The sequence below is a fragment of the Microcoleus sp. PH2017_24_DOB_U_A genome, from assembly GCF_020738205.1.
Taxonomy (GTDB): Bacteria; Cyanobacteriota; Cyanobacteriia; order Cyanobacteriales; family Microcoleaceae; genus Microcoleus.
Genome location: NZ_JAEQCT010000055.1, coordinates 1 through 83,653 on the forward strand (window position 1 = coordinate 1; position 83,653 = coordinate 83,653).

General features: G+C 45.7%; 66 protein-coding genes and 1 tRNA gene. 29 read left to right on the top strand and 38 right to left on the bottom strand.

Annotated elements, in window-relative coordinates; all coding sequences use genetic code 11:
* Positions 1–245: 245 nt before the first annotated feature.
* The gene (locus JGK07_RS16120) at positions 246–719 is read right to left on the bottom strand and encodes a TspO/MBR family protein (protein ID WP_293175689.1); all 474 of its coding nucleotides are present in this window, start codon (positions 717–719) and stop codon (positions 246–248) included.
* 366 nt (positions 720–1,085) lie between these two features.
* Positions 1,086–1,667, bottom strand: coding sequence for a hypothetical protein (locus JGK07_RS16125; RefSeq protein ID WP_293175687.1), 582 nt, complete (start codon positions 1,665–1,667; stop codon positions 1,086–1,088).
* Between the two features lie 352 nt (positions 1,668–2,019).
* Here JGK07_RS16125 and JGK07_RS16130 point away from each other — a divergent pair, with 352 nt between their 5' ends.
* Positions 2,020–2,334, top strand: a complete 315-nt coding sequence (locus JGK07_RS16130; protein WP_293175685.1) for a zinc ribbon domain-containing protein — start codon at positions 2,020–2,022, stop codon at positions 2,332–2,334.
* 158 nt (positions 2,335–2,492) lie between these two features.
* On the opposite strand, the gene JGK07_RS16135 is transcribed toward JGK07_RS16130, so the two are convergent.
* Positions 2,493–3,347: a DUF1232 domain-containing protein gene (locus tag JGK07_RS16135; protein WP_293211161.1), complete on the bottom strand. Its 855-nt coding sequence runs from the start codon at positions 3,345–3,347 to the stop codon at positions 2,493–2,495.
* 111 nt (positions 3,348–3,458) lie between these two features.
* On the opposite strand from JGK07_RS16135, the gene JGK07_RS16140 reads away from it, so the two are divergent.
* Positions 3,459–4,286 (top strand): SDR family oxidoreductase, encoded by an 828-nt coding sequence (locus JGK07_RS16140; protein ID WP_293224415.1) that lies wholly within the window; start codon positions 3,459–3,461, stop codon positions 4,284–4,286.
* Positions 4,287–4,461: 175 nt separating this feature from the next.
* On the opposite strand, the gene JGK07_RS16145 is transcribed toward JGK07_RS16140, so the two are convergent.
* The 5 genes from JGK07_RS16145 to JGK07_RS16165 all read right to left on the bottom strand — a co-directional run bounded on the left by JGK07_RS16145 (position 4,462) and on the right by JGK07_RS16165 (position 9,898).
* Complete coding sequence (locus JGK07_RS16145; RefSeq protein WP_293175679.1) at positions 4,462–5,094, bottom strand: Uma2 family endonuclease; 633 nt, start codon at positions 5,092–5,094, stop codon at positions 4,462–4,464.
* Positions 5,095–5,244: 150 nt separating this feature from the next.
* Entirely contained in the window at positions 5,245–6,006 is a 762-nt protein-coding gene (locus JGK07_RS16150) for a DUF4184 family protein (protein WP_293175677.1), read from the bottom strand.
* A gap of 68 nt (positions 6,007–6,074) precedes the next feature.
* The gene (locus tag JGK07_RS16155) at positions 6,075–7,337 is read right to left on the bottom strand and encodes a SufS family cysteine desulfurase (RefSeq protein WP_293175675.1); all 1,263 of its coding nucleotides are present in this window, start codon (positions 7,335–7,337) and stop codon (positions 6,075–6,077) included.
* Positions 7,338–7,767: 430 nt separating this feature from the next.
* Positions 7,768–9,321: a lysine--tRNA ligase gene (gene lysS / locus JGK07_RS16160; protein ID WP_293204507.1), complete on the bottom strand. Its 1,554-nt coding sequence runs from the start codon at positions 9,319–9,321 to the stop codon at positions 7,768–7,770.
* A gap of 439 nt (positions 9,322–9,760) precedes the next feature.
* Positions 9,761–9,898, bottom strand: coding sequence for a hypothetical protein (locus tag JGK07_RS16165; protein WP_293290953.1), 138 nt, complete (start codon positions 9,896–9,898; stop codon positions 9,761–9,763).
* Positions 9,899–9,932: 34 nt separating this feature from the next.
* On the opposite strand from JGK07_RS16165, the gene tkt reads away from it, so the two are divergent.
* From tkt to JGK07_RS16190, 5 genes are all read left to right on the top strand, one after another.
* Positions 9,933–11,948: a transketolase gene (gene tkt / locus JGK07_RS16170; RefSeq protein WP_293175669.1), complete on the top strand. Its 2,016-nt coding sequence runs from the start codon at positions 9,933–9,935 to the stop codon at positions 11,946–11,948.
* Positions 11,949–12,365: 417 nt separating this feature from the next.
* The gene (locus JGK07_RS16175) at positions 12,366–15,062 is read left to right on the top strand and encodes a PAS domain S-box protein (RefSeq protein WP_293197527.1); all 2,697 of its coding nucleotides are present in this window, start codon (positions 12,366–12,368) and stop codon (positions 15,060–15,062) included.
* 50 nt (positions 15,063–15,112) lie between these two features.
* Entirely contained in the window at positions 15,113–15,559 is a 447-nt protein-coding gene (locus JGK07_RS16180; protein WP_293155910.1) for a response regulator, read from the top strand.
* 1,031 nt (positions 15,560–16,590) lie between these two features.
* A complete protein-coding gene (locus JGK07_RS16185; protein WP_293175663.1) occupies positions 16,591–18,090 on the top strand; it encodes an ATP-binding protein in 1,500 nt (499 codons plus the stop codon).
* Between the two features lie 637 nt (positions 18,091–18,727).
* Complete coding sequence (locus JGK07_RS16190; RefSeq protein WP_293175659.1) at positions 18,728–19,816, top strand: response regulator; 1,089 nt, start codon at positions 18,728–18,730, stop codon at positions 19,814–19,816.
* Positions 19,817–20,171: 355 nt separating this feature from the next.
* Here the strand turns inward: JGK07_RS16190 and JGK07_RS16195 are convergent, their stop codons facing one another.
* The 4 genes from JGK07_RS16195 to JGK07_RS16210 form a co-directional block, all read right to left on the bottom strand.
* Positions 20,172–22,778: a PAS domain S-box protein gene (locus tag JGK07_RS16195; protein WP_293189780.1), complete on the bottom strand. Its 2,607-nt coding sequence runs from the start codon at positions 22,776–22,778 to the stop codon at positions 20,172–20,174.
* Positions 22,775–23,170, bottom strand: a complete 396-nt coding sequence (locus tag JGK07_RS16200) for a response regulator (protein ID WP_293175655.1) — start codon at positions 23,168–23,170, stop codon at positions 22,775–22,777. Before JGK07_RS16200 ends, JGK07_RS16195 begins: the two co-directional genes overlap by 4 nt.
* Positions 23,171–23,294: 124 nt before the next feature.
* Positions 23,295–24,731 carry a response regulator gene (locus JGK07_RS16205; protein WP_293175653.1) on the bottom strand — a complete coding sequence of 479 codons (1,437 nt, stop codon included), beginning with the start codon at positions 24,729–24,731 and terminating at the stop codon, positions 23,295–23,297.
* Positions 24,724–27,588, bottom strand: coding sequence for a hybrid sensor histidine kinase/response regulator (locus tag JGK07_RS16210; RefSeq protein ID WP_293189782.1), 2,865 nt, complete (start codon positions 27,586–27,588; stop codon positions 24,724–24,726). The genes JGK07_RS16205 and JGK07_RS16210 overlap by 8 nt, the downstream gene beginning before the upstream one ends.
* A 367-nt stretch (positions 27,589–27,955) precedes the next feature.
* Here JGK07_RS16210 and JGK07_RS16215 point away from each other — a divergent pair.
* Positions 27,956–28,028: transfer RNA gene (locus JGK07_RS16215), tRNA-Arg, on the top strand.
* A gap of 273 nt (positions 28,029–28,301) precedes the next feature.
* Here the strand turns inward: JGK07_RS16215 and kaiC are convergent.
* The 4 genes from kaiC to JGK07_RS16235 form a co-directional block, all read right to left on the bottom strand.
* The gene (gene kaiC / locus JGK07_RS16220; RefSeq protein WP_293175649.1) at positions 28,302–29,864 is read right to left on the bottom strand and encodes a circadian clock protein KaiC; all 1,563 of its coding nucleotides are present in this window, start codon (positions 29,862–29,864) and stop codon (positions 28,302–28,304) included.
* Between the two features lie 143 nt (positions 29,865–30,007).
* Positions 30,008–30,322, bottom strand: coding sequence for a circadian clock protein KaiB (gene kaiB / locus JGK07_RS16225; protein ID WP_265233654.1), 315 nt, complete (start codon positions 30,320–30,322; stop codon positions 30,008–30,010).
* Positions 30,323–30,421: 99 nt separating this feature from the next.
* Entirely contained in the window at positions 30,422–30,565 is a 144-nt protein-coding gene (locus tag JGK07_RS16230; RefSeq protein ID WP_293175647.1) for a hypothetical protein, read from the bottom strand.
* Positions 30,566–30,774: 209 nt separating this feature from the next.
* A complete protein-coding gene (locus JGK07_RS16235) occupies positions 30,775–31,830 on the bottom strand; it encodes a circadian clock protein KaiA (RefSeq protein ID WP_325314823.1) in 1,056 nt (351 codons plus the stop codon).
* A 306-nt stretch (positions 31,831–32,136) separates the two neighbouring features.
* Here JGK07_RS16235 and JGK07_RS16240 point away from each other — a divergent pair, with 306 nt between their 5' ends.
* The 3 genes from JGK07_RS16240 to JGK07_RS16250 all read left to right on the top strand — a co-directional run bounded on the left by JGK07_RS16240 (position 32,137) and on the right by JGK07_RS16250 (position 38,617).
* Positions 32,137–35,373: a hybrid sensor histidine kinase/response regulator gene (locus JGK07_RS16240; protein ID WP_293242600.1), complete on the top strand. Its 3,237-nt coding sequence runs from the start codon at positions 32,137–32,139 to the stop codon at positions 35,371–35,373.
* 733 nt (positions 35,374–36,106) lie between these two features.
* Positions 36,107–36,982, top strand: a complete 876-nt coding sequence (locus JGK07_RS16245) for a tetratricopeptide repeat protein (RefSeq protein ID WP_293175643.1) — start codon at positions 36,107–36,109, stop codon at positions 36,980–36,982.
* A 420-nt stretch (positions 36,983–37,402) separates the two neighbouring features.
* Entirely contained in the window at positions 37,403–38,617 is a 1,215-nt protein-coding gene (locus JGK07_RS16250) for a glutathione S-transferase family protein (RefSeq protein ID WP_293189787.1), read from the top strand.
* A 260-nt stretch (positions 38,618–38,877) separates the two neighbouring features.
* Here JGK07_RS16250 and JGK07_RS16255 read toward each other — a convergent pair whose 3' ends face one another.
* The gene (locus tag JGK07_RS16255; protein WP_293155973.1) at positions 38,878–39,351 is read right to left on the bottom strand and encodes a hypothetical protein; all 474 of its coding nucleotides are present in this window, start codon (positions 39,349–39,351) and stop codon (positions 38,878–38,880) included.
* 296 nt (positions 39,352–39,647) lie between these two features.
* On the opposite strand from JGK07_RS16255, the gene JGK07_RS16260 reads away from it, so the two are divergent.
* On the top strand, positions 39,648–39,866 hold the full coding sequence (locus JGK07_RS16260) for a helix-turn-helix transcriptional regulator (RefSeq protein ID WP_293175639.1): 219 nt from the start codon (positions 39,648–39,650) through the stop codon (positions 39,864–39,866).
* Here JGK07_RS16260 and JGK07_RS16265 read toward each other — a convergent pair.
* The gene (locus JGK07_RS16265; protein ID WP_293175637.1) at positions 39,853–40,053 is read right to left on the bottom strand and encodes a hypothetical protein; all 201 of its coding nucleotides are present in this window, start codon (positions 40,051–40,053) and stop codon (positions 39,853–39,855) included. The two genes, JGK07_RS16260 and JGK07_RS16265, sit on opposite strands and share 14 nt — an antisense overlap.
* A 475-nt stretch (positions 40,054–40,528) precedes the next feature.
* Positions 40,529–42,142, bottom strand: a complete 1,614-nt coding sequence (locus JGK07_RS16270; RefSeq protein WP_293175635.1) for a radical SAM protein — start codon at positions 42,140–42,142, stop codon at positions 40,529–40,531.
* A gap of 336 nt (positions 42,143–42,478) precedes the next feature.
* Between JGK07_RS16270 and JGK07_RS16275 the strand changes: the two genes are divergently transcribed.
* Positions 42,479–44,041: a DUF1800 domain-containing protein gene (locus tag JGK07_RS16275; protein WP_293189791.1), complete on the top strand. Its 1,563-nt coding sequence runs from the start codon at positions 42,479–42,481 to the stop codon at positions 44,039–44,041.
* A gap of 368 nt (positions 44,042–44,409) precedes the next feature.
* Positions 44,410–45,648, top strand: a complete 1,239-nt coding sequence (locus tag JGK07_RS16280) for a DUF1501 domain-containing protein (RefSeq protein ID WP_293189792.1) — start codon at positions 44,410–44,412, stop codon at positions 45,646–45,648.
* A gap of 280 nt (positions 45,649–45,928) precedes the next feature.
* Here JGK07_RS16280 and lspA read toward each other — a convergent pair whose 3' ends face one another.
* Positions 45,929–46,438 carry a signal peptidase II gene (lspA, locus tag JGK07_RS16285; RefSeq protein ID WP_293175629.1) on the bottom strand — a complete coding sequence of 170 codons (510 nt, stop codon included), beginning with the start codon at positions 46,436–46,438 and terminating at the stop codon, positions 45,929–45,931.
* Between the two features lie 192 nt (positions 46,439–46,630).
* On the bottom strand, positions 46,631–47,209 hold the full coding sequence (locus JGK07_RS16290; protein WP_293175627.1) for a biotin transporter BioY: 579 nt from the start codon (positions 47,207–47,209) through the stop codon (positions 46,631–46,633).
* 364 nt (positions 47,210–47,573) lie between these two features.
* On the opposite strand from JGK07_RS16290, the gene pstS reads away from it, so the two are divergent.
* From pstS to pstB, 4 genes are all read left to right on the top strand, one after another.
* Positions 47,574–48,758 (top strand): phosphate ABC transporter substrate-binding protein PstS, encoded by a 1,185-nt coding sequence (gene pstS, locus JGK07_RS16295; protein ID WP_293224393.1) that lies wholly within the window; start codon positions 47,574–47,576, stop codon positions 48,756–48,758.
* 284 nt (positions 48,759–49,042) lie between these two features.
* Positions 49,043–49,999: a phosphate ABC transporter permease subunit PstC gene (pstC, locus tag JGK07_RS16300; RefSeq protein ID WP_293175623.1), complete on the top strand. Its 957-nt coding sequence runs from the start codon at positions 49,043–49,045 to the stop codon at positions 49,997–49,999.
* Positions 50,000–50,031: 32 nt separating this feature from the next.
* Positions 50,032–50,925 (top strand): phosphate ABC transporter permease PstA, encoded by an 894-nt coding sequence (gene pstA / locus JGK07_RS16305; protein WP_293189794.1) that lies wholly within the window; start codon positions 50,032–50,034, stop codon positions 50,923–50,925.
* A gap of 109 nt (positions 50,926–51,034) precedes the next feature.
* A complete protein-coding gene (gene pstB, locus JGK07_RS16310) occupies positions 51,035–51,829 on the top strand; it encodes a phosphate ABC transporter ATP-binding protein PstB (RefSeq protein WP_293189816.1) in 795 nt (264 codons plus the stop codon).
* A gap of 631 nt (positions 51,830–52,460) precedes the next feature.
* On the opposite strand, the gene JGK07_RS16315 is transcribed toward pstB, so the two are convergent.
* Complete coding sequence (locus tag JGK07_RS16315; RefSeq protein WP_293175619.1) at positions 52,461–52,631, bottom strand: NblA/ycf18 family protein; 171 nt, start codon at positions 52,629–52,631, stop codon at positions 52,461–52,463.
* 234 nt (positions 52,632–52,865) lie between these two features.
* On the opposite strand from JGK07_RS16315, the gene JGK07_RS16320 reads away from it, so the two are divergent.
* Complete coding sequence (locus tag JGK07_RS16320) at positions 52,866–53,462, top strand: phycobiliprotein lyase (protein WP_293175617.1); 597 nt, start codon at positions 52,866–52,868, stop codon at positions 53,460–53,462.
* Positions 53,463–53,675: 213 nt separating this feature from the next.
* Complete coding sequence (locus JGK07_RS16325; protein WP_293175615.1) at positions 53,676–54,431, top strand: phycobilisome rod-core linker polypeptide; 756 nt, start codon at positions 53,676–53,678, stop codon at positions 54,429–54,431.
* A 362-nt stretch (positions 54,432–54,793) separates the two neighbouring features.
* On the opposite strand, the gene JGK07_RS16330 is transcribed toward JGK07_RS16325, so the two are convergent.
* The 4 genes from JGK07_RS16330 to JGK07_RS16345 form a co-directional block, all read right to left on the bottom strand.
* Entirely contained in the window at positions 54,794–55,756 is a 963-nt protein-coding gene (locus JGK07_RS16330; protein ID WP_293224391.1) for an RluA family pseudouridine synthase, read from the bottom strand.
* A gap of 256 nt (positions 55,757–56,012) precedes the next feature.
* On the bottom strand, positions 56,013–57,455 hold the full coding sequence (locus tag JGK07_RS16335; RefSeq protein WP_293224389.1) for an ATP-dependent DNA helicase RecQ: 1,443 nt from the start codon (positions 57,453–57,455) through the stop codon (positions 56,013–56,015).
* Positions 57,456–57,491: 36 nt separating this feature from the next.
* Entirely contained in the window at positions 57,492–57,857 is a 366-nt protein-coding gene (locus tag JGK07_RS16340; RefSeq protein WP_293175609.1) for a DUF4087 domain-containing protein, read from the bottom strand.
* 170 nt (positions 57,858–58,027) lie between these two features.
* On the bottom strand, positions 58,028–58,408 hold the full coding sequence (locus JGK07_RS16345) for a hypothetical protein (protein ID WP_293175607.1): 381 nt from the start codon (positions 58,406–58,408) through the stop codon (positions 58,028–58,030).
* A 291-nt stretch (positions 58,409–58,699) separates the two neighbouring features.
* On the opposite strand from JGK07_RS16345, the gene JGK07_RS16350 reads away from it, so the two are divergent.
* Positions 58,700–59,320, top strand: a complete 621-nt coding sequence (locus JGK07_RS16350; protein WP_293175605.1) for a M23 family metallopeptidase — start codon at positions 58,700–58,702, stop codon at positions 59,318–59,320.
* 380 nt (positions 59,321–59,700) lie between these two features.
* Here the strand turns inward: JGK07_RS16350 and ftsH are convergent, their stop codons facing one another.
* On the bottom strand, positions 59,701–61,644 hold the full coding sequence (gene ftsH, locus JGK07_RS16355) for an ATP-dependent zinc metalloprotease FtsH (protein ID WP_293175603.1): 1,944 nt from the start codon (positions 61,642–61,644) through the stop codon (positions 59,701–59,703).
* Between the two features lie 664 nt (positions 61,645–62,308).
* Between ftsH and JGK07_RS16360 the strand changes: the two genes are divergently transcribed.
* The gene (locus tag JGK07_RS16360) at positions 62,309–62,854 is read left to right on the top strand and encodes an NADPH-dependent FMN reductase (protein ID WP_293224387.1); all 546 of its coding nucleotides are present in this window, start codon (positions 62,309–62,311) and stop codon (positions 62,852–62,854) included.
* Positions 62,855–62,900: 46 nt separating this feature from the next.
* Here JGK07_RS16360 and JGK07_RS16365 read toward each other — a convergent pair whose 3' ends face one another.
* Entirely contained in the window at positions 62,901–63,131 is a 231-nt protein-coding gene (locus JGK07_RS16365) for a hypothetical protein (RefSeq protein WP_293175599.1), read from the bottom strand.
* A gap of 521 nt (positions 63,132–63,652) precedes the next feature.
* Here JGK07_RS16365 and JGK07_RS16370 point away from each other — a divergent pair.
* Complete coding sequence (locus tag JGK07_RS16370) at positions 63,653–64,372, top strand: TPM domain-containing protein (protein WP_293224385.1); 720 nt, start codon at positions 63,653–63,655, stop codon at positions 64,370–64,372.
* 44 nt (positions 64,373–64,416) lie between these two features.
* Here the strand turns inward: JGK07_RS16370 and JGK07_RS16375 are convergent, their stop codons facing one another.
* Entirely contained in the window at positions 64,417–64,800 is a 384-nt protein-coding gene (locus JGK07_RS16375) for a DUF4346 domain-containing protein (protein ID WP_293175847.1), read from the bottom strand.
* Positions 64,801–65,061: 261 nt separating this feature from the next.
* On the opposite strand from JGK07_RS16375, the gene dcm reads away from it, so the two are divergent.
* The gene (gene dcm / locus JGK07_RS16380) at positions 65,062–66,024 is read left to right on the top strand and encodes a DNA (cytosine-5-)-methyltransferase (protein ID WP_293224383.1); all 963 of its coding nucleotides are present in this window, start codon (positions 65,062–65,064) and stop codon (positions 66,022–66,024) included.
* 57 nt (positions 66,025–66,081) lie between these two features.
* Here the strand turns inward: dcm and JGK07_RS16385 are convergent, their stop codons facing one another.
* From JGK07_RS16385 to JGK07_RS16400, 4 genes are all read right to left on the bottom strand, one after another.
* Positions 66,082–66,468 carry a hypothetical protein gene (locus JGK07_RS16385; RefSeq protein ID WP_293175593.1) on the bottom strand — a complete coding sequence of 129 codons (387 nt, stop codon included), beginning with the start codon at positions 66,466–66,468 and terminating at the stop codon, positions 66,082–66,084.
* Between the two features lie 128 nt (positions 66,469–66,596).
* Positions 66,597–67,007, bottom strand: coding sequence for a hypothetical protein (locus JGK07_RS16390; protein WP_293175591.1), 411 nt, complete (start codon positions 67,005–67,007; stop codon positions 66,597–66,599).
* 162 nt (positions 67,008–67,169) lie between these two features.
* Positions 67,170–68,978 (bottom strand): aspartate kinase, encoded by a 1,809-nt coding sequence (locus JGK07_RS16395; protein ID WP_293175589.1) that lies wholly within the window; start codon positions 68,976–68,978, stop codon positions 67,170–67,172.
* A 386-nt stretch (positions 68,979–69,364) separates the two neighbouring features.
* Complete coding sequence (locus JGK07_RS16400; protein ID WP_293220450.1) at positions 69,365–70,129, bottom strand: Uma2 family endonuclease; 765 nt, start codon at positions 70,127–70,129, stop codon at positions 69,365–69,367.
* A 13-nt stretch (positions 70,130–70,142) separates the two neighbouring features.
* Here JGK07_RS16400 and JGK07_RS16405 point away from each other — a divergent pair, with 13 nt between their 5' ends.
* From JGK07_RS16405 to JGK07_RS16415, 3 genes are all read left to right on the top strand, one after another.
* On the top strand, positions 70,143–70,337 hold the full coding sequence (locus JGK07_RS16405; protein WP_293290956.1) for a hypothetical protein: 195 nt from the start codon (positions 70,143–70,145) through the stop codon (positions 70,335–70,337).
* A gap of 98 nt (positions 70,338–70,435) precedes the next feature.
* On the top strand, positions 70,436–71,095 hold the full coding sequence (locus JGK07_RS16410; RefSeq protein ID WP_293224379.1) for an HAD family hydrolase: 660 nt from the start codon (positions 70,436–70,438) through the stop codon (positions 71,093–71,095).
* 612 nt (positions 71,096–71,707) lie between these two features.
* On the top strand, positions 71,708–75,052 hold the full coding sequence (locus JGK07_RS16415) for a PAS domain S-box protein (RefSeq protein ID WP_293242610.1): 3,345 nt from the start codon (positions 71,708–71,710) through the stop codon (positions 75,050–75,052).
* Positions 75,053–75,485: 433 nt separating this feature from the next.
* Here the strand turns inward: JGK07_RS16415 and JGK07_RS16420 are convergent, their stop codons facing one another.
* Entirely contained in the window at positions 75,486–75,764 is a 279-nt protein-coding gene (locus JGK07_RS16420; RefSeq protein WP_293175580.1) for a hypothetical protein, read from the bottom strand.
* A gap of 353 nt (positions 75,765–76,117) precedes the next feature.
* Here JGK07_RS16420 and JGK07_RS16425 point away from each other — a divergent pair, with 353 nt between their 5' ends.
* Together JGK07_RS16425 and JGK07_RS16430 are read left to right on the top strand one after the other, a co-directional pair.
* Positions 76,118–76,849 carry a sucrose-phosphate phosphatase gene (locus JGK07_RS16425; RefSeq protein ID WP_293175578.1) on the top strand — a complete coding sequence of 244 codons (732 nt, stop codon included), beginning with the start codon at positions 76,118–76,120 and terminating at the stop codon, positions 76,847–76,849.
* Positions 76,850–76,976: 127 nt separating this feature from the next.
* Complete coding sequence (locus tag JGK07_RS16430; protein WP_293204475.1) at positions 76,977–77,330, top strand: DUF6464 family protein; 354 nt, start codon at positions 76,977–76,979, stop codon at positions 77,328–77,330.
* Between the two features lie 86 nt (positions 77,331–77,416).
* On the opposite strand, the gene JGK07_RS16435 is transcribed toward JGK07_RS16430, so the two are convergent.
* The 4 genes from JGK07_RS16435 to JGK07_RS16450 all read right to left on the bottom strand — a co-directional run bounded on the left by JGK07_RS16435 (position 77,417) and on the right by JGK07_RS16450 (position 83,328).
* The gene (locus JGK07_RS16435; protein ID WP_293175574.1) at positions 77,417–77,767 is read right to left on the bottom strand and encodes a hypothetical protein; all 351 of its coding nucleotides are present in this window, start codon (positions 77,765–77,767) and stop codon (positions 77,417–77,419) included.
* 76 nt (positions 77,768–77,843) lie between these two features.
* Positions 77,844–78,152 (bottom strand): DUF1830 domain-containing protein, encoded by a 309-nt coding sequence (locus tag JGK07_RS16440; protein ID WP_293175572.1) that lies wholly within the window; start codon positions 78,150–78,152, stop codon positions 77,844–77,846.
* Positions 78,153–79,225: 1,073 nt separating this feature from the next.
* A complete protein-coding gene (locus JGK07_RS16445; protein ID WP_293154432.1) occupies positions 79,226–79,612 on the bottom strand; it encodes a response regulator in 387 nt (128 codons plus the stop codon).
* A 263-nt stretch (positions 79,613–79,875) separates the two neighbouring features.
* The gene (locus JGK07_RS16450) at positions 79,876–83,328 is read right to left on the bottom strand and encodes a PAS domain S-box protein (RefSeq protein ID WP_293204473.1); all 3,453 of its coding nucleotides are present in this window, start codon (positions 83,326–83,328) and stop codon (positions 79,876–79,878) included.
* Positions 83,329–83,653: the final 325 nt, after the last annotated feature.

Consider the following 83,653-nt stretch of genomic DNA (forward strand, 5'->3'; position numbering starts at 1 on the left):
TCATTACAAAGCGTATCTATAGCTTCTAAGAATGGTGAATTTATCTCAAAATATACTCACCACTAGCGAAGAGTGTTCAATAAGATGCGTTCCCCCTGACCAGGGAGCTTCAACAGTTATAAGACAACCCTCAGTGTGAGATTGTCGATTGAATATAAAAATTGTTGATGGCGACACACCCTAAAAATCTTTCCCTTTTCCCTTTTCCCTTTTCCTTCTTCCGACTTCCCTCGGACTTCTATCAATTAAACATCCGCCGGATTGAGGTGCATCATCGCCCAAGTCGTGTAAGTGCCGATCGGACTCCAGAGTATGTAAGGCAGCAATAACAAGGTCGCTGATTCAGAAGCAGCCAACACGCTCAAAGCTAGCAGCACGCTTAAAATTGCGCCAGTTCCGCCGATTATCGTACCGACTTTGAGGCTCCTAACTTTGCACATAACCGACGTGTAAGACATAGTTACTATTTCTAAAAGCAGGTACAAACCCATTCTCAACCAAGTCTCCTGAGTTCCCGGTGCTTGCTCCCAAACAATCACTGCTGACCAAGCTCCACAAATAAAAATTACTGTCCAAATTATGGGAATTGCTGCTTCAATTTTTAGCCATCTCGGACGCACTAATCGGTTGAACCATTGGATGTCACTGGTCGAGATTCTGTTAATCGCCAAAGCTACTATCAAGACGACTGCTCCAATTACCATCCATGATTTAATCATTTCTCTACCTTTAGCTAGATTAACTGTTTCAATTAAACCTATATTTTAGGTAATTCCGAGGCAAAGCACATCTCTCTCCAGTCTTAAATTGATAATTGCAAGGTAAATTAGGCTGTTCAACAGTTGACAGTTGACAGTTGACAGTTGACAGTTGGAGAGCGACCTCTACCTATAAGTCCTAGGAATGAAACAGTGAATAATTTTGTTTTATTTCTCCCTCGAAGGAGGAGGCTCTAAACCCATTCTTCTTGGTTAAAAACAGCAAGTTTATTGCCTTCACAATCCCGGAAACATAACCTAATTATGTAGGGTGCGCGGCGCGCACCTTACCGCGACAAGTAGCGCTTAGCCTTGCAAATCAATCGGCTAGCCGAGCCGGTGATGGTGTTCTAATTCTAAACTAGAGTCATCATCTTTTCTGGGAACCAGAAGCGTATTTTCACTGCTCGGTTGCAACACAGCTTTAATCACTTGGAGAAAACGGTTGGGTTTTTTAGTTTGGCCGTTGAGTGTGCGACGATCTTTAACTTTTTGAGAAAGGTGTCGCATCACAGATAAATCGAGTTCATCGATGAAATGATCTGCTATACGTTCTCCCATTAAATCAATAGCTTCTGAATACTGATCTGTCAGCATTTCTATGGCATCGTATGCTTCATCAGCAACTTGACTTGCTACTGTTTTATTTTGATCCCCTGATGTCTGAGAATGGCTGCGGCGCCTGTCTAAAAGACTTTGATACTCAGCAACACTCATTCCCAAATTGTAGAGGTGATGGTGAGCGTGATCCATCAAATCTACTTCACTAGGATAGAAGAAACCGCGAGTGCTGTTGATGCCGTGCAGTTTTGCCCAACGCCGCAGAATAGTCTCATCTTGTAGTTGGTATCGCTCCAACATTTGAGCTGTATTCAGCTCCACTTCTGGCGTAACTTTGAAATCGCTCATCGGTAAATCCTCACTGGTGAATAGATGAATACACTTGAAACTTAAAATCAGTAGTTTGGGCGCAGTCTGAAATGACGATAAATCCTTTGACGGCATTCAGAGAAGTCTTGGGGGCATTTGCTAGCCGTCGATCGAGTCAGAGGATTTCAGGGTAGCGTAGTATTGGGCTTGGTCTCGATCGCATTCGGGAGCAACTGCACAGGGTTAATAATATAGCTGATTTGCTGTTTCAACAACCATTAAAAATAGTAAACTTTGCTTTTTTGGCTTGAATTGTTAGTAATTTTGAGTTATAATACTCACTGTTACCGTGCAATTAGTAATTTTAGTAGTTGCAAGCGAGATTCTTAGTATGCCTGTATACGATTATTTTTGTCCCACAAACAACCAGCAGTTAGAAGTTTCGCACAGCATGAACCTGGAAGTTTCGACTTGGGCCCAACTATGCGAGTTGGCTAAGTGCGAACTTGGGGATACTCCTGGAGATACTCCGGTACGCCGAATGCTGAGCGCTCCGAGGTTGATGAAGCCGACATCCGACACTGATTACAAAAATCAGGGCTTCAGCAAGTATGTGAAGCGAGATGAAGGGGTTTATGAAAATGTCACGGCTAAAGATGGTGAAAGCCGTATTATCAATCGAGAAGGTAAGCCGCTGAAAGACTGAGAATCCACAATCACTAAGTTCGTAGTCAGGACTTCAGTCCTTCTTAAAAGTTCGTAGTCAGGACTTCAGTCCTTCTTAAAAGTTCGTAGTGAGGACTTCAGTCCTTCTTAATTTTTAAGTTTAGCAGGACTAAAGTCCTTACTACAAACCTGATAAGATTATTTACCAAACCAATCACTCATTTTCTGCTGTGCTTGTGCTTTAGTTTCAGCATTAATGTATACTGAAACAGTCGCTATCGCCGCCAGCAACACCCCCAAATCATCTGTAAATCCGACACCGACTAATATATCTGGAATCGCATCAACCGGAGATATAAAATAGGTCAAAGCTCCCACAACAACGGTTTTAGCCCAAGCCGGTACGTTGGGATTTTGAGCAGTGTAATAAAGCGTCAAAGCTTTTTCAACTACTTCTCGGCCAGCGCTTAAAGCAAATTTTTTAAGTTTTGCCCAAAAACTTTCATCGGAATAATCTGGTTGCGGATTGCTGAGGTTTATGGTGGTTCTTTTGGGGTCGATTAAATCGAGAGGAATGCCCTTATTTTTGAGCTGGGAAACGGCAGTATTAAATGATGCTGATGCTTGATTTTTTTTGGGCGCAGCCTCCTGTATTTGTTTCATGTCTGCGATGAATTCTTGCATGGCTTGAATTTGCAAATCGGAAACTGCGAGCATTTTTTTCGCGGATTGAATCGCCTCGCTTTCTGTGGGATGCAGGGTATTATTTGCCAAAGCAATGCCGATCAAAAAATACATGACTCCCAAGCGCAGCGGTTCTTTTGACTGACTGAGAGTTTGCAAACAGTCGCCCAGAGATGGTGGAGTCGCTGTGTAGGATTGGATTTGAGCCTTGGCTGAATCCGAAAACTTGTCTAAATTTATGGTTTTAAAGAACAAATTTAGTTCGTCAATATCAACAGAACCGTCGGCGGCTGCGATCGCAAATAAAGAACCGTAAAAAGCTAAAAGTTCGGTTTCTGAAGATGTAGCAAAAATATCTTGTTCGGACATGATGCAACTGGGATCGCTCGCGACGATCTCGATCGTACCACAAACCTGACCTCGAATCTTCGCAAAAACCGGCAATAATCTTAAAAGCTAGGACAAAATGGAGAATTTTTGATGAAAGTTGCGATCGTCGGCTGCGGTTATGTGGGTACTGCGACAGCCCGACATTTACGCGGTAAATCTGATTGTACCGTGACGGCGACAACTACGACAGCGAGCCGAGTTAGTGAATTGGAGGGTGTCGCCCAGCGGGTAGTTGTGCTTAAGGGAAATGATGCAGGTGCGATCGCGAGTTTACTGCAAGACCAAGATGCTGTTATGCTGTGCGTCGGTGCTCGAAATGCTGATGCTTATCGAGAAAGTTACTTAGAAACTGTGACAACTTTGGTATCAGTTTTACAGCAAACACCGACAGTCAAGCAGGTGATTTATACGGGTACTTATTCAGTGTACGGCGACTGTCAAGGTAAACTGGTAAACGAAGAATCACCCGTCGCGCCCGCCAATCCCAACGGTGAAATTCTCGCCGAAACCGAACGAGTTTTATTAGCAGCATCGAATCCAAACCTGCAAGTTTGCATTCTCCGTTTGGGTGGCATTTACGGGCCCGGGCGAGAATTAGTTAAAATCTTTGGACGTTGGGCTGGGACAACTCGTCCGGGCGCCGGGGAAGATGCGACAAATTGGGTGCATCGAGATGATATTGTTGGGGGATTGACCTTTGCATTGGACAATCGATTGCAGGGGATTTACAATTTAGTCGGGGATGTGTCGCTATCCAGTCGCGAATTAGTCGATCGCATTTTTGAAACTCACAATCTACCGAAAGCTACTTGGGATACATCTGTGAGCAGCGTGCGGCCTTATAATGCGAGGGTATCGAATCAAAAAATTAAGGCGGCTGGCTATCAGTTTATCCATCCTGAAATTAGTGAGTTTTAATTATCTAAATTTAGATCGTGTCCGCCGTTATAAAGTTCGTAGTGAGGACTTTAGTCCTCATAGTTTAAAGAGGACTAAAGTCCTTACTACAAACCTATTTTATCGTGCTACTGACTGCGGACACGATCTTGCCAACTCGCCACAATAAAAGCCATTTTGTCCGTAATTTCTGATGCTATATTTTCCCTTTAACCCAAGTCCTAAAAGATTTCAGCAAAGCAATTTCCCCCATCGTTTGAGTGCGAGTGAAAAACCCAGCCATTTCTGCTGCTGATACAAAGGGAAAAGCAATACTAAAGTCGCGCTCAATATATTCTGTTTCTACTAGCTGATAAAATTTCAAAACTCGCCCGTTATATAGCCAGAGTTCCGGGACTCCAAGTGCTGAGTAAATGGCAAACTTATTAATTGAACTGCTGGTAATATCTATTTCAATGGCTAAATCAGGCGGTGGGGCAGTTTCTAAATCCAGTTCTTGCGTGTCTCTGACTGCTGCTTCATTTTGGATATAATAGCAGCTATCTGGTTCTATGCCTTTTTTGGTATTTTTAAGTTTGAGAGTAGTTGAGCCCACACTTTTAATTTCAATGTCGAGTTCTTCTGCCAAAATGAAAATGAAACGATGAAATTGAAGTTTATAACTTTCATGAAGGTATGAAGGAGTCATGATTTCTAGCATACCCTCATCGTAAGCTATGCGATAACCTCGCTTATCGCCTATTTCTTTGAGCAAGGTTTCAAAGGTTCGCCAGCTAATATTTTCTAGAAGTCTTCTCTGTTCGGCTAAACTTGAAGTGGTAGCAATCATCTCAAAATCTCCTTGAGCTGAGAAAACTCTGGTTTTATTGTAGCACGGGCAAAGTTAGTTCCCAAAAAGCGTTCTTTTTTGAGCCGCGGATGCACGCGAATGAACGCGGATACTGGAAGGGAATTGAGAATTATCTTTTTTACCCAATTCTTAGTTTAATTGCTGAAAACCTTTGAGCTTCCAGAATGTAGCTGAGTATAAAAAACAACCGATAAATAGCCCGGAAATAGAACCAATAACAGCTCTAACAACTATCCCCGAAAAACTTCCATCCTCGGCTAGGTGTAATTTTACGGCAATTGCTGCGAAGATACCAGATGTGAGCAAAATGCAGCCAGTTGCTAATAATTTCCAGGAAATAGGTAGCGTTTCTTGCTTTTGGCGAGGTTGAGTGTTGAGTAACCATACTAAAAACCAAATCGACAAACCGCAGAGCCCGAATATGCCACTTCCATATTGAAGTAATTTGTAAAGTGGTAGAGACACAATCTTAGATTGCAGCAGAGGAAAGTTGACGACAAACCATCCTGTGGAATGAGTAAAATCATCCCAAACAATATGACTGATGCCACCGATCGCGATCGATGCTATAATGATTAAAAATCTAGATAATGGAAAGAACGAGTATCGTCTGATTGGTGGTAGTCTATCGGCTACCTGTGAGGGAGCAAGTGCCAGCAGCGGATGCTTGAAAAACAAATGAAACACTAGCAACATAACCAGGGAACAGGGTATACCTTCAACGAACACTCCTGGTAAACTGTGTCCAATGCTTCTGACTGGTTTTAGGGCGATAAAATATTGCAAATCGGGTATCATTGTCCCAATTGCGATCGCTAACAAATCCAATTTTCGTTTAGATAGCAACCAGATGGGCGCGGCTGCGATCGGATGTGCAATTGTAAAAGGCATTCTGCTAAACTGAATCCTTACAAAAAAACTTTGGTAACTGAGGTGGGCAAATACCCACCCCACAAAGCTTACCCCATCATCTCACCAAAAAAGTCGATCGTCTCTTTCAAGGCTTTGACAAACACATCAATCTCCTCATGGGTATTGTAAAAATACACACTCGCCCGTGCAGTAGATGAAATGTTCAAATAGCGGTGCAAAGCTTGCGTGCAGTGATGCCCGGAACGAATCGCGACCCCCTCCGCATCCAACATGGTGGACAAGTCTTGAGGGTGAAGTTCTCCGGCGCTAAATGATGCTAGCGCTGCCCTACCTTCGCCGTTGCTGTCTGGTTGTGGCCCGTAGATTTTGATCTCGGGAATTTGCCGCAACTGTTGGAAGAGATAAGCCGTCAAGTCGGCTTCGCAAGCGTGAATCCGATCCATGCCTATGTTACTAAGATAGTCGATCGCAGCACCAAGGGCGATCGCCTCACCGATTGCCGGAGTCCCCGCCTCAAACTTGTGCGGCAAATCAGCATAGGTGGAATATTCGAGAAACACATCAGCAATCATCTCGCCGCCGCCGAAAAACGGAGGCATTTCTCTCAGCAAGTTTAGTTTACCGTACAGAAAACCGATACCAGTCGGAGCGCACATTTTGTGGCCGGAAGCAACCAGCCAATCGCAATCCATTGCTTGCACGTCTACTACCATGTGCGGCACGCTTTGGCAAGCATCAATTAAAACTTTGGCGCCGAAACTGTGGGCAATTTTGCATATTTCTTTGACTGGATTGATGCAGCCTAAAGTATTGGAAACGTGAACCACAGATACCAACTTAGTTTTGTGGGAAACCAGCGTTTTAAACTGTTCCAAATCAAACTCGTAAGTTGCAGTCAACTCTACAAACTTTAACACCGCACCAGTTTTTTGAGCAATCATTTGCCAGGGAACGAGATTGCTGTGGTGTTCCATCACCGACAGGATAATTTCATCTCCCGCTTGCAGATTGCTTAAACCCCAAGAATAAGCAACTAAATTAATTGCTTCCGTGGCGTTGCGAGTGTAAACAATTTCTTGTCGCGATGCTGCATTGATAAATGCTGCAACTTTGTCTCTCGCACCTTCGTAAGCATCAGTTGCTTTGGCGCTGAGAGTGTGGGCGCCGCGGTGGACGTTGGCATTGTATTGTTCGTAGTAATCGCGCCAAGCGTTGAGTACAGCTAGGGGTTTTTGGGAAGTCGCTGCGTTGTCTAAATAAATTAGCGGTTTACCGTTGACTTTTTGCGTCAAAATGGGGAAGTCGGCGCGAACTTTTGAGGCTAGAGTTTTTTCTTGAATAAGTGTCATATTTTCTGAGTTAACAATGAGAAGTTATTTTTTTGCAAGATTAGGGCGCAATTCCATTTTAAACGATTTTTTGCATCAATAGGTACGTTGTTGGGCTTTAGCCCTTTTTATATATGTCTAAAGAGGGCTAAAGCCCAACAACGTACTTTAATTAATTCCGCTTTTTGGCTGCGGACTGAAGTCCGCACTACAAACGAATCTTACTGCGGTTAATTGATCGGACACGGCTTTGAGGGGGAAAAGTCAATTTGGATTTTGGGATTTGAAAATCCAAAAGCCTTTCGAGTCTAACTAGAGCTTTTCTCTAAAAGATGAGGTATGACTGACAGCTTATATAATACACTAAGAGGGCTAAAGCCCAACAACGTACCTCACCTATCTGAGAAGGGCTATAATCTTGATAAATCAAGACACCACCTACAAAATTTGACTAATCTTTCACTGGCCGCATTGTCGGGAACATTACGGCATCTCGGATGCTTTGAGTATTAGTTAAAAGCATCACCAATCTATCTACGCCGATGCCCATTCCCGCACAATTCGGCATTCCCAAAGATAGCGCTTGGATGAAGTCTTCATCCATGGGATGCGCTTCGTCGTCGCCTGCATTTTTCTGCGCTAGCTGTTCTTCAAAGCGCTTTCTTTGCTCTTTCGGATCGTTCAATTCTGAGAATCCATTTGAGTATTCTGTGCCATTAATAAATAGCTCGAAACGTTCGACAAATCCCGGTTTGCTGCGGTGTCCTTTGGCTAAGGGACTGACTTCGACGGGATAGTCGATGATGAATGTCGGTTGAATTAGTTTGGGAACAACTAATTTGTCAAAAACTGCGTACAAGACGTAGCCTAAACTTTGTTGTTCTAACTTTGACAGATGCAGTTCTAGCTTGCTTGCAGAGCCGATCGCACTTTCCAAGTCCAAACTGTCAAAATCCAGCCCAAACTCGTCTCTGACAGCTTCCACCATCGTTTTAACTTGCCAGTGTTTGCCGCTAAAACCGGGATATTTGTCGCTGTAGTCGAACTTGCGCTCTAAACTGATGGTTTCTCCCTGATTTTCAATTTCCACGACATCTCCAAAGACAGCCGCCGCCGCAAAACACATCACATCTTCGACAACTGTTAAAATGTCGAACACATCTGCATAAGCTTGGTAAACTTCTAAGGAGGTAAACTCGGGATTGTGAGTGCTGTCAATACCCTCATTTCTAAAGGCTTTTCCTAGTTCAAATACTCGCTCAAAACCGCCGCAAATAGCTCTTTTTAAGAACAGTTCCGGTGCCACTCGCAAATATAAGTCTACTTCCAAAGCATTGTGGTGCGTCATGAACGGCTTAGCAGCAGCACCACCGTAAATAGCTTGGAGTGTCGGTGTTTCTATTTCGTAAAAATCTGCTTTCCAGAGATAGGAACGGATGCTTTGAACGATGCGGCTGCGGAGCATGAAACGGTTGAGCGCATCTTGGTTGCTAGCCAAATCCATTTCGCGGTGGCGGCGGCAAACTTCGGGATCGTTAATGCCGTAATAAGCATCGGGAAATTGGATTGTAGCTTTTGATAAAAGGGTGAATTCCCGCACTAAAATAGAAAGTTCTCCCCGAGGCGTGCGGCAGCCAATACCTTGGACGCCGACAAAATCGCCGATATCAAGCAATTTTTTAATTTGTTCAAAGCTCAAACCGACTTCACCGGTGACGATTGCTTTCTCGATTTTGAGTTGAATTTTGTCTGTGGCGTCTTTTAAATCGATGAAACCAATTTTGCCGCTGTCTCGCTTGGAAATAATCCGGCCTGCTAATCGCAGGGAAATTTCTTCGGGATCGCTTTCTCCATTGGCGAGTTCTTTTCCCGGCTGACTAAATATTTCGCGAACTTGTTGGGCTGTGTGCGATCGCGCGTAGGATTGGCTAGGATACGGTTCTATGCCTTGCGATCGCAGTTCTTCTACTTTTTGACTGCGGACTTCGGCTTCACTCAGAGTCATTACTTATTGCCTGGTTAAAATTACCAATATCTTACATCTTGCACTATTCTCGTGCTGGCGCTCCGGGCGGGCTCGCCTGCTCACCCCACCAGAAAATTCACTCTTTGTGGGACAAGCATCTTGCCTGTTCCTGACCAAGCTGCAAAATGTGAGAAACACTAGACTTTATCATAACCGCGCAACAGGGATGAATTTTTCAAACAACTAAGATACACTTGCGATCGTCAGGCGTGCCTTAACTGTTGACTAACATCTGCGATCGCAACCGCCACATCCGGCGCAGACGTAAATAATCTCACAAAAAAAAACTAAACTCCTTACAGATAAACGGTTTGATTCCCACTCTCAACTGCCAACTGTCAACTGCCAACTGCCAACTGCCAACTGCCAACTGCCAACTACCAACTGCCAACTGTCAACTGCCAAAGCGGGCGAAACCTTAAAAAATTAAGTTGTCTGTCGATCGCAAGTGGTGAGATGATATGTAGTGCAGCCTCACGGCAGTTCCACAGAAACTGAACAGCAGAGACGCGGGCGATCGAACTCGACTCATCGCACCTCTGCCAGAATCGACCACACACACTCTCTCTTAACATATAAAAACCAGAATTATGGCTGTTGCAACTCAATCACTCGAAGAACTCTGCATCAACTCTATCCGCTTTCTCGCCATCGATGCGGTAGAAAAAGCAAAATCAGGACACCCGGGACTGCCGATGGGCGCTGCTCCTATGGCCTTCGTGCTGTGGGATCGGTTTATGCGGTTCAACCCCAAAAACCCCAAGTGGTTCAATCGCGATCGCTTCGTCCTCTCGGCCGGACACGGCTGTATGCTACAGTACGCCCTCATGCACTTGACCGGCTACGATAGCGTCAGCCTCGACGACATCAAGCAATTCCGTCAGTGGGAATCCAAAACCCCCGGACACCCAGAAAACTTTGTCACCGAAGGCGTAGAAGTTACTACAGGCCCTCTGGGACAAGGCATTGCTAACGCCGTCGGTTTGGCAATGGCAGAAGCTCACCTCGCTGCCAAGTTTAACAAGCCCGGTAACACCATTGTTGACCACTACACCTATGTCATCATGGGTGACGGCTGCCACATGGAAGGCATTTCTGGCGAAGCTTGTTCCTTGGCTGGACACCTCGGACTCGGCAAATTAATTGCCCTGTACGATGACAATCACATTTCCATTGAAGGCGACACTAGCTTGGCCTTTACTGAAGATGTCGGCAAGCGTTTTGAAGCTTACAACTGGCACGTTATTACAGTAGACAATACTGCTCTAGACAACGATACTAACCTAGAAGCAGTTCACAAAGCTATTGAAGAAGCGAAAAAAGTCACGGACAAACCGTCCATGATTAAAGTCCGCACCATCATTGGTTACGGTTCTCCCAACAAGCGCAATTCTTACAGTTCTCACGGTGCTGCTTTGGGTACCGATGAAGTGAAAGCAACTCGCGATTTCTTGAAGTGGGAATACGCACCGTTTGAAATTCCTAGCGATGCTTTGTCACACTTCCGCAAAGCAGTTGAACGCGGCGCTCAATCTGAGCAAGAATGGAATCAAGCTTTTGCTGATTATAAAGCAAAATATCCCGCAGAAGCAGCGGAATATGAGCGCACCGTTGCTGGCACACTTCCCGAAGGTTGGGATAAAGTTCTCCCGACTTACAAGCCGGAAGATAAGGCAGATTCCAGCCGGAATCATTCTGGAAAATGTTTGAATGCTTTGGCTGCTGTCCTACCTGAATTGATCGGCGGTTCCGCTGACTTGGCATCTTCTAACATGACTTTGCTCAAGGGTGAAAAAGATTTCCAAAAAGGTCAATACGAAGGACGCAACCTGCGGTTTGGTGTGCGGGAACACGCTATGGGCGCGATCGCCAATGGTATGCTCCTCCACGGTGGCTTAATACCTTACTGCGCTACATTCTTGGTATTTGCCGACTATATGCGCGGCGCAATTCGCCTCTCCGCACTCTCCGAAGCCGGAGTCATCTATGTCATGACTCACGACTCCGTAGCCTTGGGCGAAGACGGCCCCACCCACCAACCAGTCGAAACCATCGCTTCCCTGCGCGCCATCCCCAATTTATTGGTAATGCGCCCTGCGGATGGAAACGAAACATCCGGTGCTTACAAGGTGGCAGTTGAAAGCCCCAAACGCCCCACTTTGATGGCTTTGTCTCGTCAAAACTTGCCCAATTTGGCCGGAAGCTCGATCGAAGGAACAGCCAAAGGCGCTTACATTTTGTCCGACGACGGCGGCACTCCCGACATCATTTTAATCGGCACCGGTGGCGAAACATACCTCTGCGTTGATGCCGCTGAAAAATTGCGCGCCGCAGGCAATAAAGTCCGCGTCGTTTCGATGCCTTGCTGGGAATTGTTCGACTTGCAAGATGCCACTTACCGCGAATCTGTACTACCAAAAGCTGTTACCAAACGGTTAGCAGTTGAAGCAGCTTCTAGCTTCGGTTGGGGACGTTATTTGGGTTCCGAAGGCGACAGCATCAGCATCGACACCTTCGGCGCTTCTGCACCAGGCCCCGTTGCTCTAGAAAAGTTTGGCTACACCGTTGATAATGTCGTAGCTAAGGCTAAAGCGCTGTTGGGTTAATCAATAGCAGCAGCATAATTTTGGATGGGGCGGGCTTGGGGCTCGCCCCTTTTTTTATGGGTGAAGGAAGAAGGAAGACGGAAGAAGGAAGACGGAAGAAGGAAGAAGGAAGACGGAAAAAGATAAAACTTCAACCCGCGGAGGCGGGTTTTGTTTGTGTAGCCGCGAATGACCTTCGCCCGGTCTTCTGTAGATTTTTGAATTTTGAGATAACTTATAAGTTATTGGGTTAAATTTTCCATTCCCCATTACCCATTCCCAATTACCAATTACCAATTCCCAATTCCCAATTCCCGATTCCCCATTACCCATTTCTTTATCATGTGGACTATTTTAAATAACCTCTTATTCACCGGGAATTACATTCCTCACGGCCACTGTTACCTTTGGCAGCGAGAGCTTGTCGCGCTGCATATAGTGTCAGACTCGATAATTGCCCTGGCATACTATTCAATACCCCTATCCCTAATTTATTTTATCAGTCAGCGAAAAGACTTGCCATTTCGCAACATTTTTTGGCTGTTTGCCGCCTTTATTATCTCCTGCGGTACTACTCATGTAATGGAAGTTTGGACGCTTTGGCATCCTGTTTATTGGGTTTCTGGCTGTCTAAAAATGATTACCGCCGCGATTTCTGCTTACACGGCTTTTGCATTAATTCCTTTAGTTCCCCAAGCATTAACTCTCCTGAGTCCAACTCAATTAGGGATGATCGATCGCATACTGCAACAAGAAATCATCGAACGCCGAGAAACAGAAGCTCGCTATCAAACCTTAACTGAAGCTTCGCCGGTGGGAATATTTTATGCAGACGCTATAGGAGATTGCTTGTATGTCAACGAGCGCTGGTGTCAAATTTCGGGAATGGGCTGCGATGAAGCTTTGGGTAAAGGGTGGTTCCAAGGCATTCATCCAGACGACCGCCAGCGGGTTTTTGACCAATGGTACAGCGCCGCTGCCGAGAAATTGCCGTTTAAATCTGAGTACCGCTTTCAAGGCATCGATCGCACTAAAATCAGTTGGGTATTCGGTCAAGCTGTCGGTCAAGTCGGAGAAAATGGGAAGGTTAAAAGTTATGTTGCTACTATTACTGATATTACAGAACGCAAGCAGGTAGAAGAAGAAAATCGACTGCTCAATGAAACTCTGGAGCGTCGAGTAGTCGCTCGCACTGCTCAAATTGAAATTTACAACCACAAATTGCAAAAAGAAATCGCCTACAGACAAAAAATTGCGTTCACTTTGTTAGAATTGACGCAACTGCAAAATGCAATTCTTAATAGCCCTAACTACACAATTATTTCTACCGAACCAGACGGTACGATTAAAACATTTAATCTGGCAGCCCAGAAACTTTTAGGCTATTCCTCCGAAGAAGTGGTGGGAAAATTTACGCTAGCAATCATTCACGATCCTGTGGAGGTCGGTAAAAGAGCAGAAATTCTTTCTCAAGAATTGGGAGTAAAAATAGAGCCGGAGTTTGAGGTTTTTGTTGCCTGGGCGCGTCGGGGAATAGCTGACGAAAATGAATGGAGTTACATTCGCAAAGATGGTTCGCGGTTTCCGGTACTGCTGTCTGTGACTGCCTTATTTGACAACAACGGAAATATTAACGGTTTTTTGGGTATCGGTCAGGATATTAGCGATCGCAAACAAGCTGAAAAAGATTTCCGCGACCTCACCATTGCCCTGCAAAATGCCGTGGAAGGCATTTCGCGACTGGACATTGAGGGACGCTACGTCAATGCTAACCGAGCTTACGCTCATACCTGCGGTTACGAACCCGAAGAAATGGTCGGTATGGAATGGATACTCACCGTACATCCTGATGATATTGAGATGCTAATCTCAGCTTATGAGGAGATGCTAATTTCTGGCAAAGTAGACGTGGAAGCTAGAGGAGTCCGGAAAAATGGAACGTTTTTTTACAAGCAAATAACTCTGGTAAAAGCTTGCGACGCCCAAGGGACATTTAACGGTCACCACTGTTTCATGAAAGATATCACCGATCGCAAACTAACTGAAACAGCTTTGCAGGAAAGCGAATTCAAGTACAGACAAATAGTTGAATTAGCAGAAGAAGGTATTTGGGTAATTGACAGCAATTCCCTCACGACTTATGTCAATCACGCAATGGCACGAATGCTTGGCTATAGTGAAGTAGAAATGTTAGGTAGACCGCTTTTGGATTTCACGGACGAACCGGAAAGAACATCAAATCTCTATCCTGTGGATTGGCGCCAGCAAGCTATTGGTGAAAAACGTGAAGTACAACTAAAAACTAAGGAGGGTAAAGATGTTTGGACTTATATTTCTACCAGTCCAGTATTCGACAATCTGGGGAATATGCTGTCTTGTTGTGCGTTGGTTTACAACATTACAGGCCGCAAAGAAGCAGAGGAGCAAATGCTGCAACTTACAGAAGATTTGAAGCGTTCTAACGAGGAACTAGAACAATTTGCTTATGTGGCTTCCCACGATTTGCAAGAACCGCTCCGAGCCGTTACCAGTTACACTCAATTACTCGCCCAGCGCTATCAAGAAAATTTGGACGATCGCGCCGATAAGTATATTAATTATATTGTTGACGGCGCGACCAGAATGCAACAATTGATTAATGATTTGTTGGCGTATTCGCGACTGGGAACGAGGGGTCAGGAGTTTGAGCCAGCCGACTGCAATGCTGCTGTCAAGCAAAGTTTGTGCAATTTGCAAATTGCGATCGCCGAAACCAAAGCTGTCATCACCTGCGACGCGATGCCAACGGTGATGGCAGATGAATCTCAACTGGTGCAATTATTCCAAAATTTGATCGCCAACGGCATCAAATTTTGCCGCGAAGACATCCCCTTCATTCAGATCGCAGCCCAAAGGCAAGAGGGCGAATGGCTGTTCAGCGTCCGCGATCGTGGCATTGGCATCGATCCTGAGTATGCCGATCGCATTTTTATCATTTTTCAACGCCTGCACGGACGCCGCGAATATTCCGGTACTGGCATAGGTTTGGCGATGTGCAAGCGCATTGTGGAACGCCATGGCGGGCGGATATGGGTGGAATCTCAGGAGGGAAAAGGAGCGACTTTTTACTTCACTATTCCTATAATTAATAGCTGAAGGGTCAAAGTTCAATTTTTTTTTCCTCTAATCAAAAGGATACGCCAGTTATGAGCGATCGAAGCACTGTTAGACCCGTTGAGATTCTGCTGATTGAGGATTCGCCCAGCGACGCCGATTTGGCAATAGAAGCCTTCGGTCAGGGTAAAATATTGAATAACTTACATTTTGTGGAGGATGGAGTTGAAGCAATCAAGTTTTTACACAAAACAGCACCCTACCTGGGCGTACCCCGTCCTGATTTAATTTTGCTGGATTTGAATCTGCCCAAAAAAAGTGGCGTTGAAGTGCTAGAAGAAATTAAAACTGACCCTAATTTAAAATTAATTCCTGTAGTGATTCTCACCACTTCAGCAGCTCCGGAGGATATTGCCAAGTCCTACTCGCTCCACGCCAACTGTTACATAACTAAGCCTGTAGACTTCGTACAATTTACTAAAGTAGTCAGGTTAATTGAGGAATTCTGGCTCGCAGTCGTCAAACTTCCTCTAAATTAAACAACAGATACTTTGCTGATGGCCAATAGAAAATTTTTTCAACTTTTTGAAATTCGGTATAGGAGGATTCACCCAGCAGTCCTGATATCGGTAAAAAATGCAAATGTAGGCTAACTGCAAACCCCAGAGCCATTTCTCATGCCAGAATCGCAAATAGTATCACTTGGCTAGAAAAAGTCTGGCAAAAAGCATTTTTTTCACAAGTGGCATAAGAGTGGAAGATGGAGTTTGATACTCCCCATGCCTAAAGGCGAGGGGATTCTTGAAGAAACCATAATCGGATCTACAAAGGCGCTATCAATTCGCCGCTACTCGCTCAACTTGAATTTCTTCAAGCATTGCGTATACTTTAGTTTTTTTTGCTTTCAGAGTCCATCACTAGCCAAAAGTTACGGTACGCTCAACAACCAGCCTTTTGTTTGCCCTTTAACTATTCCGAATCAAGTCGGATATGTCCGTTGCCGGGATTGCACCGTACTAGGTTGTTTCAACACGTAGATGGTTATTCCTACTCAATCTTCTTAATCATAACATCAATTTTCGATATGTTTCATTGATCGATAGTTCGGACAGTTTTTTAACGACTCTGTAAGCGTTACAGACTAAGCCCTGGCATTTTTAATGATTTTTTGAAACGAGCGGGCTAGACTTAAAGATTGAAAAAATAGTCAGCCCTATAGCCATCAAGGGTTTGAGATACTCGATCAGATCTAAAACTGTCCTTCGTATTGATTGATGTATGTAAAGAAATATTGAAGGCGGTTGAAACCGCTACCGACTTGGATCCGTGTCGTTAGCCCGGGGCTTGCGTTTCGCTCTTCGGTCAGCAAGGATTTTTTTCCAGCCAGAAAGTTTGTAGTGGGCGTACCCCGTCTTGATTGCATTATGCTTGACTTGAATTTGGCTAAATAAAGTGGTTTGGAAGTGTTACCAAATAATAATTTTCAAGTTGCAAATGGCAGGGTCAAGAAAAAAAGTTTAAGCTGAGATTGATACGCCGTGAAAATGTTACAGCCAAAAACCTCTAAGCTATGTGGATTAAGATTCTGTTAATAGAAGACAATCCCGCTGATGCTGATTTGCTTGCAGAACTTTTAGAAGTATCTGGGGGCGTTCAGTGGGAACTCGTGTCTGTTGAGTTCCTGCATGAGGCGATCGCCCAACTGTCCAAACAACACTTTGATATAGTATTGCTCGACCTTTCTTTACCCGACAGCCGCGGTTTGGAAACCCTAACTCGCCTGCGAGAAGTTGCTCCCGATACAGCAATGGTGGTAATGACAGGCTTGGACGATGAGGCGATAGCCCTAGAATCAGTTCGCTTGGGAGCTCAAGATTACATTGTTAAAGGTCAAATTACTACTCCATTATTAGTGCGGACTATCCGCTACGCGATCGAACGATCGCAAACATTCCAAATGCTGCGGGAAAGCGAGCGGCGTTTTCGGGCGATTTTTGACTCTTCCTTTCAACTCACCAAGCTGCTGACTCCCGAAGGAGTCGTGCTGGAAGTCAACGAGACAGCCCTCGATTTTGCCGGAGTGCGATCGCAAGATATAGTCGGCCGCCCGATTTGGCAAATGGTGATTTGGCCTCAAACCCGAAATTTTTCCGAACAACTGCAATTTGCGATCGCCAAAGCCAGCCGCGGCGAGTTTTTCCGCAGCGAAATCGACTTGGTAGGCAAAAACGGCCAAATTGTCACAGTTGATTTCTCACTCAAACCTGTTAAAAATGAGACAGGACAAGTTTTGCTACTCATTGCTGAAGCCCGCGACATTAGCGATCGCAAACGCGCAGAAGCTGAAATTCTCAAAGCCCTCGCACGAGAAAAAGAACTTTCCGAACTGCGAGCCAAATTTGTCACCATGGTTTCCCACGAATTCCGCACCCCCCTGACAACCATCCAATTTTCCGCTGGATTGCTCCAAGATTACAGCGCTAAGTGGTCAGAAGAAAAAAAATCTACTCATTTTGTGCGGATTCAACTAGCCATCAAACGCATGACAGAGTTATTAGAAGATATCCTCGTAATTGGCAAAATAGAAGCAAACACCTTACCATTTCAACCGATTTCCTTAAACCTCGAAAAATTTTGCCGTCAACTCGTAGAAGAACAGCAGCTCAACGATAGCAACCAACATCCGATCGCCTTTATACATGAAGGCGGCAACTGCGACGCTCAAATGGATGAAAAACTGCTGCGGCAAATGTTGGGAAACGTCCTCTCAAATGCCATCAAATATTCCCCCGCCGGCAGTTCAGTTTCCTTGCGACTAAATTGTCAAAACGGCAAAGCTGTTTTCCAGGTTCAAGACCAGGGCATCGGGATTCCCCAAACCGATATAGAGCGGATCTTAGAAACTTTTTACCGAGCTACAAATGTCGGCACTATTTCAGGAACAGGTCTCGGTTTAGCAATTGTGAAAAGAGCCGTGGAACTTCACGGCGGCAAACTGGCGATCGAGAGTCAAGAAGGAAAAAGCACAACTTTCACTATTACCTTACCTTTAATTTGTGCTAGCCAATAAGCTGCTGCGCCAGAGAGAGAGAGTGCGAGAGGGGAAGACGAGTTGATTAATGTTAATAGTTCATTCAAATATATAGCGGTTCTCATAAAGACGAGGTATGTCACATTCTGCTACGATCGTCGGATTGATAACACACACGCGCCCAGAGCCTCTTTACCGGAGTTTAACCTCAGAAAGCTTGGAAGCATCTCAGTTTTGGAAAAAGCATTTTTTTTACAGTGCGAGCTCCCGACAGCACTACAAATACAGAACTGAGATGCTCCCGAAAGCTTATAGGAAAGAAACTATCGATTACCAATTACCCATTACCAATTACCCATTACCAGACATACATCATTTTTGGGAGAAAGGTTATACAATTTAAATGCAGTACAGATTCAGGGTGCATCTAGCGCAAGGCGAATATATTCGTAGGGGCGAAGCATGACCGCAGTCAATATGAGATGATAACTAATAACTTATATGCGGTCATGCTTCGCCCTCTTCCTTGCGCCAGATGCACCCCAGCTTCACGACTAAATTATCAACTATAAGCATCCGCCACTTAACGCTCAGTTAACAACACAAACAAACAAATTTGTCAAGTATCCTCACACAGATCTTTTGCAACAACTACTAACGAAAAGGAGCAATAACCGTGGCAAAGATTTTAGTAATAGAAGACGAAGAATCGATTAGAGAAAACATTTTAGAGTTACTGGAAGCCGAGAATTTTGAAGGCATTGGAGCGAACGACGGTAAAGTCGGTATCAAATTGGCGATCGCACAAATCCCCGATTTAATTTTGTGCGACATGATGATGCCGGAAATTGACGGTCACGGCGTCCTCAAAGCTTTGCGTTCCGACCCCATAACTGCCACAATTCCGTTTATTTTCCTCACAGCCAAAGCCGATAAAAGTGACATTCGCACTGGCATGGAAATGGGAGCAGACGATTACATTACTAAACCTTGTACGCCACAAGAACTGCTAAAAGCAATTGCTATTCGACTTGATAAACAGAAAACAATTAGCAAGCAATCTCAAAAAACCCTAGACGAATTACGCATTAATATTAGTATGTCGCTCCCCCACGAATTGCGGACTCCTTTGAATGCTATTCTGGGCTTTTCCGAGTTAATTTTGTCAGAATATCAGGTGTTCGAGGATTCAGACATCTTAGAAATGATCGGTCAAATTAACACTTCAGGTCATCGCTTATATCGGCTGATTCAGAACTTTTTGCTGTATGCAGAACTTGAGATAGCAGGCACAAATCCCGAACTGCTAAAAGAAATGCGCTGTAGCCAATTTAGCTGCGTACAATCTTTGCTCACTCAAAAAGCGCTCCAGCAAGCGAAACAGGTGAATAGAACAGATGATTTAAAATTAAATTTGCAGGATGCGTCGGTAGCTATTGATTCTATGAGACTTACAAAAATTGTTGAGGAACTGCTGGACAATGCCTTCAAATTTTCTTTAGAAGGAACGCCAGTTTTATTAAGCACTTTCGTGGAAAATGAGACTTTTATTCTGTCTGTCAAAGACCAAGGCCGCGGCATGACTCCCGATCAGATTGCACAGCTAGAAGCTTACAGGCAGTTCGATCGCAAACTTTACCAACAACCAGGTTTGGGATTGGGCTTGGCCATTGTTCAACGCCTAGCAGAATTGCACGGAGGAAAATTTAAAATAGAAAGTTTGCCACAGCAAGAAACAATAGTTTCCGTTTCCCTGCCAATCTAAACAATTTTAGATTTTAGATTTTATATTTTAGATTTTAGACTTGGGGATGATTTACTAAATCGGGGTTGGGATCTTCCCTAAAGTTACATTATTTTGGGAAAAAGTAAACCAGAATTATGGTATTCTAGATTAAAATTGCATATTTAAATCTAGAATACCCATCTCCCCCTCTCCCGGGAGCATCTCAGTTTTGTATTTATAGTGCGAGCACGCAAGAGCTCGCGTATTGTACAATACGCGAACTCTTGCGTGCTCGCACTCAAAGAAAAAATGCTTTTTATAAAAATGATATGCTCCCCATTCTTCCCCTCTCCCCCTCTCGAACATAACAGACAATCTCTCGGGCAAACAAAGCTTATGCAGGAGCGATCGCCCGTTTCACACATCGGTGCATATAAATTTGAGCTACCTTATCCCCAGGATTGACTTGCAAGCACGCCGAAAACAATCTTGTAGCTTCGAGAAATTTGTCACTATTGTAGAAAACCAAACCTTGCTCAAACATTGTCTTTGTATCTAACTTTTTCTGCCGCAACTCGGGCGGATCGGCCGTAAATATTTCATAAACCGTTACCATGCGCGATTTGCCTTTGACTGTAACGCGATCGATCAACCTAAAATCATAAACATCATTTAACTGTACAAAAGTATTGTGAGTAATTAACATCGAAACTCCATACTCTTTCGTCAAACTTTCCACGCGAGAAGCTAAATTAACCGCATCGCTAATCACCGTGCTATCCATCCGATTTTGCCCCCCCACCGTGCCTAACATCAAAGAACCCGTATTGATGCCAATGCCAATTTGTAGCGGCGCGCGATCGGGCCGACTGCGACTCATATTATACTCGTTAAGCTGCTGTAGCATGGCAATTCCAGCTTTCACCGCATCGTCCGCACTGCCATTAAACAGCGCCATAATTGCATCGCCAATGTATTTATCAATAAACCCAAAATTTTCAGTAATTGCAGGCTCCATCCGCGACAAATAAGCATTAATAAATTGAAAATTTTCTTCAGGACTCATCTGTTCTGAAAGAGCCGTGAAATTCCGAATATCTGAAAACAACACCGACATTTCTTTCTGCACCTGATCGCCTAATTTTACATCCAGAATACTTTCATATCCCAGAAAGTGTAGAAATTGGTGCGGCACAAACCGCCCGTAAGCATCTGTTAATTTTTCTTCCGCTGCTAAAGCCTTTTGCAGCTCATCTGTGAAGTTGCGGCGCTCGGTTTCTACCTCTTGACGCTCTGTGATATCTTGAAAAACTGCGATCGCGTAAACAATGTTTTTCCGTTCGTCGTAGATTGGAGTCGCCCAAATCTCGATCGGCACAATCCTCTCCGGGCGGTGAATTTCTGCATCATCAGAGTGCACCACTTCCCCCCCCAGCGCCCGCACAATCGGTTGTCTCTCGCTTGGATACAGCTCATTAGTTCCGGCGCAGTAAGTTTGATAAACTTCCGGCAAAGTGCTAGGAATAACATCAGAAACCAAGCCTTTGCCAAGTATTTTCTCAGCCCAAGAATTCATGTAACAAGGTTTCCCAATACCATCAACCACAAATATACCCACCGGCACCGCTTCCAGCAATTGAGTCAGCCGATTTTCGCTTTCTAACAGTGCTTCATTGAACTTTTCTTCAGCTATCAAAGCTTTTTCCAAATCATTCGTAAACTTCAGGCGTTCCGCATCTACAAGTCTTCGCAAAGTAATATCCTCAGCAAAACCCTGGTAGTAAAGCAGTTCACCCCTAGCATCAAAAACAGTACGTGCATCCTCAGAAATCCAGATAATACTGCCATCTCGGCGGTAAACTTCCGACTCAAACTCAGACACAGTACCGTACTGTTCCATCAACGCAAAAAACTCTTGACGGCGGTGCGGTTGCACGTACAATTGCCGCTGAATCTCATTAACACTTGCCATCAATTCTTCAGGGGAATCATAGCCGTAAATTTGAGCGAGAGCAGGATTAGCGCTAATCAAAGTTCCGTCAGGTGCAGTCTGAAAAATACCTTCGAGAGCATTTTCAAATATCCGGCGATACTTCTCTTCAGCTTGCACCAGCGCTGCTTCAGCTTGCTTGCGTTCCGTAATATCAGTAAAAGCAATAATCCCGTAGCAAATATCCCCGAGAGAATCATAAATAGGAGTCGCCCAACTCTCCACCGGAATAACCTTATTACCAGTCCGAATTTCCACACCCTCAGTCCGCACACTTTCGCCCCGCAGCGCCTGCATAATTGGCAATTCTTCCACAGGACATCTCTGATTAGTTCCGGCTTTATAGAATTGATAAATTGCTGCTTTCTGCTCCGAATTAATATGGGGTACAGTGCCTTTCCCAAATACATCCCGCGCCTTTTGATTAGCATAAAAAGATTGACCGTTCGCATCAAGCACGCACACGCCCAACGGCATCGCTTCCAGGTATTGCGTCAACCGACTTTCGTTTTCGTGGAGTTTAGCAATCAGCATCGCCTGCTTGCGGTTTAATCTTGCCAACTCCTGATTCATTTCCTGAAGTTCTATTTGTTTTTCAGCTAATTGTTTATCTTGAAAATATCTGTAGATTGCCTCAGTAACAGTTAATTTTAAATCATCGGTTTGCCAAGGCTTAGGTATGTATCGGTACAATTTAGCATAATTAATAGCATTGGCTACCGCCTCCAAATTAGCCTGCCCCGTCAGCATAATCTTGAGAGTTCTCGGCGAGATGGCATGAACGCTTCTCAATAGCTCGTCTCCTTTCATATTCGGCATGATATGATCGGAAATAATCAAAGGAACTTCATACTGTTCTGCTAAAAGTTCAGACAGCAATTCCAAAGCTTCTTCGCCGCTTTGGGCAGTTTCAATTAAATATTTATCTTCAAAGGCTTTTAGCAGGTCTATTTCCAGACTATCGAGTATAGTCTGCTCATCATCCACACAAATAATCACAGGTTTTTTCATAACTTTGCTAGACCAGACTTAATCGCTTCAATTAATTCTTGATTTTGCCAAGGTTTTTGTATAAAAGCATGAAGATTGGCTTGAGATTTTGTGCGTTCAATTGCTTCTTTGTCCGCTTGTCCTGTCAGCATAACTGTCACAATCTGCGGATATTTTTGATGAATTTTAATCAGCAACTCATCTCCTTTCATTCCAGGCATCAACCAATCAGAGACAATAACTAGAATGTTAACCTCATCTTCACACAGCTCTTCAATAATCTCCAGTGCTTCGGCAGCACTTTCAGCAAATTCGCAAAGATATTTACCCTTAAATGCCTGTTGCAGTTCAATTTCCAGACTTTCCAACACCGCTACTTCATCGTCAACACACAAAATTGCTGGTTTAGACATCGCTAGTTTCCTCCTTTCGTCTGGCAGGGTGAACCCGGATGGGCAGCACGCCGTTTTCCAAATTCTACATTCCGCGCGCCTAGACTGCAAATTTTTAGCCCCAGATTTCAGTCTGGTGTTTTACCTACTCAATTAAATTAATCGGCAAAGACACTGTAAATGCAGTTTGACCGGGCACTGACTCCACATCAATTGTACCCTGATGTTTTTTAATGATTTTTTTGACAATATCCAATCCTAATCCGCTGCCTTCTCCCGCTGGTTTGGTCGTAAAAAACGGCTCAAAAATTTTCGGCAAAATCTCCGGTGAAATTCCAGCGCCACTGTCGGTAATTTTTACGGCAAAGTTGGTATCTTGCTGCAAGGCGTCAATTGTTAAAGTTCCTTGATTGTCCATCGCTTGTAAGGCATTGTGAATTAAATTTGTCCAAACTTGATTGAGTTCGTCTGGATAACACAATACCGGAGGCAATTGAGCTTGATAGTTTCTGACGATTTCTACACCTTGTTTTAGCTGGTTCTGATAAAGAGTTAATACAGTTTCAATTCCATCAGTGATATTCACTTCTAGTTTATCCCCATGCACATCGTAACGCGCATAATTTTTGAGAGCAAAAACGACTTTTGCAGCGCGTTCTGTAGCGGTAGCGATGGTTCTGGCGCTTTTTTGAATACTAGCAAAATCGTAGGCGGTTTTGATAATATTTTCGCTGTCAGGGTCTTTGAGCAACGGCACGAATTCTTGCACATTTCCTTGCAATCCGATATTGACTAAAATGCTAGCAAGGCTGTCAGCATTATCAATCCCTTCCGCATCTAGTTGCTGCTTCACGCCTCTTTTAAATTCCCGTTTTTCTCGCGTAGATAAAGAGTAAGTTTGTTGGCGGGAACTGTACATTAAACTCAAAAAATCGTGCTGGCGTTCGGCAGACAGTTCTTTAAAAAAAACTGGCAAACTGTCGAGATTGTTATCCAAAAAGCCGGTAATATTCCCAATAGACGATCGAATCGCCCCTAGCGGCGTATTAATTTCGTGAGCAATGCCTGCAATCAGTTGCCCTAAGGCAGCCATTTTTTCCGATTGAACTAATTGCTCCTGAGTTGCTTGCAGTTGCTCTAAAGTGATTGTCAGTTCATCGTTTTTCTGTTTGAGTTTTTTTTGCAACTGGCACATTGCTAAATGGGTTTCTACTCTAACTAGCACCTCTTCCATCTGAAAGGGTTTGGTAATATAATCTACTCCGCCTACAGCAAAAGCTTTAACCTTATCTAGTACGTCATTTATCGCGCTGATAAAAATCACCGGAATGTCGCGAGTGCGTTCATCAGCTTTGATTTTTTCGCAAACTTCATACCCGTTCATTTCGGGCATCATAATATCCAGCAAAATCAAATCGGGAGGCATACCTTGTGCGGCCGAAAGTGCTAACTCGCCGCTCGGTACGGGGCGGACTTTATAGCCCTTGCCATTCAAAATTCCGGCTAGCAGTCGCAAATTCGCTGGGGTATCGTCCACTACTAAAATATTACCGGGAGGGGTACTAGGAATGTCATTATTCATGTGAGCTTGCTTGAGAGATTAACTTTAAAACTTTGTCGTACTCGAAATTTTCTATACAATTGGCGATCGCAGCAGCAGTTACTGTATCCTTTAATCTAATTTGGTCGATCGAACTCTCAATGAAATCCATATCCACTTTTAGTATGGCCAGCTTTAAATCAGCTACCAGCGACTCAGGCAATTTAAGGAAGTCAGCCGCAGTCATTTCGCGATCGCGCTCTTTGACTGCCGATGAGTTAGCTTGCCCCGGATCTTCATAAATATAGCGTACTCCGATATGTTTGTGCATAGCATCGAAAATATCGGCTTCCCGGAAAGGTTTCCGCATAAAAGCATCGCAGCCCGCCGACAAAATTACAGCCCGTTCTTCCTCCAAAACGCTCGCAGTCAGCGCAATAATAGCAGTAGCTTGACCTTTAATAGTGCCTTTAATGTATTGTGTTGCTTCGTAGCCGTCCATCACGGGCATTCTCATGTCCATCCAAATTAAATGCGGCTCCCAATTGTCCCAAATCTCAATAGCTTCTTGACCGTTAGTAGCTTCTTTCAGTTCAAAACCCAGAGGATTGAGAAGCTTAATCAACAGTTGGCGGTTGAGCAGTTTATCATCTACTATCAAAATTCGATAGGGGTGTTGGTTGGGTTCCAAGGCAATCACATTGCGAGTTTGTTTTGGGATAGAAATATCAGCCGCCTCCACCGCAATAACTTGAATATCAAACTGAAAATTAGTGCCCTTCCCAACAGCAGAATTGACGCTGATTTCGCCACCCATTAATTCCACAAATTTGCGGCTGATTGGCAATCCCAAGCCTGTACCTTCTTGGGAATCTTTGCCTGTCTGGGTTTGCACGAAAGCTTCAAAAAGATTGTCTAATTCATTGGCAGCAATACCTGGGCCAGTATCTTCGACTTCAAAATGAATAAAGAAGGATGAGGCAGAAGTTGAACCGTCATTGTGGCTTTTATAACTCGCATTTTCTGACAAAGTTAAATGTGGAGATTTAATGTTATTACTGACCTCAATTCCTGTATTTTTGTAGGTTTTTGATACAAGATTATTTACTGATTCTTTCTCTCGGTCTTGGCTGATTAAATGCTTGCTAGCTCTGACACAAACACCGCCATATTCTGTGAATTTAAGAGCGTTATTTAGCAAATTAATTAATATTTGCCGCAATTTTAACTCGTCAGTTTCTACGTATTGCGGTAAGTCGGGACTGCGATCGAAAACTAACTGCAAATGCTTGTCGTCTGCTTTGAGTTGAAACATATCGTCCAAGTCGTGTAGCAGGCGATAGAGGTCGAATTTTTTGGGATTGAGGGTGGTGCGCCCCGATTCAATTTTAGATAAATCGAGCACGTTATTAATCAGGGTGAGCAGGTGTTCTCCGCTGCTGCTAATTATGCTAAGATTTTCTTGGTGTTCTCGGGATAGGGTTTGGCTGCGAGTCATCAGTTGGGAAAAGCCGAGAATTGCATTGAGGGGCGATCGCAATTCGTGACTCATGTTAGCCAGAAAGGCACTTTTAGCTTGATTGGCTACTTCCGCCTTGTCCTTGGCTACAGCCAATTCGGCAGTCCGCTCTTGCACTCGGTGTTCTAAAGTTGCAAAAGATTGTTGCAGTTGTTGAGCCATGCTGTTAAATGACTTGGCTAATTCTCCCAATTCGTCGGAACGTTCGCTTTCTACTGTGGTGTCCCATTCGCCTTTAGCAATATTTTTAGCTGCTGTATTTAAGCGCAAAATTGGATTTGTCACCCACCGAGAAGTCTGAATGCCGATAACTACAGCTATGGCTAAAGCTGCCAAACAAAGCCAAATTGTCATGCGAGTATTGGCATCGATTTGTTCGGTGAAATCTGCTTCAGGAACAACTACCACAATCAGCCAGTCCAAACCTTTGCCGTCTTGGAAAGGTAGGACTTTTACAAATTGTCGCTTGCCGTCTATTTCAAAATTTAAGATATAGGAAGTTTTAATTTCCTTTAATTCCCGAAAACGAGCTGCTACATATTTAGCTGTAGCTTGAGTCGAGGGGTCAACACTCTCTTCTGCTTTAAACAGTTCTTTTTTATTATCTTTGGTACGGAATGGTTGTTCGGCTGTTGAAGTTGCGAGTAACGTACCATTTCTTTCGACAATAAATGCTTGACCGGATTTGCCGATCTTGAGACTGTTTAAAAATATTCCAATATGGTCGAGACGCAAAGCAGCAATTAATACTCCTTCTAGCTGGTTGTTATCGTATACAGGTTGGAGTGCGCTGAGTATTAATGTTGGTTCAAGAAACGAAATATAAACTGAGCTCCAAGTTGGTTTGCCGACATTAGCTGCATTTTGGTACGAAGGATGTTCGCGGATGTCAAATTTTTTGACCATTGCTGCTACGGTAGTGCGATCGCCTGTATTGTTACTATTGTATGAATAAAAATCAAAGCCAGTAGATTTGCCTGACATATTAATCATGAGAGGGCCAGTTGAGAGTTTTTCTCCGGTTCTATAGTCTCCCTTGTTGTTAGCAATAGATGTAAAATTTATATAAGGATATAATTGTACTTGTCGCCAAAGATATTTCTCCCAATCTGATAAATTTTCCATGTTTAACAAGCCCAGTTTGACAGTATCGAGCTTGCTTTGATTGATTTGATGGGGAGTAGTCAGGTAAACTTGCAGGTTTTGCTCGACACGCAAACTCACCTCGCTCATTAACTGAGTGGCAAGATTATTAACTGCTTTTTGTCCGTTTCTAAAGGAGAGATATCCTACGAGTCCCACGGCTGCGACGATTTGCAGCACAAATGGAACTATGAGAACAGTTCTCAGCGATAATTTATCTAACATTTTATCAATCATAAGATTCAGAGGTTTGGTGAACTTAGCCTAGAACCGTTCTTGGAGAGCTTATCTTAACAGCAGCGCCATCTACTACCTACTAGCTAGAGGAAATTGATGCGGGCTGTATTAGCTGTGGTAGACGCTGAACCGCGATCGAATGTGAGCCTAATCTTTGCTTAGATTAAAGTATATTATTTTACCCATTGTCCTATTATTTTGAGGATAATTGTCAAAATTTGCCGTCTCAGGCTGCGAGAAGTGCCTGATACACGATACGCGCGGGCGAGTAGAACCCGCATCGGCCCAGCGGTTTGGAGAGGGTCGATCGAATTTGCTCGATCGACTAGCCATTTTCGACAAGACGTGTTATACTCGAAAAAGTCGAGGGCACGTAGCTCAGTGGATAGAGCATCAGGTTCCGGTCCTGAGGGTCGGGGGTTCAAATCCCTCCGTGCTCACTGAAATTAATAAAAAGATCGATCGTTCGCGATCGATCTTTTTTATGACCAATGTTCAACAGTTGACAGTTGACAGTTGACAGTTGACAGTTGACAGTTGGAGAGCGACCTCTACCCAGAAGGATGAGGATTGGAGTAATGAATAGTCTGATTTTAATTTCTCCCGGGCTTGGGGCTTTCAATCAATTATTTCTGGTAAAGGAGTTCTGGCTGTGCGGGCGATTTCAGAACACAGCAGCGCGCACCGCACACCCTACAACAGACTGCCGATTGTCAAATATCGTCATCGTTTTGACCTTGCACGCCCTGGAGAATCCGCGATAACTCACTCTTCTCATTAACCGAAATCCGAGTTGGAGAACCGCTGATTATCCGTTCGTAGCCACGGAACGAATCTTTAATTTGTGGGCCTCTTTCAGTAATCGTGTATTCTCGAATTCCTTTGTCGTGCCACGAACCGCGCATCTTAAACACATTAATTGCCCGCGACATTTCGCCTCGAATCTCTACATACTGAAGCATGATAATCGTGTCAGTAATTGTAGAAATATGGGAGTCCGTAATCGAATGAGAACCCATAAACTGGTCGCTGGTATTCGTAAAAAAGCCGGTGATTTCTTCCTGCTTCGCAAAACCAGTCACCCCAATCACAAATTGTCTGAAAGCATTATTGCTGACACCCCTAGCTAGGGCTGAAAGCGAGTCTATGGCAATTCGAGAAGGTTTGAACTCAGCAATTTCTGATTTAATCGTCTGCAAGTGGTCTTCCAAGCCCGCAGATTCGGGGTAAGTACACAGCAGCTTCAGCAGTCCTTTGTGTTCCATTTCCTCAAAATCAATGCCCCAAGAATAAGCATTGCGGAACAACTGAGCTCGCGACTCTTCATAGGCAAAAAGTAGTGCCCGATTGCCGTTCATACAAGCATTCTGCAAGAACTTGCTTACCAACAGCGTTTTGCCGGTTCCCGTCGCACCGGTAGCCAAAATAATCGAGTCTTTAAAGAAACCGCCGCCGCACATCTCGTCGAGAGTTTTATCGCCGGAAGAAACCCGCACGTTAGAAGACTTTTGAGTTAATCGCATGGCCCCCAAGGGGAAAATATTAATACCATCATTGGTCATAGTAAAAGGATATTCACCCTTCATGTGAGTTGTACCGCGCAACTTCAAAATTTCGATGGTGCGGCGGCGGCGTTCGCCTTCCAAGACGTTGCGAACAATCACGACATTATCCGACACAAACTCTTCCACTCCAAACCGCGCCACCGGGCCGTATTCTTCAACCCGTTCGGTAGTCATAACTGTAGTTGCGCCTACTTGTTTGAGGCGCGCAACTAAGCGAAAGATTTCTCGGCGCACCACAGATGCAGCTTCGTACTGCTGAAATACGGCTGTTACTGAATCTATAGAAACGCGCTTGGCTTTGTACTTGCGAATGGCGTACTGAATTCGCTCGATTAAAGCAGATAAATCAAAGTTTCCCACAATATCCTGACCTTCTGGATCGGGGGAAGCATCTAAAATAAATAGCTTGCCTTCATCTATTAGCCGTGCCAAATCCCAACCGAAACTGCAAGCATTTTTAATAATATCTGTCGGAGATTCTTCAAAAGTTACGAGGACTCCAGGTTCGTCAAAATGGATGATTCCGTTATATATAAATTGTACGGCAAATAAAGTTTTTCCCGTTCCTGACGTGCCGCTGACTAGGGTGGTTCTGCCGATCGGCATTCCGCCGTGACTGATGTCATCGAAACCCTCAATCATCGTGCGAATCTTTTCAACGCCTGCCGTTACCAATCCTTCTGGTTGCACCGTTTGACTAATTTCATTCATGTCGATTTTTGTCAACTCTCAGTATTCTTTATTTCTCACTCATTAACCCAGCCCATGAGTCTTTATACCCAGCTTGTAATTTGGGTTCTTGCTCAATAACTAATGACTGCTGACTGCGGATCAATGACTGTCTTCTGATTATCTTATGAATTCAGGTCTTCTTCGCGAAGTTCTTCATAGAGCAAATCTAATCCTATCAGAACTTTCTCGCGATCGGACAAATCGCCGATAATTTTTCGCACCGGCGGCGGCAGGATTTTCGCCAGGGTGGGGGTTGCTAGAATTTTGTCCTCTTCTGCTAGCTGAGGATTTTTGAGAACGTCTATGACTTTCAGGGCGTAGACTCCTTGAAATTCCTGTTCTAGGATGTCTTTTAGGGTTTTCAAAGCTCGCACTGAGTTGGGAGTGTTCCCGGCAACGTACAGCTTCAGAATGTAGGTTTTCTTCAGAGGACTCATGAACTTTTTTAAATGTTGAGTGTTAGTTGTCAGATGTTAGTTGTAGTTGTTATTGGTCTTGAATCCGCTGTTCTTTGTTATTTTATAATAATTTCAGCGTCACGATCGCGCTGCCGACTGTCTTCTCCTTTCTAGTTTGTTAAATTTTTCCTTGCTTCTTGCTTTTTGCTTCTTGCTTCTACCAGAAAGAATTGGTTGAAAGCCGGAACCCTTGTAGGGAGAAATTAAAATCAGACTATTCATTACTCGAATCCTCGGACTTCCAGGTAGATGTCGCCCTCATCCCTTCGACTGCACTTGGGGGGCAAGCTGTCAACTGTCAACTGTCAAACGATTTAGGATTTAGGATTTTCGATTGGGGATTGAAGATTTTTAATTGTCAACTGTCAACTGTCAACTCTTCCTTCTTCCTTCTTGCTTCTTCCTTCTTCCTTCTTCCTTCGTGACAACTGTCAACTGTCAACTGTCAACTGAACTTGAGATGTTTCTTTGGGAATCGATCGCCTGTACATCTCGCATAGATGAGCGATCGCGTCAATCAGAGTCAAGCGGTAATCGAGCAATATTTCCTCGCTGCGGCCTTCTAATTTTAGCTGTTTAGCAAATTCGTCCATCAATTCCATGTGAATTTCTACAACTTGAGTCACGGGAACATCGGCAAAAAAAGCTAAATTTACAAATTCATCTATTTGATTGTTGACCGCAGTATCTTCATCAAAATAATTTAAAACGATGTCGCGATAACTTGACTTGAGTTGCTCCAAAAACTTTTGCTTCTCTTCTCCCGAAAGATTTCGTAAAAAAATCTGAGAATTTCTTTTATAATACACACCTAAGTATCCTAATCGCTCCCGTAATTTTTCCGCAAGTCGGCGCTGCTGTCGTTGGAGTAAACTTTGAGCAGTCAATTGGGCCGTGGCATCGACCCTTGCGGATTGGTCATTGACAGGAACCGGAGTTGAAAGTTTCAGAAATTGTGCGATCGCCCGATCGATACTTGTACCTAGGTCGCTCGATCTCGCGATTGGTAGTTGCACCTCAGCCGGGTGATAAAAAAAAGCACAACTTTTTTGATCTTGACTCTTCTCGGCGGTACTCGCCGCGCCCTCCAAAGCATCTGAGGGTGGTGCTTCTTGGCTGCCATCCCCTGCCGGCTGGGGCAAAAAAAACACAGCAGGTAAAAAGAGCGATCGTTCTTGCAGCTTGCTCAAAAGCAATTGCAAATCCCTATCTACGTCATCTACGTCAAAAACCAAACAATCGAGGTGGTAATTGTGCTTGAGGAATCCCAAAAACTCCACCGCCGATTTAATGTGCGTTAACGTATAGCGTTCCCCGCTCAAAAGCTCGATCGCATCGCTGGCATTTTTTTCAGAGCGGATAAAAATACCGATCGACAGTTGGGGCAGCAAACCTGTAGGTGAACTACCCAAGTTGCCCGAAAGTGCTGGATCGCTCAGAGTTGATATCTCCTTATATAATAAAATACTTAACATTTTAACAATCATTTAAACATTTATTGTAACCAATCTTAACTGCAAAATATGGCGATCGGCTTTTAGCAGCGGGATCGTCAGAGTGTACTTATTGGCAGATGTGTCAAGCACCCCTATCCTGATTTCTGCAATTAAGCTTAAGGCTTAAAATAATTGGTAGTTGCCTCAAATCAGGTGCAGGCATCAAATTCGTAGGTCTCGGTGCAGATCCGGGGCTCGATCGAGAACTGGTATAAAACTAAATAAGATACAAAAGATCGGCAGCTACATTGGTATCAAAAATATTACTGCTATTGATAGCAGACTCTCAGGTTTGTTATGTCAACCACCAGCCCCAGTCTCAAAAATTTTATCGAGTTAGTGCCCCTGTGCCTCCAAACGGCGGCGCTATCATCGCTACAGTCAATTTTCAGCCAGGGCAACTGCGATCGAATTGCAGTAGTCAACGAACAGCTACAACCCCTAGGATTAGTTTACCTGAGCCGCTTTTGGGTCTGGGCGATCGATCGCACAAACGACTGGGAGCAACCTTTGTCAGCAAGTTCGCTGCCGATCGAGCCGATCCGGGTAATCCCTGGGACTCTGAGCGTCAGCGAATTCTGGGAATATTTGCAAATAGAGGAACTTAACACCCCTGCGGAGTCTGGCCTTAGCGCCGGTGGTGGCTCCAAAAGCCCGATCGGCCTGACAGATGCCAGCGGGAAATTTTTAGGAATGCTAGAGTGTCAGAGCCTGCTGCAATTCGCCGCAGTTAACAGCAGCCTGAGGCCCGAAGCCACAGCAGTCAAAGAAATTGAATTAACCACGGTTTCCGCAGCCATCGCCACAGCCCTAGGATCTCAAGTGCGCTTCCTAGAAGCAGGATTGAAACCCTCGGAAAACCTCAACTCCCTAGTCCAACTCCTAGAAAAACTGCCCCTACCCCTGAGATTGCAAACTCCCACCGGCCAAATAGTCAGCCAAAACGCAGCGTGGCGGATTTTGCTGGGAGCTGGCCCAGATCCAGTTCCCGAACCAACAGCAAATTTGGGCAAACACTCGCCCCACAAACCAAGCCATGTAGCAACAGAATACAAGAGCGTTGAAGTAGATGCCGTCACATCTGAGTGCAGGAGCCTAGTAGGAGCAAGTCGATCGGGCGAGGGGCTGCGGGATAGCTTCGCCGCGCGTGATGGAACCGCAGCCACCAGTTGTCCGCTACCCCTGTACGCCGCTGCCTCTCCATCTACCTTAACCGCTCCAGCTTGGTGTCCCACCGCCGGCAAACCAGATACATATATTTGTGACTGTCCCGTACAAACAGGTCAAGAACGGATCTGGCAATTTGTCAAACAGCCTCTCTCAAATCAACTAATTTTAGTAATGGGACAAGATGTCACCGAAGAACATTTAGTCGCCAAAGAACTAGCAGCAAAAAACGCAGATTTAATCCACCTCAACCGACTCAAAGACGAATTTTTGTCCTGCATCAGCCACGAACTAAAAACCCCTCTCACCGCCGTCCTCGGTTTGTCCAGCCTCCTCAAAGATAAATTGATCGGAGAACTCAACGATCGCCAAACACGCTACGCCAAACTAATCCATCAAAGCGGGCGGCATTTGATGACAATAGTGAACGACATTTTAGACTTGACCCGCATGGAAACCGGGCAGCTAGAACTAATTCCCGAACCAGTCGAAATAGCAGCCACCTGCAAAAGAGCCTTTGAACAAGCAAAACAACTGCAACAGCAAGAAGAAAAATCACCTTCCCAGCCCAGCCAAACCAAGGGCGAAGCTTCTCAAGAAGAACCACCTGTAAAAATTGAATTTACACTCGAAATAGAGCCGGGACTGAGCTATTTAATTGCCGACGAACTAAGGCTGCGGCAAATGCTCGTTAACTTGCTTTCCAACGCCCTAAAATTCACCGAAGCTGGCGGCAAAATAGGATTGAAAGTAAATGTTTGGGAAGGTTGGCTCGCCTTCACAGTTTGGGATACCGGCATCGGCATCCCGGCTGACAAACAGCACCTGATCTTTCAGAAATTTCAACAGCTTGAAAGCCCGCTCACCAGGCGCTTTCAAGGAACCGGACTGGGACTGGTACTGACTCAACGGCTCGCCCGTCTCCACGGCGGAGACGTTTCGTTTATTTCCTCAGAAAACCAAGGCTCTGAATTTACATTGTTGCTGCCCCCAAATCCTCCGGGAAATAGCGGGGAAGAATTCCCAGCACATACAGGGAACGAGGAAGAATTATTCAAACCAAAATATCAGATTCCGATCGCCAATTCTCGCTCTCGTTTAGTGTTAATAGTCGAAGCAGTTCCTAAATATATCGAAGATTTAAGCAAAGTCCTCTCTGGTTTGGGCTACCAAGTAATAGTCGCCCGTTCCGGCACCGAAGCGCTGGAAAAAGCTCGCAGGTTCAGTCCCGAAGCGATTTTCCTCAACCCGCTGCTGCCGCTGCTGTCCGGCTGGGACGTGCTGACGCTGCTGAAGAGCGATCCGGATACTCGATCGATTCCGGCGATCGTCACAGCCACCAGAGGCGAAAAAGAACGGGCTTCTGTCAACCGCGCCGAAGGCTTTTTGAGCTTGCCGGTGGAAGAAGCCGCTTTACGGCGGCTGTTGGCAGACTCGATCGGTCGCCCCGATGCCAGTACGAGCAAGGTCAGGAGTTCTTTAACCGTGTTGTGGCTCAGCCCGCAAAACAGTTCCTCTCAAGGTTCTGCTTTACTCCTCAACCCCAACTACTGCCGAGTTTTGGAAGCAGACGACCTCGGCCAAGCAGAACTCGTGGCGCGAATTTGGCGGCCCGATGCGATCGTCTTGGACAGTACCAGCCAACTGCAAAATCCCTTAGCTTTTATCGAACAGTTAAGTCTGTCTCGAAATTTGGGTTCTCTGCCCTTAGTGACTTTAGACCCCGTAACGACGCAACTAGCAAATCAAGTCAAAGGATTGTCGGTATTTCCCTGTTTGTCAGGCGGGAGTCCTGAAGGCAGTGAAACCTCAGGCACCGGGTTGGGGGCATCTGCCTTGTGGCAAGTGATTCAAGTAGCTGCGGGCATGAGTTGGAAGCCCAGCATTTTATTTGCTGACATTTTGACATTACCGGACTTGCACTGCACGACTCGGGGGAATCCGACGGGAGAATTGGCAAAGGGCGATCGATCGACCAAAGCCGAGATTCCCGTACCCCATGCCAAGTTTTCTACTCCCAACTTTCAAGCTTTGATTCAGTACATCCAAACCGCAGGCTTTCGAGGGGCGATCGCTCCCTGCTGGACAGAAGTTTTGCAGCAATTGCAATATCAAAGTGTGGACTTAGTGTTGCTGTGCTTGCGCGATACTCCCTCAGAATCGTCCGCGATGCTGCAAGCGCTATCGAACCTGCGGCAAATGGCTGTCAAACTGCCAATTTTAGTCTGGGACGATCGCTCTGCTGTAAATTCGGAATCGGAGGCGATCGACTTTCTGCTGCAAGAAGTATCTGCCAAAATTTTGCCTTCTTCCTTGTCAGCAGCACAATTGTTAGACAAAATTCAACAGACTTTATTAACTAAATAAAGTCGATTCATTCAATTGACAGTTAACAGTTGACAGTTGACAGTGACAAGCGAATTTCTGCATATGGTACCCGCCACGTGATTTATCCGTGGAATCAATCCCAAATCGAAAATCGAAAATCCTCTCTTCCCCCGAATTTATCCGTGGGGTCGCCTCTAAAATCAAAATCGATTGACCTTTGCCTGGAAGTAAGAGGATTGGAGTAATGAATAGTCTGATTTTAATTTCTCCCGATCGGGCGCAAGGGCTTTCAACCAATTCTTTCTGGTAAAAATGAATAAATTATATCGTTTCCGGTTGCATCGGAATTATATATTTGAATCGTTGAGCGTGCGAGCGTCACGAAGAGCGATTCAGGCCGCTCTTCGTGACGCTCGCACTACATAATTTCGATGCAACCGGATTTGATATTACCCATTTACCGTGAGAATTTCAGCGCTCTCGAAAGCAGTTAATAAAAAGTATTGCTTAGGAGTAAAAACAAATTCAGGAAACTATTTTAGGGAAAACCGCGCAGCGTTGCGAGTCAGGAAACAAGAAAACATCTGATTTTTGTAAAAAGGATTTTTTTATTGGAGTGCTGTCCCCGCTCGCTTAGTTAGATAAACCAGCGAGCCTCCCCGCTCGCACTATAAAATCAAAATTGAGCTGCTCCCAGAAACAATATCAAAAGTCAAAAATATGAGTTATTATAGGCGCGAGAAACCATTATATTTTTTTCTGGGGCTATACAGTGCCTAATCGTCTTCCTCTAATATCTCTGTTACTCGCACTCGGTTTGTGGACAATGCCCAAGCCCGTTGCCTGTCAGGCACTCCTGCCTTACACCCTGCAAATCGACTCAGCCGGACTCGAACAGACAGCCTTGAGCCTTGCAGAACGAGCCGTTCAGCTAGCGAGACTCCAGCAGTTCCAACTCGCCGTCCCCAGCGCCGAACTCGCGACGCAGTTAGCCCCCAAGAATGCTCAAACTTGGACTTTGTTAGGCAGCTTGTACCTTCAAATCGAGCAGTTTGACAAAGGCATTGAAGCTTTAGGGCAAGCTCAATCTCTGTCGCCAGAAAATGCGTCAATTAAATTTGTCTTGGGAGAAGCTCACTTTCGGAAAGCGAACTACGAGAAAGCAGCCGAATACTTGCAAGCAGGGTTAAAAATAAAGCCCGACACTCCGGGCGCATTATTTGATTTAGGTAACGCTTTTTACAAGCTAAAGCAGTTCGATCGCGCGATCGCCCAATATGAAAAAGCCTTTGCTTTAGAAAAAAAACTCTGGCCCGCTATCAACAATATTGGATTAGTCAAATACGAAATGGGAGATATCGATAACGCCATCCGCCGCTGGCAAGAAGCGATCGCGATCGACGACAAAGCAGCAGAACCAATGCTAGCTCTAGCAGTAGCACTTTACACCAAAGGCGACAAAGAAAAAGGTTTATCCCTGGGAGAAGCCGCCCTGAAATTGGACAAACGCTATGCCACAGTAACTTTTCTCAAAGACAACCTCTGGGGCGATCGCTTGATTGCAGCCACCCAAAACTTCCTGGCAACTCCCCAAATTAAAGCAGCACTCGCCAAAATTCAAGACGCCCCACCATCTCCCCAATTGTAACTAGAATTCTAGTTAGGTTAGTCGTGAGGATGGAGAGTCCTAAAAGCATTTTTTAGCTGAGGAGCCGTGTAAAAATAACTTGATCAGGTGCATTGCTAAACTGTATTTAATTTAAAGGCTCCAATTAAAAAGTTACGCAACTTATTTTTACATGATTCCTGAGCAAAAATGTACTCTTGGATATGGATTCCAAGGCAGATCCTTAGAATCAGTTAATCCAATCTCCAATTTGAAATCTAAAATCTAAAATCCCAAGTCTAAAATAATATTACCAAGAAGAATGGGTTTAAAGTTTAAAGCCTCCTCCTTTTAGGGGAAAATAAAACAAAATTATTCATTGCTCCAATCCTCTTCGTTTTATGGAGAGATAGCTGTCCCAGCTCAACTGTCAACTGTCAACTGTCAACTGTCAACTGAACTATGACATCTACTACGATGATCGCCACTCCCCTAACCTGGACACAACTAGAAGCCCTTACCGACTTTCAAGTCGATACAGTCAACGGCCCCACCAACTCTCAATCCCGCTTGCGCCTCTTCGGAAAAACCGAATCCGATGTGAGAGTCACCCTGTACCGCGACAATCATGGCTGGTGTCCCTATTGCCAAAAAATCTGGCTGTGGTTGGAAGAAAAACAAATTCCCTACCGCATTGAAAAAGTTACCATGTTCTGCTATGGGGCAAAAGAAAGTTGGTACAAGCGTAAAGTGCCGTCGGGAATGTTACCCGCGATCGAACTAGACGGCCGCATCATTACCGAAAGCGATGATATCTTAATCGCCCTCGAACAAGTCTTCGGCCCCTTGAGTTTGGGCATGAAAAACCCCGAAGTCCTTCCGCTGCGGCGCCTAGAGCGACTGCTGTTTAGAGCGTGGTGCTCTTGGCTGTGCTACCCGGCGAGTTCAACCGCAATAGAACAACACAACCGCAAGCAATTTATCAGCGTCGTCGCCGATGTCGAAGCAGCACTCGCGCGATCGCCCGGGCCATATTTTCTGGATGAGTTTGGCACTGCGGATGTAATTTTTACGCCCTACGTCGAACGGATGAATGCCAGTCTTTATTACTACAAGGGATATTCCATGCGGGAAGAAAACCCGCGCTTTGCTGACTGGTTTGCAGGGATGGAAAGTCGCCCCACCTATCGCGGCACTCAAAGCGACTTCCACACGCACGTCCACGATTTGCCACCTCAAATGGGCGGGTGCTATGAAAACGGTGAACCGCAGATGCTAGTCAACAAAACCCGCGTAGATAATGGGCCTTGGGCCGGACTCCCGGATGTCATGTATCCAGAACCGGAAACCTCCCGCGCTGAAGCACTCCAGCGCGTCATCAAACACCGCCACAAGATCGTTCAAGTCAACCCTGCTGATGACAACTTATTCGATGAGGCTTTGCGCTGTGCTTTAACTTTGATGGTGACTGGCGAAAGTTGTACGCCGCCGGTTGGTTCTGATGGGGCTTTGCGGTATTTGCGCGATCGGGTAAATGTGCCCCGCGATATGTCCATTTACGCGGCCAAACGGCTGAGGGAAAGCTTAGAGGAAACTGCCGCCCTCGTGGGTGACGGTCAAGGTGAGCCTATTCCCGTGAAGCACCGGCGAGATCAAGATCCGGCTAATTTTGTATAGGGGGGCGATCGGAATCAGGCGAAACGATCGTTGCTGCTGCTGGCGCAATGACTCACGCGCTTAGTTGGTGATGCAGGAGAATAATCGAGCTGACGGGGTGACAGGTTGCCTGAAAATCAGACAGTCCGGCAATCCTAGACAAATCGCCTAAAAAAAGATAGGGCAAGAAAGCTTCGGGAGCATCTCAGTTTTGCATTTGTAGTGCTGTCCCCGCTCGCACTCAAAGAAAAAATGCTTTTTACCAAAATGAGATGCTCCCTTTAGAAACTTTCCATTAAGGTTTTTTCTTGAGCGTAAACATCGCGCAATTGTTGCAATGCTGAGGCAGAAATTACCAATTTAACTGTAGCGACTAATTTACCCCACTCGTGCAAGCTGTCAACTGAAACAGCGGCTTTGAAGTTGTACGTATAAAATTTAGTCCAAAATTCTGGTGCTTGGGTGCGTTTCCAGCGTTTGTACCAGCCGAGATAGTCTTGGGTGCAGGCCGGTTTTACTTCTAAGATTGGGGGGAAATCGGCGTAGCTGACGAATCTGCTGAGGCCTTTGGCGTGTACGTACACCATGTTGTGACAGCATTCGATTCGGTAAATTTGGTCGGGCGTGATGTTGAACAAAAGTGCTACGGTTTCTTCGGTGACAAATCTCGATCGCGGATTGACCGTCAACGATTTGTGAATAATTTTTGAGGCGCCGATCGCTGACGACGATCTTAACTGATTCTCTAATATCATTGTAGTTGCATCTGGTGGTGGTAGCTCAGTCTATCTGCTAGGTGCGATCGACAGTAATTATCTCTCGGCATTAATTATAACGGGCGATCGCCTTTAGTTTCGTTGACTCTGCCGCCAAACGGATACAAGCGCCGATTTCTCCCGTAAGCGGCCCCAAACTTTAGACCAACGTTCCAGCTTCTAGATTCATCTTTAGAGTCAATCTAAAATCTAAAATCTAAAATCTAAAATCGAATGACCTGGGCGATCGCTTTTTGCTATATTATACTAAATCCAAAATTTTGTAAATAGTTTATATGAGTAAAGGTTTAGTCAGGTTGCGGGTTCGAGAGTTGGCGGCCGAGAAGGGATGGACGCTGAAGGAGGTTGCCCAGCGATCGGGCGTGGGGTACAGTACGATTAGCAATTATGCCCGCTCTCAGGGGATGGCGATGGTTGACTTTGCCGCAGTGTACAAGTTGGCCCGCACTTTTGACGTGATGATTGAGGATTTTGTGGTCATCATGGAAAAGTAGGTGCTGTTTGGCGATCGAGTTTTGATTGGGCGATCGACCTTTTGGTAGAAATTATAGCAGTTTTAAATGCGATCGACAATTGCCCCGAAATTCGGACACGGCAGTGCCGTTTCCCTGCGGGAAATTTGACGATCAAAGCAACAGTAATTGTAGGGTGTGGATCCTGCGAAGAATCCCTAACTTGCATATCGAAAATCTCAAAGATCCGCACCTCTGCACTCGCCCGATCGCAAATAAAGTCGATCGCCTACAATCAAACTAACCCCCTAGAGCCTGAAAATAGGATAACTGTCAAACTTTCTTTTGCATTCCGCCATTTCCTAACTCTTAAACTGCAAATACTCCATTTTAAAATCTAATACGGTTTACTTAAGATTGTCTTTCGAGAGGAACGAAGCAAACTGTATCTATTTTTCATGGGAGTTTCACGACTAGCAGTACATGAGTGAACCGTATTGCTTTATATATAAGAAAGAGCGCTGAAGCGCAACTACGTACCTTTATTATCTTAAGTGAACCGTATTGCTTTATATATAAGAAAGAGCGCTGAAGCGCAACTACGTACCATTATTGTCTTAAAATCTACATTTTTCCATGACAAATGCAATCGATTGAAATATCGAGAACCAGAAATATTGATTCCAAATCTAAAATCCAAAATCTCAAATCGAATGACTCATAGCCTCAGCCAAATGCTTCTTCAAAGTCGCTTCTGGTAAGGGCCCTTTTAAATGACTCCAAGGCAAAACCTGATTTAAATCCCACTCTTGGAAAACATAAAAATCCATTTCCGGTAACTCTCCCCGCAACTCCTTAAAAGCCCGCCGATAACTTCCCAAAGTATCTCCGTAGTGTCGCACTAATTCCAACAGCTTAGACAATCTGCGATCGCCCTTCGATAGCAAACCCTGAATCACAGACCAGTTATAGCTTTCAGGTCTAAATTCTAATCCCAACTTCCGCAATTCTTTATCTAAAAACTTCAGCCTCTTCTCTGCATCTTTATTCACACCAAACCACTGAAAAGGAGTATGAGATTTCGGGACAAAAGTGCTGCATCCCAGAGTCAAGCGCAAACCCGGAGCGGCTTTTCTAATCGCCTTCATCATCGCCACTGTCTCCTCCAAATCCTCCATCTCTTCGCCGGGGATTCCCGCCATACCGTAAAGCTTAATCCCTTTTAAGCCACCAGCCTTAGCATTAATAGCAGCTTGAATAATTTCATCGTTAGTGAGTTTTTTATTCACAATCTTGCGAACTTGTTCGCTACCACTTTCCACCGCAATCGTCACAGACTTGCTATCTCTGTTTGTCAATATTTCCGCTAACTTAACTGTCACCGTGTTCGTGCGTACCGAAGAAAGACTCAGCCGCACTCCGTCGTATTTCGGATGGTTTAAATGCTCCAGCAATGCTTCAAATTCTGGGTGCTGAGTCACAGAAGCACCCAACAAACCCAAACGATTAGTCACAGCTAAACCGCGATCGATCGCCGGAATTAGCGAATCCTCCAAACTCGCAGTTCTAAATGGTAAAGTGAGATAACTTGCCAAACAGAAACGGCACATTTCTGGGCAACTCCGCACCACTTCCACCATATAAATATTTTCCCAAGCCGCTTTTTCTGTCACTACAGTAGAAGCAGACAAAGTATTGCCGCGATAAGTCTGTTTTTCCACCATACTAGGAATTTCAGAATCCACAGGATGAATCGATTTAATCCCCTCCGTGGCATCCAAATAAGTTACTTCGTACAAACTGGGAACGTAAACCCCAGGAACTTGCGCTAAATGCCGCAATTTAGTTTGTCTGTCGGCACTACGAACTTCTTTACAAGCATCAATAAAATTATCAATGAGATGTTCGCCATCTCCCAGCAAAATTACATCAAAAAATTCTGCAAAAGGTTCGGGATTCGCGGTAAGAACCGGGCCACCACCAAATACTATTGGATGATTGTCAGTTCTTTTTGATGCCCAAATCGGAATTTCTAGAGATTCCAATAAATTGAGAATATTTACATAATCGAGTTCCCAAGAAAGCGAAAATCCCAGCAATTCTGGATGTCGGGGAAGTGGTTCGTTGATATCAGTAAATAAACGGCTGACTTCAATATCCGATCGCACGGCTAAAGTTGCCCACACTATCTGATAGCCGAGACTGGTAATCCCCACCGTGTACTCGTTGGGAAATGCAAAAATAGTCGGAATAGCATCAGCATCGGGGGTTGCTGGGGCAAATAGCAGGCGTTCTTCGGCAAATGGATTAGGAGTCACGGGCAAGTTTAGCTTTAGGAAAATAATATCTCTTTCTTTTCTAATTTTATGCTATGGACTGACCGCCGGACAGCGATCGCCTGCGGAGATACGGATAATAAATTTGTGTCATCCGCGTATCCATGTTGGGCGTTGATGACTAACAACCGTAGGAGTTACGCACTCGCCCACAAAGAAACCGGGTTTTTTTAACTCTTATTGAGAGTTTTAAGCAAGTATTGGTTAAAAAATCCGGTTTTCCATCGCCAGTGCCGAAATCCTAAACTATTGAACCTTTTTGCCGCCCAACCAGTCTAAGGCATACAGAATTAACCAATAGTTCCCCCAGCAGCTACTATGAAACTGAAACTCAAACATGGGGCATTATTTCTCTACTTGTGGCTGTGCCCGATCGCCTCCAGCAGCGCCGCCAGTCCCCCCGACAATTCCAAAATTCTGCATCTCCTCAACCGCATTAGTTTTGGCCCGCGATTGGGCGATATCGAAAAAGTGCGATCGCACGGCACAGAAAATTACATCCAACAGCAACTCTCCCCAGAAACCATCCCCGAACCTCAGAACCTTACCTCTCGCATCAACAGGTTAGAAACCCTGCAAAAAACACCAGCAGAACTCTTTGTCGAATACGGTGTCCGCCGATCGCAAAACGGTCAAAAACCAACACCAGAAGCAATCAGAGCCGCCAGCATCAAGGCTCGGATAATTCTCCAAGAAGCAGTTAAAGCTCGTTTATTGCGATCGGCAGAAAGTCCCCGCCAATTGCAAGAAGTTATGGTGGATTTTTGGTACAATCACTTTAATGTTTACTCAGATAAAGGATTAAATAAACTCTGGGTAGGAGCCTACGAACAAGAAGCAATTAGACCCTACGCTCTGGGAAAATTCCGGGACTTGCTAGGTGCAACTTCCCGTCATCCTGCCATGTTGTATTATTTAGATAATTGGCAAAATACCGATCCAAAAAGTATCGGAGCCAAAGGCGGATTTCGGGGATTAAATGAGAATTATGCGCGGGAGTTAATGGAGCTGCATACCTTAGGCGTCAATGGGGGTTATACGCAACAAGATGTTATCGCATTAGCTCGCATTTTTACAGGCTGGGGATTTGGGCCGCGACCATCTGAAAAGGACGGTTACAGCTTTTATTTTGATGCCAAACGCCATGATTTTAGCGATAAAATATTTCTCGGGAAAACTATCAAAGGTTCGGGCGAAACCGAGGGAAAACAAGCTTTAACTATTTTAGCCAAAAGCCCAGCCACAGCCAAACACGTCAGTTATAAATTAGCTCAATATTTTGTGGCTGACAGCCCGCCAAATGCGTTAGTCGATCGCCTCAGCCAGCGCTTTCTCGAAACTGATGGAGATATCCGCGAAGTCTTAAATACTTTGTTCCGCAGCCGAGAATTCTGGGATAAAAAAAATTACAGCGCTAAGTTTAAAACTCCCTACCAATACGTTATATCGGCGGTGCGATCGACAAATAAGACAGTAGAAAATTTTCAACCGCTGTACACAACTTTGCTACAGCTAGGAATGGCACCTTACGGCTGCCCAACTCCCGACGGTTACAAGAATACTCAAGATGCTTGGCTGAATCCAGATGCGATCGCCCGTCGGTTGAGTTTTGTCACGGCTTTGGCCACCAATCCCTTGTATTTAAACTCTCCTCCCGCTGACAACAATCAGTCGGGATGGATGTTACCTGCGATCGCAACTCCTTCTAACTCCTCTTTGCCAATGGGCCCGAGAAATAGCAACCAGTTAATAGATCCGTCGCAGTTAGCTAATATTTTGGGGAATGATTTCTCGGCGAATACCAAAAGTGCGATCGCCTCCAGTCCGGCTAATTTACGCCCCGCTTTGATTTTGGGCAGTCCAGAATTTATGCGCCGATAAAAGAAGGAAGAAGGAAGAAGGAAGAAGGAAGAAGGAAGAAGGAAGAGGGAAGAAGGAAGAAGGAAGAAGGAAGGGAGCATCTCAGTTTTGCATTTATAGTGCTGTCGAGAACTCGCGTGGGTGTATAAGCACGCGAGCGGGGACAGCACTACAATAAAAAATGCTTCTTGTAAAACTGAGATGCTCCCAGAGGGAAGAGCGTTAGCACTTTAACTTCCAATTACCAATTCCCAATTACCAATTCCCAATTACCAATTACCAATTACCAATTCCCAATTACCAATTCCCAATTACCAATTCCCAATTACCAATTACCAATTACCAATTCCCAATTACCAATTACTACCCATTACCCATTACCCATTACCATGAACAGACGCCAATTTTTAATCCAAACCGGATTGCTTTCAACTTCGACAATTATGTCTGTCGGACTCCACGGTTTAGCCGTGAAAGCCGCCGCACCCAAGAACAGCAAACGATTAATTGTCATCTTTTTGCGCGGCGCAGTCGATGGCTTAAACGTAATTGTTCCCTACCAAGAAGCGAATTACTATCAATCTCGACCCAAAATAGCTATCCCAAAACCGGGGCTGCAAGGCGGTGCGATCGACCTTGACGGCCGTTTTGGACTCCACCCCGCACTCAGCGCGATCGCCCCGCTGTGGCAGCAAGGAACCCTCGCATTTGCCCACGCTTGCGGTTCTCCCGATCCCACCCGATCGCACTTTGAGGCGCAAGACTACATGGAAAGTGGCACTCCCGGCAAAAACAAGACCCCCGACGGCTGGATGAACCGCCTGCTGTCAGTCATATCCGCCAATTCCCCCGTCCAAGCCCTGAATGGTGGCACCTCCACACCCCGCATCCTGTCGGGAAAAATGGCAGTTGCCAGCTTTAGACTAGGTAAAAATGCCAGCCGCCCGATCGCCATTGACAAACCCCAAATCGGTACCGCATTCGATCGACTTTACAGCGATAGCGACCAACTAGGTCAAGCATATCGAGAAAGTCGCGCCGCCCGCCAAACCCTGCTGGCTAACTTAGATGCAGAAATGAAAGCCGCCAATAACGGCGCACCCTTAGCCGATGGTTTCCCCGGCGACGCGACGCAATTGGGGCGGCTGATGGCGAGAGACTCCAGCATTCAGCTAGCTTTCCTCGCCCTCGGAGGCTGGGATACCCACATCAATCAAGGAAGTTCCCAAGGCCAATTAGCCGCAAGATTGCGCCCCCTGGGACAGGGTTTAGCGAATTTGGTGCAGGGATTGGGTGATGTTTACTCCGAAAGTGCGATCGTAGTTATCTCAGAATTCGGCCGCACTGTGCGCGAAAACGGTAACGGCGGCACGGATCACGGACACGGAAATGCGATGTGGCTTTTGGGTGGTAATATTAAGGGCGGCAAAGTTTATGGCGAGTGGCCGGGATTGGATGAAAGTCAGTTGTATCAAAAGCGCGATTTAGCCGTGACGACGGATTTTCGAGATGTAATTGCTACTTTGTTGCAGAGTCATTTACGGCTGGATGGGGAAAAGGTCGATCGAGTTTTTCCCGGTTATAAATCAAATCGAATCGTTGGGTTAGTTTCAACAGTTGACAGTTGACAGTTGACAATTGACAGTTTGATAGCGACCTCTACCCTTAAGTTCGAGGATTGGAATAATGAATAGTCTGATTTTAATTTCTCCCTCAAAGGGAGAGGCTTTCAACCAATTCTTCTGGTAAATGAGTGAGAAAGCCGTAGGGTGCGTCGCCATTCACAATCTCTCAAAAAAATCGACTTTTCGAGTAGCGAAGCACCTGTGTTATCGCCAGCAGAGTGCAAACAACATTCGTTTGACTCCGCCAACAATTATGTCGTACAAAGAGTTGAGAAAAATCCTATTACTCTGAAATAGAATCGCTATCATCTCGGTTTCTCGGCGGCGGTGCACCGTGAAAAGTTGCAATCAACAAACAGATAATCCCAGCATTAATAAACACATCGGCCAGATTAAATACCGGGAACCGAATGATCCGAAAATCGATAAAATCTACAACGTGGCCCAAAATAAATCGATCGATCCCGTTACCCAGTGCGCCCCCCAAAATCAAACCGTAGCCAGCTTGTTCCCAGCGGTTAATTCGCGGCCCGAACCAAGCCAAAATCATCAATCCCACACTCACACCCAAAGACAGCCAGCGCAACCAACTCGCCCCACCATTGCTAAACAAACTAAAAGCCGCACCGGTATTAACAACATAAGTGAAGTGAAATATCCCCGGTAACAGCGGCTGAGTCTGCGGAGGAACCGTCAAGTCAAAATTTTGCACCACCCAAAACTTGCTCAGGTGGTCTAAAACTAAACTGATAATAGCAGCTACCCAGAACAAGGGATTTCTTTTAAAACGCATGGATTAGGGAATAAAAGATAGGGCATCGGGCATGGGATAATTCACTCAAATCTCGCGTTTCAGCAGTTTAGCCGATCTTTCCCACCCGCAGCGAGATGACTTTCCCGTTGCAGAATGATACTATAACCCAATTTTGCACAATTACCAATGCCCTATGCCCTATGCCCTATGCCCTATGCCCCAATTCCCCAATTAATAAAACATCAAGCGGCGCAAAGTAAATGACAGAAGTGCGATCGCACAAACCACAGCCAATTGTCCCGGTAGAGGATAAACAGAATATTTTAGAATCTCATTCAATAAAGGTGTTTTTTTGCCCGGAATCAGCAAGTAATTAAAAATCAGATAAATTAAGCCGATCGCGTGAACTGTAAATAAACCGCACAAACAACTAAAAGCGATCGATTCCAACCGCGAAGCAACCTTAAAAGCGACCCAGCCGCACACCCAAGCACCAGGCACGAAACCCAACAAATACCCAAAACTCGCTTCTTTAATGTAGCCGATGCCGCCACCTTGAGCAAAAACTGGCCACAAAGTCAATCCTAATACCAAATAGGCAATTTGCGAGAGAGCCGCCGCATTTTTGCCACCCATGCAGCCTACTAGCAATACTGCTCCAATTTGATAGGTAACACCTAAAGAGTACGCCTGAAGTCCGCGATCGTCCCAAAACCCGATCGGCATTGTCACAGATGCAGGCAAAAAAGTGCCTCCTATCGTTAGGAGCAAACCAATAACAGCCCAGATTAATTCGATAGGAGCAGGCATGATCGTCAAACGGTGTTCGTCAGAAGGTATTCCTCAGATGCCAGCTTCAACGCTAGCAGCATTTAAGTTCTCAATACTAGCACCTTGTCAAAACAACCACCATTGTAGGGTTTTATGGTTCTCAAGTCTGGATGTGCCGATCGCCTAATGTGGAATTGTTCGCGATCGCGCGATCGCATCCTTGTTTCTCTACTAATTTATTTGGCATATATCTAAAAAAATCACACTTGTCAAGCTCATGAATGAATTTAATCTTGGTTAACATTAGATTAAGATAAAATGTAAAGATTTTTAACCTAAGCTTTACTTTCGCGCGATATGCTAGTGCGCGACACCCGTATAACGATCGCAAATTTCTATACTTATGATTTTTCGTATCAACTTGATAAATCCGAATCGTGTTACCACAGCAATTTCTGCTATGGCGATCGCCCTCAGCTTAGCAGCTTGCGGCGGCGGCAGCACAACCACCAGCAGCAGCCCCAGCCCCGGCAGCGACACCGCAGCAACCCCCGGCGCTGCCCCCGTTGCAGCAGCAACCAACACCAAACTCGCCCTCGCCTCAGACGTAGCAATCACAGCAGCAGGCGCATCATTCCCCGCACCTCTATACCAGCGTTGGTTTCAAGACTTCAACAAAATCAACCCCAAAGTACAAATTAACTATCAATCAGTAGGTAGCGGCGCCGGAATCGAACAATTCACCAAAGGCACAGTAGACTTTGGCGCTAGCGACACCGCCATGAAAGACGACGAAATCGCCAAAGTTCCAGCAGACAAAGGCGTGATTTTGTTGCCCATGACAGCCGGCAGCATCGTTATCGGCTACAACCTGCCAGACGTACCCGAACTCAAACTGCCACGGGATGTTTACACAGAAATCTTCCAAGGTAAAATTACCAAGTGGAACGACCCCAAAATTGCCGCAGCCAATCCAGGCGCTAAATTGCCAGACCAAGCCATCACCGTCATCCACCGTTCCGACGGTAGCGGTACAACAGCCGTCTTCACCAAACACCTGAGCGCCATCAGCCCCGACTGGAAAACCGCAGTAGGTGACGGCAAAACAGTAGAGTGGCCCAAAACAGGTACTTTTATTGGTGCAAAAGGCAACGAAGGCATCACAGCCCAAATCCTGCAAACCGCAGGCAGCGTCGGCTACATAGAATACGGCTATGCCAAAAACAACAACGTCAAATTTGCATCTTTGCAAAACAAAGCAGGCACCTTTGTCACACCTAACGACGAATCAGCTTCAGCAGCTCTAGCGACAGTGCCCTTACCGGAAAATCTGCGAGCATTTATCGAAGACCCAGAAGGCGCTTCTTCCTATCCAATTGTCACCTACACTTGGATGCTAGTTCCTAAAACAGTTGCTGACCCCAACAAAGCCAAAGCGATCGAAGCAATGGTTGAATACGGCTTGAATGAAGGTCAAAAAGTTAGTTCTGAATTGGGCTACGTTCCTTTGCCTGCAAGTGTTAAAGAAAAAGTAGCCGCGGCGGCCGACGGCATCAGCGCCGACTACAAAATTGAAGTTGCCAAATAGCGATTGAAGGAAGAAAGAAGAGAGATATTTCTGTAGGGGCGGATTCACCAACAATAATTGCCTAAAACCAATAATCTCGTAAACCCGCCCCCACCCAAAGGTAAATCGCAATCTACGTCTTTCAAAATCAAAGCGGCGGGCTTCACCAGAAATATTTGTTGAAAAGTCACGGGATTAATCAACCCGCCCCTTTGATTTTTTTATTCTTTTTCTTTCTGCTTTCTTCCAGCTAGCTTTTTCTTAAAATTAATCTTTCTCACTACTATTATTTGGGTTTTTTGTTTATGGTTTCAGATAATAATAGCCCTCAATTAGAGAGTCGATCGCGCTCAAGAGCAGAAAAGTCGTTAGACCAAGCCTTTATCTGGCTGACGCGCATTTTGGGCATCGGAGTGGGTGTAATCTTGCTGGTAATCGCCGTGACGGTTGCTTATAGAGCGTTACCTGCGATTCAACAGTACGGTTTGGGATTTCTATTTAGCAGTAGCTGGAATCCGGTTAAAGAAGAGTACGGCGCGCTGCCGATGATTTATGGGACGATCGTCAGTTCGGCGATCGCGCTCCTAATTGCGGTACCATTAGGAGTAGGGACTGCAATCTTCCTGAGCGAAGATTTTTTGCCGCTCCCAGTACGCACAGCTTTAGTTTTTTTAGTAGAACTTTTAGCCGCCATTCCCAGCGTAGTCTACGGTTTGTGGGGAATTGCTGTATTGATTCCCATACTTACCAGCATCGGAAAGTTTCTCAACGGTAACTTTGGATGGCTGCCGATTTTTAGCACTCCGCCAGTTGGCCCGGGAATGTTACCTGCCGGAGTAATCTTGGGAATCATGACTTTGCCCATTATTACTGCTATCTCCCGCGACTCTTTAGCCAGTCTCCCGCCCGAATTGCGACAAGCATCTCTAGGTTTGGGAGCAACTCGCTGGACAACAATTTTTAGAGTGCTAGTACCCGCAGCTTTTTCCGGGATTGTCGGCGGAATCATGCTCGGCCTGGGCCGCGCGATGGGAGAAACAATGGCAGCCACCCTGTTAATTGGCAATTCCAATCAGTTAAGTGCTTCAGTGCTAGCTCCTGCAAATACTATTGCTTCTTTGATGGCAAATCAATTTGCCGAAGCTTCCGGCTTGCAAGTGTCTGCTCTGATGTACACGGGACTAATTCTGTTTATCATGACGCTGATTGTTAATGTTTTGGCAGAGTGGATTGTTTCTCAAGTAAGAGCCAAGTACAACTAGAAGTTTGCCACAATTTCCTAATAGCTTTATTTATGTCAAATCCCGTCCCTGACGAGAATTCTTTAGAACAGAAAGTAGGCAGTTTAAAGAAGGTCAAAAATAGCCCTAGAACTCTGTTAAATCTGGCGATGACCGGAATAGCTGGAGCTTGTATGGCTATCACTCTGCTGCCTTTGTTTGCAGTCCTTTCCTACGTAACCATACAGGGTTTTAACCGCCTAAATTTAGACTTATTTACCAAATTGCCACCCCCGCCTGGACTGTCGGGAGGCGGTATCGCTAACGCAATTATCGGTACATTAATGACCGTAGGAATTGCCTCTCTAATTGCTGTTCCTTTTGGCGTATTGGCCGCCGTTTATTTGTCAGAGTTCAGCAGCGGCGAAGTCGCTCGCTGGGTGCGCTTTGCAACTAATGTCCTCAGCGGAGTTCCATCGATTATTGCAGGTGTATTTGCCTACGGTTTGTTCGTGGTAAATATGGGAGGTTTTTCGGCAATTGCAGGAGGCGCGGCGCTGGCTGTGCTGATGTTACCGACGATTGTGCGGACTACTGACGAAGCTCTACAAATTGTCCCGCAGGATATCAGATGGGCGTCGGTTGGTGTGGGTGCTTCTAATTATCAAACAGTGTTGCAGGTGGTTTTACCTGCGGCAATTCCGGCTATTTTAACTGGTGTGACTTTGGCGGTTGCTCGCGCTGCTGGTGAAACTGCTCCTTTGATTTTCACGGCGCTGAATTCGCCTTTTTGGCCGGCTGGATTTGATAAGCCAACTCCGAGTCTTTCGGTTTTGGTTTACAACTTTGCAACGGTTCCTTTTAAGGCACAGAAAGAATTGGCTTGGGCTGCTTCTTTGATTTTGGTGTTGATGGTTTTGCTGACGAGTATTCTGTCTCGTTGGGCTACTCGCCAAAAGGTTTATTGAAGTCATTAGTTATTTGTTATTTGTCATTCGTTGGGGGTGGCCAAGAACCAATAACCAATCACCAATAACATTTTCATTTGTAAAATTCGATTGGAGTATTAAGTGTATGATGAATCTGGCAAATAAGACTGAAACTGTTTTACGTACTGAGAATATCAATATTTTTTACGGCGCTTTTCACGCGGTAAAAAATGTTTGCATGGAGATTCCCAAAAATCAGATTACTGCTTTAATTGGGCCGTCTGGCTGCGGTAAAAGTACAATTCTGCGATGTTTTAACCGCCTCAATGATTTGGTTAACGGTTTTCGTTTAGAAGGCCGAATTGATTATCACGGTCAAAATCTTTACGATCCTGATATTGATGCTGTGGAGGTGCGCCGCAAGATTGGGATGGTGTTTCAAAAGCCGAATCCTTTCCCGAAGTCGATTTATGACAATATTGCTTACGGTGCGAGGGTGAATAACTATAAGGGAGATATGGATGAGTTGGTGGAAAAGTCGCTCAAACAAGCTTATTTGTGGGATGAGGTAAAGGATAAGCTGAAGCAAAGCGGTTTTTCGCTGTCGGGTGGCCAGCAGCAGCGTTTGTGTATTGCTCGGGCGATCGCAATTAATCCTGATGTAGTATTGATGGATGAACCTTGCGCTTCCCTTGACCCGATTTCGACGATTAAGATTGAGGAGTTGATGCGGGAACTCAAGGAGAAGTATACGATTGTAATCGTGACTCACAATATGCAGCAGGCTACTCGGGTTTCTGACTTGACTGCTTTTTTCAATGCTAAACTTTCTGACGATGGGAAGCGGTTTGGCTATCTTGTGGAGTGCGACAGGACTGAGGTGATTTTCCAAAATCCGAAGGAAGAGTCTACTATGGATTATGTCAGCGGCCGTTTTGGTTGAGTTGCCGGAGTCTCCAACAGGTTGAAACAATCGCCCTACACGAACGACGACAATCAAATTGGTTCGTAGTGAGGACTTTAGTCCTCATCCGTCACAGGACTAAAGTCCTTACTACGAACCAATTCGGACTTGACACTCCTCGGCCTTAAGGCACGAGGATTCTTAAGACATTTCGATCTTAATATCCCGCGCAAGCGTGGGTTCTTGGGCGCAATCCTTTTGCCTTAAAAGGTGGGCTGCTATCCTTGTCTTACAACAAGCTCCTCAAGCGTTTAGGGATTTAAAATCCCTGGTTTCACGTCCTGGCCCGCGTACCATTTCTAAAACTTGATCTTTAGTTGTTTGTGATTGACTTTAATTACGATTTTTCCTGGCTTTGCAGCGAGATACTTAATCCTTAAAATCTAATTTTAGACTAGAATTGATTGCCCCCAAAGTCAATACTATGTTACATTACTTAATTATGGAAAAAGCCGGCCACTGAAGAAAGGGTTTTAAACCCAATTTCTTGATAACTGAAGAATCCCGGTTTCTTGGAGGAGCCGAGATTCTTGGTTTTTATGTTTAAAAGCTCGATCGTACTTTTTGCAGATACAAGTAGCTGATTTTGTTGAAGAAGTTCTCGAAAAGCTCACATCTTCTTCATCCAATACTTTAACAGGTTTTCTTTGACCATGTTTTGTCGCATCACTTCTAGCAAGTATTCCTGAGCTTGGTCTTGACTCAATGTTTTGACTTGTTCGCGCAGCAGTTGCAATTTAAACTGCTGTTCCATGCTGAGGCTGGTTGTAGGCATATCCATAAAATCGCTCCTCCAGTTTGTTACGTGAGATCGATGCGAGATAGATCGGAATGACGTTCCGCAGGCTTTGTTGTGTTCCCTATATTGTAAACTATCATAACATCTGCTTGACAATATGTCCAAAGTACACATTTTGAAACTAATTTGTGTCGCAAAAGTACATCTAAGTGGGGGGAGCTTTATCATAAAACAGGGATAAAAACCGGGAAGCCTAAGCCAAAGGAGCTATTTTGTATGGATGCAATGGAGTTTTTTCAGAGCAGTGCTGGGGAGTGGCGATCGCAGCGCAGCACTCACCATCTGGCTTTTCGCCAAGCGGAGATTGGAGATTCAAATATTCAAGTAACGGCGCTGGGTGCGGATGACGATCGAGTGGCTGAGATTTGCCAGATGCACGAAGTCGATCCGAGTCGGGCTGCTGGGGGAGCGTTTGTGACTTGGCACGGCACTATGGCGTGGGATAAGGATGATGAGAATCATAAGGGGTCTACCGTATTCGCGATCGTCCCCGATCCTGAAAATCCGCGGCAGGGTTTGATGTTGCGGGAACGGGGCTACGCGGAAATTGTGCCGGTGGCTGGCCGTTTTGAGATGGATGATGAAGATGCGCTGTTGCTGATTACCGAATACGAGACCATGAGTTCGATCGAGCGTTTTTGGTTTGCGACTCCGAACGTGCGGATGCGGACAAGTGCGGTAAAGCGCTTTGGCGGTTTCAGCACATCGACTTTTTGTACGGAAGTTCGAGTGGAACCAGACTCCGATGCAGCTAAGCCAGCAGCAGAGGATCAAGCCCCTCCCAGCCAGTTTTACTCGGCTCTGGGCTGGTAATTTATTTTGCTGCCCACTGCCCACTGCCCACTGCCCACTGCCCACTGCCCACTGCCCACTGACAACAAATGTTACAGATTGTTGCAAAAATTCAGGAAAATCGGATTTAGATTGCGGGAATCCCCTAATCTGTATGTTGGTTAGTTGTATCCGTTATGCTGGCAGCTCGCGGTGTCAACTATTTCTGAAATTTGAGATAACGGAGATTTTAACGTGGCGCTTCCTTTATTAAGCTACGCCCCCAAGAGTCAAAACCAGCGCGTTGCTGGTTATGAAGTAGGGGGCGACGAGCAGCCCAGAGTTTTCACAACTGAAAATGTGCTCTCGTCCGGGGACATGGAAAATTTGATTTGGGCTGGATATCGTCAGATTTACAGCGAACACCAAATCCTCAAGAGCAACCGCCAAAAGTCTTTGGAGTCGCAACTCAAGTTCGGCCAAATTACTGTGCGGGATTTCATTCGCGGTTTGGCGACTTCGGGGCCTTTCTTGGAACGGAATTACCAAACTAACAGCAACTACCGGTTTGTGGAAATGTGCGTGCAGCGCGTTTTGGGCCGGGATGTTTACAGCGATCGCGAAAAGATTGCTTGGTCGATCGTAGTTGCAACCAAGGGGCCTCAAGGGTTTATTGACGAATTGGTCAATAGCGATGAGTACCTCGACAACTTCGGCTACGATACAATTCCTTACCAAAAACGCCGAATTTTGCCTCAGCGTGTTGGAGGGGAAACTCCTTTCAATTTGAAGACACCTCGCTACAACGAGTACCACCGCTCGCAGCTTGGCTTCCCGCAAATCATTTGGCAGAGTACAGTTCGCCGTTTTGTTCCTCAAGAACAGCAAGCGAAGGCTGGCGATCCGTCGAACTATTTGAATATGGCTCGGAATATGTCCATGCCTGCTACTCCGCCGCAGCGCGTATCTCTGGCTAATATCAATATTGCCACGATGGTTCCTCGCCGCTAATTGATACTGCTTGGTACTATTGTTTGTGTCGGGCTATGGATTTAATCGATCAGTTTTTAGGCTGAGAGAGTTTTGAGTCTTGAGTTTTGAGGTTTGAGTTTTTTATTAAACTCGGAATCCAAAACTCAGGACTCATAATTTTTTGTCCGTGGTTAGTAGTTAGTAGTTAGTGGTTAGTAGTTAGTGGTTAGTGGTTAGTAGTTAGTGGTTAGTGGTTAGTGGTTAGTGGTTAGTGGTTAGTGGTTAGTGGTTAGTAGTGCTGTCCCCGCTCGCAAACAGTAGTAGTGCTGTCCCCGCTCGCGAACAGTAGTTAGTAGTCATCAATTCCCAATTATTAATTCCCCATACTCAGTTACCAATTATCAAATATGAGCTCGCAGGCGCAATATTTTTAGCAGAGTGTTGAATTGATCGGGTAAAGGCGCGATCGCCTCAATCAACTCTCCGGTTAACGGATGCTGCAATTGCAGGCGCCATGCGTGGAGGGCTTGTCCGGTTAAATTTACGCCGATGGAACGGTTGGAACTGTACATGGGGTCGCCGACTATGGGATGTTTAATTTCGGCTGTGTGGACGCGAATTTGATGGGTGCGGCCTGTTTCTAATTGATAGTGCATTAAGCAATAGTTGCCGATTCTTTCTTTGATTGTCCAGTGAGTAACGGAGGGGCGGCCGCCTTTTTGTTCTGGTACTACTGCCATTTTTTTGCGGTCTGTGGGATGCCGGCCGATGGGTAGGTCTATTGTACCTGTTTCGGCGTTAGGAACTCCGTAAACTACGCCTAAATATTCCCGGCGGGCGGTTTTGGTTTTGAGTTGGGCTTGCAGGTTTTGGTGGGCGATGTCGGTTTTGGCGATCGCGATCGCACCTGTTGTATCTTTGTCTAATCTGTGGACGATTCCGGGGCGTTGAACGCCGCCGATTTCTGCGAGGGGACAGTGGGCTAACAGGGCGTTGACTAAGGTACCGTCTAGATGTCCGGCGGCTGGATGGACGACTAATCCGGCTGGTTTGTTGATGATTATTAGGCTGTCGTCTTCGTAGAGGATGTCGAGGGGAATTGCTTGGGGTTCTAATTTTGTGGGCTGGGCTTCGGGTAAAGTGATGTGGATGCGATCGCCCGTTTTGACTGATATTTTTTTCGAGGTGCAGGTTGCGTCGTTGACTTTGACGTTGCCTTGTGATATCAGAGTTTGGATTCGCGATCTCGATAAGTCTGGTATCTGGTTTGACAGCCAAATATCTAATCGCTGAGTGACATTAGTTTGATTAAATTCCTCTGTATTTTCTACTGTATATATTTCTTTAGTATTTATTTCTATCATTTAGTTTATTGGTAATTGGTAATTGGTAATTGGTAATCGGTAATCGGTAATCGGTAATCGGTAATCGGTAATCGGTAATCGATCGTCGATATATAATTATACCTTAATGTAAGGTGCGTCGCTATTAGATTGTCGATTTTTCTTGGGATTTTTTGATGGCGACGCACCTTACGGCTACTTTCTTTCGTATTTCTTAGTCGGCGTCCGGCGGACTTTGTTTGTGTAGTAGCGGTTTCAACCGCCGAGTTATCTAGAATTACCGACAATTATCGCAGTGCCCGCAGCGCATAGATTTAGATTCCTTAGTAAAGCCAAAAGCTTGCAGCAAAAATTGCCACCTGCACTCCCGATGCTTGAGATATTTTGCCATTTCTTCGGGGGCGGTAAAGTTTTGTTTGCCACCTTTTTGTTGTGCGGATTTGTCGATCGCATAATTGAAAGGATCTTCCCATCTTAACTGTCCGCTGCTGTGCAAGATCGAAAGGGCGATCGCACTTGCGGGAAATTCCCGCCCCACAGCATCTACATCGCCCTTAGCTGGGAGTTGTTTCGCCAACTGCTGGGCTTCTCGAAATTGCGATCGCAATTTGTCTTGAAAAAATTGTGCTCTTTGTTTGTCATCGGGATAAAGCAAACCCGTCGGTTCGCTAATCAACGTCAGGGCGATCGCAGATTTGCCGTCGCGTCCGCCTCTACCTATTTCCTGAATGTATTCCGATAATAGCAAAGGTGCTTGAAAATGAACAACCCAGCGCACATCCGGCTTATTAATTCCCATCCCGAAGGCGCAGCTACAAACAACAAATTTCAGATCGTTATTCAGCCAAGCTGTTTCTATTTTTCGCCGCGATTCTGGACTCAAACCTGCATGATAGGCTGCCGTTTTATAACCCGCATCTTCCAACAAATCCGCCAAGTTTTCGCTATCTTTTCTAGTGCGGACGTAGACTAAACCTGCTTCTTTTGGTCGAGCTTTGATAAAATTTAATAACTGTTGTCTCCGCCCTCTGCGTGTCCAGACAGTTTGCACTTGCAGGTGCAGGTTAGAACGGTACGGACTGAGCAAAAAAGCTTCCGGCTTGTGTAGTTGCAAGACTTTGTTGATTGTTTGCTGCGCTTGGGGGTTGGCGGTGGCGGTGAAAGCTGCGATCGCAATTTTAGTTCCTTCCGGCTTAGATTTTAACAAAGCCGATCGCACTGTACCCAAACGGCGGTAAGCTGGTCGAAAAGTATCGCCCCACTGGACTAAACAGTGAGCTTCATCTAATATTAAACCGTTGATTGGGATGTGCGGCTGACTGATAATTGCCCAAACAGGTTTGCTGAGTAATGTTTCGGGAGACAGGTACAGCAATCTCAACTTGTTTTGTTGCAGCGATTGCATAGTTTGTTGGCGCTGCTGTGTTGGCAATTGACTGTGGAGGAGGGCAGCGGGTAAATTGCGATCGCGCAATTCTTGCACTTGATTTTCCATCAGTGCGACTAACGGCGAAATCACCAAAGTTAAGCCTGTTTGTAATAAAGCTGGCAGTTGAAAGCAGATTGATTTGCCACCACCTGTCGGCATAATTATCATTGTATCTTTCCCGGCTAACAAACTGCTGACGATTTCTCCTTGAGGCGGCCGAAAGTCGTCGTATCCCCAGATTTGTTTGAAGGCGGCGCGGGCTTGATTTAATGATGTTGGTTCGTATTTCATTTTACTGAGTTAAAAAAATGTCTAGTTTTGCCACAACTAACGAATTTTTGGTAAATTCGGATCTTGGCGACAAGTCGAGAGTGGTAATTGTTCGCCACCTTGTATCGTGGTAATTCTGATTCGATTTCTATCTGTTACCACATCCAAACAAGCACAACCATATCCATAATTGACATTAGTTTTGACATATTCATCGTCGTTAAAAGGAGGAATATTATCCATTCCTCCGGCTTGATATCCCCCTTGCGCCGAGATAATCCACTGAGCATATTTGTCTTTGAGATACCAATTAGCAGGCGTGGGATTAATCAACCATCCGCACCTGGTTTCAGCCGCTTTCGCAGGAATAACAACGATCGAAAAAGATGAGATAATTGCAGGTATCAACCACTTTAGTTTCATAGCTTTACATTGTAATTTTTGAGCGACAATCATACAGGAATTACCTGCTTCAACAAAAGAAACCGGGTTTTTTAGCGAATCTGCGGGTGACAACGAAATATTGTCGCAAAAACCCGGTTTCTGACTACCTGCGCGTCCAGGAGTGTCCCAAATCCAAAATCTAAAATTGCCTAAGACTCGCCGTCTCGGCGCCCGAGTTCGTACACGCCACCGCCAATACAGGCGATCGTCCCCATAGATACCGCCCAACTGGCACCCAACGACAATTCGACGCCCCAATTGCACAATCCGCCCACAATCAAAAAGGGCAGAATACTCAACAGGGAAGCATAAAAGGCATTTTGAGCTTCTCGGGCTTGGCGGGTTCTCTCAAACTCCGCTTCCGAGGTGTAGAGGGATCTTTCGGCAAAATTCATCCAGCGGTTGAGTTGCAGGATTACCCATTCTGTGATGGGTGAGAGACCCCAATACAGGGCTAAAGACCATAATGACGCACCGGCGATCGCAGTTGCGTCTATGGCAAAACTAAAAGGAAAAATTTCAGTAAGCATTGCTTGATGTGTGTTATAAATTTGAGATTTCAGACGACATCCAAAATCCCCGAACTACTATAGTGTCAAGCAAAAGCTCGATCGAATTCAACCGCAGCCGAAATTCTGAGGCCATTTTTTTTTGCCTTACCCCCGCGTAAATGCCCGGAAGCCTTGACACGGGTTTTGGATGGAGTAAGATACACGTTGTTGATAAACTGATTCGCGAAGGAAGGGTAGATATCAGACGCCATCTTGCAGCGAATTGGCACTCCTCAACGCACACTCGCACACACATTCAACTTGTTCGCCGTGAAAAAAATCCTGCAAGACTCTAGAGGCCCGCTGACGGTAAAACGCTTTTTTCGTTTCAGACAGATGCTGCTGCTGGCACTTTCGATCGGCATTGTGTTGATCAGCCCTTATTTGCAGCAGCAGGTGGTCAAAGCTCAGTCAGGTTTACCAAGCAGAGTAGCGACGGGTAATTTGTGGCAAGAAGCTTCTTTTCCAGTGGAAAGTTTTGAAGCCTATACTTCCCCCTTCGGCCCCCGCGGCGGGGATTTTCATTACGGTTTGGACATGGCGGCCCCGGAAGGCAGCTACATCCGCAATTGGTGGGGGGGTCAAGTTGTGGAAGTTTGGGAAGATGGCAGGTGCGGTACTGGTATGGTAGTGCGATCGGGAAATTGGGATCACATCTACTGTCACCTCAAAGGTAGGGTGCAAACCGCTAACGGCGGGCGTTATTATATCGATCGTGAAGGCGGCCTGCAAATTTGGCAGGGTCAAACTGTGCCGGCCGGTGCGAGAATTGCCAGAGTGGGGATGACAGGGCGCACGAGTGGGCCTCACCTGCATTGGGGATTGAAGTACGGCGGCCGCTGGGTAGATCCGGCTTTGGTACTTCGCGAAATGTATTCCAATCAATCTTAATTAGTCTGGGAATGAGGACTGAAGTCCTCACTACAAACTTGTAATTTTTAGGTTTGTAGTGAGGACTTTAGTCCTAATTCTTCTTAGTTTGTAGTGAGGACTTTAGTCCTAATTCTTCCAAAAAGAAGGACTGAAGTCCTCACTACAAACCTTACTGTAGTGAGGACTTTAGTCTTAATTCTTCCAAAAAGAAGGACTGAAGTCCTCACTACAAACCGGGAGCATCTCAGTTTTGCATTTATAGTGCGAGCGTCCCCGCTCGCGTGCTTGTATACGCACGCGAGCGGGGACGCTCGCACTGTGAAGAAAAAATGCTTCTTGCAAAACTGAGATGCTCCCCTACAAACCTTACTGCAAACATTTAATCACTGCTGACTAATTCACGTTGGGGCTAACTCTTTTTTTGTTGTCAACTCGGTGTATCGATCGACAATTCGGCGAAATTCCTCACCATCGATGGTTTCTTCATCCAACAGCGCTTCGACCAGCTTGTCTACCAAAGCGCGGTTTTCGCGGATAATTTGGCGGGCTTCTTCGTAGCAGTGAATAGCGATTTCTCGGACTTGCCGATCGATCTTCATCGCCATTGCTTCAGAATAATCCGATCGCGAATTCCAGTCTCGGCCCAAAAACACCTCATTGTTCGGACTTTCCAAAGCCACAGGCCCCAAATCCGACATTCCGTAAAGCGTTACCATCTGTCTCGCTAGCTTGCTGACTTCTGTGATATCGCTGCTGGCGCCCAGAGTTACTTCCGCATCGCCGTAAACTTCTGCCTCCGCAGCCCGTCCTCCCAAAGCTACAGTAATCCGGCTTAACAGCCACGCCCGACTCCTCAAACCTTCGCTGTCAAGCATTTCTTCGTCGAGTACGTAGTTGGCAAAGCCTGCGATGCCACCGGAACGGGGAATGATCGTTACTTTTTCTAGGGTGTCGGTATTTTTGAGCATAGTTGATACGAGGGCGTGTCCGATTTCGTGGTATGCTACTAGCCACTTTTTCTTACTGTCGAGCAGCGGATTCAGAGTCAGCCCGATCGTAATTCGGTCGATCGCATCATTAACTTCCAAAGTACCAATCGTGTCTTTGCGTCGCCTCGCTGTCAGAATAGCTGCTTCATTGAGCAAGTTTGCCAAATCAGCGCCGGAAAAGCCTGGAGTGCGACGGGCAATCATGTCTAGGGCAACTTCCTCGTCGAGTTTTTTGTTGCGCGCGTGCACTTCCAAAATCCCCAAACGCCCTTTGTAACTGGGCAAATCTACCGTTACTTGGCGATCGAACCTACCGGGCCGCAGCAAGGCAGTATCGAGCACGTCGGGGCGGTTAGTAGCTGCAATCACAATCACGCCGCTGTTACCCTCAAAGCCGTCCATCTCTGTCAGCAACTGATTGAGAGTTTGTTCGCGTTCGTCATTTCCGCCGCCAATACCAGCACCGCGCTGCCTTCCTACGGCGTCTATTTCATCGATGAAGACGATGCAGGGCGCATTTTCTTTAGCTTTGCGGAACAAGTCGCGGACGCGGGAGGCGCCGACTCCGACGAACATTTCCACAAATTCGGAACCGGAGATGCTGAAGAATGGGACGGCTGCTTCACCTGCGATCGCTTTTGCCAACATGGTTTTACCTGTTCCCGGAGGCCCGATTAACAGAACTCCTCTGGGAATTTTGGCGCCGATGGCGTTGAAGCGTTCGGGTTTTTTCAGGAAAGTGACAACTTCTTGCAGTTCTTCTTTAGCTTCTTCGATTCCTGCTACGTCGTCGAACATCACGCCGGTTTTGGCTTCCATTTGGAAACGGGCTCGGGATTTGCCGAAGTTCATGGCATTTCCTTGCGATTGGGTCGATCGACGCAGGATAGCCATCAATACTGCCAACACTGCAAAAATTACCAGCAAGTTTACTACTAAACTAACTGCGGCCGCGTTGTCGGCTGTTTGTTTGACTTCAAAGTCGATCTTTTTGGCGCGGATTTGCGAGTAGAGTTCTCGGTTGTTGTAGTCGAAGAGAGTAACAATTTGCGCCTGATCGCTTTTTTGATCTTTTAGCCTAACTTTGGCAGTTCTTTGGATTTCATCTATTTCGACTTTACTGACTTGTCCTTTTTCTATGTTGTCGATGAGTTGGCTGTAACTCATCGTGTTGTTTGGCGCGCTGTCGGCAAACACCGGGGTAGAGAGCAATATTCCTTGAGAAATCACCAAACTACCCAGGATGCGCCAAAGATTTCGTCCTGGAATTGATTTTTTAGGATTCTGCTGGCTCGATTTGTCTTTGTTTTCAGCTAGATGTCCCAGCCATGCGTGTTTCCAAGAATTTTTCATATTACTTTTTGCCCAAGGTGGAATACTGCCAAGATTGACCGCTTGTGGTTTGCTACGTTCGTTTATTTTAACAAGATGCCGGGTGTTCAATGGGTTTATCTGTCGATGACATCTCAATAGGTACCTGAAGATGCAGGATTTTGAACCCACTGCGACTCAGAAACCGGGTTTTTTCGCGGCATCAGGGGCTTTCACCAAGAATTTTGGCAAAAACCCGGTTTCTCTGTCCCTCCACTGAACTTACCAGAAAGAATTCGTTTAAAGCCGGAACCTTGAGCGGGAGAAATTAAAATCCGACTATTCATTACTCCAATCCTCGGACTTCCAGGTAGAGGTCGCTCTTAACTGTCAACTGTCAACTGTCAACTGTCAACTGAATTTACGCACTGCGACTCAGAAACCGGGTTTTTTACCAAATCTGTGGCTTTCACCAAGAATCTTGGCAAAAACCCGGTTTCTCGGCCCCTCCCACTCTCTGCGACTCAGAAACCGGGTTTTTTACCAAATCTGTGGCTTTCACCAAGAATCTTGGCAAAAACCCGGTTTCTCGGCCACGTCAAATCCCAAATCTAAAATCGATTGACATTTGCCGATCGCACTTGTTACACTAATCATAGTCGTAATGAGTACGTCTTAGTCAAGCAGTTATTGTTTTTCAACTCCTATGGTAAAGATTGTCGGCATTGGTGGAAGTTTGCGGGCTGGCTCCTACAGCCAGTTAGCGCTGACGGTAGCAGCAGGACGGATGCAGGCCCTGGGCGCAGAAGTTGAAATATTCGATTTGCGATCGCTCGATCTGCCCTTCTGCGACGGCGAGAATGATTATCACGATTACCCGGATGTGGAAAAGCTGCGGAATGCGGTACGCCAAGCCGACGGTTTAATTTTGGCAACGCCGGAGTATCACGGTAGCGTTAGCGGTGTTCTCAAGAATGCCCTGGATTTGATGAGTTTCGAGCATTTGGACGGGAAAGTTGCGGGTGCAATCAGCGTGTTGGGAGGACAAGTCAACAACAACGCCCTTAACGATTTGCGAACGATTCTGAGATGGGTACACGCTTGGGTAATTCCCGAACAAATTGCGATCGGACAAGCTTGGAAAGCTTTTAGTCCTGATGGTAAATTGTTGGATGAAAAACTGTCTCAAAGGTTCGATGAATTTGCTATGAGTTTGGTAGAAAATACTAAAAAATTGCGAGGAATTTCGTAACACATTTTCCTAACTGTCAACTGTCAACTGTCAACTGTCAACTGAATTAAAATGGCATATCGATCGCATCCCCGAAAGGATGCGGTACGTCGATCGGCATTCTTCCGGGTTTAGACTCATAGTTGTCAATCCACTTTTTGGCCAATTCCAAAGCTTCCTCTTCAGTTTTGGCATTTTGGACGGCGACGTGGCGGTTGCCGCAGCTATCCCAAACTTCGACGTAGAATACTTTCTGGGATTGAAGAATCCAACCTTTATAAGTGTCTGCTGGTTCCATACTTAAAATCGTAAAATAATCCGGCGGGGAGTTGGACTGACGACCTAATTATAAATATTGCACCGTGTAAAATGAATTTTACAGGGGGTTCTATAGTATTTTTGGAAAAAAGTCAGTGTTACGGTTAACCTCGTCATTGACCCCAGCCCAAAGGCATGGGGCTTGAAAGAGGAAGGCTCACCACCTTCACAAATTCAGGACTAAACCAGTGTCTAGCCTACGTCTTTAAGACAAACTGAACTGTCTGGGAGTGGTATCCCGCAAAACGTTAAGAATGCCACCGCAGCGTTTTTAACCACTTTGGCAGTCAGTGGCGAAGGGAAATATACACCTAGAAATAGGGCTTACCGCAACTTTTCGGTAGCAAACACTATGCGTACAGGGTCGCAAAATTTGAAACGGTAATTGTCCCGTTGAAAGTGCAACACTTTCATCACACCGAACTCTTGCGACTCCAAGGCGGTAGTAACAACAAATGTAAAGCCGTCCTGAAAGGACGGGGTTTCAAACCCATTTTTCTGATGACTAGACTAGAGCAATTATTTAACTGGAGAAATTATCTCCAACAAGCGGCTGTGGCGATCGCGATCGTCCTGATCGCATCCCAGATAGCGGTATTGCCGGCATTGGCGACGGGCGTTTACGAAATGCCAGTGTTGTCGGCGGGCGATCGAACTTGGGTGTGGGACAAAGGCGACGTACTCAGCCGGAGTACCGAAAGCAACGTCAGCAGCGTGCTCGACACCCTGGAACAGAAAACAGGAAAACAAGTCAGGTTTGTCACTATCCACCGCCTAGACTACGGCGAAACGGCTGCGACTTTCACCGACCAACTGTTTGAACAGTGGTTTCCCGCAAAAGAAGACCAGGATAACCAAATTTTACTCGTTCTCGACACTGTTACCAACAGCGCGGGAATTCGCACCGGCGAAGGGGTAAAGTCACTGCTAAGCGATGAAATTGCCCAGAGTGTAGCTGGGGAAACTGTGCAAGTGCCGCTGCGAGAAGGTAATAAATACAACGAGGCATTTTCCGAAGCTAGTTCCCGGATTGCGACTGTGATGTCCGGCGAACCAGATCCGGGCGCGCCTAAAGTTGTTGATAACATTCAAGTTGAAGGCACGTTTAAAAAAGCTGAAGAAACAGACCAAGGTAATGCCACAGTTGTTGTGGTTGTGCTGTTGGTGTTGGCGACAGTGATTCCGATGGTGACTTATTTCTGGTACCAAGGTTTTTCTTGAACAGTTGACAGTTGACAGTTGACAGTTGACAGTTGACGCTGGGACTAATCTTGAACGTATTCTCGATCGTTCAACAAAGCAAGTTCTGCCCGCACAAATTCCCGTCCCAGATAAGCCGCGTGATCGAACATTGTCACCGGGCTGGGGCGGGTTTCTTCTAGGATTTTGACGCAAAGTTCTTTGGCGGTTCTGCCACTAAAAAGCGTGCACTGAGTGCGTTCTACTTTGCCGCGGGCGGGGATGGGTTTGCCGGTTTCGGGATCGACGGCGAGGCCGCGATCGTCGATAATGTTGGTGAAGTGTTTGGCGCAAATTAGGCTGGTTTCGCGATCGATGTAAATGATGAAGTAGCCGCCCGGATCGAGGTCGATGTGGCGTTTGGACAGCTTGTCGTCGATGGCGGTGAGGTTTTCCAAGGTTTGACTCATGGTTGGTGAAAGGAAGTAGATAATGGCTGTATTTGGTTCTGCTATTTCTAGTTTAGTGGGCTGCGGGACAAGTTTGGGAGTTTTTTGGGCGATCGACATTCTACCCGATATCTGCATACACGGCAATTCCCTGTGGGATGTCGGTTTTTGTTTAGATTAGTTTTTTGAACCACAGAGAGCGCAGAGAGCGCAGAGTGGAAGAAGAGAGAGGAACAAAATCTGTTATTATTAGATTTAGTAATGTTTTACGTTAAATTATAGATGAAATTTATAGACTTATTTTCAGGCATAGGAGGTTTCAGACAAGGTTTTGAAAAAATGGGCTTTGAATGTGTTTTTTCCTGCGAAATTAACAGCAAATGCCGGGAAGTGTACGCAGATAATTTCGGAGAATTGCCTTTTCCAGACATCAGTAACATCAATCCAGCCGAGTTGGCAGACTTTGATGTTTTAGTAGCTGGGTTTCCGTGCCAACCTTTTAGCATCTGCGGCAAAAAGCTGGGTTTTGAAGATACTAGAGGGACGCTGTTTTTCGAGATTTGTAAAATTATTAAAGTAAAGCAACCTCAAGTAGTTGTTCTGGAAAATGTCAAGCATTTAATCCATCACGACAAGGGAAACACCTTAAAAGTAATTATTGCCAGTCTTGAAGATTTGGGATACAGCGTAAATCATCAAATTCTAAATGCTAAAGACTTTGGCATTCCTCAACATCGCGAACGAATATTCATTATTGCAACTAAGGGTAAAGAATTCAATTTTTTTCGACTTAAAACCAAGTTTCCGCCAAAACTCAGGGAATTTCTAGACGAGACAGGAGATTTTGAAATATTGGACAAATCCGAGTATACTTTAATTGAATATCCGAGAAAGCAGGATTCGGGATTGTTATTTGTAGGCTATAGGAATAAAGGTACTTGGAAAACTGGCGTCAGGCCGAATACAGAACATTTATCGAGAGTTCACAGACAGCCGAATCGCATTTATTCGGTGGATGGCGTGCATCCGACAATTCCTTCGCAAGAAACATCGGGCAGGTTTTTTGTCTATTTTCGCGATCGAGATTTGGTGCGAAAGCTGACGCTGAAGGAATGCTACCGTCTGATGGGTTTTCCTGAAGATTTTAAGAGTTATCCGAGTGCGGGGGAAAGTTACAAGCAAATTGGAAATTCGGTTTGCGTGCCGGTGGTGGAGGCGATCGCGAAAGAAATACTCGACGGTTGAAACCGCCGAGTATTATCAGGGGTTTTTAACCCGGATTTAATTTGCAAACTTGCTCAGCTATGTTTGCGAAGGTGTCCATACAATTCTCGATCGCTCTGCTAACAAATCAGCTAATCTTTCAGCCCTGTCTCGGTCATCTGTCACATAAGGTAAACCGACAATCTGAGCGTGGGATGCTGAATCAGGTACTGCATCTAAACCTAATTCACGAATTTGTCCTACTTGCAGACTAGCAACTCCGTAACAATTTCTGAATTTTGCTGCACATTGTTCGGGTGAACAAACACTGGCAATTGTTACCGATAAACCAGGCTCATTGGGTCGAAGTAAATAAGCGAAAAGTAAAACTATATCGCTGGTTTCATCAATCCATTGTCTCCGAAGTAAAGCTCTATAGACAATAGCACTGTCAGCTAAAGAATCGAATTCATAGTTTGTAGTCATAAGTATTTAGTCATAAAAATGTCATTCGCAGAACAAATTGGATAAATTTTATCCACGAACAATAATTATTATAGCACTTCATTACATATTTAAGACTGCATCTGAGTGACTCCTCTAAAATTTATCAGTCATACCTGGTTAAACCACTCTAGCCAATGAACTAACGTTGACGCGGAAATGAGATCTTCCGATTTATATTCCTGATTCTTCTGATGATAAATGTAAGCTTTCCCCTCGGCATTAGATGGGCAGAATAACCTGACTCTACAATCAGTATTTAGATTTTGCCAAGCCAGTCTAATACTACCTTGGTCATCTGTACCAATCGAGCATTTAGGAAAACTGTTCCCCATACTATCATAGGCTTCAGCAATTAATTTCATCGCTGTCCTGAAAGCATATTCAGTTGGTCTTAAAATTCCGTACTCATCCTCTTCTTCTAAATCTAAAAGTTCTAGCAGACCTTCAACAGTGATGCGAAAATTCGATAAACCGCTATTGCTGCTGGTATCAGTAATTTTTTCGTTAGCTACTGTCATAAGATTAAATTCCTTTTAGTCGATCGCCAATTCGATCCTAACACAGTTTAATGCTCGGGAATTTGCAGTAAGAACTTTTGTTGCTAGTTCATAATAAATTAGGACTGAAGTCCTTACTACAAACCTGTAAGAAAGGACTAAAGTCCTGAGTCCGAACCTTTATCAGGCGGGAACTTGGATTCTTTCACTCCCCGAAAGCTCAAACGCGGCGTGAATTGCTTTCAAAGCTGTGACACCTTGTGCTTCATCCACAACGCAGCTAATTTTAATCTCGGAAGTCGCAATCATTTGAATGTTGATTTTGTGCTGCGAAAGCGCTTCAAACATCTTTGCCGCTACTCCCGGATGCGCTACCATCCCGGAACCGACTACGCTAACTTTGGCGATTTCTGTATCGACTGCTACTTCGCCCCAGCCGAATTCAACGGCTGATTTTTCCAAGACTGTTTTCGCAGATTCGGCGTCAATTTGTGCTACGGTAAATGCAATATCGCGGGTTAAGATGCCGTCGATATTGTGGCAGCGTTGCGATTGAATGATTGTATCTACGCTGATATTTTCTTCGGCTAACAGTCCGAACAGTTTTGCTGCTACTCCGGGGCGATCGGGTAATTGGCGAATTGCCAGACGCGCTTGATTGAGATCCAACGCTACAGCCCTGACTGCGGGCGGTTTGTTCGATGAGGAATGCAGCCCGACAGGGGAGTTGGCGACATCAAATGCTTTGCAGAGTTCGGCAACTGCCCGATCGCAATCCGTAGCATCGATCGTACAACTAACCTTCACCTCGGAAGTGGAAATCATCTGAATGTTAATTCCCGCATCCGCCAAAGTCTTAAACATCTCGGCTGCTACCCTCGGCCGCCCGATCATTCCCGCACCCGCAATGCTAACTTTAGCTATGGGTCGTTCCTCTGCTTTCACTTCGGGTTCCCCCAATTCTGGGCGAGAATTCTTACCCAAGGCGGGGACAATTGCATCTGCAACCGCGACAGCTTGATTCAGCGAATTTCGCCTGACTGTAAAGGCGATATCGTTCGTATTTCCTTCGTGAATTGATTGGATAATTAAGTCTACATCGAGATTTTGCTGCGCGATCGCACCAAACAACCGCGCTGCTACTCCCGGGCGATCGGGCAAACGCAACAGCGACACCCCCGCCTGATCCAAGTCAAATTCCACCGCATCGACCGCTTTTGCGAGCTCCAAGCCCTCCAAAGGCCGGGGTTGGGGGGGAGGCGACACCACCCGCGTACCGGGGGCGTCACTCCAGCTAGAAAGCACGATCAGCGGCACGCCGTAATTTTTGGCAATCTCGACGGCGCGCGGATGCAGGACTTTTGCACCCAAACTCGCCAATTCCAGCATTTCGTCGCAGGTGATCTCATCCATCAATTGCGCGTCGGCTACCAAGCGCGGATCTGTAGTTAGAATTCCGGGCACGTCGGTATAAATTTCGCATCTGTCGGCCCGCAGCGCTGCGGCGAGGGCTACTGCTGTGGTATCGGAACCGCCGCGCCCCAAGGTGGTGATTTCCAATTCTCCGGCGTCGGCGATGCCTTGAAAACCGGCAACGACGACAACTTTTCCGCTATTTAACTGGGTTTCCATGCGCGCCGGATCGATTCGCAAAATCCGGGCGCGGGTGTGGGCGGCTTCGGTGACGATGCCGACTTGGGCGCCGGTGAGGGAAATTGCGGGCTGTCCCATTTCCTGCAATGCCATACTCAAAAGTGCGATCGATACTTGTTCCCCAGTGGAAAGCAACATATCCATTTCCCGTTTGTTGGGATTTGGGGAAATTTCCTTAGCGAGTTTCACTAAACCGTCGGTGGTTTTCCCCATTGCTGAAAGTACGACGACGAGGGAGTTTCCAAGCTGTACTGTTTTGACTACTCGTCGGGCTACTTCTAAAATGCGATCGACTGTACCAACCGATGTTCCACCATATTTCTGAACAATTAGTGCCATAGGACTTACACAAAAGTGATGCAATACTTTACTAATCAATTAATATACGCAAATTCTGGATTAGAACCGATGTCAATCTTGTTTTTGGGGCTGGTAGCTGCCAATCAAGAAACCGGGTTTTTGGCGAGATTGAGGGTTTGAATCGAATACTTGGGCGAAAAAACCCGGTTTCTCGTCACCGCTGCTTCAACAGTTGACAGTTGACAGTTGACAGTTGACAGTTGACAGTTTGAGAGCGACCTCTACCCTTAAGTCCGAGGATTGGAGTAATGAATAGTCTGATTTTAAAGCAATTCTTTCTGGTAGGTTCAAAGAAACCGGGTTTTTGGGAGATTGAGGATTTTTTGCGAATATTTTGGCGGAAAAACCCGGTTTCTGGCTACCTATTAGCTGCCTTCTAACTCTCGCAAACGCGCTTCTAAAGCTTGAATTCGCAACTCAGCTTCTATGCGCCTTTGTCGTTCTTGTTCTGCTGCTAATTCGGCTTGTTCTGCCCGTTCATCAGCGGCCAGCAGCAAATTCCCCTCAGCATCCCACCAGCGCAGCCAAGGCAGTTCTACGCCCTGATAAACTCCTTGCCAAATGCCCAATTCCAATCCCATTGGCTCGATTTGGTAATGTCCGCGCTGATTTTCTGACATTAACTCAAATCTATCTTCTACCAAATGATAGCATTCTATTTTGGCTTTTTTGACTTCATAAATTCCGTAAAAAGCAGGTCTAATAATCCGTTCGTAAATCCAGAATTTCCCCTTTTTGGGAGTTTTATCTCTTTCTTCGCTGCCATCTCCCGAAACAAATTCTAGTATAATTAACGGCGGCATTAATTCTTTCCACATCACATAGGAACGCCGCATATTTCCGTCGAGAGTTGGCGGCACGTCGGGCACGTAAAACCAATCTGGTGCTTCGGCTCCTTTTTCGGGCGGTTCCGGGGGTTGCGCTACTCGCCAGTAAATACCTGAATCTTGACCGATGCAGTATTGTCCGTCGCGATGAACTTGGTCTAGAATAGGTCTAATTGATGTTGTTAAGAGGATGCTTTGAGGGTGTTCTTGAAAGTTTTTCACAAAAGTACCGTCGGAGTCTGGTAATTGAGTGTGGTCTGGAAAGTCTGTTGCTAAAAATTCGGGTTTTTCGGTGACATTCATCTTGACCTCTTGAATGTTGAAAGATTATCGGCAGTCACTAAAAGTTGGGAATTGGGAATTGGGAATTGGGAATTGGGAATTGGGAATTGGGAATTGGGAATTGGGAATTGGGAATTGGGAATTGGGAATTGGGAATTGGGAATGGGAATTGGGAATTGGGAATTGGGAATTGGGAATTGGGAATTGCTTGCCAGCACACATCACTTAATTGAGAACCGCTATACTTAATTCTTAGTCAGTTCGAGATTGACAGTGCTATTATATCATGGTTAGTCTCAGGCTGATCTCTAGGAACTTTTCAAGAATATGAGTCAGTACAAGTTAATCATTTTCGACTTCGACGGCACTTTGGCAATTACTCACAAGGCTATTGTATCTTGTATTACAAAAACTTTTGAAAGTTTTGGTAATACACCGCCTGAGGCAGATATAATTCAAGGGACGATCGGCATTAATTTACCAAATACTTTTAAAATGCTTCATCCGGCGATCGAGGAAAGCGCAATTCCCGAATGGGTTGAAACTTACCGCTCTTATTATCGGACTGAAGGTGAAAAGCAGCTCGATTTATTTCCTGGTACTAAGCAAATTTTGCAGTTGGCGAGCAAGTCGGGATTGAGCTTGATAGTTTTCAGCAACAAACACGTTAGTTTTGTAAATCTGTTCCTGGAAAAGTTGAGAATTAACGGTTTTTTTGATTTGATTTTAGGTGATGACGGACAAATTATTCAAAAACCCAATCCAAGTGTTTTTCACTCGATAATTAAACCGCTGTTCCCGGATTTGGATCACAGTCAAGTGTTAATGGTTGGCGATACAGCGGTTGATTTGCTGTTTGCTAAAAATGCTGGGATAGATGTTTGTTGGGCGGCTTACGGATATGGCGATCGCGCTGAGTGTCTGGCCCTAGCACCGACTTTTGCGATCGATGATATTTCCGAACTGGCTGCGATCGTTCAAAATTAATCTTGACTCGGTTTTTTTTCAGAATAGTTTGGATCGTTTAACAACTAAAAAAGATTTGATTAAAAACATTTCACTAGAGCTAGAGTTTCTATTTTGGCTCTAGAGGTAAAACTTTATTGCCGGCAGCAGTAAGCCGACTAAACGCTGTTAATTAATATTAGTTTTAAAAATGAATGCAACTGTAGGTAAACTCCCAACTGCGAGATTCATCAGCAAGTCCCAATCTAAAGTCTAAAATCTCAAATGGTATAAACTATACCAGAGATAGAGAAGGCGCGACAACAACTATTATAAGTTAACGGGTAAGAGTCGTTTGAATGCAAAAATTACAAGGTAGAAGGCAAGAAAAACCCGGCACACTGATTTATTGTTGGTATAATTTAATGCATAAATTTTGGAGGATGATTTTCTAACTTCGACATATAGTGGATCTAGCTCTCATATTCGCGGACGTTGTTGGGAAGAGGGCCCTCTTAATTTAAGGGTTATATAAGCTGTCAGTCATACCTCATCTTTTTGAGAAAGGCTATATAAGAAAATAGGAAATTTTTGTTAAAATTGCAGGGTATGCTGCCGATCGCGATCGATAATAAACTCAATCTATAAAAACTTATGCAGATCGATATAAGTATTCCTTTTGACAATCTATCGCCGAATCGTACCGGCCCCAATGCACCGAATTTAATAGAAGAAGTATGGAGGCTGTACGATCGCGCCCTGGCAGCTACCAGCAACGGCATCGCGATCGCGGACGCTACACTTCCGGACAACCCAATCGTCTACTGCAACCCAGCCTTCGAGAAGATTACAGGCTACGATCGCAGCGAAATCATCGGACACAACTGCCGTTTCCTGCAAGGCCCGGATACCGATCGCGCAGCCGTCGATCGCATCCGCGCAGCCCTGCGAGAACAACACGACTGCAAAGTAGTTCTGAAAAACTACCGCAAAGACGGCACGCCCTTCTGGAATGAACTCACCATCTCACCGGTGCGCGATAGCAGCGGCACCGTTACCCACTTCATCGGCGTCCAAGCTGAGATCACCGATCGCATTCAAGCAGAAGAAGCCCTCAAACAAGCCGAGGCAAAATACCGCAGCATCTTTGAAAACGCCACCGAAGGCATATTTCAAATCGCCCCAGACGGGCGCTACCTCAGCGCCAACCCGGCACTCGCCCGCATCTACGGCTACGATTCTCCGTCAGAACTGATCGCAAAATGTTCGGCAACAAACATTTATGTCGATCGCACCCGCCGCGCCCAATTCGTCGCTACTATTACCAAAAAAGGCTCCCTGAAAGAGTTTGAGTCCTGCATACTCCGCCGGGACGGCAGCACTACCTGGATCTCGGAAAACGTGCGCGAAGTTGAGGGCGAAAACGGCGAACTCCTTTACTACGAGGGAACCGTCGCCGAAATCGCCGATCGCAAGCGCGCTGAAGCAGCCCTGGGCGATCGAGAATATTGGCTGAAAACCGCGATCGACGCCGTGCCCGACGCCCTCAACCTCACAGACAGCGAAGGGCGCTGGCTGATTGCTAACGACTGCGCCCTCCAACTTTTGGGCCTCGATACCTCAGACTACCAGGGCAAAACTACCGCCGAACTTGCTGCTACTGCCGATCCGAGAGTCAGAGAAATCCTGCTAACTTGGCAAGAAACCGAGGAAACTACCTGGGAAGCCGGTACTCTGACTTGCACCCGCCAAGTTGTCTCCTTACCTACAGGCGGCAGCAATTGGTTTGAAGTGCGGAAAGTGCCGCTGTTTAACCCCGACGGTTCCCGCAAAGGCATGGCAGTGGCGGGGCGGGACATCACTCAGGAAGTCGAAGCAGAGGCAGCTTTACGGGACAGCGAACAGCGGTTTCGGGCAATTTTTGAACGCGCTGCGATCGGCATGACAGTGGCTACCCTCGAAGGCGTGGCGATCGCGACTAATCCGGCATTTCAAGCTATGCTGGGGCGATCGGAAGCCCAACTGCGCGGCGCCGGCATCGACGACTGGGCGCATCCGGAAGACGCAAAGTCCGATCGCCACTTGCGCCAACAGTTGGTCTCAGGATCGCGCGAAGCTTACCAAATCGAGAAGCGCTACCTCCGCCTAGACGGCAGCATCAGGTGGGGACGCCTCAGCGCCTCTGTCATCCACAGCAGTCACGAAACGCCACAGTTTATTTTGGAAATGGTAGAGGATATTACCGATCGCAAACTTGCCGAATCAGCTTTACTGCAAAATGAAGCTAAGTGGCGATCGCTAATTCTCAACAGTTCCGACATCATTACCATTCTCGACGGCTGCGGTCGCATTGTTTACGAAAGCCCTTCTGTAGAAACAGTCTTGGACTACGAACCAGAGGAACTCATCGGTCAAATTGCCCTCGATTTCATTCACCCTGACGACCTGCCCTCGGCGATTTCCGACGGCGAAAAACTGCTCGCAAATCCCGGCGATCCGATCGCCCTCAAAGGTCGGTTCCGGCGCCCTGACGGTTCTTGGTGTTTTCTCGAAGGAGTCGGCATTAACTTGCTAGCAGACCCCGCTGTGAACGGAATTGCGATCAACTCTCGCGACATGACGGCGCGCAGACAAGCAGAGTACCGCCTCAGCAAAATCAACGAGTGCTTTTTGGGATTCACCACCGACGCGGGCTTGAACATTCAGCGCCTGACATCCTTAGCTGGCGAGCTTTTGGGGGGAAGCAGCGCCATCTACAGCCACGTCGGAGGCGGGCTGCTGCGCGCGATCGCGACTTGGCAAGCGCCGCCCGATTACCCAGAGGTCGATCGCGCCGAAGGCCATGTCTGCACCGATGTCTGCCACCAAGCCAGCGATCGGGCTGTGGCGATTCCTGACTTGCAGAACACGATCTACGGCGAAATCGATCCCGCTGTCATCCGCTACCAACTCAAAAGCTATCTGGGACAAGCAGTCAGGCTGGGTGAGAATTACGTGGGTGCCGTGTGCGTAGTCTACACCGAGTCGATCGCACCCACAGAAGCCGACTGCAAGCTGATCGGAATTATCGCTGGGGCGATCGGAGTTGAGGAAGAACGGGCTGCTGCTGCCGATCGCGATCGACAAAAATCCCAGGAATTGCAAACAGCTTTGCGCGAATTGCAACAAACTCAAATGCAATTAGTCCAAACCGAAAAAATGTCTTCCCTCGGGCAAGTGCTAGCAGGAATTGCCCACGAAATTAACAACCCAGTTGGCTTTGTCGCCGGCAACCTCTGCCACGTCCGCGGCTACGTTCTCGACTTGCTAGACATCGTGCAGATGTATCGAGAAGAATTGCCGAATCCCCCAGCCAAAATTCAGAAACAAGCTGAAGATATAGACTTAGAATTTTTAGCAGAAGACCTGCCCAAATTGCTAAATTCGATGCACACAGGATGCGATCGAATTGTAGAAATCATTCAAACTCTCCGCAATTTTTCCCGGGCAGACGAAGCTAAATTCAAGCCTGCCGACCTTCACGAAGGTTTAGAAAGTACCTTGTTAATGTTGAACAGCAGGCTAAAAGCCAAGGCACACTGGCAGGGAATTGAAGTAATTAAAGAATACGGAGAACTGCCAAAAATACCATGTCATCCCGGACAGCTCAATCAGGTATTTATGAATATCTTGGCAAATGCAATCGACGCTTTAGAAGAAAGCAGCAGCCCAGCCACAAATACCCCCAATTCAAGTTTTCCAGCAATCACAATCAAAACTGAAATGATTGATAACAATAGAATTTATATTCGCATCTCAGACAACGGCCCGGGAATTCCCCAAGATAATATCGTGCGTTTATTTGACCCATTTTTTACCACAAAGCCCGTAGGTAAAGGCACCGGTTTGGGTTTGTCAATTTCGCATCAAATTGTGGTTGAAAAACACAAAGGTAAATTGCAGTGCCTCTCGGAACCTGGGAAAGGCACTGAATTTATCATCGAACTTCCAATTCAATAAGAAATGAGAATTAAATAACTTATAATCTTTATTGTTCTTGTGGGATGGGCGTCCCCCCCGTCCTTTGTGTACGGGCGGGACGCCCATCCCACTTTCAAGAGTGTAAATTATTTAATATGCGATCCTAAGCTCGTTTCTTCCACCTTGTACCATATTCGATCTAATACCAAGAAAAAAAAATCGTTGTTTTCTCACATATTTTCGTGCTTGGCGTCGCTCGATTTTCGCTCTTTTTTTGGTACGATATTTCTGCGACGCAACCTACAGATACTAATCATATCATGTCCGGTCGATTACCATAACAAAAATGGTTTGTAGTGCGGACTTCAGTCCGCAGCATTTTACGGACTGAAGTCCGCACTACAAACCTTTCGTAGTCCGGTTAATCCAGCGGACACCATATCAGTGATTCCCAAATCTAAAATCTCAAATCCTATGACTTCTGTCGCCTCTTGTTGTATACTAAGGAGATCAGAGGTGTCAGTCTGGCTGCTAGTTTCGGCACTGTACCGACTTCAGTAGCTTTTTCAGACTGAGGAAAGTTTGTAATTTCTAACTCATTTGGGGGCAATTTACGAATTGCCCCCTTACTTTTGGGGCTGTTGCTGCGATCGCCCGCGTGCTGTATCTTGTCATAAAGCTCGATCGACAATTCAATCAATCCGCCAGCCCTTCTCCCCGATAGCTGCGACACTTCCACCTCAACCCCCATCAGCCTTTCGTCTGACAGACTCCCTCGCTAGCGCAACTTCTGGACTTGAGTTATCCTGAACCTAATCCATTGTGGCAGCTTGACGCCCCCTGTCGCACCACAAACCAACAAAAGATCACAAAAACTAAGATAATTTTATTCTTGTAATTAAGTCTTGTAATTAAGGAATTACCAGAAACAATTGGTTGAAAGCCCGCCCGCCCGATCGGGAGAAATTAAAATCAGACTATTCATTAGTCCAATCCTCGGACTTCCTTTGTCAAGTGTCCTCAATCGGTCAACTATCAACTGTCAACTGTCAACTGTCAACTGTCAACTGTCAACTGTCAACTGAACAATTCCCAATTATCAAAATGAAATTCTTATTAGTGACAGATTTAGACAACACATTAGTCGGAGATGACGAAGCAACTCAACTTTTAAACCAGCACTTGCGATCAAAGCGATCGCAAATTTGTTTAGTTTACGCTACCGGGCGTTCCCATGCTTCAACCTGCGAGTTAATTTCCCAAAAGCAACTGCTAGCCCCCGACTATACGATCGCAGGTGTAGGCAGCGAGATTTACCAAAATGCCACCCTCGATTTAGATTGGGCGGAATATATTTCTCAAAACTGGGATAAAATTGCGATCGCCTCTTTAGCTCAACAGTTTAAGCAGCTTAAACCCCAATCCCTAACAGAACAAAATCCTTGGAAAATCAGTTATTGTCTGGAACCAGAAGCAGACAACAGCTCGATTCTCCAGGAATTGCAGCAAAAATTAACCGCATCGGGACTAGCAGCTCAAATCATTTTTAGCAGCAATCGCGATCTAGATATCTTACCAAAAACTAGCAATAAAGGCAATGCCCTAACTTATTTACAACAGCGCCTCCAAATTCCATCGGACGCAACATTAGTTTGCGGCGATTCTGGCAATGATATTAGTATGTTTGAACAGGATGTTCGGGGAATAATCGTTGCTAACGCTATGTCAGAACTCTTAGCATGGCATCGCGAATATGGTACTGAAAATCATTATTTAGCTGGCTCTGCTTGCGCTGGGGGAATCCTGGAAGGAATGACTTATTTTTGGAAATTTTGATGGTATAAAAGGCCATTAAAGGTTCGTAGTGAGGACTTTAGTCCTCATAAGATCAGAGGACTGAAGTCCTCACTACAAACACGGAGATTGCGATACCATCAGCTTGTACTCGCTTGTCGCACCGCACATGGAACAAAATACTTTACCAGTAGAAGTGATTCTCTCTCACTCCCGCCAATCCCTAGGGAACATTCGGCTGGATTGGACGCCACAACCGGGGAACTATCTGGATTTAGAGGGAAAAACCTACGCTGTCTTGGAACGCCACCACCGCTATCAACTCAAATCCGGGCGCTACCAACTGCAAAAAATTGCCTTGTACGTGCAGTCTGCCGCACCGCCGACGGAAAGAACATTTGTCAGCGGCATCTGGGTTATCGGAGTTGCTAGCTGCCACTTTAACGCTCGATCGGAAATTCTGCGCTGTGCTGTCAACCCCAATGGCCCCTGCGAGGGCTGCCGCGATTACCAAAAGTGTTGAATGCAAGCTCTGCGTACAGACAATTTTAGCTCGATCGGGCGATCGAGAGTGCCGAGGATCTCGGCATCTCCCTCAATTACCGAAAACTATCTAAACCAACTACCAACTCTAGAATCGAATTTAACTTCTTCCCGAACGCGATAATCTACCTTCTGATAGCTGTGCAGTAAGTCGCGAATGCCAGTATGAATCAAATTTTCTATCTGTAGCAACTGTTCTGAAGAACAGCGAACCTGAACTTTTTGGTTCGCTGACTCGCCGGAGTCGATCGCAGTATATTTATTAGGAACTCTGCTCAGCACGTAAGCAATTAAATCCTGCCGCAAGCCCGAGTGTGAAAAAACCTGTTGGTGGGGATGGTTGGGATAAGACCCCAAGATAATTTCTACTTCCTCTGTGACTACGCCCAAGGTGATATTGACAAGATTTTTCTGCATTTTCCCAATTTCCCAAATACTACTGAACTTAGATATTTGTTGCCCCCGATCCAGTTCGTCTCATTTCTCCGGAACTTTAGCGCGCTAATACCGCATATTTTGCTTCCGGAATAACCCGATCGAACTCAGAACTTACCTCTTCTATAACCCGCAGCACGTAGCAGGGAATATTGTCCGATAAAATAGCACTTGCCACCGCGCCTGTATGAATTTCTAATACTGCTGTTGCCGCAGCTTCAAACATCATTCGCTGCCCCGGAAACATCACTCTTTCAAAGTACCAATTAGGAATGTTTCCAATCCGCAAAACCTGAATTTGGTTAGTAGCATTGGCGTAATAGCACAAGATTTGGTTGTTACCTTGAGAAGATAGCTGATATGACATTTGAGAAATCTCCACACTCTTTAAAAAACTTACTCAGACTTCGCTTTGCCTATTCGTCGCAATTGCGAGTTTGGCTGTTGACAAAATGACCTACTTATTTTCTCGACGTTATTCGACAGCACGAATCACATCCTCAGTTATTAATTTATTTTTGATTGATTTTTCCTGCCAACACTTAGAATACTTGCACCGAAACCAGTTTTTTCCGGTTGAAAAACCCAGTTTGGTTGGTATGCAGTGCCTAACCCCTGATTGATTCAGGTTGGTTGTGTTGTCGCACTCCTCAATCAAAAGTACCGTCACTCACCAAACTCTCCTGACAACAGGTTTGTTTTTTGGCAGCCGGATGCTACTGAGAGTGCGACCTTCACTTGAAGAACCTGGGATAAACATTATCTAAAAAATATGAGGAAATTATGAAGATCGTCATTGTTTTAAATCAATATATTTTGCTCAAAGCATGGATTATAACACTTAGGCAGAAACCGGGTTTTTCCCTACCAACTTCGCTGTATTAGGGAGTATGGCTTAAACCATTTGGTCGATCGAGCAACAATCTGTAATTTATACAACAGTAATCTAAGTATAAATACGCATAAAGCCGATCGACTTTATGGGCAACAAAAGACCCCGACTCCCTGAGGTTATCTCTGGAACTTCTAGGGAATCAGGGTTTGAAGTAACCAATCACCGATCGATCTCAAAGCTAAATCAAAAAAATGAGGAAATTCTGAAAACAGCCCGAAAACTTCGACTTTCCGGGACGGAGAAAGTCGGTTCACCAAGATAATTGCGAGATTTTAGCAAGAGGCTGAGAACCATAAACCGGATTTCCGATCGCCATCCGGCTTAAATTCCCCGTTAGATCAAATCCCGTAGCATCGGAATTAATATTACCCACAGAAAGGACACGGCAGTGCCGTGTCCCTACAATAAATGCTTGCGATGGTTATATTTCTCGATCGCGCGATGGCAAGAGAGCAAGAGAGCCCGTGCTACGATTATTTTGCGGCGCAAGAAACGGCATTGCCGTGTCCTCCTTTGCTGAGAGTTAACAGTCAACTTTCCCCAGCTTAAAGCAACGTTTCCCAACCCAAAATTCCCGCAACTTGCTGCGCCAAACTCAAAGGATCGAAAGGCTTGGCAATCACCCCTGCTACCCCCAAATCAGCAAACTCGTTCAAATCCATCGCCTGCACCTTAGCCGTCAGAAAAATCACCGGAATCTCTCGAGTAGTCGCATTTTTTTGCAGCAAACCAAACAAAGTAACTCCGTCCATATCGGGCATCATTACATCGAGTAGAATAGCATCAGGGACTTGAGTTTCAGCTAAAACCAATCCTTTGCTGGCCTCGGGCGAAATCAGCACCCTCCAGCCACCTAAATGTTCTAGACAAGCCTGAATCACGCTACAGAGGTTTTGTTCGTCATCGATTACCAGAATCTGCTTTGCTGACATAATTAAAACCCTTATTTTAAATTAATCATCGTAAACTGAAAGAAAACTTATATCAATTCCGGCTGCGCTCATACATGATAGAGGAAAGGAGACGGCTTAGCCTTAGTCCCTACCCCAGATTAATTGTAGGGACTAAGGCCAAGCCGTCTCCTCATTTCGGCTAATAATTCCGATGCGATTTGATATTAGTAGGGTGGGCAATGCACACCGATACGCAGTGCCCACCCTATATAGAGTGCGTGCGTTCAAGACTGAAAATAATCTCAAAACTTCTCCCCTTCGCCTTCGGGCGGTGCAGGCACTGTGAAATAGAAACTCGTGCCTTCAGAGACAACACTTTCGGCCCAAATTCTGCCTCCGTGCTGCTGCACGATGCTGCGACAGATAGCCAAACCCAAACCCGTACCTCCTTTTTGGCGGGAGTCAGAACCATCGACCTGTTGAAACCGTCCAAAAATAGTTTCTAGTTTATCAGCAGGAATCCCCCTCCCTCGATCTTTGACTTCAAATAAAACCCGTGAAGCGTAGCTATCCCGTAGGGAATCGACCAAATCTTCAACCCTGACAGTTACTGTACACCCCGGAGCCGAAAATTTAATCGCATTGCTCAACAAATTTACCAGCAGTTGCACAATCCTGTCCGGGTCAGCCCAAATTTGTGCCGTTGCGGGCAAAATCGACAAATTAATCTTATTTTCAGCAGCCACAGACATCACAGCTTCCGCAGACTTCCGCATCAAAACCTGCACATCGCACCACTGCTTAACAATGGTAACTTGGCTCGAATCGAGTCGCTCTAAATCGAGAATATCGTTGACCAAACGCACTAACCGTTCGGTATCGCTTGACGCAATTTCTAACATCTGTTTGGCAGTTTCCGGTCGATCTTTGAGCACCCCAGCCGCCAGCAAACCTAAAGAACCGCGAATTGAGGTTAGCGGCGTTCGCAGTTCGTGGCTCACAATGGAAATAAACTCATTTTTCATTTTTTCAATTGCTCGACTTTCTGTGATATCTGTGACTGTGCCGACGTAACCAATTAGTTGACCTCCATCGGCAAAAATCGGAGCTGCTTTTGCCCGACCAAACCGGATTGTTCCATCTGGCTGGATGTGGCGGAATTCGCAGGAAAGTTCTTCACCAGGCGATCGCAATTCCGACCACTTAGACTGAATTAGTTTGATATCTTCGGGGTGAACAAATCGCATCCAGCCGTCTCCTAAAGCTTCTGCGGCTGTGAAGCCACCAATTGCTTGACAGCGCGGATTTGTATAGGTACATTTCCCCTCAGCATCTATTTTGAAGATGCCGACAGGAGAACTCTCGCTCAGAGAACGAAATAAAGCTTCGCTTTCCCGCAGTTCTGTTTGAGAAATTTCTAGTTCTCTGGTGCGCTGCAAAACTCGCATTTCTAAGAGTTCGTTGAGCTGTTGGAGGGCGGCTTCAGCTTGTTTGCGATCGCTAATGTCGCGCTGCACTGCCACCCAATGGGTAAACCAACCAGTTTCATCTGCGATCGGCACAATGCTCAATTCTACCCAAAATTCCGTCCCGTCTTTGCGGTAATTGATCAAGTCAACCCGCACCGGCTGCCAGGTTTTCAAAGCTCTCCGAATGCGATCGAGACTTGCCCTATTTGTTTTTTCTCCTTGCAAGATGCGCGGCGTTTTGCCCACAACTTCTTCTAGCGTATAGCCGCTCATCCGCGTGAAAGCTGGGTTGACATACAGAATTCGCGGGCCCGGTTCGTCAATCGGTTCAGCTTCGGTAATTAACACCGCGTCGTTAGTCGTGGTGATGACTGATTCCAACAAACGCAACTGTAATTCTTTAGCTTTGCGATCGCTAATTTCTGTAACTGTGCCCACCATCCGCACAGCTTCGCCCGTTTCGGTGTAAAAAAACTTACCTTTCCCTTCCATCCAGTGAATGCTGCCGTCGGGCCAAACCACGCGGTGTTCGTGACAGAAATCCGATCGCTCGGCGAGGGCCTGATTCCTAGCATTCTCCAAAGCTTTTAAATCTTCCGGGTGAACGCAAGCTGCAAAACTTTGATCTGTTCCGCCAAAAGTTCCAGGCGCCAATCCAAACAACTCTTCATGTTCCCTCGACCAAACCATGCGATTTTTCTGTATGTCCCAGTCCCAAAATCCAATTTTGGTAGCCGACAAAGCTAAGTTGAGCTGCTGGTTAATTTTCCGCAACTCAATGCTAGCAATAGCAACTCGCAGTTCTCGGGCAATTTCGATTTCGCAAGGCAGCCAAGGCAAAGATTTTGACCTCACAGTTTCTTGCCACAACTCAAAGGAAGTGCGAGGAGACATCAATGGGGTGCCATCCGGTTTAAATTCAATTGGCCAGTCGGGTTTGCCTGCCCAGTTGACAGTTTGAATTGCTTCGGGACGGAACCACAAAATGTAATAATTTTGCATCTCGGATATGGCAAGCACCAGCAAACCGCTAGCAATTTTCTTGAATTTCTCCGATGGCGGATACAGTTTTGAGAGAGAATCTGTATAAAAAACATCATTATTTATTTGAGGTTTTATCCAAGCTATTAAGTTTCTGATTTCTCCCAATTCTGGGGTTGTGCCAATGGCTGTTAGATTTTCATTGGCACAGACAACTCCACCGATAGCGCCCACTAATGCCAGCAATTCATCTCGGGATTTAAGTAAACCTTCTACAAAGCAGTGTGATTGAGAAATTTCAGCGATGAATTTATGGCAAATTTCTTTTAAATTAATTGCATAGTCCCGGTCTTCGCTATCTTGTTTGTAGCTGAGTTCTAGATTTACAAACTTTGCTACCAGTTCGCAAGCCGTTCTGGTTTCGTAGTTGATATACTTTGGTGTTCGGTGGTGACAGGCGATCAATCCCCAGAGTTTTCGATCTTTGATTAATGTCACGGTCATGCTAGCGCCAATGTTCATATTCTTGAGATATTGAACGTGGCAAGGCGAAACTGTTCTCAACAAAGATAAGCCCATATCCAGGGGGCGACCGGTCAGCGGATTGCACTCAGGAATTAGTTCTACAGCCTGATAGTGAATATCGGGAATAAATCGAATTAAATTCATGGTGAACTGCTTTCTAGCCTGCGGGGGAATATCCGCAGCCGGATAGTGCATTCCCAATAAAGGAGCCAAATTTTCTGCTTTATCTTCGGCGACGACTTTTCCCGCACCTGTGGCATCAAATTGATAGACGATCGCCCGATCGAACCCAATCATCCTCCGCACCTCTTCTACCACTGTCTGACACAGCAATTGCAGGTTTGGCGTGTTGTGGATTTTGTCGATCGGCTTTTGGACTAAATGATAAGAATTGAAATAATTGCTCGCTTTTGGGGAAACAACCTGCTCTAGTTCAAAAATTAATACCGAACTTAATTGATACAGCGTCCCATGAAAAAAAGACTTGCGGTTTTGAATTTTGAATGATAAGCTGATATCGTTAGTTTGATTGCTGTTTTCACATAAAGCTTTTTGAATCGCCTTAATTTCCTCAGTCTCGACAAATCCATGTAAAAACTTGCCCAAAAGTTCTTGCGGGTAAATGCCGATCGCCTTAAAAGTATTATTGCTAACTTGCAAAATCTTCAACACAGTAGATTCCACCACCAACAGGATGCCGTGAGGTTGAATCGAAGCCGGAGCGTAAATTAATTCGCAGTCGGTGTCATCGCGATCGCCTTTCTCTGACGTTAATACCATTGCTTTCATTTGATTGTGAACATTGATCTAAATCAGCCTGTATTGTTAAATGACCGGGCTCTCCATCCCTCGACGCCATCGCGTCCGAATCCTAGAATTTAATAATCCCAAGTTTTGGCGAAAGCTTACCGGCGTTTCGGACGCCCGCTGCATCATTAGGTGTCAACAATCGCCTAACAACTTTTGTATCTATCGTTTACCGTTGAGGCCAGATCCCCCTCTTGCGGTCAACTGTCAACTGTCAACTGTCAACTGTCAAACGATTTTGGATTTTGGATTTTGGATTTTCGATTGGGGATTGAAGATTTTTGATTGTCAACTGTCA

Bases quoted from the DNA above. Each gene is read 5' to 3' on its own strand.
- JGK07_RS16120 (WP_293175689.1), bottom strand. From the start codon at position 719: ATGATTAAATCATGGATGGTAATTGGAGCAGTCGTCTTGATAGTAGCT.
- JGK07_RS16125 (WP_293175687.1), bottom strand. From the start codon at position 1,667: ATGAGCGATTTCAAAGTTACGCCAGAAGTGGAGCTGAATACAGCTCAA.
- JGK07_RS16130 (WP_293175685.1), top strand. From the start codon at position 2,020: ATGCCTGTATACGATTATTTTTGTCCCACAAACAACCAGCAGTTAGAA.
- JGK07_RS16135 (WP_293211161.1), bottom strand. From the start codon at position 3,347: ATGTCCGAACAAGATATTTTTGCTACATCTTCAGAAACCGAACTTTTA.
- JGK07_RS16140 (WP_293224415.1), top strand. From the start codon at position 3,459: ATGAAAGTTGCGATCGTCGGCTGCGGTTATGTGGGTACTGCGACAGCC.
- JGK07_RS16145 (WP_293175679.1), bottom strand. From the start codon at position 5,094: ATGATTGCTACCACTTCAAGTTTAGCCGAACAGAGAAGACTTCTAGAA.
- JGK07_RS16150 (WP_293175677.1), bottom strand. From the start codon at position 6,006: ATGCCTTTTACAATTGCACATCCGATCGCAGCCGCGCCCATCTGGTTG.
- JGK07_RS16155 (WP_293175675.1), bottom strand. From the start codon at position 7,337: ATGACACTTATTCAAGAAAAAACTCTAGCCTCAAAAGTTCGCGCCGAC.
- lysS (WP_293204507.1), bottom strand. From the start codon at position 9,321: ATGACTCTGAGTGAAGCCGAAGTCCGCAGTCAAAAAGTAGAAGAACTG.
- tkt (WP_293175669.1), top strand. From the start codon at position 9,933: ATGGCTGTTGCAACTCAATCACTCGAAGAACTCTGCATCAACTCTATC.
- JGK07_RS16180 (WP_293155910.1), top strand. From the start codon at position 15,113: ATGAGCGATCGAAGCACTGTTAGACCCGTTGAGATTCTGCTGATTGAG.
- JGK07_RS16185 (WP_293175663.1), top strand. From the start codon at position 16,591: ATGTGGATTAAGATTCTGTTAATAGAAGACAATCCCGCTGATGCTGAT.
- JGK07_RS16195 (WP_293189780.1), bottom strand. From the start codon at position 22,778: ATGAAAAAACCTGTGATTATTTGTGTGGATGATGAGCAGACTATACTC.
- JGK07_RS16200 (WP_293175655.1), bottom strand. From the start codon at position 23,170: ATGTCTAAACCAGCAATTTTGTGTGTTGACGATGAAGTAGCGGTGTTG.
- JGK07_RS16205 (WP_293175653.1), bottom strand. From the start codon at position 24,731: ATGAATAATGACATTCCTAGTACCCCTCCCGGTAATATTTTAGTAGTG.
- JGK07_RS16210 (WP_293189782.1), bottom strand. From the start codon at position 27,588: ATGATTGATAAAATGTTAGATAAATTATCGCTGAGAACTGTTCTCATA.
- kaiC (WP_293175649.1), bottom strand. From the start codon at position 29,864: ATGAATGAAATTAGTCAAACGGTGCAACCAGAAGGATTGGTAACGGCA.
- kaiB (WP_265233654.1), bottom strand. From the start codon at position 30,322: ATGAGTCCTCTGAAGAAAACCTACATTCTGAAGCTGTACGTTGCCGGG.
- JGK07_RS16230 (WP_293175647.1), bottom strand. From the start codon at position 30,565: ATGAATAGTCTGATTTTAATTTCTCCCTACAAGGGTTCCGGCTTTCAA.
- JGK07_RS16235 (WP_325314823.1), bottom strand. From the start codon at position 31,830: ATGATTGTTAAAATGTTAAGTATTTTATTATATAAGGAGATATCAACT.
- JGK07_RS16240 (WP_293242600.1), top strand. From the start codon at position 32,137: ATGTCAACCACCAGCCCCAGTCTCAAAAATTTTATCGAGTTAGTGCCC.
- JGK07_RS16250 (WP_293189787.1), top strand. From the start codon at position 37,403: ATGACATCTACTACGATGATCGCCACTCCCCTAACCTGGACACAACTA.
- JGK07_RS16255 (WP_293155973.1), bottom strand. From the start codon at position 39,351: ATGATATTAGAGAATCAGTTAAGATCGTCGTCAGCGATCGGCGCCTCA.
- JGK07_RS16260 (WP_293175639.1), top strand. From the start codon at position 39,648: ATGAGTAAAGGTTTAGTCAGGTTGCGGGTTCGAGAGTTGGCGGCCGAG.
- JGK07_RS16265 (WP_293175637.1), bottom strand. From the start codon at position 40,053: ATGCAAGTTAGGGATTCTTCGCAGGATCCACACCCTACAATTACTGTT.
- JGK07_RS16275 (WP_293189791.1), top strand. From the start codon at position 42,479: ATGAAACTGAAACTCAAACATGGGGCATTATTTCTCTACTTGTGGCTG.
- JGK07_RS16280 (WP_293189792.1), top strand. From the start codon at position 44,410: ATGAACAGACGCCAATTTTTAATCCAAACCGGATTGCTTTCAACTTCG.
- lspA (WP_293175629.1), bottom strand. From the start codon at position 46,438: ATGCGTTTTAAAAGAAATCCCTTGTTCTGGGTAGCTGCTATTATCAGT.
- JGK07_RS16290 (WP_293175627.1), bottom strand. From the start codon at position 47,209: ATGCCTGCTCCTATCGAATTAATCTGGGCTGTTATTGGTTTGCTCCTA.
- pstS (WP_293224393.1), top strand. From the start codon at position 47,574: ATGATTTTTCGTATCAACTTGATAAATCCGAATCGTGTTACCACAGCA.
- pstC (WP_293175623.1), top strand. From the start codon at position 49,043: ATGGTTTCAGATAATAATAGCCCTCAATTAGAGAGTCGATCGCGCTCA.
- pstA (WP_293189794.1), top strand. From the start codon at position 50,032: ATGTCAAATCCCGTCCCTGACGAGAATTCTTTAGAACAGAAAGTAGGC.
- pstB (WP_293189816.1), top strand. From the start codon at position 51,035: ATGAATCTGGCAAATAAGACTGAAACTGTTTTACGTACTGAGAATATC.
- JGK07_RS16315 (WP_293175619.1), bottom strand. From the start codon at position 52,631: ATGGATATGCCTACAACCAGCCTCAGCATGGAACAGCAGTTTAAATTG.
- JGK07_RS16320 (WP_293175617.1), top strand. From the start codon at position 52,866: ATGGATGCAATGGAGTTTTTTCAGAGCAGTGCTGGGGAGTGGCGATCG.
- JGK07_RS16330 (WP_293224391.1), bottom strand. From the start codon at position 55,756: ATGATAGAAATAAATACTAAAGAAATATATACAGTAGAAAATACAGAG.
- JGK07_RS16335 (WP_293224389.1), bottom strand. From the start codon at position 57,455: ATGAAATACGAACCAACATCATTAAATCAAGCCCGCGCCGCCTTCAAA.
- JGK07_RS16340 (WP_293175609.1), bottom strand. From the start codon at position 57,857: ATGAAACTAAAGTGGTTGATACCTGCAATTATCTCATCTTTTTCGATC.
- JGK07_RS16345 (WP_293175607.1), bottom strand. From the start codon at position 58,408: ATGCTTACTGAAATTTTTCCTTTTAGTTTTGCCATAGACGCAACTGCG.
- ftsH (WP_293175603.1), bottom strand. From the start codon at position 61,644: ATGAAAAATTCTTGGAAACACGCATGGCTGGGACATCTAGCTGAAAAC.
- JGK07_RS16360 (WP_293224387.1), top strand. From the start codon at position 62,309: ATGGTAAAGATTGTCGGCATTGGTGGAAGTTTGCGGGCTGGCTCCTAC.
- JGK07_RS16365 (WP_293175599.1), bottom strand. From the start codon at position 63,131: ATGGAACCAGCAGACACTTATAAAGGTTGGATTCTTCAATCCCAGAAA.
- JGK07_RS16370 (WP_293224385.1), top strand. From the start codon at position 63,653: ATGACTAGACTAGAGCAATTATTTAACTGGAGAAATTATCTCCAACAA.
- JGK07_RS16375 (WP_293175847.1), bottom strand. From the start codon at position 64,800: ATGAGTCAAACCTTGGAAAACCTCACCGCCATCGACGACAAGCTGTCC.
- dcm (WP_293224383.1), top strand. From the start codon at position 65,062: ATGAAATTTATAGACTTATTTTCAGGCATAGGAGGTTTCAGACAAGGT.
- JGK07_RS16385 (WP_293175593.1), bottom strand. From the start codon at position 66,468: ATGACTACAAACTATGAATTCGATTCTTTAGCTGACAGTGCTATTGTC.
- JGK07_RS16390 (WP_293175591.1), bottom strand. From the start codon at position 67,007: ATGACAGTAGCTAACGAAAAAATTACTGATACCAGCAGCAATAGCGGT.
- JGK07_RS16395 (WP_293175589.1), bottom strand. From the start codon at position 68,978: ATGGCACTAATTGTTCAGAAATATGGTGGAACATCGGTTGGTACAGTC.
- JGK07_RS16400 (WP_293220450.1), bottom strand. From the start codon at position 70,129: ATGAATGTCACCGAAAAACCCGAATTTTTAGCAACAGACTTTCCAGAC.
- JGK07_RS16405 (WP_293290956.1), top strand. From the start codon at position 70,143: ATGTTGAAAGATTATCGGCAGTCACTAAAAGTTGGGAATTGGGAATTG.
- JGK07_RS16410 (WP_293224379.1), top strand. From the start codon at position 70,436: ATGAGTCAGTACAAGTTAATCATTTTCGACTTCGACGGCACTTTGGCA.
- JGK07_RS16415 (WP_293242610.1), top strand. From the start codon at position 71,708: ATGCAGATCGATATAAGTATTCCTTTTGACAATCTATCGCCGAATCGT.
- JGK07_RS16420 (WP_293175580.1), bottom strand. From the start codon at position 75,764: ATGGGGGTTGAGGTGGAAGTGTCGCAGCTATCGGGGAGAAGGGCTGGC.
- JGK07_RS16425 (WP_293175578.1), top strand. From the start codon at position 76,118: ATGAAATTCTTATTAGTGACAGATTTAGACAACACATTAGTCGGAGAT.
- JGK07_RS16430 (WP_293204475.1), top strand. From the start codon at position 76,977: ATGGAACAAAATACTTTACCAGTAGAAGTGATTCTCTCTCACTCCCGC.
- JGK07_RS16435 (WP_293175574.1), bottom strand. From the start codon at position 77,767: ATGCAGAAAAATCTTGTCAATATCACCTTGGGCGTAGTCACAGAGGAA.
- JGK07_RS16440 (WP_293175572.1), bottom strand. From the start codon at position 78,152: ATGTCATATCAGCTATCTTCTCAAGGTAACAACCAAATCTTGTGCTAT.
- JGK07_RS16445 (WP_293154432.1), bottom strand. From the start codon at position 79,612: ATGTCAGCAAAGCAGATTCTGGTAATCGATGACGAACAAAACCTCTGT.
- JGK07_RS16450 (WP_293204473.1), bottom strand. From the start codon at position 83,328: ATGGTATTAACGTCAGAGAAAGGCGATCGCGATGACACCGACTGCGAA.